At 41.6% G+C, this 115343-nt stretch carries 113 protein-coding genes, 1 pseudogene and 1 riboswitch (1 of these 115 running past the window's edge); of the genes and pseudogenes, 82 read left to right on the top strand and 32 right to left on the bottom strand.

Going from position 1 to position 115343, the window contains the following annotated elements:
- Positions 1-100 precede the first annotated feature (100 nt).
- The gene (locus AC0L13_RS17005; protein WP_473641696.1) at positions 101-658 is read right to left on the bottom strand and encodes a hypothetical protein; all 558 of its coding nucleotides are present in this window, start codon (positions 656-658) and stop codon (positions 101-103) included.
- 462 nt (positions 659-1120) lie between these two features.
- On the opposite strand from AC0L13_RS17005, the gene AC0L13_RS17000 reads away from it, so the two are divergent.
- The 17 genes from AC0L13_RS17000 to AC0L13_RS16920 all read left to right on the top strand — a co-directional run bounded on the left by AC0L13_RS17000 (position 1121) and on the right by AC0L13_RS16920 (position 16496).
- A complete protein-coding gene (locus AC0L13_RS17000) occupies positions 1121-1717 on the top strand; it encodes a TetR/AcrR family transcriptional regulator (protein ID WP_473641694.1) in 597 nt (198 codons plus the stop codon).
- A gap of 15 nt (positions 1718-1732) precedes the next feature.
- On the top strand, positions 1733-3235 hold the full coding sequence (locus AC0L13_RS16995) for an AMP-binding protein (protein ID WP_473641692.1): 1503 nt from the start codon (positions 1733-1735) through the stop codon (positions 3233-3235).
- Positions 3232-3660, top strand: a complete 429-nt coding sequence (locus tag AC0L13_RS16990; RefSeq protein WP_473641690.1) for a MaoC family dehydratase — start codon at positions 3232-3234, stop codon at positions 3658-3660. The genes AC0L13_RS16995 and AC0L13_RS16990 overlap by 4 nt, the downstream gene beginning before the upstream one ends.
- Complete coding sequence (locus AC0L13_RS16985) at positions 3641-4645, top strand: 3-oxoacyl-ACP synthase (RefSeq protein WP_473641688.1); 1005 nt, start codon at positions 3641-3643, stop codon at positions 4643-4645. Before AC0L13_RS16990 ends, AC0L13_RS16985 begins: the two co-directional genes overlap by 20 nt.
- Positions 4646-4660: 15 nt before the next feature.
- Positions 4661-5857 (top strand): substrate-binding domain-containing protein, encoded by a 1197-nt coding sequence (locus tag AC0L13_RS16980; protein ID WP_473641686.1) that lies wholly within the window; start codon positions 4661-4663, stop codon positions 5855-5857.
- Positions 5858-6095: 238 nt separating this feature from the next.
- Complete coding sequence (locus AC0L13_RS16975) at positions 6096-6629, top strand: GNAT family N-acetyltransferase (protein ID WP_473641684.1); 534 nt, start codon at positions 6096-6098, stop codon at positions 6627-6629.
- A gap of 13 nt (positions 6630-6642) precedes the next feature.
- On the top strand, positions 6643-7131 hold the full coding sequence (locus tag AC0L13_RS16970) for a DinB family protein (RefSeq protein WP_473641682.1): 489 nt from the start codon (positions 6643-6645) through the stop codon (positions 7129-7131).
- Positions 7132-7150: 19 nt separating this feature from the next.
- Positions 7151-7906: a phosphotransferase family protein gene (locus AC0L13_RS16965; RefSeq protein WP_473641680.1), complete on the top strand. Its 756-nt coding sequence runs from the start codon at positions 7151-7153 to the stop codon at positions 7904-7906.
- A gap of 25 nt (positions 7907-7931) precedes the next feature.
- Entirely contained in the window at positions 7932-8732 is an 801-nt protein-coding gene (locus AC0L13_RS16960) for an alpha/beta fold hydrolase (protein WP_473641678.1), read from the top strand.
- Positions 8733-8776: 44 nt separating this feature from the next.
- Positions 8777-9622, top strand: coding sequence for a hypothetical protein (locus tag AC0L13_RS16955; RefSeq protein WP_473641676.1), 846 nt, complete (start codon positions 8777-8779; stop codon positions 9620-9622).
- Positions 9623-9673: 51 nt separating this feature from the next.
- Positions 9674-10558, top strand: a complete 885-nt coding sequence (locus AC0L13_RS16950) for a hypothetical protein (RefSeq protein WP_473641674.1) — start codon at positions 9674-9676, stop codon at positions 10556-10558.
- Between the two features lie 496 nt (positions 10559-11054).
- Complete coding sequence (locus AC0L13_RS16945) at positions 11055-11591, top strand: TetR/AcrR family transcriptional regulator (RefSeq protein ID WP_473641672.1); 537 nt, start codon at positions 11055-11057, stop codon at positions 11589-11591.
- 87 nt (positions 11592-11678) lie between these two features.
- Complete coding sequence (locus AC0L13_RS16940; RefSeq protein WP_473647091.1) at positions 11679-13046, top strand: DHA2 family efflux MFS transporter permease subunit; 1368 nt, start codon at positions 11679-11681, stop codon at positions 13044-13046.
- A 159-nt stretch (positions 13047-13205) separates the two neighbouring features.
- A complete protein-coding gene (locus tag AC0L13_RS16935) occupies positions 13206-14123 on the top strand; it encodes an ATP-binding cassette domain-containing protein (protein WP_473641670.1) in 918 nt (305 codons plus the stop codon).
- A complete protein-coding gene (locus AC0L13_RS16930; RefSeq protein ID WP_473641668.1) occupies positions 14116-14889 on the top strand; it encodes an ABC transporter permease in 774 nt (257 codons plus the stop codon). The genes AC0L13_RS16935 and AC0L13_RS16930 overlap by 8 nt, the downstream gene beginning before the upstream one ends.
- A 10-nt stretch (positions 14890-14899) precedes the next feature.
- On the top strand, positions 14900-15571 hold the full coding sequence (locus tag AC0L13_RS16925) for a response regulator transcription factor (RefSeq protein WP_473641666.1): 672 nt from the start codon (positions 14900-14902) through the stop codon (positions 15569-15571).
- 19 nt (positions 15572-15590) lie between these two features.
- A complete protein-coding gene (locus AC0L13_RS16920) occupies positions 15591-16496 on the top strand; it encodes a sensor histidine kinase (protein ID WP_473641664.1) in 906 nt (301 codons plus the stop codon).
- 63 nt (positions 16497-16559) lie between these two features.
- Here the strand turns inward: AC0L13_RS16920 and AC0L13_RS16915 are convergent, their stop codons facing one another.
- From AC0L13_RS16915 to AC0L13_RS16900, 4 genes are all read right to left on the bottom strand, one after another.
- Positions 16560-17168 (bottom strand): FMN-binding negative transcriptional regulator, encoded by a 609-nt coding sequence (locus tag AC0L13_RS16915; protein WP_473641662.1) that lies wholly within the window; start codon positions 17166-17168, stop codon positions 16560-16562.
- Positions 17169-17191: 23 nt separating this feature from the next.
- On the bottom strand, positions 17192-17707 hold the full coding sequence (gene paiA / locus AC0L13_RS16910; RefSeq protein WP_473641660.1) for a spermidine/spermine N(1)-acetyltransferase: 516 nt from the start codon (positions 17705-17707) through the stop codon (positions 17192-17194).
- 24 nt (positions 17708-17731) lie between these two features.
- Complete coding sequence (locus AC0L13_RS16905) at positions 17732-18184, bottom strand: MarR family winged helix-turn-helix transcriptional regulator (RefSeq protein ID WP_473641658.1); 453 nt, start codon at positions 18182-18184, stop codon at positions 17732-17734.
- A 247-nt stretch (positions 18185-18431) separates the two neighbouring features.
- Positions 18432-19289 carry a hypothetical protein gene (locus tag AC0L13_RS16900; protein ID WP_473641656.1) on the bottom strand — a complete coding sequence of 286 codons (858 nt, stop codon included), beginning with the start codon at positions 19287-19289 and terminating at the stop codon, positions 18432-18434.
- A 117-nt stretch (positions 19290-19406) separates the two neighbouring features.
- On the opposite strand from AC0L13_RS16900, the gene AC0L13_RS16895 reads away from it, so the two are divergent.
- From AC0L13_RS16895 to AC0L13_RS16875, 5 genes are all read left to right on the top strand, one after another.
- Complete coding sequence (locus tag AC0L13_RS16895; protein ID WP_473647088.1) at positions 19407-19934, top strand: nucleoside deaminase; 528 nt, start codon at positions 19407-19409, stop codon at positions 19932-19934.
- A 402-nt stretch (positions 19935-20336) separates the two neighbouring features.
- A complete protein-coding gene (locus tag AC0L13_RS16890; RefSeq protein ID WP_473641654.1) occupies positions 20337-20975 on the top strand; it encodes a FusB/FusC family EF-G-binding protein in 639 nt (212 codons plus the stop codon).
- 122 nt (positions 20976-21097) lie between these two features.
- A complete protein-coding gene (locus AC0L13_RS16885) occupies positions 21098-21343 on the top strand; it encodes a hypothetical protein (protein WP_473641652.1) in 246 nt (81 codons plus the stop codon).
- 190 nt (positions 21344-21533) lie between these two features.
- The gene (locus tag AC0L13_RS16880; protein ID WP_473641650.1) at positions 21534-22025 is read left to right on the top strand and encodes an RNA polymerase sigma factor; all 492 of its coding nucleotides are present in this window, start codon (positions 21534-21536) and stop codon (positions 22023-22025) included.
- Entirely contained in the window at positions 22025-22765 is a 741-nt protein-coding gene (locus tag AC0L13_RS16875) for a hypothetical protein (RefSeq protein ID WP_473641648.1), read from the top strand. Before AC0L13_RS16880 ends, AC0L13_RS16875 begins: the two co-directional genes overlap by 1 nt.
- A gap of 289 nt (positions 22766-23054) precedes the next feature.
- On the opposite strand, the gene AC0L13_RS16870 is transcribed toward AC0L13_RS16875, so the two are convergent.
- The gene (locus tag AC0L13_RS16870; protein WP_473641646.1) at positions 23055-23315 is read right to left on the bottom strand and encodes a translation initiation factor 2; all 261 of its coding nucleotides are present in this window, start codon (positions 23313-23315) and stop codon (positions 23055-23057) included.
- 195 nt (positions 23316-23510) lie between these two features.
- Here AC0L13_RS16870 and AC0L13_RS16865 point away from each other — a divergent pair, with 195 nt between their 5' ends.
- The gene (locus tag AC0L13_RS16865) at positions 23511-23918 is read left to right on the top strand and encodes a DUF1259 domain-containing protein (protein ID WP_473641644.1); all 408 of its coding nucleotides are present in this window, start codon (positions 23511-23513) and stop codon (positions 23916-23918) included.
- Between the two features lie 295 nt (positions 23919-24213).
- Complete coding sequence (locus tag AC0L13_RS16860) at positions 24214-25455, top strand: IS4 family transposase (RefSeq protein ID WP_473641642.1); 1242 nt, start codon at positions 24214-24216, stop codon at positions 25453-25455.
- A 306-nt stretch (positions 25456-25761) separates the two neighbouring features.
- On the opposite strand, the gene AC0L13_RS16855 is transcribed toward AC0L13_RS16860, so the two are convergent.
- Together AC0L13_RS16855 and AC0L13_RS16850 are read right to left on the bottom strand one after the other, a co-directional pair.
- A complete protein-coding gene (locus tag AC0L13_RS16855; RefSeq protein ID WP_473641640.1) occupies positions 25762-25905 on the bottom strand; it encodes a hypothetical protein in 144 nt (47 codons plus the stop codon).
- A 49-nt stretch (positions 25906-25954) separates the two neighbouring features.
- The gene (locus AC0L13_RS16850) at positions 25955-27112 is read right to left on the bottom strand and encodes a beta-propeller fold lactonase family protein (protein WP_473641638.1); all 1158 of its coding nucleotides are present in this window, start codon (positions 27110-27112) and stop codon (positions 25955-25957) included.
- A gap of 178 nt (positions 27113-27290) precedes the next feature.
- On the opposite strand from AC0L13_RS16850, the gene AC0L13_RS16845 reads away from it, so the two are divergent.
- Positions 27291-28184 carry an AraC family transcriptional regulator gene (locus tag AC0L13_RS16845; RefSeq protein ID WP_473641636.1) on the top strand — a complete coding sequence of 298 codons (894 nt, stop codon included), beginning with the start codon at positions 27291-27293 and terminating at the stop codon, positions 28182-28184.
- Between the two features lie 5 nt (positions 28185-28189).
- Here the strand turns inward: AC0L13_RS16845 and AC0L13_RS16840 are convergent, their stop codons facing one another.
- Positions 28190-29422, bottom strand: coding sequence for an MFS transporter (locus AC0L13_RS16840; protein WP_473641634.1), 1233 nt, complete (start codon positions 29420-29422; stop codon positions 28190-28192).
- Between the two features lie 84 nt (positions 29423-29506).
- Here AC0L13_RS16840 and AC0L13_RS16835 point away from each other — a divergent pair.
- From AC0L13_RS16835 to AC0L13_RS16820, 4 genes and pseudogenes are all read left to right on the top strand, one after another.
- Positions 29507-29644 (top strand): annotated as a pseudogene (locus tag AC0L13_RS16835) (winged helix-turn-helix domain-containing protein); the annotation flags it as partial.
- Between the two features lie 176 nt (positions 29645-29820).
- Positions 29821-30540 carry an ABC transporter ATP-binding protein gene (locus AC0L13_RS16830; RefSeq protein WP_473641632.1) on the top strand — a complete coding sequence of 240 codons (720 nt, stop codon included), beginning with the start codon at positions 29821-29823 and terminating at the stop codon, positions 30538-30540.
- Positions 30509-32974, top strand: a complete 2466-nt coding sequence (locus tag AC0L13_RS16825; RefSeq protein WP_473641630.1) for an FtsX-like permease family protein — start codon at positions 30509-30511, stop codon at positions 32972-32974. The genes AC0L13_RS16830 and AC0L13_RS16825 overlap by 32 nt, the downstream gene beginning before the upstream one ends.
- Before the next feature lie 4 nt (positions 32975-32978).
- A complete protein-coding gene (locus tag AC0L13_RS16820) occupies positions 32979-33482 on the top strand; it encodes a PadR family transcriptional regulator (RefSeq protein ID WP_473641628.1) in 504 nt (167 codons plus the stop codon).
- 76 nt (positions 33483-33558) lie between these two features.
- Here AC0L13_RS16820 and AC0L13_RS16815 read toward each other — a convergent pair whose 3' ends face one another.
- A complete protein-coding gene (locus tag AC0L13_RS16815; protein ID WP_473647085.1) occupies positions 33559-34434 on the bottom strand; it encodes a LysR family transcriptional regulator in 876 nt (291 codons plus the stop codon).
- A gap of 228 nt (positions 34435-34662) precedes the next feature.
- Here AC0L13_RS16815 and AC0L13_RS16810 point away from each other — a divergent pair, with 228 nt between their 5' ends.
- The 5 genes from AC0L13_RS16810 to AC0L13_RS16790 all read left to right on the top strand — a co-directional run bounded on the left by AC0L13_RS16810 (position 34663) and on the right by AC0L13_RS16790 (position 39843).
- Complete coding sequence (locus AC0L13_RS16810) at positions 34663-35253, top strand: ankyrin repeat domain-containing protein (protein ID WP_473641627.1); 591 nt, start codon at positions 34663-34665, stop codon at positions 35251-35253.
- Positions 35254-35347: 94 nt separating this feature from the next.
- The gene (locus tag AC0L13_RS16805; RefSeq protein WP_473641625.1) at positions 35348-36595 is read left to right on the top strand and encodes an amidohydrolase; all 1248 of its coding nucleotides are present in this window, start codon (positions 35348-35350) and stop codon (positions 36593-36595) included.
- Entirely contained in the window at positions 36592-37803 is a 1212-nt protein-coding gene (locus tag AC0L13_RS16800; protein ID WP_473641623.1) for an amidohydrolase, read from the top strand. Before AC0L13_RS16805 ends, AC0L13_RS16800 begins: the two co-directional genes overlap by 4 nt.
- A 203-nt stretch (positions 37804-38006) precedes the next feature.
- Entirely contained in the window at positions 38007-39416 is a 1410-nt protein-coding gene (locus AC0L13_RS16795) for a SulP family inorganic anion transporter (RefSeq protein WP_473641621.1), read from the top strand.
- Between the two features lie 13 nt (positions 39417-39429).
- Positions 39430-39843: a universal stress protein gene (locus tag AC0L13_RS16790; RefSeq protein WP_473641619.1), complete on the top strand. Its 414-nt coding sequence runs from the start codon at positions 39430-39432 to the stop codon at positions 39841-39843.
- A gap of 156 nt (positions 39844-39999) precedes the next feature.
- Here the strand turns inward: AC0L13_RS16790 and AC0L13_RS16785 are convergent.
- A protein-coding gene (locus AC0L13_RS16785; RefSeq protein WP_473641616.1) for an IS3 family transposase occupies positions 40000-41141 on the bottom strand; the annotation gives its coding sequence in 2 pieces (ribosomal slippage) (positions 40000-40868 and positions 40868-41141; 1143 coding nt in all).
- A gap of 519 nt (positions 41142-41660) precedes the next feature.
- Between AC0L13_RS16785 and AC0L13_RS16780 the strand changes: the two genes are divergently transcribed.
- The 6 genes from AC0L13_RS16780 to AC0L13_RS16755 all read left to right on the top strand — a co-directional run bounded on the left by AC0L13_RS16780 (position 41661) and on the right by AC0L13_RS16755 (position 47259).
- Positions 41661-42455: an SDR family NAD(P)-dependent oxidoreductase gene (locus AC0L13_RS16780; RefSeq protein WP_473641614.1), complete on the top strand. Its 795-nt coding sequence runs from the start codon at positions 41661-41663 to the stop codon at positions 42453-42455.
- Positions 42456-42491: 36 nt separating this feature from the next.
- Complete coding sequence (locus AC0L13_RS16775; protein ID WP_473641612.1) at positions 42492-43754, top strand: MFS transporter; 1263 nt, start codon at positions 42492-42494, stop codon at positions 43752-43754.
- 51 nt (positions 43755-43805) lie between these two features.
- Complete coding sequence (locus AC0L13_RS16770; protein WP_473641610.1) at positions 43806-44555, top strand: SDR family NAD(P)-dependent oxidoreductase; 750 nt, start codon at positions 43806-43808, stop codon at positions 44553-44555.
- Between the two features lie 13 nt (positions 44556-44568).
- Positions 44569-45303, top strand: coding sequence for an SDR family NAD(P)-dependent oxidoreductase (locus AC0L13_RS16765; protein WP_473641607.1), 735 nt, complete (start codon positions 44569-44571; stop codon positions 45301-45303).
- A gap of 116 nt (positions 45304-45419) precedes the next feature.
- Positions 45420-45833 carry a MarR family winged helix-turn-helix transcriptional regulator gene (locus tag AC0L13_RS16760; RefSeq protein WP_473641606.1) on the top strand — a complete coding sequence of 138 codons (414 nt, stop codon included), beginning with the start codon at positions 45420-45422 and terminating at the stop codon, positions 45831-45833.
- A 184-nt stretch (positions 45834-46017) separates the two neighbouring features.
- Positions 46018-47259 (top strand): IS4 family transposase, encoded by a 1242-nt coding sequence (locus AC0L13_RS16755; RefSeq protein ID WP_473641604.1) that lies wholly within the window; start codon positions 46018-46020, stop codon positions 47257-47259.
- A 338-nt stretch (positions 47260-47597) separates the two neighbouring features.
- Here the strand turns inward: AC0L13_RS16755 and AC0L13_RS16750 are convergent, their stop codons facing one another.
- Together AC0L13_RS16750 and AC0L13_RS16745 are read right to left on the bottom strand one after the other, a co-directional pair.
- Entirely contained in the window at positions 47598-48110 is a 513-nt protein-coding gene (locus AC0L13_RS16750; protein ID WP_473641601.1) for a GNAT family N-acetyltransferase, read from the bottom strand.
- A 30-nt stretch (positions 48111-48140) separates the two neighbouring features.
- The gene (locus AC0L13_RS16745) at positions 48141-48899 is read right to left on the bottom strand and encodes a class I SAM-dependent methyltransferase (protein WP_473641599.1); all 759 of its coding nucleotides are present in this window, start codon (positions 48897-48899) and stop codon (positions 48141-48143) included.
- 306 nt (positions 48900-49205) lie between these two features.
- Between AC0L13_RS16745 and AC0L13_RS16740 the strand changes: the two genes are divergently transcribed.
- Together AC0L13_RS16740 and AC0L13_RS16735 are read left to right on the top strand one after the other, a co-directional pair.
- Positions 49206-49484 (top strand): CD3324 family protein, encoded by a 279-nt coding sequence (locus AC0L13_RS16740; protein ID WP_473641597.1) that lies wholly within the window; start codon positions 49206-49208, stop codon positions 49482-49484.
- 193 nt (positions 49485-49677) lie between these two features.
- On the top strand, positions 49678-50505 hold the full coding sequence (locus AC0L13_RS16735) for a GNAT family N-acetyltransferase (RefSeq protein ID WP_473641595.1): 828 nt from the start codon (positions 49678-49680) through the stop codon (positions 50503-50505).
- A gap of 385 nt (positions 50506-50890) precedes the next feature.
- On the opposite strand, the gene AC0L13_RS16730 is transcribed toward AC0L13_RS16735, so the two are convergent.
- Together AC0L13_RS16730 and AC0L13_RS16725 are read right to left on the bottom strand one after the other, a co-directional pair.
- Positions 50891-51346: a CoxG family protein gene (locus AC0L13_RS16730; RefSeq protein ID WP_473641593.1), complete on the bottom strand. Its 456-nt coding sequence runs from the start codon at positions 51344-51346 to the stop codon at positions 50891-50893.
- A 17-nt stretch (positions 51347-51363) separates the two neighbouring features.
- Positions 51364-53040, bottom strand: coding sequence for an FAD-binding protein (locus tag AC0L13_RS16725; RefSeq protein ID WP_473641591.1), 1677 nt, complete (start codon positions 53038-53040; stop codon positions 51364-51366).
- A gap of 221 nt (positions 53041-53261) precedes the next feature.
- On the opposite strand from AC0L13_RS16725, the gene AC0L13_RS16720 reads away from it, so the two are divergent.
- From AC0L13_RS16720 to AC0L13_RS16705, 4 genes are all read left to right on the top strand, one after another.
- Positions 53262-53855, top strand: a complete 594-nt coding sequence (locus AC0L13_RS16720; RefSeq protein ID WP_473641589.1) for a TetR/AcrR family transcriptional regulator — start codon at positions 53262-53264, stop codon at positions 53853-53855.
- A gap of 78 nt (positions 53856-53933) precedes the next feature.
- Positions 53934-55175, top strand: a complete 1242-nt coding sequence (locus AC0L13_RS16715; protein ID WP_473641587.1) for a hypothetical protein — start codon at positions 53934-53936, stop codon at positions 55173-55175.
- Positions 55176-55210: 35 nt separating this feature from the next.
- The gene (locus AC0L13_RS16710) at positions 55211-56446 is read left to right on the top strand and encodes an allantoate amidohydrolase (RefSeq protein ID WP_473641585.1); all 1236 of its coding nucleotides are present in this window, start codon (positions 55211-55213) and stop codon (positions 56444-56446) included.
- Between the two features lie 82 nt (positions 56447-56528).
- A complete protein-coding gene (locus AC0L13_RS16705) occupies positions 56529-57344 on the top strand; it encodes an undecaprenyl-diphosphate phosphatase (protein WP_473641583.1) in 816 nt (271 codons plus the stop codon).
- A gap of 65 nt (positions 57345-57409) precedes the next feature.
- Here the strand turns inward: AC0L13_RS16705 and AC0L13_RS16700 are convergent, their stop codons facing one another.
- Positions 57410-58114 carry an AAA family ATPase gene (locus tag AC0L13_RS16700; protein ID WP_473647083.1) on the bottom strand — a complete coding sequence of 235 codons (705 nt, stop codon included), beginning with the start codon at positions 58112-58114 and terminating at the stop codon, positions 57410-57412.
- A gap of 254 nt (positions 58115-58368) precedes the next feature.
- On the opposite strand from AC0L13_RS16700, the gene AC0L13_RS16695 reads away from it, so the two are divergent.
- The 4 genes from AC0L13_RS16695 (at position 58369) to AC0L13_RS16680 (ending at position 63763) form a co-directional block, all read left to right on the top strand.
- Positions 58369-58917, top strand: a complete 549-nt coding sequence (locus AC0L13_RS16695) for a sigma-70 family RNA polymerase sigma factor (RefSeq protein ID WP_473641581.1) — start codon at positions 58369-58371, stop codon at positions 58915-58917.
- Entirely contained in the window at positions 58910-59827 is a 918-nt protein-coding gene (locus AC0L13_RS16690; protein ID WP_473641580.1) for a hypothetical protein, read from the top strand. Before AC0L13_RS16695 ends, AC0L13_RS16690 begins: the two co-directional genes overlap by 8 nt.
- Before the next feature lie 111 nt (positions 59828-59938).
- Positions 59939-61387 carry an S-layer homology domain-containing protein gene (locus AC0L13_RS16685; protein ID WP_473641578.1) on the top strand — a complete coding sequence of 483 codons (1449 nt, stop codon included), beginning with the start codon at positions 59939-59941 and terminating at the stop codon, positions 61385-61387.
- A gap of 267 nt (positions 61388-61654) precedes the next feature.
- The gene (locus AC0L13_RS16680) at positions 61655-63763 is read left to right on the top strand and encodes an ATP-dependent Clp protease ATP-binding subunit (protein WP_473641576.1); all 2109 of its coding nucleotides are present in this window, start codon (positions 61655-61657) and stop codon (positions 63761-63763) included.
- 99 nt (positions 63764-63862) lie between these two features.
- Here AC0L13_RS16680 and AC0L13_RS16675 read toward each other — a convergent pair whose 3' ends face one another.
- A complete protein-coding gene (locus tag AC0L13_RS16675) occupies positions 63863-64588 on the bottom strand; it encodes a VCBS repeat-containing protein (RefSeq protein ID WP_473641574.1) in 726 nt (241 codons plus the stop codon).
- Positions 64589-64924: 336 nt separating this feature from the next.
- Between AC0L13_RS16675 and AC0L13_RS16670 the strand changes: the two genes are divergently transcribed.
- From AC0L13_RS16670 to AC0L13_RS16660, 3 genes are all read left to right on the top strand, one after another.
- Positions 64925-66337 (top strand): vWA domain-containing protein, encoded by a 1413-nt coding sequence (locus tag AC0L13_RS16670; protein ID WP_473647080.1) that lies wholly within the window; start codon positions 64925-64927, stop codon positions 66335-66337.
- A gap of 275 nt (positions 66338-66612) precedes the next feature.
- A complete protein-coding gene (locus AC0L13_RS16665; protein ID WP_473641572.1) occupies positions 66613-67089 on the top strand; it encodes a GNAT family N-acetyltransferase in 477 nt (158 codons plus the stop codon).
- An 88-nt stretch (positions 67090-67177) separates the two neighbouring features.
- On the top strand, positions 67178-67771 hold the full coding sequence (locus AC0L13_RS16660) for a GNAT family N-acetyltransferase (protein ID WP_473647078.1): 594 nt from the start codon (positions 67178-67180) through the stop codon (positions 67769-67771).
- On the opposite strand, the gene AC0L13_RS16655 is transcribed toward AC0L13_RS16660, so the two are convergent.
- Positions 67749-68183 carry a YfmQ family protein gene (locus AC0L13_RS16655; protein WP_473641570.1) on the bottom strand — a complete coding sequence of 145 codons (435 nt, stop codon included), beginning with the start codon at positions 68181-68183 and terminating at the stop codon, positions 67749-67751. The two genes, AC0L13_RS16660 and AC0L13_RS16655, sit on opposite strands and share 23 nt — an antisense overlap.
- Positions 68184-68319: 136 nt before the next feature.
- On the opposite strand from AC0L13_RS16655, the gene AC0L13_RS16650 reads away from it, so the two are divergent.
- From AC0L13_RS16650 to AC0L13_RS16625, 6 genes are all read left to right on the top strand, one after another.
- Positions 68320-68853, top strand: coding sequence for a DUF3267 domain-containing protein (locus tag AC0L13_RS16650; protein ID WP_473641568.1), 534 nt, complete (start codon positions 68320-68322; stop codon positions 68851-68853).
- 65 nt (positions 68854-68918) lie between these two features.
- Positions 68919-69185 (top strand): hypothetical protein, encoded by a 267-nt coding sequence (locus tag AC0L13_RS16645; protein WP_473641566.1) that lies wholly within the window; start codon positions 68919-68921, stop codon positions 69183-69185.
- Positions 69182-69448: a hypothetical protein gene (locus tag AC0L13_RS16640; protein WP_473641564.1), complete on the top strand. Its 267-nt coding sequence runs from the start codon at positions 69182-69184 to the stop codon at positions 69446-69448. Before AC0L13_RS16645 ends, AC0L13_RS16640 begins: the two co-directional genes overlap by 4 nt.
- Positions 69449-69529: 81 nt before the next feature.
- Positions 69530-69970 carry a cell wall hydrolase gene (locus AC0L13_RS16635; protein WP_473641562.1) on the top strand — a complete coding sequence of 147 codons (441 nt, stop codon included), beginning with the start codon at positions 69530-69532 and terminating at the stop codon, positions 69968-69970.
- Between the two features lie 657 nt (positions 69971-70627).
- Positions 70628-71092, top strand: coding sequence for a GNAT family N-acetyltransferase (locus AC0L13_RS16630; RefSeq protein ID WP_473641560.1), 465 nt, complete (start codon positions 70628-70630; stop codon positions 71090-71092).
- 204 nt (positions 71093-71296) lie between these two features.
- Positions 71297-71407: a putative holin-like toxin gene (locus AC0L13_RS16625; protein ID WP_473641558.1), complete on the top strand. Its 111-nt coding sequence runs from the start codon at positions 71297-71299 to the stop codon at positions 71405-71407.
- 259 nt (positions 71408-71666) lie between these two features.
- Here the strand turns inward: AC0L13_RS16625 and AC0L13_RS16620 are convergent, their stop codons facing one another.
- The 3 genes from AC0L13_RS16620 to AC0L13_RS16610 all read right to left on the bottom strand — a co-directional run bounded on the left by AC0L13_RS16620 (position 71667) and on the right by AC0L13_RS16610 (position 73380).
- Positions 71667-72023 (bottom strand): ion channel, encoded by a 357-nt coding sequence (locus AC0L13_RS16620; RefSeq protein ID WP_473641556.1) that lies wholly within the window; start codon positions 72021-72023, stop codon positions 71667-71669.
- 113 nt (positions 72024-72136) lie between these two features.
- Positions 72137-72709 carry an HAD-IIIA family hydrolase gene (locus AC0L13_RS16615; protein WP_473641554.1) on the bottom strand — a complete coding sequence of 191 codons (573 nt, stop codon included), beginning with the start codon at positions 72707-72709 and terminating at the stop codon, positions 72137-72139.
- Positions 72710-72750: 41 nt separating this feature from the next.
- Complete coding sequence (locus AC0L13_RS16610) at positions 72751-73380, bottom strand: Pr6Pr family membrane protein (protein WP_473641552.1); 630 nt, start codon at positions 73378-73380, stop codon at positions 72751-72753.
- Between the two features lie 169 nt (positions 73381-73549).
- On the opposite strand from AC0L13_RS16610, the gene AC0L13_RS16605 reads away from it, so the two are divergent.
- Positions 73550-73987, top strand: a complete 438-nt coding sequence (locus AC0L13_RS16605; RefSeq protein ID WP_473641550.1) for a general stress protein — start codon at positions 73550-73552, stop codon at positions 73985-73987.
- Between the two features lie 55 nt (positions 73988-74042).
- On the opposite strand, the gene AC0L13_RS16600 is transcribed toward AC0L13_RS16605, so the two are convergent.
- Positions 74043-74768: a CPBP family intramembrane glutamic endopeptidase gene (locus tag AC0L13_RS16600; RefSeq protein ID WP_473641548.1), complete on the bottom strand. Its 726-nt coding sequence runs from the start codon at positions 74766-74768 to the stop codon at positions 74043-74045.
- 300 nt (positions 74769-75068) lie between these two features.
- Between AC0L13_RS16600 and AC0L13_RS16595 the strand changes: the two genes are divergently transcribed.
- From AC0L13_RS16595 to AC0L13_RS16550, 10 genes are all read left to right on the top strand, one after another.
- Positions 75069-76205 (top strand): plasmid pRiA4b ORF-3 family protein, encoded by a 1137-nt coding sequence (locus AC0L13_RS16595; RefSeq protein WP_473641545.1) that lies wholly within the window; start codon positions 75069-75071, stop codon positions 76203-76205.
- Positions 76206-76446: 241 nt separating this feature from the next.
- On the top strand, positions 76447-76557 hold the full coding sequence (locus AC0L13_RS16590) for a putative holin-like toxin (RefSeq protein WP_473641542.1): 111 nt from the start codon (positions 76447-76449) through the stop codon (positions 76555-76557).
- A gap of 242 nt (positions 76558-76799) precedes the next feature.
- Positions 76800-77054: a hypothetical protein gene (locus AC0L13_RS16585; protein WP_473641540.1), complete on the top strand. Its 255-nt coding sequence runs from the start codon at positions 76800-76802 to the stop codon at positions 77052-77054.
- A 164-nt stretch (positions 77055-77218) separates the two neighbouring features.
- Positions 77219-78343, top strand: a complete 1125-nt coding sequence (locus AC0L13_RS16580; protein WP_473641538.1) for a hypothetical protein — start codon at positions 77219-77221, stop codon at positions 78341-78343.
- A gap of 149 nt (positions 78344-78492) precedes the next feature.
- The gene (locus AC0L13_RS16575; protein WP_473641536.1) at positions 78493-80013 is read left to right on the top strand and encodes a class I SAM-dependent DNA methyltransferase; all 1521 of its coding nucleotides are present in this window, start codon (positions 78493-78495) and stop codon (positions 80011-80013) included.
- Positions 80003-81211 (top strand): restriction endonuclease subunit S, encoded by a 1209-nt coding sequence (locus tag AC0L13_RS16570; protein WP_473641534.1) that lies wholly within the window; start codon positions 80003-80005, stop codon positions 81209-81211. Before AC0L13_RS16575 ends, AC0L13_RS16570 begins: the two co-directional genes overlap by 11 nt.
- Positions 81195-84290, top strand: coding sequence for a type I restriction endonuclease subunit R (locus tag AC0L13_RS16565; RefSeq protein WP_473641532.1), 3096 nt, complete (start codon positions 81195-81197; stop codon positions 84288-84290). The genes AC0L13_RS16570 and AC0L13_RS16565 overlap by 17 nt, the downstream gene beginning before the upstream one ends.
- Positions 84291-84368: 78 nt before the next feature.
- Complete coding sequence (locus AC0L13_RS16560; RefSeq protein WP_473641530.1) at positions 84369-86213, top strand: ATP-dependent nuclease; 1845 nt, start codon at positions 84369-84371, stop codon at positions 86211-86213.
- Between the two features lie 473 nt (positions 86214-86686).
- Entirely contained in the window at positions 86687-86950 is a 264-nt protein-coding gene (locus AC0L13_RS16555) for a hypothetical protein (protein ID WP_473641528.1), read from the top strand.
- A gap of 648 nt (positions 86951-87598) precedes the next feature.
- Positions 87599-87699, top strand: a riboswitch (purine riboswitch).
- A gap of 152 nt (positions 87700-87851) precedes the next feature.
- Entirely contained in the window at positions 87852-89147 is a 1296-nt protein-coding gene (locus AC0L13_RS16550) for an NCS2 family permease (RefSeq protein WP_473641526.1), read from the top strand.
- Between the two features lie 104 nt (positions 89148-89251).
- On the opposite strand, the gene AC0L13_RS16545 is transcribed toward AC0L13_RS16550, so the two are convergent.
- The 3 genes from AC0L13_RS16545 to AC0L13_RS16535 all read right to left on the bottom strand — a co-directional run bounded on the left by AC0L13_RS16545 (position 89252) and on the right by AC0L13_RS16535 (position 89916).
- Positions 89252-89380 (bottom strand): YvrJ family protein, encoded by a 129-nt coding sequence (locus AC0L13_RS16545; RefSeq protein WP_473641524.1) that lies wholly within the window; start codon positions 89378-89380, stop codon positions 89252-89254.
- Between the two features lie 66 nt (positions 89381-89446).
- Positions 89447-89665, bottom strand: coding sequence for a DUF2922 domain-containing protein (locus AC0L13_RS16540; protein ID WP_473641522.1), 219 nt, complete (start codon positions 89663-89665; stop codon positions 89447-89449).
- Positions 89666-89697: 32 nt separating this feature from the next.
- Positions 89698-89916: a DUF1659 domain-containing protein gene (locus AC0L13_RS16535; RefSeq protein WP_473641520.1), complete on the bottom strand. Its 219-nt coding sequence runs from the start codon at positions 89914-89916 to the stop codon at positions 89698-89700.
- Between the two features lie 244 nt (positions 89917-90160).
- Between AC0L13_RS16535 and AC0L13_RS16530 the strand changes: the two genes are divergently transcribed.
- On the top strand, positions 90161-93829 hold the full coding sequence (locus AC0L13_RS16530) for an ATP-binding domain-containing protein (RefSeq protein WP_473641517.1): 3669 nt from the start codon (positions 90161-90163) through the stop codon (positions 93827-93829).
- 75 nt (positions 93830-93904) lie between these two features.
- On the opposite strand, the gene AC0L13_RS16525 is transcribed toward AC0L13_RS16530, so the two are convergent.
- Positions 93905-94639, bottom strand: a complete 735-nt coding sequence (locus tag AC0L13_RS16525; protein ID WP_473641515.1) for an alpha/beta fold hydrolase — start codon at positions 94637-94639, stop codon at positions 93905-93907.
- Positions 94640-94883: 244 nt separating this feature from the next.
- On the opposite strand from AC0L13_RS16525, the gene AC0L13_RS16520 reads away from it, so the two are divergent.
- From AC0L13_RS16520 to AC0L13_RS16490, 7 genes are all read left to right on the top strand, one after another.
- The gene (locus AC0L13_RS16520; RefSeq protein ID WP_473641513.1) at positions 94884-95690 is read left to right on the top strand and encodes an aldo/keto reductase family protein; all 807 of its coding nucleotides are present in this window, start codon (positions 94884-94886) and stop codon (positions 95688-95690) included.
- Positions 95691-96031: 341 nt separating this feature from the next.
- On the top strand, positions 96032-96577 hold the full coding sequence (locus AC0L13_RS16515) for a hypothetical protein (RefSeq protein WP_473641511.1): 546 nt from the start codon (positions 96032-96034) through the stop codon (positions 96575-96577).
- 110 nt (positions 96578-96687) lie between these two features.
- Positions 96688-97590 carry an NERD domain-containing protein gene (locus AC0L13_RS16510; RefSeq protein ID WP_473641509.1) on the top strand — a complete coding sequence of 301 codons (903 nt, stop codon included), beginning with the start codon at positions 96688-96690 and terminating at the stop codon, positions 97588-97590.
- Positions 97591-97682: 92 nt separating this feature from the next.
- Positions 97683-98516, top strand: coding sequence for an abortive infection family protein (locus AC0L13_RS16505; RefSeq protein WP_473641508.1), 834 nt, complete (start codon positions 97683-97685; stop codon positions 98514-98516).
- Between the two features lie 56 nt (positions 98517-98572).
- Complete coding sequence (locus tag AC0L13_RS16500; protein ID WP_473641506.1) at positions 98573-99328, top strand: PD-(D/E)XK nuclease domain-containing protein; 756 nt, start codon at positions 98573-98575, stop codon at positions 99326-99328.
- Between the two features lie 347 nt (positions 99329-99675).
- On the top strand, positions 99676-101478 hold the full coding sequence (locus AC0L13_RS16495; protein ID WP_473641504.1) for a PDDEXK-like family protein: 1803 nt from the start codon (positions 99676-99678) through the stop codon (positions 101476-101478).
- 74 nt (positions 101479-101552) lie between these two features.
- Positions 101553-101996 (top strand): SgcJ/EcaC family oxidoreductase, encoded by a 444-nt coding sequence (locus AC0L13_RS16490; RefSeq protein ID WP_473641502.1) that lies wholly within the window; start codon positions 101553-101555, stop codon positions 101994-101996.
- Positions 101997-102340: 344 nt separating this feature from the next.
- On the opposite strand, the gene AC0L13_RS16485 is transcribed toward AC0L13_RS16490, so the two are convergent.
- From AC0L13_RS16485 to AC0L13_RS16475, 3 genes are all read right to left on the bottom strand, one after another.
- Positions 102341-103555, bottom strand: a complete 1215-nt coding sequence (locus AC0L13_RS16485; protein WP_473641500.1) for an MFS transporter — start codon at positions 103553-103555, stop codon at positions 102341-102343.
- 408 nt (positions 103556-103963) lie between these two features.
- On the bottom strand, positions 103964-105652 hold the full coding sequence (locus AC0L13_RS16480) for a methyl-accepting chemotaxis protein (RefSeq protein WP_473641498.1): 1689 nt from the start codon (positions 105650-105652) through the stop codon (positions 103964-103966).
- A gap of 415 nt (positions 105653-106067) precedes the next feature.
- Positions 106068-106292 carry a cysteine-rich CWC family protein gene (locus AC0L13_RS16475; protein ID WP_473647075.1) on the bottom strand — a complete coding sequence of 75 codons (225 nt, stop codon included), beginning with the start codon at positions 106290-106292 and terminating at the stop codon, positions 106068-106070.
- Positions 106293-106518: 226 nt separating this feature from the next.
- Here AC0L13_RS16475 and AC0L13_RS16470 point away from each other — a divergent pair, with 226 nt between their 5' ends.
- From AC0L13_RS16470 to AC0L13_RS16460, 3 genes are all read left to right on the top strand, one after another.
- The gene (locus AC0L13_RS16470) at positions 106519-106644 is read left to right on the top strand and encodes a hypothetical protein (protein ID WP_473641496.1); all 126 of its coding nucleotides are present in this window, start codon (positions 106519-106521) and stop codon (positions 106642-106644) included.
- Between the two features lie 256 nt (positions 106645-106900).
- Positions 106901-107854 carry a calcium/sodium antiporter gene (locus AC0L13_RS16465; RefSeq protein ID WP_473641494.1) on the top strand — a complete coding sequence of 318 codons (954 nt, stop codon included), beginning with the start codon at positions 106901-106903 and terminating at the stop codon, positions 107852-107854.
- Between the two features lie 524 nt (positions 107855-108378).
- Positions 108379-108768 (top strand): hypothetical protein, encoded by a 390-nt coding sequence (locus AC0L13_RS16460; RefSeq protein WP_473641492.1) that lies wholly within the window; start codon positions 108379-108381, stop codon positions 108766-108768.
- A 258-nt stretch (positions 108769-109026) separates the two neighbouring features.
- Here AC0L13_RS16460 and AC0L13_RS16455 read toward each other — a convergent pair whose 3' ends face one another.
- Together AC0L13_RS16455 and AC0L13_RS16450 are read right to left on the bottom strand one after the other, a co-directional pair.
- Positions 109027-111630 carry a cation-translocating P-type ATPase gene (locus AC0L13_RS16455; protein WP_473641490.1) on the bottom strand — a complete coding sequence of 868 codons (2604 nt, stop codon included), beginning with the start codon at positions 111628-111630 and terminating at the stop codon, positions 109027-109029.
- A gap of 332 nt (positions 111631-111962) precedes the next feature.
- Positions 111963-112727: an SH3 domain-containing protein gene (locus AC0L13_RS16450; protein ID WP_473641488.1), complete on the bottom strand. Its 765-nt coding sequence runs from the start codon at positions 112725-112727 to the stop codon at positions 111963-111965.
- A gap of 252 nt (positions 112728-112979) precedes the next feature.
- Here AC0L13_RS16450 and AC0L13_RS16445 point away from each other — a divergent pair, with 252 nt between their 5' ends.
- A complete protein-coding gene (locus tag AC0L13_RS16445) occupies positions 112980-114017 on the top strand; it encodes a hypothetical protein (protein ID WP_473641486.1) in 1038 nt (345 codons plus the stop codon).
- Positions 114018-114420: 403 nt separating this feature from the next.
- On the opposite strand, the gene AC0L13_RS16440 is transcribed toward AC0L13_RS16445, so the two are convergent.
- Positions 114421-115343, bottom strand: the 3' portion of a protein-coding gene (locus tag AC0L13_RS16440; RefSeq protein WP_473647073.1) for an ATP-binding response regulator. 2179 nt of this gene lie beyond the right edge of the window; the window shows 923 of its 3102 coding nt (coding positions 2180-3102); its start codon lies beyond the right edge, outside the window; it ends in the stop codon at positions 114421-114423.

The raw sequence follows: 115343 nt of genomic DNA, 5'->3' as shown, positions 1-115343 counted from the left end.
AAGCCAACCAAATAAATCTTTGGTTGGCTTCTTTCTGTATTTATATAGAGCTTGTTGAATTGTTATAAATGTGTGGTGCACAGGCACCGCTTGGAAATTCTTATAGTAGAGTTTTTATTTTGCGGAGGATGAATAGGCTGAGTTCCGTCCAAACCCAGCTATAGAAAAGTGAGAAGAAGAAAATGAGAAGCGAAGTAATTAGGTTGAATGAAGAAGAAAAGGTTGGACCAAAAACGGGGAAGCCGAGCACGAATAGGGGAAGGCAAATGCCGATACATAATAGCACCCCATTCGTTAGGACGACTTCTGTGCGCTGATTGAGTTTATGTAGCGCCCATCCTAGACCTAATCCGAGCAATCCGGTTGTAAAGGGAAAGATAATTAATTCGCTTGGCTCGATAAGGAACAATAATAGGATTGTTAGGATGTAAGTGAAAATGCCGGATCGCAAGGACATTAAGGCGCCAACCATGATGGGGGCTGTGGCAAAGGGGCTGATAATAAAGCCGATGCCGGGCAGCAAGCCTCCTGCAGCTTGTAAAATGGTCGCCAGCGCAGCCATGAATGCCATGAATAACAGTTTTTTTGTCGGAGGCCATCGATTGAGAACACGGTGAATGTACTTTGGATCGGGTGGAAGTGATGTGGTGAAAAGCATAGTCTCTCTCCTTTAGTAAACAAGCTTTTCTTTATTTTATTTGGAAAAGCTGTATTCCGTGCGGGTTCCGGGTGCCGGAAAGTTGGACGTTTGAATAGGTCTCGAACGGCCCATCGATGCTGTGTTCTCTACAAGTGGTGCCCTCAATGTTGTAGACTTTGGCCAATTTTCCGGAGCAAACGCTGTCCCCGGCATGGGCGTCATTTGGAAAATCGAGTAGAATAATATGAAATGTTTGGGTGCCTGTGCAACACAATTTTCAGATCATACACAACAATTGCATGAAATAGATGAGGAAGTCGACCAAATCAAACTTTGGTTGGCTTCTTTTTGCATGTATATAACTGTTATTGAATTGTCATAAATGTGTGCTGCACAGGCACCTCGCAAAGAGATTAATTTGAAAAAGGTGTTGCTTTATCTGAAAAGATTATTTATTATAAAAACTGAGAGGTGATTCATATGTCAAAAATAGTTGCTTCGCATTCATTGACGAAGAAGGGGGAGAAGACTCGCCAGCATCTCCTGTCTGTGGCGGAGGAGGTGTTCGGGGAGAAAGGTTACTTCACTGCGTCCATCGTGGATATTACGCAGCAGGCGAAGGTGGCTCAAGGGACTTTCTATAATTATTTCCCTTCGAAGCACGCAATCTTTGAAGAGCTTGTAAGAAATATGAGTCATAGCTTCCGGAGTGAGATCCGGGAGGCGGTCAAGTCGGCACGTAGTTTCGAGGAGTCGCAACGCATCGGATTTAGAACTTTCTTCTCCTATGTCAAAAGCCACCGGAATTTATATAGCATCGTGCAGCAGGCTGTTTTGGTAGATGAGGAGCTGTACAGGTGGTATTACGATCGTCTTGCATCGGGATATATAAAAGGGCTTGAGGAAGCAATTGGCAATGAAGAGATTAAGAAAAACGATACGGAAACGATTGCCTACTGCCTTATGGGAATCAGCCAGTTTTTAGGGATGCGCTGGGTGTATTGGGAGGACCAACCTGTTCCGGAACATGTATTGGAGGATGCGATCGCCTTTATTTTTAATGGAATACAGAAATAAAGATGAGGTGTTGAAATGAAAGGCATTTCCTATTGGATAGAAAAACGCGCCATGATTACACCTGAGAGAATTGCATCTGCATTGATTGACGAACATGAGAAGCTTACGTATTTGGAGATGAGTCGACGGATAGACAATTCAGCAAGTTTTTTGCAATCTGTCTGTTCGATTCGAAAAGGGGATCGTATCGGAATTCTAGCTTCGAACAGCATCGATTATATTATTACCTTATTTGCCGTAGCGAAGCTGAACGCAATCGTCGTGCCGCTCAATATCCGGTTGTCGGTCGATGAGCTTACGTATCAGATTGCTGATAGCGGGCTCCGGACGCTCATTGTGGACGACGGTCATTATGACAAGGCGGTTGAGTTGAATAAACAGATCTCCATGAAGTTATTGACGATTGACTCATTGCAGCAAACAGCACCGACAATCATTGATCAAATCGAACCTGATCCAGCTGCGCCTTATATTATTTGCTACACGTCGGGGACGACAGGCCGTCCAAAAGGGGCGGTATTGACACAGGAAAATATGTATTGGAATGCCGTCAACAATTCCCTTAGTCTTGATATCACATCAAAAGATAAGATCATCACGTTGTTGCCATTATTCCATATCGGTGGAATCGGGCTGTTCACGTTCCCGGTCCTGCTCGCGGGCGGAACAGTCGTTGTTCCGAATCGTTTTGATCCGCAGCTAGCACTCAAGATGATAGAAGCGCATGGGATTACGATTGTGATGGGCGTTCCAGCCATCCATGACGCGATTCGAAAGTCATCGGATTTTTCCAGCACCGACTTTTCCACCGTCCGTTTCTTCTATAACGGAGGGGCGGCATGTCCGGAGGAGCTGATCCGATTTTATTTTCAAAAAGGAATTCGTTTCGGCCAAGGTTATGGGCTGACTGAAACGTCGCCGACCGTATTTTTGCTTTCGGAAGAAGATTTTGAACGGAAAATCGGATCAATCGGAAAGCCTGTCTTATTCACGGATATTCGGATCGTTGATGAAGAAGGTAGAGACGTGCGGGCGGGTGAAGTTGGTGAACTGCTCGTGAAAGGACCGAATGTGATTCGGGAATATTGGAACTTGCCGGAAGCCACCGCGCAATCGTTTCGGGACGGATGGTTTAAAACGGGGGATATGGTGAGGCAGGATGACGAAGGGTTTGTTTTTATTGCCGGAAGGAAAAAAGAAATGATCATTTCGGGCGGGGAGAATATTTATCCGTTGGAAATCGAAAGGGTTCTTTATGAAGTAAAGGAAGTGGATGAGGTGGCGGTGATCGGAGTGCCGCATGAGAAGTGGGGCGAAACGCCGATTGCTATTGTTGTAATGAAGGCCGGAGCGTCAGTAACGGAAGAGCAGCTTCGTTCTTATTGTGCAGACAAGTTGGCACGTTATAAAGTGCCGAGTGCATTCGATTTTGTAAGCGCTTTACCGAAAAATGCGACAGGCAAAATCGATAAGGCAACGCTGAAAAAATCATATGCAGGAGAAGTGATGAACTCATGAGCGAATTTTACGTCGGACAGACGGCTAGCTTCAGCCGGACTGTGACGGAAACGGACGTCGTCATGTTTGCAGGGCTGAGCGGCGATTATAATCCTGTTCATATGGACCGAGAGTATGCGGCAGGAACGAGGTTTGGGCATCGGATCGCTCACGGATTGCTGACGGCTTCCTTTTTGTCGAGGTTGCTCGGCATGGAGCTGCCAGGCAAGGAGTCCGTTTATTTGGAGCAGACGATCAAGTTCACAAAGCCGGTATTCATCGGGGATACGATTACGGCGACAGCCGAGATTTTGGACATTGATCATAAAAGGAACATTTTCACCTTGTCGACGATCTGCAGGAATCAGGACGGAACGACGGTGCTTACGGGCGAAGGGAAGATGATGATGCCGAGAAAGGAGATGCATGATGATTCAAGTAATTAAAACGGGTGTATATTTTCCACCCGCAGTTGAGACAGCGTCAGATCTTGAAGCGAAGACGGGCATTCCTCAACAAGTGATCAAAGAGAAATTCGGGCTTTACGAAAAACATGTGGCGGATTCATCAGAACATGCGGCGGACATGGCGATCAGAGCGGCAAAGCAGTTGCTGGACGTTGTGGATCCGTTGGATATCGATGTCATCATCTATTACGGAAGTCCGTATAAGGAATATCAGGTTTGGTCGTGTGCGACGAAAATCCAGCATGAATTAGGTGCCAAAAATGCGTATGCGTTTGAAATGATGAATGTGAGTTCGTGCTTTCCGATAGCATTGAAAGTTGCGAAAGATATGTTGGTCGCGGATGAATCGATTCGGAATATAATACTCGCGGGCGGCTGCAAGGAATCACAGATTATTGATTACGAAAATCCGCGTTCGCGTTTCATGTTCAATTTTGCGGATGGGGGTGCGGCGGCACTTATTTCGAGGTCGGAAGGCGAATTCGAGATTTTGAATTCGTGCATTAAGACGGATGGGTCGTTTTACGACGATATTAAAGTGCCCGCGGGAGGATCCGTCTTTCCGGCTTCGTTCGAAACGGTCGAGAATCGGCTGCATTCAATTGATGTGAAGGATCCTGCAGACATGAAAGAACGGCTTGACCCGGTATCGGTGCCGAATTTCATTCACGTAGTAAAGGAAGCCGTGAAAAAGAGCGGCTACACGATAGAGAATATTAAACTTTTATTGCCGCTTCATACGAAGAAATCGATGTTCCGGGAACTGCTTGCTGGATTGAAGTTGACGGAGGACGAGGCGATTTATCTTGATCATCATGGGCATATGTCAGCACTCGATCCGTGCATTGGATTGAATTTCTCATCTCGGAAGGACTTGAAAAAAGGGGACATTGTCGTGGCAGTCAGTGCGGGAACGGGCTACACATGGGCTGCGACGACATTGCGAAAGTTAAAGGATGATTAATGGGGAGGAGAAAAAATGCAAGTGTTCAAACGATGGGGTGTATCGTTAGCTGCGTGTGCGCTCGTTCTTAGCGGGTGCAGTTCGGGAGATACGGCGGAGGGGAATGAAAATGAGCCGATTAAGATCGGTGTTCTTGCATCGTTGACAGGTGCATTGGAATCGTACGGAAAGCAAACGACACGTGGATTCGAGCTTGGGTTGGAATATGCGACGGATGGAACGATGGAAGTGGCTGGTCGGGAAATCCAGTTCTTTTTTGAGGACACGGAAACGAAGGCGGAAGTGGCTGTCCAAAAAGCGACGAAGCTTCTTGAGGATGATGGGGTGGACTTTCTCGTAGGGTCTTCGAGTTCAGGTGACACACTCGCTGTTCTTCCGCTTGCGGAGGAATATAAGAAAATCATTGTCGTTGAACCGGCGGCGGCGGACTCTATCACCGGCTCGGAGTTCAATCCGTATGTGTTCCGGACAGGACGGAATTCCTCGCAGGATGCAGTAGCCGCGGCGGCTGCCATTGCGAAAGAAGGAGTGAAAATCGCGACGCTTGCTCCAGATTATTCATTTGGCCATGACGGCGTCTCTGCGTTTAAAGAAGCTGCGGAGAAATTAGGGGCTGAAGTTATCCATGAGGAATATGCGGATCAGGCAGCAACGGATTTCACGTCCAATATCCAGAAAATCATCGACCAAAAGCCGGATTACTTATATGTTATCTGGGCGGGTGCGAACACACCTTGGAATCAAATCGGGGATATGAAAGTAGAGGAAAAAGGCATTAAAATATCGACCGGTGTCGCCGATTTTGCTACATTCCCGACGCTTGCCCCACTTGTCGGCATGGAAGGATTCACGGTTTATTATCACGGACTGCCGGATAATAAAGTGAACGATTGGCTCGTCGAAGAACATGAAGAACGTTTTGGCGAAGCGCCGGATTTATTCACACCAGGTGGAATGAGCGCAGCGATTGCCATTGTGGAAGCATTGAAGGAAACGAAAGGTGACACAGATACGGATCTCCTCATTGAAACGATGGAAGGTATGAGCTTCGAAAGTCCAAAAGGGACGATGACATTCCGTCCCGAAGACCACCAAGCACTCCAATCGTTATACGCAGTGACATTGGAGGAACAGGAAGGGTTCGACTACCCGATCCCTGTATTGATCCGCGAATTAAAACCGGAAGAGACAGAACCACCGATTCGAAACTAAAATTGTTTGGGTGCATTGCAGTAAACAATTCAGATCATGCACTACAATTGTATAAAGTAAATTAAGAAGCCGCCATCATTTGGTTGGCTTCTGTTTGTATTTATATGGTTATTTGTGTGCTGCACAAGTACTGGTTTTTGTTTATTGGAATTTGGTGATGATTAGCAAAAATATGTTATTCTATAGAAAAGCAACCTAGTAAATTTTTACAAGAGTTGTTATTAAAGGAGCTGTCATGATGATATTTCACGAATTAGAAACAGATCGACTTCGTCTTATCGAAGTCAATAAGGAGCACGCCCAAGGGATATTCGATAACTTTTCAAATCCGGCGGTCGTTCAGTATTACGGAATGGATCCAATGACTGAATTGGCGCAGGCGGAAAAATTGGTTGAGCGTTTCAAGAGTAGTTTTTTAACAGGTCATAGCGTGCGGTGGGCCATAGTCCGGAAGGAAGATAACCGTTTTGTAGGGACAATCGGCTTGAATAACCTTTCCAAAGGAATGAAACGTGCGGAAATCGGATTTGAGATGCACCCGGATTTTTGGCGAACAGGCATAACGTCTGAAGCGTTGAAGGCGGTCTTGCATTATTCATTCACAGAAATGGGCTTGCATCGAATGGGAGCTGTCACGTTTTTGGACAATGTGGCTTCCATCAATTTATTAGAAAAGCATGGGTTTAAACAAGAGGGAATCTTACGAAGCTATTTGTTCCAAAACGGACAATCACATGACGCGCGTGTGTTTTCGGTTTTGAAAAATCAATGAGGGAGGGTGTCATTTGAAAACACTTTTTGCGTACAATTGGCAAGTGAGAGAGGATTGGTATCGCTGGTGTGAAGAAGTGGAGGAGGCAGAGCTGCTACGCACCCGTACTGGTGGGGTAGGCAGTTTTTTAGAGACGTTGTTCCACATTATCGATGTGGAGTGGAGCTGGATCCGTTTGTTGCAGGGAAAGCCGGATATTCAAGAGAGCTTTGCAGACTTTAAAAGTCTGCAAAAAGTCCGGGAGCTAGATGCCCGGTTCAAGCCGGAAGTCGAGGAGTTTGTCCGGAATTGGGAGGAGAGCATGGAGCATAACTTGTTGCAGGATACGATGCCCGATGGCCGGGTTGTGACAGATGCATGGGGAGAGGTCATGCGACATATTATTGCACATGAAATCCATCATATCGGGCAGTTGTCGGTATGGTCGAGGGAAATTGGGAAGAAGCCGGTTTCCGCCAACGCGATCGGCCGAGGGCTTATTCCGCATAGGATTGATAATTAAGTTGCTTGGGGGATAACAAATGATTATAGGGAATCCGATTGCTTCCGGAAACACCGCTGAAATCTATCTTTATGAAAACAAGATCGTAAAAGTTTTTAAAGATCATTTACCACATACCGAGTCGTTTTACGAGGCGAATAAACAACGATATGCTCACTCATGTGGACTATCCGTTCCGAACGTTTTAGACGTCACGAAAATAGATGGAAAGCAAGCGATCATCATGGAATATATCGAAGGGAAAACAATTGGGGAGCTGTTTTTTGCAAACATGGATCAGGCGGAATATTACATAGATCTTTCCATTGACATACAGCGAGAAATCCATCAGGTTCGCGCCGATTCGCTTGAACCTATGTCCGATAAATTACGTCGGCAACTTGAGGCAGCCCCTCATCTGGATAAAAAGCAAAAAGGGACGTTACTTAAGAAATTGGATTCGATGACTTATGAAAACAGACTTTGCCATGGGGATTTTCATTTATTAAATTTGATAATGTCGAATGATAAAGTGACGATTATCGACTGGGTGGATGCGAGCGCGGGAGATATCCGTGCTGACGTTTGTCGGACGTATCTCTTGTATTCAGAACTATCGGCGGAAGTGGCGGAGCTCTATTTACGGTTGTATTGTGAAAAAAGCGGATTGCCAAAAGATGAAATTTTGCAATGGTCACCGATCCTCGCAGGAGCTAGATTAGCTGAAAATGTATCAAACGAAAGTGCCGAACGTCTATTGGATATTGTGAATCTGTACTGTCCTTATGTTGAGTAAATAAGGTGGAAGTGGGTGGACTGCAATGGCAGTAGTGGAAAAAATTTTAGAAAAGAATCATTGCCCTATACATTATTGGATTACACCCGAACATAAAGGACCATGGCTTATATTTCTACATGGCGCAGGCGCTGATCATAGAATGTTTAGTGGGCAAATCATTGAACTCGATCCAATGTACGGAATACTGATGTGGGATGCGAGAGGACATGGTCGATCCAGGCCGATGGGCGATGACTTCAGTATAAAACTGCTCGTTGAAGATTTGCTGGCCATTATGAAGATTGAGGGGATTGAAAAAGCGACTTTTATCGGTCAATCTATGGGCGGGAATACGGCGCAAGAGATGGTCTTTTATTATCCAGACAAGGTAGAGAATCTAGTTCTGATCGATTGTGCATGCAATACGTGGAAGCTTTCCGTTGGGGAGAGGTTGTCAATCCAGATGGCGCCTTTTATCGTTAAACTTTATCCGTGGAACGCCATGATTGCACAAAGTGCTCGTGCAAGTGCCGTGAAATTGGAAGTGCAGGAGTATCTTAAAGATGCTTTTTCAACGGTTGGTAAAAAGGATTTTTCGAAAATATTTCTTGAAACAGCAGCCTGTTTACACTTTGAGAAAGACTATCGAATTAATAAGCCAATGCTACTTGTGTGCGGGGAACACGATGACACGGGAAATATCAAAAAAACGGCGCCACAATGGGCGAAGCAAGAGCCATATTGTGAGTTTCATTGGATTAAAGATGCACGACACTGCTCCAACCAAGACAATCCAGTTGCTTTTAATGCACTGCTTGGTCAGTTTTTACGGGAGTTTACGTAGTTGCCTATTCAGGAAAAGCATTTTGAATGTCATGGGGGATTTTGATGGAGAAGATGATGAAGAACGAATATGGCTCTCTTACGATTCCTAAGGAAGTTTTCATGTTGATTCGACTGGAGGAAGAGTTGGCAAGGGAGGGGGAGACGCTCGATACAATTGGCTTCATACCGATTGTTCAAGAATTTGCTTATCCGATTACACCGATTGATGTAATTCCGTTTGCCAGTACAGGAGGGAATGGAATTCACTTTGGTTTTCTCACTGATTTTGGGCGAATTACAGATTTGAATGAAGCCCCGATTGTATGCGTCTCACCTACGAACGATCCGCCTATTCGACTGGTGGCGCCAACGATTCGTGAGTTTTTAAATATGGCTTCTTCGGTGCCGCATGTCGAACTGATTGAAACATGCTGGCCATGGAGCGATAAGGAAAAGACAGAAAGTATACTTGAAGAATACCGTTCGGACGATTATCAAAAGAAGAGGGATAAGCTATTGATTCGCTTGCGAGAAACGTTTTATAGCTGTGAAGTAGATGTAGCGGAAAATGTTCAACGTGTTCTGCGTGAACGGAACAACAAGATTATACTGCCGACGTATGATGGGCTTGGCGTTGTACCGTTCGGGGATATTCGCACTACTAGACGCTACGCTTTTAATCCGGAACGGAGTCAGGATGATGAGGAACTTACGAAGATGCGAGGCTTTTTGAGCCATGCGAATACGGAAGAGAAGCTGGGGTTCATCCGCGATGCCTCTTACTGGTACATTCTATCATCGGATTATGACGATCAAATAATGAAGCTGGTGGGTGAGATTTTGGAGGAGCTCTTATTGGGAAATGAAATAAAAAGATACGTAAACAGGACTGAACATGACTTGAAATAATTGTTATTACGATGTAGGTCATACATCGACAGGTGAAAGTAGGTTGTTTCAATGGATTTACAATTTTTATTTTCCGAGCGAATAAAAGAAGTTCAGGAGTTGCATCCGGGCTATGAGGATCACGCGAGTGACGTATGGTTAGTGAAAACGGATGAGCGGGAAGTAGTTGTTCGTTCCTCCCGAATGTGCGATGAACCGAGCAATGATTTCTGGTGGGGATGCAAGCGATTGTTTGGCATCGACCCGAGAAATGCATTCGGCTTGGAACAGGTAAATGATACGCTTCAAGACATCACTTCCATTCCAATCCCACAAGTAATTAAAAAGGCAAAGATAGACTCAAGAGAATTTGTAGTGGTGGAAAAATTAAGCGGGACAATGGTTCCTTCATTTATAAATCAACCTTCTACCGTATTACAGGATCTTGGGGAAGGGTTGGCAAGAATTCATCAATATCAAGTCAACTACGTAGGCAGTCCATCAGGACAGTATAAAATTCCACTCGGCAGATTCAAGCAGCATTTATTGGAATCCATGACGGATTTAGTTGTGAAATTTTATAAAAATGACTTTGCTATTAGTAGGAAACTTCCTGAAATGATTAAAAGGATTGAGGGAATCACTGGCCCGACATCCGCTACTTTAGTATTGGTCGATATGGACCCAACCCAATTTTTATCGAACGGCGAAAGGTTGACCGGGCTTGTTGATACGGAAGCATATGTAATGGCTCCGAGAGAACTGGACTTTATTGGCCTTGAATATGTTTTAGACAAAAGGTCTGCCAAAGATTTTATGACAGGTTATAAACGGATTATGGAAATCCCTGATTTGGAGACATGTAGATTGCCTTATCGTTATTTGTACCGATTATTATCCGTGCAAGGTAGTTTAGACATCGATGAATGGTTAGACCGAGAGAATTTATTCTATTAGGAGAACCGGGGATAGTATGACGAAAGCAAATCCGAAAGAACTAAAAGTTGGATTCCATGTATATTCGAAAATAATTCAGGATTACCAATTATAAGGGGATCTGCAGTCGGCACTAGTGGCGGATCAAATGAATAATAAATGAAAAGGGAAGCCTGTCGCCGACACGAGACCGAATTGTTCCAGTGGCGGGCTTGTGGGAGCAATTTTTACATTAATTATATTGGTGCTTGTTCGAGTGCCTGTGTAATAAATCATTCTGACAATGCACTACAAATGTATAAAATATTTCAAGAAGCCCTTTTAATCGGCTTCTTTTTGTATATACATAACTATAAGTGAATTGTCATAAATGTGTGTTACACAGGCACCACCTTGAGAACTTTGTCCAAATTGTGAACTCGTTGCAAGAGGAATGAAAAATAACACTTACATCGGAGGAAATTTTTTTGTTATAGTGAAAAACAGACCGGTTGGTATGTGGAGGTGTACTACGGAAATGGATACAAAATCGTTGATAATCGACATCGCGACAACACTTTTCCAACAAAAGGGATATAAAGGCGTAGGGCTGAATGAAATAATAAAAGCCAGTAAGATTTCAAAAGGTGCCCTTTATCATCACTTCCCAAATGGAAAAGAGGAATTACTGATCGCTTGCCTTCATTCTTTAGACGAGGCGATTACGAAGGATATTGAAGCAATTTTTGAACGATATCCGACTACCCAAGAAGCAACAAATGCGATGATTTCAAAACTGATCGTCAGTTTTGAAAAGGAAGGAACACTGACTGGATACACATTTAGCAGCATAGTCAGCGAAATGGCTTCGCTAAGTGAACCGGTTAGAAGTGCATGGGCACAGTTATATGAAAAAATGCAAGATATCTATGTAAATAAGTTAGTGGCAGATGGAATCTCGAATGATACAGCATATTCAATTGCACTTATGATGACTGCTTCTATTGAAGGTGGAATGATGCTTTGTTTATCCCAGAAATCAAGTGAACCCCTAACAATCATTTCGCATGCATGACCAAAATTACTGAAGGAGTTTTAATAAGTGACTACACAATCTAAATCGGTAACAACACCGACGCAACAATTCAAAAATGGCCCGATCATGGCGGCTCTTTTAGTAGCTGGCTTTGTGGGGCTTTTTAGCGAGACGGCATTAAATATTGCTTTCGTAGAATTAAGTCAAATTTTCAAGATCGACCCTACGACGGTTCAATGGTTAGCAACAGGCTATTTTTTAACATTAGGCATTTTAGTGCCCGTATCAGGTATTTTGATGCAAAAGTTTTCGACGCGCCAAATGTTTCTAACTTCGATCATACTCCTCCTCTTTGGAACAATATTAGCGGCTGTAGCTCCTGTATTTGGCGTACTTCTTGCAGGACGTGTTATTCAAGCAGCTGGACTAGCGATTAATTTACCGTTAACACAAAATGTTATCTTTACAATTTTCCCGCCGAATAAACGAGGAGCTGCGATGGGTGTTATGGGATTGGTTATGTTGGCAGGTCCGTCGCTCGGCCCGACCGTAGCAGGACTTATTTTAGATACACTTTCATGGCATTATATTTTCTGGGTGACAGTGCCTTTCTTGCTGTTTTCATTAATCTTTGGATTCATTTATTTACCGAATGTCAATGAAATTCGCAAAGTCTCGATTGATGCGCTATCCGTTATTCTTTCAACGATTGGGTTCGGTGGCATCGTTTACGGGTTCAGCGTTTCTGGCGTTGAAGGGTGGACGAGTGGACCGGTTCTTGGAATGATCATTGTCGGACTCCTAGCAATTATCCTTTTTGCCATTCGACAAACAAAAATGGAAAATCCGATGATGAATTTACAAGCATTCCGTTATCCGCTTTTCGTGCTTGGTGTCATCATGAGCTTCATCACATTCTTTAATATGTTGTCCATGCTTGTCATTTTGCCGATGTATATGCAAATGGCTTTAGTCATTGCTGCATTTACAACTGGGCTCATCCTGCTGCCGGGCAGCTTGCTGAACTGCATACTCGCACCAATCATTGGTCGTTTATTTGACACATACGGTCCGAGAGCGGTCATTACACCAGGAACCGTGTTAGTAGCGCTAGGTTATGCAAGCTATACGCAATTTGGTACGGATACGGCTTTATGGGTGATTGTCGTATCGTTTATCGTCATGATGCTAGGAGTGGGTGCGGTACTCGCTTCCGTTCAGACAAACACGCTAAATTCATTGCCAAGAAGATTTTATCCAGACGGCATCGCGATTACGCAAACGATCCAGCAAGTAGCCGGAGCGATTGGGATTGCAGTAATGGTCTCGCTGTTATCTGCGAAACGAAATAGTTATATGGAAACGATTACGAATGCACCGACTGAAGCCGCAGCATCAGGTACATCCATGGTTTTTACAATCAGTCTAGCATTAGCTGTAATTAATATTGTCCTTTCCCTTTTCTTGAAAAAGCCAGCATCAAGTATTCAGTAATACAATTGCATAATGAAAATGCAAGAAGCCAACCATATCAACACTTTGGTTGGCTTTTTGTGCATTTTTAATCTTTACACTTTCTTTATACTTTTGCGGTTAATTTATTTATACTTGGCCATTATTCTAAGCGTATGACGAGTGAAAGGATGATCGGGTATGTCAGAAACGATTTTAAAAGCGACGAATGTCTCGAAAATATATGGGAAACACAAAGTGCTCGATAACGTATCTATTGAAATAAAACGAGGGATGATTTACGGGTTGATCGGCGAGAATGGCGCCGGAAAATCAACATTCATGCGCACGATTATGGGATTGATCACGATCGATGGAGGGGCCATCGAGCTGTTTGGCGAGACCGGGATGAAGGGGCTGCAGCATGCAAGAAGAAAAATGGGCCAGTCCATTGAGACACCGGCGCTTTATCCAGAATTGACCGCCCGCCAGAACTTACGTGTCCAAGCGGCAAATGGCGGTGTCGGTGATCGGGAAATCGATGAGTTGCTTCGTTTAATGAACTTGAGTCATACAGGCAAGAAGAAAGCGAAGAACTTCTCTTTAGGGATGCGTCAACGGTTAGCGATTGCCTCGACTCTTATTACAAACCCGGAGTTCTTAATTTTAGACGAGCCGACGAATGGACTGGATCCTTCCGGTATTGTTGAAATGCGGTCAATTATTCAACGACTTGTGACGGAGCGTGGAATTACCGTCTTGCTATCAAGTCACTTGTTGGATGAGCTTTCACAAATTGCGACCCACTACGGCATTTTGCACGATGGAAAAATCATAAACGAGCTTTCAAAGGAAGAGCTGGCGCGTGAAAACCGCCAATTCATTGAACTGGAAACGACTGAAGTTGAGCAAGTGGTCGTCATCCTCGATCAGCTTGGAATCAAAGACTATGAAGTGATCACCAGCACTGAAATAAATATCTATGAACGGCTAGACGATGTTGCGGCAATCAACCGTGCATTAGTGCTAGCAGATGTAAACGTATCACGGATTGGTACATCAAGACAAAAACTCGAAGATTATTTCTTGCAATTAACGGGAGGGAATCCTCATGCTTAATTTGTTAGCAGCTGAAAAAATAAAATTACTACGCAGTAAAAAAATATGGATCACCTTAACTATTTTATTCTTCCTTCCTATCCTCCAAGCTGTGAATAGTGTTATAAGCGTAAAATACGGGGATGATCTCGTTCAAGCAATTGATACAGTCATTAATGGCGCGACGGGGATTTTAATGATCGATAAAAACGGGTTGACGATTTTACTCGTCATCGTTGCCTTTATCAGCTTCTTCATCGGCGAAGAATTTCAGCATGGAACGATTCGCAATACGTTATCCCTAGGTCGGAGCCGCACGCATTATTATTTATCAAAGCTTGTGGTCGCTTCCTTACTTTCGCTCGTTGGAGTGATTGGGATGACAGTCGTTGGGATGATCAGCTTTACAATCGCTTTTGGTTTTGGCGATGTTGCAGAAGTTACGAATTATATTAGCTACGCAATAAAATCCTTCAGTACGCTCTATTTATTAATTTTAGCAAACGTATCAATCTACGTGATGATTAGCTTTTTAACGAAAAGTAGCAGCATCTCGCTCGTATGGGGATTCCTATATACAATTGCAACAGGCTTTATTCCGGGAATGTTCCAGCAAACCGAGCATTTTAAACAAATCACATTTTGGTTTACGGAGTCTTTTCTATTCTATTCAGACTTTGTAAATGAAGTTGCCCGATTCCCCGAGATGGTTTTAGTCAGTGTAATTACGATTGTGTTATCATCAACTGTAGGAATCCTTTTGTTTAAACGATCAGACATAAAGTAGGTCGATAGCGATGACAACGATATTAATTATCGAAGACGATATGGCAATTCATTCACTTATCAAAGAAGCATTGACTTTAAACGGCCTCGGCACATTGAGTGCGTACTCGGGGACGGAAGGGAAATTGCTTTTTGAACAAAATCAGGTCGACGTAGTTCTCTTGGATCTCATGCTGCCTGGAATGAATGGAGAGGAGTTTCTGCGGGAAATTCGGGTGAACTCGATGGTTCCGGTAATAGTTATTTCAGCAAAAACGGATCAGGACTCGAAATTGGAGCTGCTCACGATTGGAGCGGACGATTACATTACAAAGCCATTCGACGTTAATGAGCTGCTCGTACGGATCAACATCCAATTACGTCATGCAGCAAAGGCTTCAACGAGCGAAACGAAAGAAATCCATTACAAAAATATCAATGTGAATGTAGATACACGGGAAGTGAAAGTGAATGACCAAAATCTCCACTTAACCGGACGTGAGTACGCAATCCTTCTTTTATTTCTGGAGAATCCGAAAAAAGTATTCAGCCGTGCTAATATATATGAAAGTGTTTGGAATGAACCGTTTTATGATGGCGATAAAACGATCAATATGCATATTAGCAACTTGCGAAATAAACTAAATGCAGTCGATACGAACTACATTCAAACTGTATGGGGCATAGGCTTCAAATTTGATTGACGAAAGGAGTGTGATTGTTATGTGGGCATTATTATTTGCTTTGCTAACAATGGCACTTCTTTTTTATATTTATTTCCTGAAGCGGGAATTGCGGAAGTTGCAACGTGAAGTGAAGGAGCTTCCGACACGTGCTAGCTTTGGCAGTCGGCTATCCGTAGATTTTCGGGAAAAGCAATTGATGGAGTTGGTCGATGAAATCAATGAAATGATTGATGCGTTTGAAAAGAAAAACCATCAAGCAAAAAAGATGGAAGAGAACGTTAGGTTAACAATCGCCGGACTTTCCCATGATTTACGGACACCGCTGACGTCCATTCACGGCTATGTACAATTATTGAATGAAATGCAAGATGATACAAAAAGAGCACATTATGTAAAGATTATCGAACAGTCCGTGAACCGTTTAATGGAAATGACCGATCACTTCTATGACTTGGCACGCATTGAAACGAATCAAAAGGAAATGGCGCTATCTTCAATTTCACTCTCCAACGTAGTCGAGGAAATATTACTGTCCTTCTATGAGCAATTTGAAGAAATGAAAATCGAAATCGAATTTTCCGAACAAGTACAAGGCCGGCAAGTTATCGCCGACGATTTCATGCTCATCCGTGTCCTCCAAAACATCGCTCAAAATATACTTCGCTATGCTAAAAGTAAAGCGGTGATCAGCTATCGGGAGGAAGGCGATAATTTACTGTTTACGATAAAAAATGACATTAAATCAGATAGTAAAGTGGCCGTCGAGAAAGTATTTACACGTTTCTATACAGAAGTCGCAAGCAGAACTAACACAGAAGCAAGCGGGCTGGGACTCTATCTTTCAAAGAAATTAATAGAGAAAATGAACGGCAAAATGGACGCCGAACTAAACGGAAATTGGTTCATCCTAAAAATCCAGTTGCCGCTCATCCGAGGCCACTAAAAAGTCCACTTGAAAGGGCTTAAGCTAGAACTTTTAACATCGGCAGGCGTGAGCTGTGGGATGCTATGACTTCCTGTTCTTCATCACATCCGCCATTTGACGAGAATTAAGATCATCTTCCTCATTCAACTTATTGATAATGTTGTTGTAGTCTTCATCATTTCTATTTTGGCTTAATTTATAGGCAGCTTGAACTTCTTGTATATTAATTTTAAATCCAACAATACCTTTTATTTGTTTTTTCGTTTGGGAAGAAAGAGTTTCCCACAAAACTGCATTCTCTCGATGATGCTCGTATTTTTGTAATAACAATATAAGATCTTTTTCCAATTCTTCCTCACTCATCACAGAAGCTGTTCCGTATACATGGACTGCTTGGTAATTCCAAGTTGGTACATTTTCATGGTTATACCAAGAGGACGAAATATAAGCGTGTGCTCCTTGAAATATGACAAGGACATTATCACCTTCAAACTTTTTCCATTGTGGGTTCACATAAGCCATATGCCCCGTTATATAGAAAGCATCTCCGTCTTTTTTTAACTGCAATGGCAAATGAGTTGCAATAGGTTTCCCATTTTCCGTCGTGACAATGATGCCGAACGAGTTTTCTTGAATAAAGTCCCAAACTTCTTCGACAGAAGAGACCTTATAATATTTAGGAATATACAAAGCAATCCACCTTCCGCAATTTTTTAAAGCGTTTTGGTCATTATATAATCTATTTGTTCTTCATCCCCCATACAAAAAGAGTGGGACCCAGTTTGAATAAATCCCAATTTCTTATAAAAAGAAACTGCTTTTTCATTCGCTTCCCATACCCCTAGCCAGATTTTCTCTTTATTATGTTGCAGTGCAACTTCGGTAGCTATATTCATTAAATATTTGCCAAGCCCTTGCTCTTGGAATTCGTTCTTAATATAAATTCTTTCGATTTCAAGTGATTCATCCCCCATATCTTCAGATTGGGCATCATTTATATTTATCTTTAAGTATCCAGCGACTTCATTATTAAAATAAACAAAATAGAATTGTGAAGAAGTATTGGATATTTCTTCTTTTAATTGGCTTAAGTTAAATGCTTTGTTCAAATAGGCTTCCATATTTTCGGGCGAATTTTGTCCCTTAAAGGTTTCCTTAAATGTTTCAGAACTAATCTCTTGAAGTGTATGTAAATCCTCAAGATTACACTGTTTGATGGTTACAGCCATGTAGCTTATCACTCCTTTATCCGATCAATATTCTCTCTTGTTTCCTTTTTTGACAAACTCCCAGTCTTTCTCAACATTTATTCTCATTCTTTGAAGGAGATTATATATATCTTCTACCTCTTTTTGCGAAAATCCCTTTAAAGCAATTTCGTTAGAATGATCGTTTTCTCTTTTGATAAATGGATAAACGTCCTTTCCTTTCTCTGTTGGAAAGAGATTTTTAATTTTCTTGTTATGTTCATCATCTTTCTTTTCGATAAAGCCATTACTTTCAAGTTTTTTTATAGCGCGAGATGCTGTTGTTCGGTCTACTTTTATCATCTCAGCTAACTTTTCTTGAATGATTCCTGGATTTTCACATATTCTAACCAGATACAAATACTGTCCTTTCGTAAGTTCATATTCTTTAAATTCAAGATTACTAATAGAATCTAATGCCCTTGCTATCATTCCAATTTCACGAAGAATTTCCTTCATAACTTACTCCTTATATTTATTTTGTTTTCCACTCAAATCAATTTTATTGCATTTGCAACAATAATTCAAGTGTAAAGAAACTCTTTTTATGGTACCTGTACAGCCACACTATTCCCTGGCAATGCACTACAATTGCATTAATAATTGAAAGAAGCCAACTAAACGTTGATTTAGTTGGCTTCTTCCTGTATTTATATGATTTCAATTGAAATGTCATAAGTGTGTGCTGCAAAGACACCGGATTAAGTCACTCAACCTCGAAGAATAAATAATACGGTTTTTTATCGAGTTCATTCAATTGCAATTGGAAATCGAATTCTTCCCGTTGTTTTTCGGTCATTGGGATGACACCGAAGGGGATATTGTTAGCGCGCGCTAATTCTTTAATTCGGTTTCCTTTCGCCAGACTGTCGTCATCGAGCCAGAGCCGGTATGTAATTTGCTCTTCGTATTCGGTAATAAGGATCAATCTCCATGCAAAGTACGTTTCATCCGTCGGGTCGCTAATCGAGGCATATTTCACGTACGGCTGGACGACAATCTCGACGATATCTTCGTACGGTACAATCTGTTCCTTGCCGTTCCAGTGGTGAGTCACAAGTCCGTCGACTTCATGCACACCACGATAGTCAGCCCACATCATATACTGATAACTCGCATACACACCCACGACAACAACTGCAGCAATCGCGATTACACTTTTAATCTTCCGTGTTGTTTCATAAAAAGGGAAGGCGAACAACAATAATAAAACGAGGATGAAACCGATAGAATGGCCACCTAAATTATTATTCGCAGTCGTTTCGAATAACAAAAAATGACTGTTGGAAAATGTCTGTTCCTTCAAATCTTCGTATCCTTCATAGGAAAGCAAGAGGGCAGGAATGATGACAACACAATAGATATACGCCCACATCCATCGAAGTCCGTTTTTCTTCGCCTTCGTCAAATTAGTCCTCACAATTTGTCCGATCGCATAAATCGGCAAGCTAATAACAAAAATGCCGAACAGCGATGCTGCGAAGTCCTCTTCTAACGTGACGATACCACCTAGAGCAATGAACAGGCTGAATATGATTAGTATAATGCCGAATATCCTTCTCATCTACTCACCTCTCATTCTTTTACGTGACGACATACTAGGAAGATTCAATTGGATTTAAAATTAGGCAGGAATTGCTAGCCCAAGCGTAGAAGTTATGTCAAAAGGAGTCGATCGATGATGATTACAGACGTAGATAAAGCATTTCTGCAAATGACGTTGGAAGAGGCAGAGCAGGCGCTGCACGAAAATACATATCCTGTAGGAGCCATTCTCGTGGATGATCAATTCAACGTCATTGCCAAGGGTCGAAATCGAGTACATACATATAAAGACGCTACGGCGCATGCGGAAATTGAAGTGATTCGCAATGCGGGAGAGGCGATCTTTGATGCGAAAATACATCATAAATCGTTTACATTATACAGTTCATTGGAACCGTGTCCGATGTGCACAGGCGGAATTCTGTTTGCGAAAATCCAAAGAGTAGTCTGGTTGCTGAATGATGACTTAGGATTTGGCGGTTTTCAAAAGATGAAGGATGCTGCTATTTTTGAAGCCAAGTTTAATAAAATCGAAATGATTGCGGAGCCGGATATAGAACTCAAAAATAGGCAAATCGAGCTTATGCGCCAATGGGAGAATAGCTCCAACCACGTAGCCAATTTGCGTAGCGCAAGTAGTGCAGCAACCTCTTTGAGTAAGTAACGATGTGACCTCCCCTCGATTTCACCTTCATCTTCTAGAGTGTTATTTCGAGGATAAAGGAGTATAAAAAAAAGAACTTTCTCGGAATATTGGAGAGGAAATCAGATCCATTATAACTATCCTCAGAAGTGTGAGTACGGCAAAAATTCTTGTCAAGAAAAACAGAAAGCAGTATGATAATTGACGTAGCACCGATAGGGCTATATATCGGGAGGTGATGTGAAGATGGCAAATCAAATGGCATTGCCAGCTTCTAACAAAACTCATGCAAAGCCGAATGAGGAAAAGGCGATTCTTTGCATGGGGCGAATGGACGTTTAGTCGCCTATAGGAAGATTTCCATTTCTGAATTGAAGGTTTTGCGCTTTGTTTACGCAATAAAAAACAAAGGAGCTAACAGAAATGAAGAATGAACAATTTCTAAGAAACGATCAATATAATTTCATTAAAAGACAAGTACAACAACTCGTGAATGGCCACGCAACAGTGAATGATAAACATGTCATTGGCGCAATTGAATCACTTTCAATTGAAAAAGTGACGGATTTGTTTACGGACGTAACTGACGAGCAAAAAGAAATCCTCAATAAAATTGTAGAGATTACGGATAAAGAAGAGGCCGAACAATTCTTATTGGACTTGGAATCTTACGTCATTCCGTTCACTAAACCTTCGGAGCAAAGGCTGAAAAAGCTATTCCCAAAAGTAAAAAAAATGAAGCTGCCGACAGAAGGCTTGGACTACAAGAAAATGTCCTTTTTAAGTTTTGATGATATTGGAACGAAAAAGAGATATATTATCACGCCGAGTCGAAAAGGCATGATCGGTCTTTCGGGTACTTACGATGAAATGAACGTCAAGCAAATATGCGCAATTTGCAACCGTTTGACGCACGTCTGTATGTTCATGACAAAAACAAAAGGTGGAATTCCAGGCACGTACACGAAAAAAGGGAATTACATTTGCCAAGATGTCGATGACTGCAACCATCATGTATGGTCGTTGGATAAACTATATGAGTTTGTTGATAACATTAAATAAGGTAATGAATAAGCCAACCGGTCCTCGGTTGGTTTTTTTTGCATATATAGATAAAGCAAACGTATTAAGAGGAACTTATGAAGGAAATGGAGAAATTACTTGTATAAGGGGGAGGAAAGATAATGAGTAAATATTTACAGTCATTTTCTATTGTGTTCTTGGGGATATGTATTGTTATAGGTGCTTGGCTGATTTCTCGATCATTGCTAACCGACGATGTAGAGAGTGAAAACGAACAAATTAGATATGATTTCATCACAATAGCATCCGATTACTTTATCATCTTCGATAAACAAAAAGGGGAGTATTGGATGAAAATTGGTGATGCTGATTGGGAAAAACAGCAGTCTTTTTCTGGTGTAGAGTGATAAGTCCAAACCGGAAAACTGGAAAAGCCAATAAATAATTAGCAATAGTAGCTGGTCTTTCTGCCATAGCAATCGTGGATTGCTATGGCAGCGCTTTTTCTTGCACTGAAATGAAAGTGATACATATTGTTTTTTTAAAGTCACCAATTAGCATCTTCAAGTGTGTTAGTAGTGAAAGGGGGGTTAGGGGATGTTGCAACAAGCAGTTTGGTCGGCCGAACTAGATGTAGAGCGAATCGTTGATACATACGGAAATATGCTGTTTAGGATCTGTCTCGTTATGTTATCCAATGAGAAAGATGCGGAAGATGTCGTGCAAGATACTTTTATTACGTATCTAACGAAATCTCCGACTTTCAAAGATTCAGAGCATGAGAAAGCATGGTTGATTACGATTGCCACGAATCGCTGCAAGAATATGAGAAGGTACAATTTTATTCGCAAACATATAGATATCAGTGATTTGCAACTATATTCCAAGGATGATGAGAACTATGGTTTGCTCGATCATCTTATGAAATTGCCAACTAAACATAAAATTGTATTGCTGCTTTATTATGTGGAGGGCTATAAAGTAGACGAAATAGCGAAAATCCTTACCATTACAGTATCCGCTGTGAAGAAGCGATTACAACGGGGAAGAGAGCTTCTTCGTGAGAGATATCGAAAGGAGAATGACTGATGGACTTTGAAAAGATCAAAGATGCTGTTACTTCTATTGAAATGTCAAAAACTATGGAAGATCGTGTAAAAGAGAATATTGGAAAGAGAAAATCGGGACAAGCACATTATAAAAGATGGATTCCGGTAGTAAGTGCATTGGCAATCCTATTGACAATAATAATCGGCATTCCATATTTTAATAAAAATGGAGAGCTCCAAGTTGCAAATTTTGCAATCACTGCTTATGCATTGAGTGATGATGCGCATCAGCTGAATACAACGATTACAACAGAACAAGCTACTATTGAATTAGCAACTGAAGATAGAATGGGTATTACGAGTATAGGCGGTGATGGAGGTGGATTATTCTTTACAGATGTTATGCTTAAAATAACTGGAGAACAGATAGAGTCAATTACGTATACAATGAGCCAAGGCAAGTTTGTAGAAGATGTTACATTTACATCGAAAAAGCATCCAGGCAGTGAATGGTTAAGAGAAGAAAAGATAAGTTTTGTTATAAGTGAGCCGGGCTCAGGTGTATATGAGGGGATGAGGAATATCGGAAGAACGTACACAGTTGCCTATCATGAACAGGATAAATATAAATATACCCTTGCCATTCCTCACGATGATAATAATGTAATAGTTGACGACGTGATCATCAACGTACTTGTGAAATATACAGATGGAAGCACAGAACAACAAGACATTGTTATAACGCAAGAAGCAAATGCTATTTCGTTGAGGCTTAAATAAAGAACAAATAGTGTCGGTGCAGTGCACCATTCAGATTATAATTACAATTGCATAAAATGAATAAAGAAGTCAACCACATCAACATCTGGTTGGCTTCTCTTTGTATTAATATAGTTCTTGAATAGTCATAATTGGTTGTTGCACAGGTGACTAATCAATCCTGACAATACACTGCAATTGCATAAGTAATTTATAAAAGGCCTTCCTATCAATCCTACGTTAGCTTATTTATGTATTTATATAACCTTTAATGAATTGTCATGAATGTGTGCTGCACAGGCACCGGGATTTACTTATTTCTACGCTCCAGTCTTTCTATTTTTCTAGTTAAGTGATCAATTTGCTTTTGCATTAGCTCCAATTGACTTGTTTGGTCTGATTGGCTTTTATTATTTTGATTTTCTAATTCCTGTAGCGTAATACCTGCTGCTATTGTTTGTAAACCATCACCTAATGTGGAAAGTGCAGCTCCGATGAATGAAAGTTTAGCTGCATAAGTTTCTGCAGAATCATTGTTTTGACTAAATTGATTACTATTTGCATTCTTCATTACTTCACATCCTCGATTAGAGTAGTTTTCTTATATATATGAAGCACTTAACAACACTATGTGGGTAATCAAGGTCAGTTACATTAAATCTAATTGCCCTATTTCCACTTAACACTCGTCTCTGCACATATTTGAAACGTATTTCGTAGGCTAAAGAAATACCGGAAAATATATAAATATAAGGAGGAATTGGCAATGGCTCAAGTTGACAATCTTTGTAAGCAATTTGGCGATATTTTGAATGGCAAAAGCAAAGTGGACAAAGGGGTTTGTACAGTATCGCTTCATCGGGCTTTCCACGCGACAGTTCAAGGGAAGGGGAGCGCCACAGTAAAGCCTGCTAATGTGTCGTTTGAGTCACTTGATCAAAATGGTCGGGCGTTGAACTTGATGGAAATTGCAGTTCTCCAAGAAGAAATTCCGGCATTTATGCAATCTCTGACGCAACAAGGACTGATCATTAGTGCATTGCATAATCATTGGCTCTACACGAATCCATTGATCATGTATATGCATATCCAATCCGTCGAGCCGCCTCTCGACTTTGCGAGAAAGTTGGCTTATTCTTTCCGATATTTGAGCAGCTACCCTGTTTCAAAGTAAGCGTACCACACTTGAATTTGGTTCAAAGACACGTAACGCGTATAATTAGGAATAATAGACCAAACATTCATAAAGGCGGCGTTTTCGATTCAACAGATACAATTATTGCAAAAGGTCATCGACATGATCGAAAACCTTGCCTATGTCGGTGTCCATTAGCGTTGTATAGCAAGAAATAAAAGTAAAAAAGTGCAGTTTATTGAAAAGTGCTCTTGAATAAAAACAAAAAAGCTCCTAATGTAGGTAAGGAACGACGACTAAATCAGTTCCCTACACTATCAAAAGGAGCAAGCTCATGAAAAGTGTAAACCATAATTTAGTCTTTCGTCAATACTTCTCAAACTTGCCAAGTAACTTTTTGGATTGTCCACTAAGAAACTATGACGCAAAAAAAATCACGGATCTCTCAGTAGTGAAAGTTTTTATCATGGCCCTTCTCTGCAAGTGGGAAACGCTTAGAGATATCGAGATTGGCATTCGCTCAAAAGAGGACTTCCAAAAGGAGATTGGTGTAGAATCCATTAGCCATTCTCAACTGAGTCGTCGATTAAAAGAATTGAATACCGCAGATCTAGTCGATCTTTTAGGCAGAGTGGCCGTTCACTATCGTGCTTTGCAAGGCAATGCCAAGGGCATTATTGAGAAAGTAGGTTCCATCAAGATTATCGACGGCACCTACGTCAAGTTACCGAACCACGCTCTCAATTGGACCGCTGTTTCGAAAGATTCCTGCGGAATCAAACTACACGTACGGGTCGTGGTTGCCTCAGCCACAAGTATATTTCCCGAAAAGATGATTCCATCGACAGGGAATATAGCAGATTCAGACGCCGTCAATCATATTATCGATGCTGACGGAGCCCTGTATGTAATGGATCGCGGTTATGCACAAAACACAAAGATGGGCGGATGGATGGCTCGGAATATCCACTTTCTTGTGCGTGTAAGGAAGACGTTCACCATGGAGACATTGAAAAGCATCACACCAACACATCCAAAGGTAATTAAGAATGAACTGGTCTCCATCAAGACCCGCAAAGAACCTGTACGGTATATTGAGTTCATAGACGATGAGGGAACACCATTTCATTTAATTACAAACCGTCTTGACTTGTCTGAGGAAGAAATCCTCGAAACATATAAAAACCGTTGGTACGTAGAACTTTTCTTTAAATGGCTTAAACAACATATCAAGGTGAAACATCTGTACAGCTTATCTCCAACAGGTATCTGGAACCAGATGTTCATTTCGTTAATCACTTATGCGTTAACTGAAATCATGCGACTGACCCATCAACCTCACAAAACAATCTGGACATTCATGCGAACGTTGCAGCAATACCTTTTTGACCCTATAAAAAGACTTTTAAGAGACTTCAACCGAAGGTTGAAAAAGAGCAAAGGACGTCAGAAAGTACCTAACCCCAAACCAAAAGAATTGAGGTATGGAGAAGATTTCGCGATTGTCAGTCCAATAAGCAAAGAGCATTTTATCAATAAAAGTAAAGCTAGAAGAACAAAAAACGAAATTAAATAGATATGTAAAAAAAAGGGAACTGAATCGTCATTACAACCCTGTTCCCTTTTTAAACTTTTCACCAGCAAGTGAACTGTAAAATTATTCAATTATAAACTATTAATGGAATATATGCAACGCTAGTGGTCGGTGTCTGTGCAGCACACTATTCAGGTTATTAACTACAATTGCATAAAATAAATGAAGAAGTCAATAGCATCAAGATTCGGTTGACTTCTTTCTGTATTTAAATAAATACTAGTGAATTGTCATAAATGTGTGCTGCACAGGCACCTGGATTTTAGGCGCTTGGATTCTATATCTTTCCTAATTGATTTTTTCTATATTTCTTCTAAACAATTCAATAAGTATGAATGGTAATCCATGTTTTTTAGCAATCTCAATACTCTTCACTTCAGGATTTTCTTCCAACTCTTTTTGAATCAAATCGATGAAGTCTTCTTTTTTCACTTGAATCACCCCTCTTTGATTGATCATTCTTTATTGGAATCGATTTCATTTAAATCGTAATGGGTGTAATTACAATATCTTTTTGATCCAGCGCTACACCCTGAATAGGGGATCCGAAGACCGTATTCGTAGCAGTGTTGATGACGGAAACCGTATCATTGCCGTTTGCTGTATAGGCACGGGTACCATCCGGCGTGATAGCAATATTAATAGGAGTTAGATCGGAACCGAGAGGAAAGGTGGTTAGAATCGTATTCGTTGTCGTATTAATGACAGAAACCGTGCCGTTTCCGCTATTTGCCGTATAGGCGCGGGTACCGTCAGGCGTGATAGCAATACCAAAAGGGAATGCATCAGGAGCGAGAGGAATGGTAGTTAGAATCGTATTCGTTGCAGTATCAATGACAGAAACTGAGTTGGTAAATAAATTTGATGTATAGGCGCGTGCACTGTCCGGAGTGATAACAATCTTAATAGGAGCTACTTCTACTTCATTATCTGGATCGAGCGAAATGGTAGTCAAAACAGTATTCGTTGCAGTATCAATGACGGAAACCGTGTCGTTTCCTTGATTTGTTGTATAGGCGCGGGTACCGTCCGGTGTGATGGCAATGCCAAAAGGAATGGTTCCATCAGGAGCAAGTGAAATGGTAGTTAGAACGGTATTCGTTGCTGTATTAATGACAGAAACAGTGTCGTTGTTACCATTTGCTACATAAGCTCGGGTACCGTCCGGCGTAAAAGCGATGCCACCAGGTCCTGATCCATCGGGAGCAAGTGAAATGGTAGTCTGCACCTTATTCGTAGCAGTATTGATAACAGAAACCGTGCTATCGAACGTATTTGATGTATAGGCAAGGGAACCGTCTGGTGTAATTGCGGTAACAAAGGGAAGCTCCCCAACAGGGATCAAATCGAAGACCGTGTTGGTGGCGGTATTAATGACGGAGACCGTATTCTGAAATAAATTTGTAACATACGCAAACGGACCAAAATCGATGGAACTAATCGAACAGATTGGAATGATGCGTGTACCAAATACACCAACGAGAATCAGTCTTCCTTCGTCTACTCTGAATATACGGCCTTGTAAAACTTCACAACTTCCCGAGAGCCTAACCGAAATATACTGGCCTTCTAATTCCTGAAGTGTCATCAGCAAGTCTACAAAACAAATACTTTCCGGATTTATTGGTCTTATTCCCAATATTATCACCTCTTATTAATTGTTTGTCCTATTGTATGTATTGAAATCAATACAGTGTTAGGTGTTCATAAAAGAAAAAAGCAATGAAAATATCTTCACAAGAGTAATGAGAGTTGTTGCGATATAATTTAAACAAACATTCATAAAGGCGGCGTTTTCGATTCAACAGATACAATTATTGCAAAAGGTCATCGATACGATCGAAGAACATATAAAGGAAGAGATCAAACCAGAAGAATTGGCGAAAATGACCGGGTACTCTCCTTTCCATTTTTATCGGATCTTTCATCAGCATATCGGCTATACCGTTATGGATTATGTCGTGAAAAGGAAGTTGCAGCACGCTTTATTCGAGCTGGTGAACGGTAAAAAAGTGATTGATATTGCGCTTGATTATGGGTTTGAAACCCATTCCGGTTTTACGAAAGCGTTTAAACGAGTGTTTGGAAGTCCTCCGAGCTTATACCGGCTCCATTGTCCAAAATCATTGCCACCAAAACTGGATTTAATGAACTTGCGCGAAAAAGAAGTCGGCGGCATCGTCATGCAGCCGAAAATCATGCAGAAGGAAGGCTTTACGATTGCCGGGAAAACCTATGAAAGTGCTATGGATAACGTGTTTTACACGAGAGATGCCCCAGCTTTCTGGGATCAACGTATCGCGCCGGAAGAGGCAATCGAAACGATGTTGTATGAAAAACTATCCCCGGAAAAGCACGGAGAATATTGTGTGAATCTGAATGATAGGGAAATGAATGATACATTTACGTATTTATTTGCAGTTGATTGTGATCAAGAAGATGCCCAACTACCAGAAGGTCTGACGAAGCTGCAAATAAAACCAGCAACGTATGCCGTATTCAAAATTCCCCCAGTAGATGTGGAGAAGTTCGTCCCAGCAATCAAAGGCACGTGGAAATTCATATTGGAGGATTGGCTGCCTCAATCTTCCTACGAAGTCGATGAGCAAGGGCATGATTTCGAGTATTACGATGAACTTTGCCATGACTGGATTTACGATAAAATCACGATGGAAATTTATGTGCCAATCAAAGAAAAAGACAAAGCGTAATTCGATCACGCTTTGTCTTTTTTTAAGACGACTGTATACAGATACAAAACTGGCATGACGAAGCAAGCACTTGCTATGATTGCAGTTTTCACTGCGAATCGTGACGCAATCACTCCAATGATTGGACCGCCGCCAATTTGGCCGATGGCGTCGACTTGGCCTTTTACCGAAAAGAAGGTCGCCCGTGTCGAGGAATCAGGGATGATTTTATTTAGCCAAACGTCTTCTAACGGGTACATTACTTGCCTTGTCACTTCGATCATGACGTAAAACAGTAGCAAACTGACGACAAAAGCAGAGAATGCGAAGCCGATGAGTGAAGCAACTATAAGAGCACTGCCTATGAAAAGGGCAACGTAAATATGTCTTAAATTCAAATGGATCGTACTTCGGTTAATAAAGTGAAGAACCGTGAAGGAAAGTAAGACGACAATGAATTGAAGTCCGCCCATGAAGAGGACTAACTGTTCATTCGTTAATGAAGCTAAAGCAGATACGTCAATGAAATGCGTCATCCATAAACGGTCAAAGCCTTCGCTATACAATCCGATGAACAACGCAATTAGAAGCAGCATTCTCATGACAAAACTCGCTTTGGAAAAAACAACGATTTCCTTCATGTTTCCTTTCATACTTTTCCATGCCGAAACTCTTTCGCCTGTACGCAAAGGTTTGAAATTGTCCTCTTTCATGAAAAACCATAAGTAAATGGCAAGTCCAAGCATACAAATGCCGCCTATGATGATCGGTAAGTTAATCATAAAATAGCCCGTCAATATACTAAGAGGAATGGCGATGATTTGGCCAAGCTTCCCAAACTTTGCTCCCCTAATAAATGCGAGGGATGCCCGTTCTTCCCCGATTTCATCTGCAATCCAAGCCTGTTGGGCCCCACTTGTAAACGTATAACCGATGCCCCATGCAATTTGAGAGAAGATGACAGCCGCAAATAGAGGGAATATCCCTTCAATCATAAATCCGAAGCCGATTAAGAAATAGCCGATGACGAGTGAAAGCTTTCGGCTTTTGACGTCCGCCACTACGCCGGTCGGAATTTCAAATAAAAAAACTGTCAGCTCCAAAACGGTCCCGACCAAAACGAGCTGAAGCGGATCGAGCTTCACAACTTGTACATGGTACAGCAAATTCACCGTAAAGATAAAAGTGAAAAACAGTTGCGATAAAAAGCAAGTGAACAAGTAAACTACATATGGATCTTTCTTGTTGAATGTCCTCATAATCTTCCCCCTCCACTTGATTATAGGGAAAGGACATCCCGGCATCTGTTCCAAATTTGCGGTTTTGAGTATTTGAAGGAGAATGGCTTGGATTTATTTGGTGATACATCAACTGTTGTTGTTCACATTAAACGACTGCGAGAAAAGATAGAATTCGATCCGAAAAACCCAGTATTTCTAGAAACGATCTGGGGTTCTGGATATCGATTTAATAATAATTGAAATTTGTCAAAAGCATATTTAGATCCGATGAAACTATGTACTTAGTATATGATTTTATCGGGTTTTTTTATTGTTGTTCCAACTTATTAATTAATGAATTTTAGCGATATACAACTATTTCTCTTTGACAAACTATATACTTAGTATATAATAAATCGAGAATGGGAGGAATTCATATGATTAAAGTTAGCAATCTACAAAAAGAATTTTTGAATGGGCAAGAGTCAACACAAGTGTTAAAGGGTGTAAATTTACATATTGAAGAGGGAGAATTCGTAGCGATCATGGGACCAAGTGGCTCCGGAAAAAGCACGTTGCTCCAATTGCTTGGAGGTCTCGATGTACCGACTGATGGAGAAATTGAAATCGATCATGCACCAATACATGACATGAAGGAAAGGGAACGAACAGTTTTCCGAAGAAAGAAACTGGGCTTCGTATTTCAAAATTATCAATTGCTTCCCAACTTGACGGTCGAAGAAAATATAGCGTTTCCCCTTCATGCAGACGGAAAACTAACGCCAGAAAACATTGAATGGATCCATGAGTTAACCCGATCTGTTGGATTAGAAGGATTGAATGGCAAGCGTGCGAATCTTTTAAGTGGAGGCCAACAGCAACGTGTCGCGATTGCACGAGCGTTAGCGAACCACCCAACCGTTTTATTGGCTGATGAACCGACAGGGAATTTGGATCGAGCCAGGGCAGAGGAAATCCTCGTTTTGCTGTCCACTTTTCATCGTAAAAACAAACAAACGATTGTAATGGTTACTCATGATATTTTTGCGGCTGGATTTGCGGATCGCATCATTCTCTTTAAAGATGGAATCATCGATCAAGTTATCTCTAGGGAGGATAGTGACTATGCTAAGTATTTGGCGAATTTCATGGCGTAACATGACGCAAAACAAAAAAAGGTTATTCTTCACTTTACTTGCGATGGTTTTAGGAACGGCTTTTGTAACGTCCATGTTAATTGCCGATAAAACGACGGATGATGTGTTTGATTACTATGAGCAAATGTATGTGGCGAATGCGGATTATTGGGTTTTAAGTGATGACTATACATTCCCTGAAGATCTGATTTCACCTATCCTCCGTGAACCCATTGTGTCAAACTCATTGCTTGCGCTTGATAAGCAAGCTTTCTTCGAGCTTGCGGATGATCGGTCCCTCAGTCAAAGGGCAGTGCGAATTACAGGGGTGAGCGATCAAAGCAGTCCTCTACTAACACTTCCGGTCATTGAAGGTAAGTTGGATAATGAAGGACTCGTCGTCCCAGAACCGGTCGCAGACCTTTTAGGTAAGGGTGTCGGAGATACAATTCAGTTTACCGGAATGGGGGAAGCAAAAATTTCCGCCATCGTCGAGTACACCCAACTACTAGCAAGTCCCTCCAATTGGGAACGGGCTGAATCGACTAGTTTTCGTGTAATGGCTCCTCTTTCATTACTCAGAGAATGGACAGGAAAACAGGAAGAAATCTCTTATATGCGATTTCAAGTGGAAGGGGATGGAGAGGAACTTTTTAACACTTTCCAGCAAAACTTCCAAGGAACGAGCGCATATATTGAACCGGTCGTTGCGGATGACTTACAGAGCAATGATATCGGTGGGCTTTACACGTTTTTCTATTTAATCGCCGGTTTATCCATTTTCATAAGTGGGTTTATCGTTTTTAACATGATCTACACAAGTGTGATTGAAAGAAAAAAAGAATTCGCTATCATGAAAAGTCTCGGTTATACGCAATCTTCCGTTTCCAAGCTTGTATTGATTGAAATGACGCTATTGGCATTTATCGGTACTGCGATTGGCGTACCACTTGGAATTTGGCTTGGAGATCTGTTCATGAAAGCTCTTCTCGGAGTATTTGAATTCGATATGGTTTATACATTGAATTGGGAAATGCCTTCCTTGATAGGTGTTCTCATCGGTTTGTTATTTCCGATTGTATTTTCTCTCTTCCCAATCTATTATGCGGGAAAGACTTCAATCTTATTGACAATGAAGATGGCAGAACGTACGACTTCCACATCGAAACGGCATTATGTAAAAGCGTTCTTCGGCGTCGCGCTCCTTTTACTGGGAACAATAATCGATCACCCTGTTTCCTATGCAGCGATTATCGCAGGAGCCATCCTTTTATTCCCGTACCTGTTAAAGGGTCTCAGTACACTCATGAAACCGGTGTTTGTTACCTTTTATAAGTATCCCGGTACATTGGCGTCCCGTAATGTTACGCAACAATTAAACCGAAATGGAAATACAGCGGCGATCCTAGCCATTGGTATAGCAGTTATTTTGTTGTTAAGCGCTGTAGTAGAATCAGCACCAAGAGGAATCGATAATGATATTAGAAGCACTTATGGCGGAAATATGAGAGTCAAATCAGAGGCGCCTTGGTCAGCTGAAGATATGGAAAAAATACTTTCGTATGGTGGCGTGACAAATGTTGAAACATTAGCTGAGGCAACTCCTATTACATGGGGAACGATTGAAGGGCAAATGAGGCAATTCTCCGTTCTGGCGGTACGGGAAAACGGCCCTGCGATATATACTCACGAACAGGAAAAGGACATTACTAATCGTTTACGGCAAAATCCTTCCGTCCTGCTTGGCGAACGAGCTTTTGCTGAGTGGGGAGGTACAATTGGCGAAAGTATTGTCTTGAATACCCCGAACGGAAAACAGTCTTTTGAAGTGATCGGTGTTGGGAAAACATCGCATTATGCCGGTTATGTTGCTTTTATGGATGCTCTCGTCATGAATGATGTATTCGGATGGACAAACAGTTTTGATTTGCTGCTGTCCGTAGATAAGGAGTCGTATGATACAATACGGGATCAATTATGGACTGATTTTAGTAGCCACCTTTCCAAGGTAGAAACAGTTGAGGAGGAAATACAGTCGACAAGCTCCGCAATTTCGGGAATGAACGAGCTTCTCGTTGTCATGTTGGTCCTCGTCGTCGGGTTAGCTAGTATCGGTACAGCAAATACATTGTTGATGAATACGTTGGAACGCGTATCGGAGCTTGGAACGATGCGGGCTCTCGGGTTTACGAAACAGCAGATACGGAATATGATATTGGCAGAAGGCATGCTCATTGGACTGGCAGGAGTGGTGGGAGGACTGGCAACAGGTATCCTATTAATCTTTTTGACAAGCAAATCACAGCTGATGGACGGGTTTCTATCTTTCCAGCTGCCATATAGTGACATGTTGCTAGCAATAGTCGCAGGGGTTTTGCTAAGCTTGGCCGCAGCCTGGATTTCCAGTAAGAGTGCAAGTAAAATGGATATCCAAACATTACTCAAAGAAGGTTGATAAATTGTCAGTCAAGTACGGTATTTTAACGTTATTATACAAGCAAAAAAATCATGGGTATGAATTGAAGTTAGAATTGGATTCCCTGCTTGGCACGAAAGGAAAAATCAATCCGGGTCAAATCTATACGACTTTGGATCGTCTTATTCGCGATCAGCTTGTCTCTTCGGCGGGAATAGATCATCAGGAGAGAAAGTTATACGAATTGGAGCTAAAAGGCAAGGGAGAATTGGAAAAGTGGCTGTTGGAGCCGGTGCCTTACAACACAACAAAAGAGGATTTCTTCTTTAAATGGAGTTGTGCTCGAAAAATTCAGTTTCATGAAGAACAGCGGATGCTGGAGCAACAGAAAACGTTAATCATTCAAGAAGTGATGGAATTGACCCAATTAAAAACGGAATTTCTATTGGAGGGGGACGAAACGAAATATTTATTGACCACCGGCATGTTATTCCATTTAGACGCAGATTTAAACTGGATCAACCAAGTCGTAAACCGGAACCGTTGAAACTTAACCCAATTTCTCGATTTATTAAGGAGAAATTGGGTTTTTTAATGCAGTTCATTTAATAAAGAGGCGACCATTATACAGTTTGAATCATCTCTATAAAGTTTTGAGCAGCCTTGGACAAGCTATGATCTTTGAGCCATATTAATCCGACTGATCCAGTCAACTCGGTTGTGCTTGATATTCGATAAGCATTTATCGGATATCCTCGAAATCGATAAAGTAAGGTTTCTGGAACGATAGATGCTGCATAATCAGCTGAAACGAGATCCATCAAAAGGCTAATATCAGAACACTCCCCAACAATATTAGGCTGTAGCTTGAATCGGGAAAACGCCTCTAGAATCAAATAATGCACACCTAATCCCTCTGTACTTGGAAATAGGAGAGGATACTGTTGAATATCAGTAAGTGATATTTCTTCATTAAACGATGGATGTTCCTTAGATGTAATGAAATAAAATGGCTCATTACATAGATGAAGCACAGAAAAGTCGTCCAATGGTAGTGGCAAGCGGATAATTGCTAATTCCACAATTCGGTCCCTGACTAATTGACAAAGATGTGAGGATTCATTTTGTTGAATTTTATACGTAATCTTCGGGAATTGTTTTTGAAATTGCTCAAGAACCTCAGGCAGTCCGCGAACAGAAAAGGTGTTGACTCCCATCGTGAGCCTTCCATTTACGCCTTTACCGACTTCCATTACTTCTGTTTTCGTTTCCTCCAACAATTGAGTTATTTCTAAAGCATTTTTGTATAGAGCATTCCCTGCCTCTGTCACTTCCAAATACTTTCCACTTCGCTCGACTAATTTTGAACCGAGCTCCTTCTCCATCGCTTTCAATTGCTGGCTTAATGGGGGTTGGGACATATGAAGTCTTTTAGCAGCAGCAGAAATCTTCCTTTCTTCTACAATCGCAATGAAATAGCGCAGTTGCCGAATATCCATCATTAACAACCCTTCCATAAGGTATATGCAAAACGTTAGTAGAACCAATTTTATTAATATTTTTCATATAAATAACCTAATGATAACATGGATATAAAGGAGGTGCAGACTATTTTGAAGCTGAAAGTGATATGTATGAGTTTCCTTGTAGTTATGCTTACTGCATGTAGCACGACTCCAAACTCCGAGGAAAGTTCACCTATACAAGAAAATAGGGAGGGAACGAATATGGAACAACAGTTAATTTCTGCAGCAGCAGAAGGAGACACAAAAACCGTTTTAAAATTAGTAGAAGGCGGAGCGAATATTAATGCGCAGAATAATCAAGGAGTTACAGCTGTAATGGCTGCAACGCAAAAAAACAATATAGATACAGTTAAGGCTCTTATCGAACAAGGCGCAGACATAAATATTCAAAATAACAATAAGGATAATGTGCTTTTATATGCTGGAGCAGAAGGTTTGCTGGAAATTGTGAAACTTGCTGTTCAAGCCGGGGCTGATACAACAATTACAAATCGTTTTGGTGGTACTGCGCTCATTCCGGCTTCAGATCGAGGACATGTGGATATTGTAGACGAGCTTTTGACTAACTCTGACACTGACGTGAATCACCTTAATAACTTACATTGGACTGCATTATTGGAGGCTGTCATTTTAGGAAATGGCAGGGAAAACTATCAACAAATCGTACAATTACTAGTTGACCATGGCGCTGATGTCAATATTACTGATAGAGATGGAGTTACCCCACTAGAACATGCAGAAAGACGTGGATTTAAAGAAATTGAACGTATTTTGAAAGAAGCTGGTGCGTAATAATTTATCGTAATAAACTATGTTTATCATTTTAGAATAAGTTTGCGCTCTATTTTGATTTCTGGGATGGATTTATAAAAGGGGAGAGATTGTTTTGACATTATTATTAAAAAATGTACGTTTGGAAACAGGGTATTTGTATGATCAAACGTTTGTCACAGCTACAGAAACGAAAATAGTTGATGTATTGATCGAAAATGGAAAGTTTGTTGAAATAGCTCCAACGATCGAAGCAAGCGATGCAGTAGTAATAGATGCCAAAAAACAACTACTCGTTCCATCGTTCAAGGAAATGCATACACATATCGATAAAACATACTTCGGTGGGGAGTGGAAAGCGCCAACACCGGCTACAGAAGGGATTTTTACTCGTTTAAAAGAAGAAGCGACATTATTACCTAAACAATTGGATGTTGCTGAAGAGAGAGCACACGCGATGGTTCAACATTATATAAAAAACGGACATACACATATTCGTACACATGTGAACGTTGACCCACAAATTGAGACGAAACATATGGAAATAGTGAAGCGTGTTTTAGAAAGTTATGAAGATCGTATCACATATGAAATCGTTGCATTCCCACAACACGGTATTTTACGTAATGGACCAGAATTTTTAACAATCCTTGAAAAAGCATTACAAATGGGAGCGACCCATATTGGCGGGGTGGACCCTGCTTCAATGGATCGCAATAGTGGGGAAGTTTTAAAAACTACTTTTCAATTAGCTGAAAAATACGATGTAGCAATCGACATTCATTTACATGACCGAAATACATTAGGGGAATTCGAAATCCACCAAATCCTGAATGAAATTGAACAAAGGTCTTTTGATAAAGAAGTAACTCTCAGTCACGCATTCGCGTTTGCGGATTTGCCACAACAATCATTAGACAATCTAATCGATCGAGTGGCTGCAAACAATGTTGGAGTGACAACAACGGTACCAATGGGCGCAGGTCCGATTACAATTCCTGTGAAGTATATGTATGATCGGGGCGTAAAAGTTTCTTTTGGGCATGATAGTCTTATTGATCATTGGTCTCCTTTTGGAAGCGGCGATACGATTCAAAAATTAAATCAGTTTGTACAACGTTTTGGATATATTGACGAATGGCATATTGGACAATCATTGAAATACGCTACAGGCGGATTAACACCATTAAATGAAGAAGGCGAGCAACAGTGGCCAAAAGTTGGGGATACGGCCAATGTGCTACTTGTGGATGCAGTGAGCTCTGCGCATTTGATTGCCAGACAATGCCCTATTTCGACAGTGATTTCAAAAGGGAACATCATTCATGAAGAAGAGATAGAGCTTAAGGGGGAATTCCGATGAGTACATGGCTACGAAACGTTCGACTGGAAATTGGTGAAACAACGTATGAAGATGGCAGCATTCAAACCGTAACCGATTTGTTTCATATTCAAGTTTCGGAAGAAGGAATTCAGACGATTATTCCCGCAACTGAAAATGTACCGGATGCAGATGCGATTGATATGGAAGGGAAATTAGCGCTTCCTGCATTCAAAGATATGCATAATCATTTGGATAAAACGTATCTCTCATTAGGATGGAGGGCTTGTCGTCCTGTAAAGAGTTTATCCGAGCGATTGGCTTTTGAAGCTGCTGAGTTAGAGGAACTTGCTGAAACAGCGGAACAAAGAGCATCTGCCATGATTGAATTACATTTGAGTAACGGTGTGAATCATATTCGAACACATGTGAATATAGATCCTTTCATTAAATTGAAAAATTTAGAAGGTGTTAAAAAAGCACTGAAAACTTATGAGCATTATTTAACGTATGAAATTATCGCGTTTCCGCAACATGGCTTGTTAGCTCATGAAGAAATTCCTGACTTATTAAGACAAGCATTAGATTCGGGCGCAACAATCTTAGGGGGACTTGACCCGGCAGGCATTGATATAGATATCGAAAAGTCATTGCAAGTCACAATGGATATTGCCAAAGAGTATGATGTCGATGTCGACATGCATCTGCATGATAGAGGACAAGTAGGTTTCTATACAATGGATAAATGGTTGGATATGGTGAAAGAACAAGACTATAAGGGATCCACTGCTTTTAGTCATGCATTTGGTTTAAGCAAATTGACGCCTCATATGCAAAAGCAATTTGCAAAAAAATTAAGCGAGCATAACGTGGAAATTATGTCTACCATCCCTATTTCTATAAACTCTCAGCTCATTCCAATTGATATTATGAGATCGGAAGGCGTTAAAGTTGCTTTAGGTTGTGACGGCTTTTTTGATTCCTGGAGCCCTTATGTCCCTGGAGATGTTTTGGAAAAAGTGCATAACTTCTGCGACTATACAGGGAAATCAAGCGAACGGTCGTTACGCGAAAGTTTAAGCTTAATTACACAAGGTGTAACGCCATTGGATAGTGAAGGTAAACAAGTATGGCCTAACATTGGAGATGAGGCAAGTTTTGTATTTGTAGATGCCAGCTGCAGCGCAGAAGCCGTTGCAAGACTACCGAAAAATAGACAGTTAATGCATAAAGGGAAGTTGTACAATTAAGATATAGGAAACTTATTTATAGAACCCAAACCACTAATGGTCTGGGTTCTTCTTAATTTATTCCACCGTACTTTTGGGAACGTAATTGCACGTTATCCTCAGCTACAAAGCGCCTATTCTGTTATAATGAGGAACGATTTAATGAGAATCTAACTACATCTATTGCAGGTATGCATGGACAACTACAGAGAGGAGAAAAACAAATGCATACTTTGAAACAACAATGGTTCGGAAATATCCGAGCAGATATTTTAGCAGGAATCGTTGTAGGGCTTGCCCTCATTCCAGAAGCATTGGCCTTTGCGTTCATCGTAGGCGTGGATCCGCGTGTCGCGCTCTACGCTTCATTCACCATCGCCGTCATTACTTCGTTTGTCGGCGGGCGTCCTGGGCTTATTTCAGCCGCGACCGGCGCGATGGCGTTAGTCCTCGTCAACTTGATGGCGGATCACGGATTGCAATATGTATTGGCGGCCACGGTGTTGACCGGTATTATTCAATTAATTATCGGAGGACTCGGGGTTGCCAATTTAATGCGATTCATCCCGAACTCCGTCATGCTTGGGTTTGTAAATGCGCTTGGCATCATGATTTTCATCACCCAGCTGCCATATTTGCGTGGACATGACACAATGACATTTATTTTTGCAATCGCGACATTGATTCTCGTGTACGCGGTCCCGCGCTTCTTCACGGCTATTCCCGCGCCACTCATTGCGATTGTCGTCATGACAGGCATTGCACTTATAAGCGGCGTATCGCTGCAAACAATCGGCGACTTAGGAAAGATGCCAAGTTCACTGCCGACATTTTTCTTTCCGGATATTCCGCTTAACTTGGAAACGTTGAAAATCATCTTTCCGTATTCTTTGGCATTGTCGATTGTCGGTCTACTCGAATCATTGCTCACTTCGCAAGTGCTTGATGATATGACGGATACGCCGAGCGATAAAAATAAAGAGGCACGCGGACAAGGAATCGCGAACTTCTTCACAGGATTTTTCGGCGGGATGGCAGGATGCGCATTGATCGGCCAATCAATGATCAATATCAAATCGGGCGGTCGAGGGCGACTTTCCACTTTTACGGCTGGTGTATTTCTCATGTTTTTGATTATCGTGTTAGGAGATGTCGTCGTTAAAATCCCGATGCCGGTGCTAGCAGGCGTCATGATCATGGTTGCTGCAACAACATTCAATTGGGGGTCGTTCAAGTTCCTGAAACAAGCGCCGAAAACGGAATCGATCGTCATGCTCATTACCGTTGCAATCATTTTATATACACATAATTTGGCGATTGGCGTTGTTGTCGGTGTCATCTTGAGCTCACTGTTTTTCGTCTCCAAAATTTCTCGTGTGACTGTGACGAGAGATGCGGGCATATATAAAGTAAAGGGACCGCTGTTTTTCGCTTCCACGACAAAGTTCATCCAGTCATTTAAAGACGTACAGGAAAAGGAAATCATTATCGACTTTGAAGATAGCCAGTTATGGGACGAATCTTCTGTCGGGGCTGTCGCTAAAGTGAAGCAGAAACTTGAGGATGAAGGGGTGGCGGTGACAATCCGAGGCCTTAATTCTTCGAGTGAACAGCTATACGAGAAGTTACTATAAGGGAGGAATGACTATGAAAATTGCTGTAGCAATCGACGGGTCAGAAAATGCGCTGCGCGCTGCAAAACATGCAATTACGCTCGCTCAACATTTTCCGGAAGCGCAATTGGAGTTCATCTATGTGGCGGATTACAATAAAGCGAAAGACGAACGGCTTTTATCGCAAAGCGAAGAAAGCCTCCTGCTAAAGAGAAAGCAAAAAGTCGATCCCATTTTAGAACTGGCAAAAAAAGCAGGCGTGAAATCGAAAATGACGATGCTAAAAGGGGAACCAAGCCAGGAAATAATAAAATATGTGAACGCCGAAGCAATGGACCAACTGGTCATCGGCAGCCGAGGCCTAAATGCATTCCAAGAAATGGTGCTCGGCAGCGTCAGCCATAAAGTGATGAAGCATGTGGATTGCCCGGTAACGGTTGTGAAATAATGGAATGCGCCTGCGCCTCGCAAACAGCCTTGAAATAAGGTGCCTGTGCAGCATACTATTCAGTAAATACACTACAATTGCATAAAATAAATGAAGAAGCCAACAGTATCAACGTGGCACTGACTATCTTTTTTGAGACAATTAAAAAACACCTTATTATGCAGCCAGTTGTCGGTATTGTACCGGCGATTGGCTGTTTAATTTCGTTTGGATGCGGATATTGTTATAATAAGTAATGTATTCTTCGACAATTTGAATCACATGCGCATTCGTTGTGCGATGGATTCCGTCGAGGTAAAACGTTTCCGACTTTAGCGAGGAGTGGAACGTTTCGATTGGAGAATTATCAGCGGGCGTGCCTTTTCGGGACATGCTCATGGTAATTCTCTTTTCTTTTACTGCCTTTTGATAGGCATATGATGTATAAACCGAACCTTGATCGCTATGCAAAATACAGCCTTCCGGCAAGTCAGGTAATTGATGCAACGTATCCAGCACAAAGGCAGTATCCTGGATGGAACCGATGGTCTGGGCTACAATTTCTCCATTGTAGACATCTAGGATACTTGAAAGATACATCATAGATTGCCCGAAGGGCAAGTACGTAATATCCGTCACTAGCTTTTCCAAGGGTTTAGACGCAGTAAAATCCCTCGCCAACAGATTCGGTGCGACATATGCAGGCTGCCCAGTACGTTTCCGTTTCTTCACTTTTACACGGCACTGCCAACCATGTTTCTGCATGACGCGCTGTACTGTCTTCTCGCAGGCCCCAGGAAACAGTTCCGCAATCTTCCGGTAGCCATATATGAATTTATGCTTCTTACACAATTCCCCAATCTGTCGATTCCGCGTCTCCTTTGGCGTTTCGTTCCCTTCTTGAGCTTTCCAGCGATAATACGATGATCGACCGACGCCCAAGTGTCTGCAGATTTCTCCTATAGTCATCTTTCCACTTAATTCTTCCACTAACTGAATCACAACTCTTGGCGCCACTTCCTTTCCAATTCCGCGTACTTTTTTAACACTTCCACCTGTTGTTTCAGATATCGATTTTCAGCCTGCAACCTCGCTGTCTCACTTTCATACCCCGGTCCTTTGCCGAAGGCATATTGCTTGCCGACCGGTTGTGCAAGACGATGCAATTCACCATTCCGATACCATTTCATCCAAGTTTTCAGCTGTGTACGGTTTCGGATATTCAGTTCCTCCATAACTTCTTTTACAGGAACACCCGCTAACCTCATTTGAATCGCCTTTAATTTAACTTCTTCTGGATAACTAACTTTAGTTCCCATAGAAAAAACACCTCCACGTTGATGTATTAAGGTTCAATACCCGTTTTTCAACGTAAGGTGTTTTTATTTGTCTCATTTTCTTAGGTCAGTGCGACGTCTCTGTGGCTTCTTTTTGTATTTATATGCTTTTAAATGAATTGTCATAAATGTGTGACGCACAGGCACCTGCCTTAAGCTTGTTATAATACACTTTTGCCATGTGTAAGGGTGTTCTATGTAAGGGAGTCCGATTTGTCAATGGATAAAGTAAGTATTTTTGATTTGGAAAAAACTTCTGTCACAAAATAGTCTTTTTTTATTGCTTTTTCCCTGATAGTTGATTAATCTTTAGTTGAACAATAATTAGTCATCTAATTATTAGAAGTCATAAATGAATCTTGAGTGAGTCGTACATCTCGATGTGTAGATCTTACGATTTCAATCACACATAAATATGGTGCGTTCATTTTCTTCTGTTCAATTGCTTTAAGGGCTATATATTTTTAGCTTCATATTACAAGCGGGAAAGGAATGACAAAGATGGGCAGAGTAGAAAATAAGGTGGCGTTAGTGACAGGTGCTGCGTCAGGAATCGGTTTATCTTCAGCGCAACTATTGGCAAAAGAGGGCGCAAAAGTCGTTTTGGCGGATTTCAATGAGGAGGGTGCTAAAAATGCAGCCGAAGAGATTCGCACACAAGGCGGTGAGGCAATCGGTATCTTTCTAGATGCAGGAAATGGGGATTCGATTAAGCATGCGGTTGAGGATACGGTCAAACACTATGGAAAAATCGACATCCTCTTCAATAATGTTGGCTTGACGAATATTCGTAAAGACTTGGACATTGTCAATATTGATTTGGATGAATGGGACCGACTTATCAATGTCAACTTGAAAAGTGTCCTTTTAGGATGCAAGTATGCGATTCCACACATGATTGAAAACGGTGGCGGCTCAATTATCAATACCGCTTCGATGGCAGGCTTTTTCAGTGATGCAATTCGAGTTGCGTACGGCGCCTCGAAAGCTGGCGTCATCAATTTGACAAAATATACAGCGACACAATATGGAAAACATCATATCCGTTGTAATGCAGTAGCTCCTGGATTGATTTTGACACCGGCAGCGAAAAACAATATGTCTCAGGAATTATTGGACGTTTTCGCGAAGTATAACGCATTGCCCTATCACGGAGAAGCAGATGATATCGGAAATACTGTCCTCTTCTTAGCATCTGATGAATCAAAGTTCATCACCGGACAAACGATCCAAGTTGAAGGTGGCCATTATCTCGGGAATCCGACGGCTCCGGACTTCAAGGAAATGTTTAACTAACTATTCTACTTGCAGGTTGAGAAAGGAATAACAAAAATGAAACAGAAATCTAAATTTCATTATGCATGGTGGATTTTAATTGCACTCAGCATTATCGTGGGGGTTGGAAAAGGAGCCATTAATAATACTGCAGGTCTTTTTCTAACGAGTGTGACAAGTGATCTCGGATTCGGGATGGGAAAATTATCGCTTTATTTTAGTGTTTCTGCAGTCGTGACGATGCTATTTTTACCAATTGGCGGAAAGCTGATGGCGAAATATGATACCCGTTTGATTTTATCGATCGGCATCGTGTTGCAAGCAGGAGCGTTTGCATTATTTGGTTTGATGAGCTCTGTGTGGGGCTGGTATGTACTGGCGATTCCATTGGCGGTAGGCGGAGTATTCATTACTGTCATTGCAGGACCAGTCATCATTAACCAATGGTTCAAAAAAAGCAATGGGCTGGCATTAGGTGTGCTTAGCGCAGTCGGCGGTGGAGTCGGTGCGATTGCACAACCGGTAGCAGCGGGCTTGATTGATGGGCTTGGCTGGCGCACTGCTTATATGATTGTCGGTGGCGCAGCGATTATTATTGTCGTGCCGATCGCAATGTTGCTCATTAAACATTCTCCTCAAGCGCACGGAGTATTGCCGTACGGCGCAAGGGAAGTGACAGGGCAAGAAAGTCAGCAGCAAATAGGCGGCGAGGCCGGCATTGATATGGCAACAGCTAAGAAATCAACAGCTCTATACGCGCTGATGCTGTTCTTCTTTTTCATCACATCGATTGCGAGCTTCTCCATGCATATTCCTACGTATCTAACCAATCAAGGATTTGATATTACGTTTGCAGGAAATGTCATGGGAACGTATATGATCGGAATTTTGATAGGGTCGCTCATTCTTGGATTCCTTGTCGATAAACTTGGATCGAAATATACGGCGATTCTGGCGATGGCTTCCGGCATCATTGCGATCAGCTTACTTCTTTTTGCGAATAATAGTACAGCGATCATTACATTTGCTGTTGGTCTTTTCGGGTTGATCAGTTCTTCGATCGGTATTATTGCGCCTGCATTGGCTTCAACGATCTTCGGTAAGAAAGCGTATAGTGAAATTTACTCTACAGCTTCTCTAGGTCTGGCAATCGCTTCAATTATTGCATTGCCGGCTTACGGATTCGTATACGATGCGACAGGCAGCTATACGTCTGTCCTCTATGCGCTCATTATTATGCTTGTCATCAATATTGGTTGTGTATTCGTCGCATTTAACAATAAAAAGAAATTGGTTGAACAAGGTTTCTGGACAGATTGATGATGTACGGTAAGTAAGGTTTTTATTATAAACGATAAGGAGAGGGCTATAATGAGGTTGCAAGGGAAAGTAGCAATTATTACAGGAAGCGCATCAGGAATCGGAAGAGGAATAGCGCTTGCAATGGCAAAAGAAGGCGCACATATTGCGGTCGTTGATATCAATGAAGAAAAAGGGCAAGAGACGTTAAAAGAATTGAACGAGCTTACTGAAAGCATGCTGTTCATCAAAGACATTTCGAAACCTGAAAACGTCACTGAGATTGTACAAGCAGTCGTAGCGAAGTTCGGCAAGTTGGATATACTTGTAAATAATGCGCACGCGTCCCGACAAGCCGTGTTCGCTGAAACGACGATGGAAATGATTGACTTGTCTTTTGGGACAGGCTTTTATCCGACATTCCATTTCATGCAAACTGCGTATCCTGAGCTGAAGAAGACAAAAGGTAAAGTGATTAACTTCGCATCAGGCGCTGGTTTGGATGGCCAGCCGACACAAGCATCTTACGCAGCTGCGAAAGAAGCGATCCGCGCGATATCACGTGTGGCGGCGAATGAGTGGGGTCCTGAAGGCATCAATGTAAACCTTATTTCACCGATCGCATTGACACCTGGCGTGGAAGCATGGAAACAAAGTGCGCCAGACATGTATGAAGCAATGATCAACCGTATTCCGTTGCGCCGTTTAGGTGATCCGGAAGGCGATATAGGCCGCACAGCTGTCTTTTTGGCGAGCGACGATGCGAACTACATTACAGGACAAACAATCATGGTTGACGGCGGTTCAATTAAATTACGTTAAGGAGATGTTCGATATGGGTAAATTGGACGGGAAAATAGCAATTGTAACAGGTGGAGCTTCTGGTATCGGTGAAGGAATGGTTGATCTATTCCAAGCGGAAGGTGCGATTGTGATCGCAGCGGATATTAATGAAGAAGCTTTACAACGTGCAAGTGAAAAGGAAAATGTGCATGGCATGAAGTTGAATGTGGCGTCCGACGAAGAATGGGCTGCATTTGCCAAAGAAGTGAAAGAAAAATTTGGCCGCATCGATATTCTTGTGAACAACGCGGGCATTTCCTCTGAAAAATCGTATGCGGAAATCGGTATGGATGATTGGCAAAAAATGATGGCGATCAATGGCTTCGGTCCATTTGCAGGTATGAAGCATGTAGCGCCAATCATGGCTGAACAAAAGAACGGTTCGATCGTTAATATTTCTTCATATACAGCACAAATCGGACAAGGGTTTAACCATTACTCTGCATCCAAAGGGGCAGTACGCGCGATTTCCAAGGCAGCAGCGACAACATTTGGCCGTCAAGGCGTGCGTGTAAATGCGCTATTCCCTGGAATTATTGAAACGCCAATGACGCAAAGCTTGAGCACTTCCAAAGAACTGCTTGACCAACTCGTTCGCGCAACACCTTTGCAACGTCTTGGAAAGCCGGCTGATATTGCGAATGCAGCTCTATTCCTGGCAAGTGATGATTCTTCTTATATTACAGGTGCGGAAATTGTTATCGACGGCGGCTTCTCTGCACAATAATTGAATATGTATTTTATTATAAATGAACCCAAAGTATATTGAATTTGGGTTCATTTTCATATATACGGACTGTATATGATAAAATGGAATTGTTTATTTAGAAAGTAGGGGGAAAAATGAAGGAAGAAACGATTTTTGACATCATACACAATATGGACAAGTTCACGAATAACTTGATCATTCAATGGAATAAAATCTTTAATGAAGAATTGGGCGTTTCCCATATACTCCTTCTTGGCCATTTAGCTTCGAAAGGGAAAAGCCGGCCATCTGACATTGCGAAATTTCTTGGACTAACCCCTCCCACTGTTACTCATTTATCAGAGAAACTTGTAAAAAAGAAACTTGCCGTTCGCTCGACTGATGAAGAAGACAGACGCATCGTCTATTTGAGTATTACAGAAGAGGGCAAAGAAATTTTACAACGCGCAAACCTGGAAGGCCAAATATTGAGAAGAAATCTATTTGAAAAGCTAACATTCGAGGAGCAACAACAAATGCTCCGTATTTATCAGAAGTTGAATGAGTAAGAACTATTTCTTGCCTCTTATTATTGCCCTCTTTTCGGTGCCCATTAGCGTTGTATAGCAAGAAATAAAAGTAAAAAAGTGCAGTTTATTGAAAAGTGCTCTTGAATAAAAACAAAAAAGCTCCTAATGTAGGTAAGGAACGACGACTAAATCAGTTCCCTACACTATCAAAAGGAGCAAGCTCATGAAAAGTGTAAACCATAATTTAGTCTTTCGTCAATACTTCTCAAACTTGCCAAGTAACTTTTTGGATTGTCCACTAAGAAACTATGACGCAAAAAAAATCACGGATCTCTCAGTAGTGAAAGTTTTTATCATGGCCCTTCTCTGCAAGTGGGAAACGCTTAGAGATATCGAGATTGACATTCGCTCAAAAGAGGACTTCCAAAAGGAGATTGGTGTAGAATCCATTAGCCATTCTCAACTGAGTCGTCGATTAAAAGAATTGAATACCGCAGATCTAGTCGATCTTTTAGGCAGAGTGGCCGTTCACTATCGTGCTTTGCAAGGCAATGCCAAGGGCATTATTGAGAAAGTAGGTTCCATCAAGATTATCGACGGCACCTACGTCAAGTTACCGAACCACGCTCTCAATTGGACCGCTGTTTCGAAAGATTCCTGCGGAATCAAACTACACGTACGGGTCGTGGTTGCCTCAGCCACAAGTATATTTCCCGAAAAGATGATTCTATCGACAGGGAATATAGCAGATTCAGACGCCGTCAATCATATTATCGATGCTGACGGAGCCCTGTATGTAATGGATCGCGGTTATGCACAAAAAACAAAGATGGGCGGATGGATGGCTCGGAATATCCACTTTCTTGTGCGTGTAAGGAAGACGTTCACCATGGAGACATTGAAAAGCATCACACCAACACATCCAAAGGTAATTAAGAATGAACTGGTCTCCATCAAGACCCGCAAAGAACCTGTACGGTATATTGAGTTCATAGACGATGAGGGAACACCATTTCATTTAATTACAAACCGTCTTGACTTGTCTGAGGAAGAAATCCTCGAAACATATAAAAACCGTTGGTACGTAGAACTTTTCTTTAAATGGCTTAAACAACATATCAAGGTGAAACATCTGTACAGCTTATCTCCAACAGGTATCTGGAACCAGATGTTCATTTCGTTAATCACTTATGCGTTAACTGAAATCATGCGACTGACCCATCAACCTCACAAAACAATCTGGACGTTCATGCGAACGTTGCAGCAATACCTTTTTGACCCTATAAAAAGACTTTTAAGAGACTTCAACCGAAGGTTGAAAAAGAGCAAAGGACGTCAGAAAGTACCTAACCCCAAACCAAAAGAATTGAGGTATGGAGAAGATTTCGCGATTGTCAGTCCAATAAGCAAAGAGCATTTTATCAATAAAAGTAAAGCTAGAAGAACAAAAAACGAAATTAAATAGATATGTAAAAAAAGGGAGCTGAATCGTCATTACAACCCTGTTCCCTTTTTAAACTTTTCACCAGCAAGTGCACTGTAAAATTATTCAACTATAAACTATTAATGGAATATATGCAACGCTAGTGTACGGTGCCTGTGCAGCGTTTCAGATTATATACTACAATTGTATAAGTTAATTTATGAAGTCAACCATATCAACATTTGGTTGGCTTTATTTGTATTTATATAATTCTTATTGAATTGTCATAAATGTGTGAGGCACAGGCACCGCAAAGAAGAATTGATTCTTTACACTTTCTTTATACTTTTACGGTCAATTTATTTATACTTCTTTCGGGCTCATTTGAACTCTTCTTTTAAAATAGCGTAATAATATTCGTCCCACCATTCATTTCCATGCGGAATACATTTTTTGAAAAAGCCTTCCCTTCTCATGCCGATCTTCTCCATAACGCGGTAGGAAGGGGGATTCTCCGGCTGGCATGTCGCGATAATCCGGTGTAAGTTCATTTCGGTAAAGCCGTATTCCAAGATGGCTTGGGCTGCTTCGGAAGCATACCCCTTGTTATGATAGTTTGGATTGAACACCCATCCGATCTCATAGGTATGCTCCCCAAAATACTTATGAAAAGCGATATGCCCGATCAAAATGTCTTCATCTCGTAAGACGACAGCAAACATTTCAGCAGCCTTGCCACTGTTTTTACAGACAAACTCTTTCGAGTCTTTTTCGGTGAAAACGCCTTCGGGAATATACCTCATGACATTCGGGTCTGACGTGTACGCGTGTACAGCCTGCCAATCCTCCGAATGAAATTCCCGTATTACTAATCTTTTTGTAGATATGTGCATGATGATAAAAGCCCCTTCGTGTTTGACAGTTTAGACATTGCCTATATAGCTTCGTGTTCTGTTGGGAAGAACAATTTCCCCATTCTTGCTGTGCTTTTCGAATAGCTCTGACAGGAGGTGTACAAAACGGTCATATGTTTCGTCGCCTTTTTTCGGAGCGTAGGACGCTGATAAATTCCTTCCTAAGAACCCTTCATAATCAAAAAGCAGATCGTTTTGAAACTCCTTAAACAAAAACGATCCATCCTTGAAAAAGCTGTTGAATACTTCTGGCGTTTCGTCGATGCCGCCGCTAAACCCTTTGAAAGCTGGACAGGTCTGTTGGCAAATCTCGGCGTTCTCTTGGATAATCGGGCTCGCTGGATCTCTGCTATTCCAAACAAGAGCAACAGGTGCCTCTGGTTTTAAAATCCTTTGGCATTCGACTTTGAATGCCTGGTGATCAAACCAATGAAATGCCTGGGCAACCGTCACTAGATCCACACTATTTTCTTGTAACGTGGTATTTTCGGCTGTTGCTTTTACGGATTTGAAACGGGAATAGTTTCGTAATGATTCCTCCGCCATCTTTCTCATATCGTCATTTGGCTCAACACCAATTACATGCAACCCTCTTTCCAGCAGCTGGCGGCTCAAGATCCCCGTGCCTGAACCTATATCGGCCACAACACTCCGATCCTCAAACAGCTCGTTCTCGGAAACCAAGTAATCGATGTATTCCTTCGGGTAACTCGGGCGATATTTCGCATAGATATCGGCCTTGTCCGTAAATTTTCCTGTTGTTTTCACCGCAAGATCTTCTCCCTTCATTATCGTAAATAAGCAGAACGGACTAATTCTTTACTTTACAATTTATAAGTCTGAGATTGAAGAGTCCAGCCAAAGGGATCTTACTTGTTTCCATTATAACATTTATTTCCTCAACGCCTTCACATGATATAATATTGGAAATAATACCTGAAGTGGTTATTAACAGGGGAAAAGGTGGTGAACATTTGTGAAAATTATCGTGATGCAAATATGAAAACTTCTTAAGACTGTTCCGAAATAAGGCACGCTGCCATCTCTGAAAATAAAAATTAGGAGTGAGCAGAAGTGACCTATGTGAATGCGGAACAAGTTTTACCGGCTGAATTGATTCGAGATATCCAAAAGTATGTAGATGGGCAACCGTTATATATCCCGAGGAAAAGTGGGAGGAAAAAATCCTGGGGTGAAAAGAACGGAACACGAGAAGCACTTAAGAAAAGGAACAGAGACATATACGCAAAATTTCTTGACGGCAGTACGATCGACGAATTGACGAAGACGTATTACCTCTCCGAAAAATGTATTCGGAGGATCATTCGACAAGAGAAACTACGTGATAACTGATTTGTGGGGATGCTTATTATTTCTAAAATAAGCATCCTTTTTCTGTTGGCAGGCTCTACTTCAAGTAGGACTTGTTCTTGAGCTTTTTTCAAGTAAGAGCGGTGGTAAAGTATAGATAAGCTACTTGCGGAAGTAAGCGCAGATTGCTTTATTAAAGCGGATAAAAAAAATAAATACGAAATGAGTGGGAGAAATGATAGTTGAATTAGAGAAACGTGATTTTCATAAATGCTTCGGGATGCTCAATGAAGAAGGACAAGTAGAGGCGAAAGCCGTCGTTGCCGGTGTGAATCCAGGACGTATATTTGTCGACCATTTAGAGTCGCCGACGTCTGGTCTGATTTGGTTAGGGAACAATGATGGTTTTATTTTCATTGGAGATGAAAGGAACGAGCGATTCAACGACGGAATAAATTCTTTTATCGATTCGGTTATTGCGCCGGACGCAAGGAGAGTCGGCATCAACTGGTTTGAAGGGATCGGCAATCATCCGAAATGGGAGAGCGTGATTGAACGATTGTTTGCACACCGCAACTTAGGAAGTTGGCTGCAGCACGTTTATGTAATGCCAGAGGAGAAGTATAAACCGGAAATGGAGCCTATACTGGAACAAGGATATGCCGTTCATAAGATCACCGAGGCGCTCTATGAAAACAAAGATAACTCAATCAAGAACATTGATTTTTTACACGCCACGATCGATTGGTCCTGGTCATCATCCGATCATTTTTTCAGTAATGGGATTGGGTATTGCATTGTTTATGAGAACGAAATTGTTTGCATCTGTTCTTCTAGTTTTGTTTTTGAACATATCCAATGCATAGGGATTGAAACGGTGAAGGCCCATCAAGGAAAAAAACTAGCCCAGACGGTTGCCCACCGTTTTGTGAAAGAGTGTTTTGAAAAGGATTGGATGCCATACTGGGACTGCATGGATGTGAATAAACCGTCTAGTGCCGTCGCTGAACGTTTAGGGTTTACTCGTGTATTTACTTATACGGGATTTGAGTTTTCGTTTTAATACTGCTTTATTTCATTGTCGAAAAGAAGGGGAATCCCGCAGCAACAGCGGAAATTCACCTTTTTTTTTGCGTCATTTTTCGTCAGCTACTAAAAGTGGCGATGTAACTTCAAGCCACGGGATCAGCCATAATCCTACCGAATATACGTAAATGGAACAGCTCATGGAAGGGGTGGAAGTATTGCGAGAGTTCCTACTAAAACAAGCGAATCCACTCTAAAATTTAAGGTGACTGTGCACGAAACTATTCAGACAATACACTGCAATTGAATAAAAAGAAGCGTGGAACCAATCACGTTAAGCTTTGATTGATTTCACGCCTTATTTTTATCCAGCATAATGAATTGTCATAAATGTACCATGCACAGGCACTGTATTTTTGTCTTTAAACCCTTTTCAATTCAATATTCGTAATCTCCTCGGCAATCGCTTTCGTCAAATCTTCAGCTGTTTTGGGGACGAATGATTTCAAGATTGCATTGACCATTGGCCCCATCACCCCTTTTGCAGTGATATCCAAGTTCCCGTGCATCACTGTTTTGGACTCCGAGATTGATTCTGCCTTAAAATAACCGTCACCCGCGAAGTTTTCATTCAATCCCTTTAAATCGAAAGTGACTAGTGTTGGTTCACGCCATTCTGTAATGTCGATTTGTAACTTCACCGTCTTTTGCATAATGCCGATATCACCTTTGAATGTCCACGTCGACTGCTTATCATTTAAAATTTCGTGCTCGATATATCCCGGGACGAGCGGTGCCCATCTGTTCATATCCTTGACGAAATCCCACACCTTTTCAATCGGTATATCCAATTCTGTCGTATGTGTTCCACTAGGCATGTAAAGTTCCTCCTTTTTTATGCTATAACGCTCTCCGCGTCGCTTATCTTACGCGGTTCCAAGTTGCCAATATGCATACCAGCCAAATAGCCGAATGTCATAGCAGGCCCGATCGTTCCGCCCGCACCTGGATATGCGCCGCCCAATATGCCCATCGCCGCGTTGCCGGCAGCATAGAGCCCTTGGATAACTTCCCCGCGTAAACTGATGACTTGTCCATGTTCATTAATACGTGGCCCACCATTTGTTCCTAATGCGCCCGCATATACCGGCAATGCGTAAAATGGTCCTTTTTCAATTGGCCCGATCATCGCTTCACGACCTCGGAATCCATTTGCAAAATTCTCGAAGTGCAGTGTTCCGCGATTGAAGTCAGGATCTTCATGATTGACAGCATGCCTATTAAATCGCTCAACCGTCGCTTCTAGCTGATCCGCATCTACTCCGATTTTCTCCGCAAGCTCCCGAATGCTATCCGCTTGGGGAACCCAGTCTGGTGCATTTTCGCCAGGAGCCATCGTCACAATTAAGGCACGGTCTTTTAATTGCTGATCAAAAACGAGCCATACATTCGATTCATTCGGCAATGATTGCGAGTTCTGATCGTATGTGTAAAACGATTTAGGCAGATCCATGTAAGTGGCGCCTTCGTTGACGAAGCGTTTCCCGTTTTTATTGACGATAATCGAATTCGCCGCAGTTCGTGCTTGTGTGTCGATTTGATTATAAACTTTACCTTCATATTCAATCGTAGGATCCACAAAAGCCGGTGACCACCAAGCTTCGCTCATATTGGCAAGAGCTGCCCCTGCTTCCATTGCCATGATCAACCCGTCGCCTTCATTGTAAGAAGGGGACTGCGGGTGCGTAATTGCCCCTTTTAGGAAAGAACGGACAAGCTCTTTATTCCACTCGAATCCACCTGACGCAATCATGACGCCTTTTCTTGCGCCAATGAAATAGTCTGTCCCATCCTCTTTTTCTGCGCGAACGCCAATGACGGCACCTTCATCATTCATGACAAGTTCCTTTCCAGGAGTGCAAGTCAATGTTTCGATGTCTCGGTCCAGTACAGCTTTAAAAAGGCTGCCCGCTAATGCTCTTCCCATAGTCGTGATATTGTTCTCCATACGTTCAGCAACTATAGTGAAGTCAATATCGCCAGGATCGGCAGCTCCGCCTCCCTCCAACGTCAAAGGAGGGAAGATCGGATTTCTTCTTATTTTCTCTGACCATTCCCCTAAATCGTTCAAAGGAAACGGAAGGGGGTCAAGCGAACGACCTTCCTTTTTACCACCCGGCAAATCGGCATAATAGTCGCCATACCCTTTAGGTACAGCGAATCTTACAGGCGTATGTTCATACAAGTAATCGATCATCTTAGGGCCATGCTCAATATAGACGTCAATCAATTCGGGATCCGGCTCTTTGCCGTGAGTAAGTTTTGTAATATACATCTTCGCTTCCTCATGCGAATCTTCCAAACCGAGTTCTTTCATATAGCGGTTATTCGGTATCCACGGAATTCCACCGGAAAAAGCTGTCGTACCGCCAATCTGGTCCGATTTTTCAAGGATGATAACTTCCGCTCCTTGATCATGGGCGAGGATGGCCGTCGTTAAAGCGGCACCCCCGCTGCCTAAAACAACTACATCTGTTTCTGCATCCCACTTCACATCGTTTTTCAATATCATTTCCATAACCCCCCTTATCATTTTGGAAAACGTTTACACTTACATCCGCGCAACAAAGTGCTAAATTTCTCCATTCCCTTTATTGACGAGGTGTTGTCCTATATAATTATAGATAAATAGATAGTTTAAACAATAAACATTCTTCAGATAAATGATGCATTCTAGTCATTACGATCAAAAATGTCAACAACATGGGAAGTTAATCGACAGGGGGAACTGAATTGTCTATCAAAATGGATCCGAGAGTTCAAAGGACAAAGGTGATGTTTGAGGAAGCACTATTGGAGTTGATGGGGGAAAAGGATTATAAAAAGATTACAGTGAGAGAGATATCCGAAAGATCGACCCTCAACCGCGCGACATTCTACTTGCATTACTACGATAAAGACGAATTGCTAGGACAAATGCTGGACGAGGCATTAGAAGATTTAAGAGTTTGTGTGCAAGTGAAGGAGATTGAATTTAAATACGACAGCGAAAATCCACATCCGATCTTCATCCGATTATTTAATAAAATGATTGAACAGAACCGCTTTTACAAAGTCATGCTCGTTCAAGAAAAAGTGCCATACTTCACTGAGTCTGTCCGAGAGATCATTGAGACATTTGTGGAGAAAGGGACGCATTATATGATTGAGAATAAAATTGAATTTAAAGTCCCCGTTGAAATGTCAGTAGCCTATATCACATCCGCCTATTTAGGCGTCATCATCTGGTGGTTGAAAAATGATATGCCTTACACGCCCGCACATATGGCTAAGCAGTTGACGAGACTGTCGACGGTCGGTCCGTGGGTGGAAAATCCGTATCGGTGAAGTCATAAATAAACCTTTAGAGCTGTGAAGAGGCTTTGAAGGGGGTAACCGACACGCCAGTGAAAGGAGCGAGAATGAATGGGGCAGGAAAGGTTTGAATATGAGCGGAACCGATTTAACCTCTCTGAACGTCTAGTTGCCGAGATGTTTCTTCTATCTTATATTTTTATTTTTTTCTTAGGAGAAACAGGTTCGGCAATACCTTATATTTGGCTATTGATTTCAATCGTAGCTGGGATTGCGTCTTATTTCATATTTTATTCCCGTGATTACTCACTTGGTCCCGGTATTGGATTGGCAGTAGGGGTAACGATGCCTTTGTTTTTATTCGGTGCTCCGTTGATGAATAACCTATTTTTTTTCGTATATGTATTGTGGAGAATACAAGCTAATTTTAACGGTTCCCGACTCCAAGGCTGGCCGTTTATAACTGTTGGTAACACAGTCGTTTTCGTCTTATCGAGCTTCATGGCAAGACTGATTTTTGTCAATGATCGTCCGGACGAATTAATGCAGCAACAACTGATTCTCTTCTTGTTAACTTCATTCCTGTTTTACTTCATACGCATGGTCACGATTACAATCAATAGTCGGCAGTTAGGCAATTTTAAAGTAAGGGAAGCTGGAAAGGTTTTCAGTATGATCATGGGACTTGGCACTTTTGTCTTTTTCATTGTCCTCATTGCGCTTGAGACGGCAAGGTTATTATTTATCAAGACGACGGGCTTTCTCTTTGGTGGGCTATTCATGGTTTTCATACAAGCACTGGATCCTATTTTTGAATTTATTAGGAAAGGCACCGAAAAAATTGACGGAGACAGCGCAGAAGCAGGTGAAGGCCGCTTATTCGATTTTGAAGAGCGCGAGGCTACATCCTCTCTATTTGAACATACCACAATCGTATTTGTTGTAGCTGTTCTCATAATTATTACGGTCGTTCTCATCGTGATGAAGAAAAAGAAACGGTATAATGAGAGACAGGAAGCTTATTATTTTTCATTTGAAGGTAAAAAGGAACGTGGAACAGAGCAACGAATAATGCTATATGATTACTCAACTGCCAGGGATAAAGTTCGAAAATCATTCGAACGATTCGAGAAGGAAGCGCAAAAGTATAAATTAAGTCGATCCCATGAGGAGACGGTGAAAGAATGGTTTTCACGCATGGGTTGGGAGAACAGCGATAATAATATTTTGTCGCTTTACAACGCAGTTCGATATGGCTCATATACGCCTTCGGAAAGTGAACAAAATCATTTTATGAGCGACCTTGAAAACATAAAAAATCGTTTTTTCGTAAAAGAAGCTAGGAAGTTTTAGGCGAAGGAAGAGAAATAGAGGATAGGGGGATTTCCATGAAGCTGGAACGTTTGCGTCAGTCATTTGAAGAACTTGCAAGGTTTACAGACAAAGGGGAAGGCATCAATCGGCTAGCCTACACCGAAACCGAGCGGAATGCACGCGCTTTTTTAATCGAGCAATTTGAACGTGCTGGATTGACAGTGCGTACCGATTACGCTGGGAACGTCATTGCGCGCAGGGAAGGGAGAGTCCCCGATCTACCGGTTGTTGCGACTGGCTCGCATATCGACTCCGTCTATGCAGCGGGTGAATTTGACGGGACCGCGGGCGTCCTCGTTGCACTTGAAGTGATGCGTTCGCTTGCGGAGGAAGGTGTTGAAACGGAGCACCCACTTGAAGTTATCATTTTTGCTTGCGAAGAATCCGCCCGCTTCGGCGCATCGACACTCGGAAGCAAAGCGATGACAGGCCGTCTGGATCCTGCGTATACGCGGTCACTCACTGACAAAAACGGAGTAACACTCATGCGGGCATTCGAAGAAAACGGTCTTGATTTGGAAGAGGTACATTTGGCTATGCGTTTCCGGGATGAATTCAAAGCGTTTGTCGAGCTGCATGTCGAACAGGGGCCAGTACTCGAAAAGCAAAGAAAGGCGATTGGTGTCGTCTCTGCCATTGCTGCACCAGTCCGTTTCCATGTACATGTTGACGGCACAGCGGATCATTCCGGCACGACGCCGATGGATTACCGTCATGATGCTTTATTAGGAGCCGCGGAAATTGCATTGTCCGTAGAAAAGGCCGCACTTGCAGAGAGCGAGTATGGCACAGTCGGTACGGTCGGTGTGTTTTCCATTCAGCCTGGGGCGATGAATGTAGTACCAGGCTCCGCGGATCTGTACGTCGACATTCGGGGAACGAGCCTAGAATCACGCCAGCGAGTCGTCGTTGCGCTCGAAAACGCGGTTAAAGACGTGGCGAAAGCACGAGGCTTGGACATTTGGATGGATGAAATATCGAGTGAAGATCCCGTTCAGATGGACGGCAAGCTCGTAGCCGAGTTAAAAGTGATCTGTGAAGAAAGAGGAGTGGCATGGATAGAAATGCCAAGCGGCGCAGGGCATGATGCGATGAATATGGCGTCGCTCTGTCCGACAGGCATGATTTTCGTCCCGTCAAAAGACGGAATTAGTCATAATCCGACCGAGTACACGTCTATGGAGCAGCTAATGGAAGGGGCAGAAATATTACGGGCCTTCTTGCTGAAACAGGCGAAGGCGGCTCTATGACTTTAACTCCAACATGGAAACAATACCTATTTTCAATTCGTCTATATATTATGGAATGAATATGGATTAATTGGGGGGCAAAATGGGAGAATTAGATATTATCTTAATCATCAAAATGATCATTATTGGATTAGTTCAAGGCTTTACAGAACCAATCCCTGTGTCATCTAGTGGCCACGTAATGATTGCTAGTGAAATTTTAGGGCTAGGTGAACAAGGATTTACTTTTGCGATCTTAACGAATACAGCTTCACTATTTGCGATACTATATTTTTATAGAAAAGATATCGCAAGACTAGCATCCAATTCAATTCTCTATTTGAAAACGAGAAATGTTCGTTATCAAAGTGACTTTCGTTTTGTATTCTTTATTGTCATTGGTACGATTCCGGCAGGTGTTCTTGGAATTTTATTAAGTGACTATATTGCAGAAAATGTTAGCATGACAACGATTGCGGTCATGCTCTTCATAACAGGGATTGCCCTGTGGTTAATTCGCAATCTGAAAGGTCATAAAGGCGAAAGCGACATTACAATCAAGGATGCTTTCATTGTGGGGTTAGGGCAGGCGGTCGCATTAACGCCCGGGATTAGCCGTTCAGGTGCAACCATTATTTCAGCGGTTGCCGTAGGAATGAAACCTGAAACGGCACTACGATTTTCATTCATGCTATATATTCCCGTGAGCCTCGGAGGAGTTATCCTAGGTGCCACTGATTTTCTAAATGAACCGAACAAAGCAGACTTAGCAATTCCGTATTTAGCTGCATTCATTGCAACACTTGTCATGACCTATTTTGCTTTGAAATGGTTTATGGGCATTATGAAGAGTGGGAAGCTGATTTATTTTACTTATTATTGTTTCCTCGTAGGAACATTACTTCTTATCTTCTTTTAAAAAGATGAGGGTTTCTTATTGCAAGTTAAATGGGCGTCTTCCTGTAGCGGGAGATACGCCCTTTTTTATTCCTCATCTTGAAACAGATGATACAGCAACCGGTCTCGGTCATCGAAAAACTGTTTCATAATCGAGTAATGCTCCGTTTCCTCCAACGTTGTTTCGTGGATTCCGTCTTCTGTAATCTGGACGATTTTGGAGAGCGGGTGAGCCATAACGATCGGCGAATGAGTAGAAATGATGAACTGGGACCCTTTCGTAACAAGCTCGTTGATTCGCGCAAGCAATGAAATTTGACGAAGCGGGGACAAGGCCGCTTCAGGCTCGTCCAAAATATATAGACCGTTCCCCCTAAACCGCTCCCGGAACACGGCGAAAAAGGATTCCCCGTGCGATTGCTCGTGAAGGGATACGCCTCCGAACGAATCAATGATTTTGGGACCGGAAAGAGGATCTTGGTCAAGCTCCTCGATATTCGTCGCCACATTGTAAAACGTCTCGGCCCGGAAGAAAAAATGATCCCTCGCCCGTTCCGCCCCCTTCACAAGTCGAATATATTCATCAAGTTTCGAGTGGGAATCAAAACTGGAAAAGTTAAAATTCAAAGTCCCGCCTTCCGGATTAAAACCATACGCAATCGCGATTCCCTCTAGCAATGTCGACTTTCCCATCCCGTTTTCACCGATCACATATGTAATATTCGGATGGAGCTCCAATTCGTGCAAGTTCCTGACGAAAGGAAGGGTGAACGGGAATGTACCATGCGGCATCTGTTCCTGCTTCAAACGCACGGTTTTTATGTATTGGGAAAATGAATTCAAAAGTGCCAACGGAAAATCCCCCTTATTGTAGAATACGTTTATCTTGCCTTTGAATCTTCTACGTGACTAGAGGGCAGGAAGATTCAAAAACTAGGCAGGCGAATTGCCATAACTATATGATTACATAAAGCATGGGTTCATTGGAAAAATTGTAACCGTCTATAAACGGGCGTCGTCTAAGGTGTAGGGAAAGGGGGGAGGACATGGGGCGGTTGGATTGGGAGGCAATGAGCAGGGATGATCAAATTGAAATGCTGATGGACCAATATGGGGAAGAAATTAAAAGGCTTGTTTATACATATGTGAAAAATCATTCGACGGCAGAAGATGTGACACAGGAAATCTTCCTAACCGTCTACTTGAAACTGGATTCGTACGCGGGGAAATCTTCAATTAAAACTTGGTTATATTCGATCGCGATTAATAAATGTAAAGATCACTTAAAAAGCTGGCATGTCCGGAAGATGATCCTGCAGGAAAATATAAAGGATTTATTACGGCCAAATCGTCGGGGACCAGACTATGAAATGATCGACAAGCTCGTTCGCGGGCAGATTGTCGATGAGGTACTCAAGTTGTCGATTCCTTATCGGGAAGTGATTTTGCTTTATTACTATAGGCATCTATCAATCAAAGAAGTGAGTGACATTCTTGGAATTAGCGAGAGTGCTGTAAAGGTGAGGCTCCACCGGGGCAGGGAAAAGTTGAAAAAGCCATTGGAACTTTTGAAGAGAGGTGAGGCAGATGGATGACAAATTGAAGGGGTTACAGGAGGAAGTTGATAAGTCCATTTCACAGGACGAATATTTCACGGAACAGGATAAGCGCAAGATTCGGAATGGGATTATGGAAATGAAGCGCAGCGTTCCAACACCGAAACGCCGAAATCTACTGCCACAGCTGCTTACTGCCATTTCCCTTTGCGCATTCTTCGTTTTCCTTAGTGGAATCATCGGAAAGGAACTCGGCTTTTTTGAAAGTGACACGCCGCAAGACGCAAATTCCCCGGTGATTGTGCCTGGCGACGAAGAGGATCCTCCATCCATCGAGGATCGCTACGGAAAGCGGGAGCCTCGGATTGAAAGTGAAATTGAAAAAGTTTTAGCACGTGAGGATTTATTCCAATCAAAACTAAAAGGCACCTTAAAAGGGGCGTATATGGATGAATCGGGAACTGTTGCGGTGGATTTTGAACACTTCGGGGAAATCATCGGCGCGCAACCACTTATGGAAAAGGGTTATCTGATGGCTGTTTTGGATATAGCAGTTAAAAAGAGACCTGATGTGAATCAAGTCCATTACCTATTCGACGGCGACCAAGCTGCGTTCACGGCGTGGAAGGAATCCGCTGACGATGGGGGAGAAAGGGAATTCCAAGAGTATATATCAAAGATGCAGTGGATTCTTTCATTTACATTGTTGACACAAGCAGCGCTTATCTTCATCGTCAAAAATCAGAAAGACCTCCTTTGGGTCATTTTTAGTTTCATATTATTAGTGTTTATCCATCATTTACTATTCACGCAGAACGATTATATATCCGAGCATTTGCCACGGCAAGCTAAGTGGTTCATCGTGCTACTGGTGGTCGTGTATGTTGCCTTTTTTAGAAATTTATATTCATGGGTCAAAGTGATGAAGAAAAATAGAGAGTCGGTCTAATCCACCCAAAAATAAAATGGGATATATTTAAAAACTTTGAAACTATTTTCGGAAAACTACGTCTGTACTGTACTTGCTATTACAATTGACTCGCCGGAGTGGAGGAAAATAATGAAAAGACTATTGAGCATATTTGGCGCACTGTTTCTTGCCAGCAGTATCCCAGCAACTAGCTTTGCTCAGAACACGTTGCAGTTTTCGGACGTACCAACAACAAAGCATTTCGCGGAAGCGGTGTATGATCTTGCGGAACGCAATATTATTGGAGGTTATCCGGATGGCACATTCAAGCCGGGCAATTCCATTACAAGGGGACAGGCGGCCGCGATCATCGCGAAGATGACCAATTTGGATACAACGAATGTGAAAAATCCGGGATACAAAGACGTCTCGACGGCGAATGGTTACTATAAAGCGATTGCGGCAATGACAGAGAAAGGCATGATTAGCGGATACGGCGATGGCCGATTCGGTCCGAACGATCCGATTAAACGGGGACAGATGGCTTCGATTATCGTTAAAGCATTCGATCTGCCACGAGAACCGATCTACAATCATCCATTCAAGGATCTTTCGAATTATCAATCGCATACTGAAAACATTCTCGCCATTTACGCACTCGGCATCACATCGGGAACGACTCCGACTACGTTCAGCCCGAACGCTCCCATCACAAGAGGGCAAGCGGCGAAGATGTTGAAAGCGACCGAAGAATCGAAGCCGCCAATGGTGACAATCAAGGCGAGTGACTTGAAATGGGATTATGTGCAAATTTGGCAATCGGATGCAGAGGAAGGATACTTTAAAGCATTTAAAGTGTTCGGGACAGAAGGTTACACTGAAGACAAAATCCAGGTCGTTCCCGTAAAAGAAGGGAAAGGCATCTTGAATTTACAAGGCAGGCCGAGCAAGGGCTCAAATGTAAAAGACTACGTGAAATATTATGTTCACATTACAAAAGTGAACGGCGAACTGACATTGACATTGGAAGAGACAGAGGACATGGTGCCGACAGCCGTCCAGCTATTTGACATTAAGGAAAACATTGAAACGATCTCCCTTGCGACGATGGAAGGGGAGAAAATCTCTGACAATATGCCGTTCAATGTGGATCAATACACGATCGTCTCATTTGATATCGATAAACCTGGCCAGTATATCGCTACTGTGAAGCTCAAGAGCGGGAAGGAAATACGATACGGAATTGAGGCAAAGCAGAACGACGCTCAATCTTATTATGATGTCGAAGCAATTAAAGAAAACCTGTCGGAAACCTTTAAGGAAGACGACAAGTATGACATCGGTGACTTTAAAATCCTCGAAAAAAATGCCGGGGAGATTGTGAAAATCACCCGCGAACCAGGCACAAACAAGTTCCATTTTCAAGCAACCGGCGAAAAGGAAGGTACTATCCATATCGACTACGGGAAATCACTTATTCAGCGGGATTGCGAGGAATGGGAGTACTGCGATAGATTTTTGTGGTCAGGCCTAGTAGTAAAAGTCCGGATCATCGGCTCAATTGTGAATGTATATGTGTATCGTGATTATGCAGAATAAACCGGTGCCTGTGCAGCATACAATTCATACAATGCACTACAATTGCATAAAGGAAATCAAGAAGCTGACCGTACCTAAACGGTTGGCTTCTTTCTATATTTATATGACTATTAATGAATTGTCATAAATGCGTGTTGCACAGGCACCTACTACACCCAAACAAAAAACTTGAAAGTCAAAAAAGGTCAGAGTATAATAAGGTTATAAGTCAAAGATAGTCAATGTCAGATGATATATATGAATGAAACTGTAAGGAGGAAATGGAATATGAAATGTCAACATTGTGGTAAAAACGAAGCGACAATGAGCTTGCGACTTCAAGTGAATCATCAACGTATGCAGATGAATTTATGTCATACATGTTTTCAAGAGATTCAAGGTCAAATGAGTGCTTCATTTGGCAACGGTGCAAATCAATTTTTCCAAGCGAACGGCAACTCTCAGGCACATACGCAAGTTAGAGAAGTCGATGAAAATCAAGGAAACGGCTTGTTAGACCAACTCGGTAAAAATATTTCGAATGACGCCAAGGAAGGACGAATCGACCCGGTTATCGGTCGCGATCAAGAAGTGAAGCGCGTTATTGAAACTTTAAATAGAAGAAACAAAAATAATCCTGTTCTCATCGGGGAACCGGGTGTCGGTAAAACAGCGATTGCGGAAGGGCTCGCAGTGAAAATCCATGAAGGCGATGTTCCCGCAAAACTGTTGAATAAACAAGTGTACGTGTTGGATGTAGCATCACTTGTGACGAACACAGGAATCCGCGGTCAATTTGAAGAGCGGATGAAGCAATTGATCGAAGAGATCGAGAACCGGAAAGATGTCATCGTGTTCGTCGATGAAATCCATCTTCTCGTCGGTGCAGGTTCGGCGGAAGGCTCCAAAATGGATGCGGGGAATATCCTGAAACCAGCATTGGCACGCGGAAGCATGCAGCTTATTGGAGCAACGACGTTGAAAGAATACCGTCAAATTGAAAAAGACGCTGCACTCGAACGCCGCTTCCAGCCGATCATTGTCAAAGAGCCTTCTGCGGAAGATGCGATTACAATCCTGAACGGAATTAAAGACCGCTATGAAGCGTTCCATGAAGTGCATTACTCTGACGAAGCGATTCGAGCATTCGTCGCATTATCACAACGGTATATTCAAGACCGATTTTTGCCGGACAAGGCAATTGATTTGATGGATGAAGTGGGTGCACGCTTGAATCTGAAGCATTCTTCTGCAGATGCTGAGCAAATCGGAAAACGGCTAGAAGAAGTCATCCAACTAAAAGAACAAGCTGCGGAAATGGAAGACTATGAAAAGGCGGCAGCGTTGCGCCAAGAAGAAATGCAATTACGTCAACAACTAGAAGAAGCCGAACAAGGCGAAGCGTCTCTCTATGAAGTGACTGTTAAAGATATCGAGGAAATCGTAGAAGAAAAAACAGGCATTCCGGTAACGAAGCTACAAGCATCGGAACAAGCAAAAATGAAAGACCTTGCAGAAAATCTACGTAAAAAAGTAATTGGACAAGTAGAAGCAGCCGATAAGGTTGCAAAAGCAATCCGCCGCAGCCGCGCAGGATTAAAATCGAAAACTCGTCCAATCGGATCGTTCCTATTCGTCGGTCCAACAGGTGTCGGTAAAACGGAAATTACAAAAGTTTTGGCAGAAGAACTATTCGGTTCCCGCGATACGTTAATTCGTCTTGATATGAGTGAATACATGGAGAAACATGCCGTCTCTAAAATTATCGGCTCTCCTCCAGGCTACGTAGGGCACGAAGAAGCTGGCCAATTAACGGAACAAGTTCGCCGCAACCCGTATTCGATTTTGCTATTTGATGAAATTGAAAAAGCGCACCCGGACGTTCAACATATGTTCCTTCAAATTATGGAAGACGGGCGACTAACGGATTCGCACGGTCGAACAGTAAGCTTCAAAGACACTGTCATCATTATGACAAGCAACGCCGGAACCGGTGAGAAGAAAGTAAGTGTCGGGTTCAATCAAACCGCACATGAATCCGTCTTTATGCTAGAATCGCTAGGAAACTACTTCAAACCTGAATTCCTGAACCGTTTCGATGCAATCGTCTCATTCAATGAATTAACAGAAGACAATCTACTCGAAATCGTCGACTTGATGCTCGTTGACTTGGAAGAAGCGATCGAAGAAAACGATATCGCGATTTCCATCTCGCCTGAAGCGAAACGGGAATTAGTGAAACTCGGCTATGACAAACGCTTCGGAGCACGACCACTCCGCAGAGTCATCCAAGACAAGATTGAAGATCCATTAACAGATCTCATTTTGGAAGATGACGATATCGAAAAAGTTCATGTCGATGTTGTCGATGAAGAGATTGTTGTACGTCAGATGTAATGAATTAACGAAAATAGGTTGTACATTTAATAGCAGTAAAGCCACAAAGAACCCCTTCATGCCGTAAAAAGGCGTTGAAGGGGTTTTGTTGTACGTTGACTACACCTGTGTCCCAAATATACCTAAATACTGCTCCTGTAATACAAATTCATTATTTTTCCACCCTAGTGTATTCAACATATAACCTAATCCATCCGCATGATATCTTCCGGATATTTTTTGATATGCTAATAGCTCATAGACCCCATTGGAATCAAAATCCACTGGATATAGGCCACTTAAAGGATCTACAAAACCGGTTATCGGGGTTTTCAACTTGCCATTCCGATCATAGATCTCATTTAAATAACTTGAATCTCTCGTAGAAATATCAATAATATACCTTTCATTATTTGGTCTGCTAATAACTTCAACTTTATAATTATCTTGATAATTGACCTCGTATTGGAAATGATCATTGTAAACATCAGAATCAAAAAGGATGGTTGCGTTATTTCCGATAAAGGAAACGATGTAATAGTTAATGATTCCGCCACTGCCACCTGTAGACATACCGATTAATATTTCATCTACCCCATTGCCTGTGAAATCGCCTAAGAACAGGGTCGGATTATAGCCTTCATTGTTATGAAGCGGAATATTTGTCACTACTCCTGTTCTACCGTCCCTAACGTGAAGAATTATATTTCGAGTGTATGGGCTATCCGGCGTTTTTGTTCCAGTCAGATAGATTTGATCAATCACTCGATCACCCGTTACATCTCCATTCGCGATAGCAACTACACTAGGATTACCCGTGGCAGCCGAAAAATTAAAGTTATTCATGGAATACCCCTTTTCATAAAGACAATCGTTATTATCTATCCTATGGGGGTCTAGGCTGATTGCTACTAGTTGTGAAGGAAAACATTGATTGGATAGGTATTTTCAGCAATAAAACTTTCATAAAGAAAATCGAACCTTCTTCTAAGCTGATTTGGTTTTGGAAGAGGTTTTTTTCAATGGAAAGTAAGATTTCTCGCATAGTAAGTAGGGAAGTTCCCTGAAAACCGCTATACGACTAAGGTTGGAGGTAATATGGGCAATTCCACATAGGAACTATTGTCGTTGGTGTCCGTATAAAAGATAGTTCTATGAAAGGGAGTGTATTCGGTGAAGCGAATGAATTTAAAATATGCTGTTATGAGTATCGGATGCTGCATGATGCTTGCGGCATGTTCGGATAAACCGGAGCCCGAATCTGATGTAGAGTCGGAAATTTCGATTTCGGAAGAAGAAACAAAACCGGTTGCCGAACAGCAGATTCCTAAAGCGGCACGTACGTTGGAGGATATGATTTCCCAGCCTGCGGGCAAGTTGGTGGAAGCACATATGGACCCTGAAGTGGAGGCGGCAAAGACTGTCAATTGGGTTCAATATCATCGCTTCTATGAAGATACGTTCCAAGGGATCATGGAAGAAGAGCTGCCTACATATTTTGAGGAACACCCGGATTTAAGCGTGGACGAGATTTATGACTATCTTGTTTATCAATTAGGTTCGGGGCAATATTCAACATTCTATGACCAGTTAACGTCTTATGAGCATGGGTATGTGATGCCTGAGTTACCGGAAGGCAAGGACGAAATTGAGATTGCTAAGAAGCAAAAGACAAATGTCGTTATTTTGATGGATGCAAGCGGGAGTATGAAGGCGGAAATTGGAGGCGAGTCGCGTATGTCTCTTGCGAAGCAGGCGATTGAAGATTTCACTGGCCAGCTATCTGATGATGTCAATGTCTCCTTATTTGCGTACGGCCATAAAGGTGCCGGGACGGAAGCCGATAAACAGCTTTCTTGCAGTTCGATCGAAGAGCTTTATCCGCTTGGCACGTATGACGAGGGTTCATTCCAAAAAGCGATGGATTCTTTTGGTGCTAGCGGCTGGACGCCACTAGCCGGTGCGATGGAAAAGGCGCAAGAGTATCTTGCTTCTTATGATAAAGAGAACTTTAGGAATATCGTTTACATCGTAAGTGATGGTGTAGAGACTTGCGACGGAGATCCGGTTGCCGCGGCGAAAAAGCTGCATGACAGCGATATCGAGGCGAAGGTGAATATTATCGGCTTCGACGTCGATGATGAAGGACAAAACGAGTTGAAAACAGTGGCGGAAGCAGGCGGCGGTGAATATGCGACAGTGCGGAACCCGTCCGAATTTGAAGGAGTTCTCATTAAGAAATGGAAGCCAAGCATGATGCAAGTGATGAGCCAGCAAGGCGTCATGCTCCATGATTTAGTTCATCAAATGGAGGCGCTCATTGCAATCCATGACCCACTCAAAAATATTTCTGACCGGGAGGCAACACGGATCAGCAATGCTGCTTACTATTTGAAAAATAAAAAGATCCTTGACGATGAAAAGGCGTCCGAAGTAATTGAGCTAGCAAAGGAAATGGGAGAGCTGAGATCAGCCCATTTTACGGAATTAAAAGAGCAGAAGAGTGAAGAAGCGAAACAGGCGAGGGATGAAATCGACGCGAAAGTGGAAGCGTGGAAAGAGAAATGGTACGCAGAATTGGAGAAGGACGAATAACGATTTCTTGAAAAAGAATTCCGCCAATCACAGACTGTAGATAAAGGCTTTCCGCTTTGTCTACAGTCATTTTTCAAATTGACTGCTCAGCTTGGCTTGAAAACGCTAGTTCTGTTTGCCTCCGAAAAGGATATGATATATAGGTTTGAACTTGTTATCTAAATAGGAAATAGAGGGAGGGGAGGTACGACTGTTTTAATTGAAAAGGAGAATAAAGGATTTCAGGACAGGATAACGAAATAGATAATGGTGTAAGGAAGCGAGAGGTTGTTGAAATGAAAAAACTAAAGTTGGAGAAGTTCACTGATGAAGATTTTGAGGAGTATTACAAGTTAGTATCCGATGCATCCGTCATGGCGCAAATTACAGAGCGGGCGATTCCGTTAGACGTAGCAAAAGCGAACTATCAAAAGTTGCTAGAACGTAACAGCAAACACAAGTTGTTCGGCTCTTACAAAGTGTTTGATGAAGATTACATAGGCCTTGGTCATGTGACCGTGAAGGAAGAAAATCCTGCTGAAGCAGAAATCGGATACATGCTGTTGCCAGCCTACTGGGGCAAGAGATACGGCACCATCATAGCTGGGGAATTGATTGAATTGGCAAAACAGACGAACGTGAGCCGTCTCACTGCTGTCATCGATCCGGCAAATATCCCATCGAGAAAAATATTGCTCAAGCATGGATTTACGTCAGAAAAGATATGTGAAATCGGGGGACTGCCTGGGGAAATCCTTGATAAGATTTTATAGTTGAAGATGGAGAAAACAGGAGGCTATACAATTGGGGAATGAAGTGGGGATTCAATCAACAGCAAAAGAGAAAAGAAAGGGGATGGAGATGAATCAATTATTTACGATAGACTGCGGGGAAATCATATTGAGAGAGTTTACAATTGACGATGTAGATCGTATTTATGAAATTACTTCACAACCCGAAGTTTATGAATTCCTGCCGGATTGGCAGTCAACGAGAGAACAACGATTGAACTGGGTTACAAATTATGAAATCCCAGCCAATAAAGAGTTTTTGGCAGCCGTCCCTTTGATCGGCGGCCAGAATTATTTGAAGCTAGGAATTATAGTAAAAGAAACTGGCGAATTTATAGGTTTCTGCAATACAGGCATTAAAGAAGAGCTGAGTGAACCGAACCGGGAAATTGCTTATGCCATTTCAAAACATTACAGAAATCGTGGATACACAACAGCAGCAGTAAAAGGACTAGTAAACTTTTTGTTTGAGCATACAGATGTAGAACAACTTAATACAGTTGTCCTACCCCGCAATGCTAGTTCAATTAAAGTTATTCAAAAATGCGGCTTTCATTTGAATGGAGAGACTGAAATTGAAGGGCAAATGCATTTTCGTTACACCCTTACGAAAGAAGAGTGGAATATAAGTAACGAGACCATCAAGCCTTTCCAGAGATATTGAAATTTTGAAGATGCTCGGATCTAAGGCTAAAAGAAGCAACTTTTTTCTTCCATTGCTTGACGACATCTACGTGGTCATCGTAATGGTAAAGAAAGAAATTCATTTCCTTCTTTCTACTCTTAACGTTGATGACAAACGGAATCACAGTAGTCTCAGGATATAAAAACGATTTTTCAGTACCCGGGAAGATGTGGTTTCTCTTTACATATTGAGCTTCATTAAAATATTCACTAAACCGATTTTTTTCTTCCTCTTCTAAGTGCGTTCCGTTAAATGTGACAGTTATATCGTTCGGGTCAAGCTTTGGATGAATCGTAAATTTATTCAAAATCCATCCGACTAGTGCGCTAGTAGGACTCGAAATAAATATTAGAATTACCCCGATTACTGAAGCAATAATCGTCCATATCATTTCATATCAACTCCGTTATGTGTAGGTGCTTGTTGTATTCATTAAGAGTATCATAACAAACTGATTTGATATTATGTTTGACAACTTATTAACTTTTTTACTAACCATTTAGTTTATAGGAAAGGCAGGAACGGTTATGATATTGTGGTTTCGGCATTTGCCACAGCCAACTTTGGATTTGTCTAAATGGAAACCTTTCATTGAAAATGCATCGTTTCGAAAGCATTATATGAAATTTGTATATCTTTTAATGGCCGTCTTTTTTCTGGTGCCCTATTGGCTTTTCAAGGGAAGTTTCATTCATCTAACAAACTTTCCTCTACTATTAATCGTTATTTTGGTTTTCGTCATTCATGAGGCACTTCATATGCTTGTCATCAACAAGAAAGGTGATATGAGCCTAACGTTCAAAGGAATCTATTTTTGGCTCAATACAAATGCAGTTCTTTCTAAAAAGAGATTTTGGATTTTCATGAGCTTACCTTTTATCGGATTAACGATAATCCCGGCAATTACATCGTTCTTTGTAGCAGTTGAAATCAAAGCACTCCTTTTATTTAGCAGTTGGTTTAATTTAATAATTTCAGCCTCCGATATTGTGAATTCAGTTTTAATCCTACTTAAGCCGAATCGATCTGAGTTTTGCAGAGGGTACTACCGAGTGAAGTGACCTGCTGGTTATGGAAAATGAAGCGTTGCTGATAAACGTATGATTATCATCATGGAGGTGGCAAGATGGTCAGAAGAAGAGGGATTTACGAAGTGAAAGTACTGGGCAAGCAACTTACTTGTCTGTTCTGTCAAGGCAATCAATTCCGGCATCGTGAAGTATACATGGATTTACAGGCGCGAGGCCAAAATGTGACGGATCAGCTTACCTTTCAATCACTAACTTGTACGTCGTGCGGCGATAACCGCATGTTTCAAGAAAAGGAAGTGTACGATCAATCACTAGAAAGACATATACCAAGCATGGAATACACGGAAGTGGTACAAGAATGAGCATCAGTTATTTACGGCCAATTACATGCAGAATCACGATTTTCGATAAGCCGATGATTTGTCGATTCTGTTCGCACGATGTGTTTATTCCATATGAGATGTACATAAATGTTGAACAGCCGGGAATCGGTTGTTTATATAATCATGATCTGGCGATTTGCCAACATTGCGGGGAAGTGAATCATTTCAGCGACCCGAGCGGTTTTGATAATGAAAAAGGTGATTTTGTATGGGCTTTGAAGCAGTACACGGTGCATGATTAAGAGGCAGATGGGTTGGGAATTTGTGACGTTACAAATGACCATTATAGACTTCCTGTCATACCCTATAGGTGGGGTGGAAAAATGCCGAGAGTCAAATACCGGGAAGCTGACGTTGATTTAATGGCAAGGATGATGAGGGCGGAAGCCGAGGGTGAAGGAAACCAAGGGATGTTGTACGTTGGCAATGTAATAGTGAACCGTGCTGTCGCGGATTGCTTGGACTTTAGAGATGTCAGGTCAATAGAAGATGTCATTTTTCAGGTGCAAGGAAATAATTATTCTTTTGAAGCCGTTCAAAAGGGGAATTTATTTTATCAACGAGCAAGAACCTCTGAAAAAAATTTAGCAAGACAGAATTTGGAGAACTGGAGACAGCATCCAGCGAGATATGCCCTTTGGTATTTCAATCCATACGCGCCTTGTCCTCCAACATGGTACGGTCAACCGTTTACCGGTCAATTCAAAAATCACTGCTTCTACGAACCAGCTGCTGGAACATGTGAAAGTGTTTATATGGGATAATATGAAATTCCGGTGCCTGTGCAGCACTCAATTCAGTAACTACACTACAATTGCATAAAATGAAAGAATAAGCCAACCGTATCAATCACCGGTTGGCTTATTCGCGTATTTATATACTCTTATAAATGTTTCCTAAAAAGGCTCCTGACTAATTGATAGACCCTAACGTATATGTCTCTTCGCCAGGTGTACATGATTGCAATTGTACTTTATCCGAGGACCAGCTTTGAGGCACATAATAAATACGGAACTCCCCGCAAGTCGTTTCGACTTCGTTTTCCTCATTTCGAATCTTTCTATTAATGGTAAAGTGTATTCCACACGCGTCTACCAAACGCTATCCGGTGATAATGAATTGCTCTTTCTTGATGAGGAGGCAATTCATAATGGTCATCTTCGGGAAAAGAATCATGAGCTTCCGAGTGAACTTCAGTGGATAGTGTTGTCTAAGAATATTACCTCAACTGAAAGAGATGCCGCTATTTCAAATTGTTTGTGTGAGATTCTTGATTTCTTAGGAAGCATCGAAAAACGAGAATAAAGGATTTCAGGACTAGGCAACGAAACAAGTAATGTAAGCATGGATTTACATCCGAAAAGGCTGGGGAAATACTCAGCGAGATTCTGTAAGTTAAGATGAAATAGGAGGCTATGCAATTGGCGAATGAAGTGATATTTCGATCAGCGGCAGAAGAAGATTTGGAAAGAATCGTGGAAATGCTAGCAGATGATAAGCTTGGAGCTACACGGGAACAGTTCGTATTGCCATTACCAGAAGTGTACCGCGAAGCGTTTCGGGCGATTGATGCAGACCCCAACAATGAACTAGTCGTTGCATGTCTCGGAGATGAAGTCGTTGGTGTCCAACAAATCACATTCACTCCCCATTTGACCCGTCAAGGTGGATGGCGTGCAACGATCGAAGGGGTAAGGACCTGTTCAACCGTACGAGGAAAAGGAATCGGAACGGAGCTGATCAACTGGGCAATCCAACGAGCGGAACAGCGTGGCTGCCATCTCGTTCAGCTAACGACCGATAAAACGCGGGAGGATGCCATCCGCTTTTACGAACGGTTAGGATTTCAGGCGACTCATGAAGGAATGAAGATGAAATTAAAATGAAAAATGCCTATGACCAAACAGAGGACAATGGTTTGGTCATAGGCATTTTATTTATCATTCAACCATCTTCTGTAGCAAAACTTTGATTATGTCGAAAAAGTTCTAATGTTAAGTCGATTATCAATCGACTATGTGATAGACTAAAAGTTGCAACGGCATATAGCGGATGGACGGTTGGCACTCCCTGGGAAAGGGGGTGTATAAATGGTGACATATGAAGCAATGAATATGCTATTCCAATTTGGAATGCTTATCGCAACTACTGTAGCAACAATTGTAGCGATGATTGCTCTATACGCCCATAAAAAAAAGTAACCTTCCTCCGCTAACAGGCACGTAAGCAGGGCAGTTACTTCTTTGCAAAAATCATCATTACTGGCCAACCGCACTTCTAGCGGTATGTCTGTTGTACTGACCAGATGTTCCCAGCATCTGGTCTTTTCTTATCATATGTTCAGTTTACCACAACCAAACGGAGTTTGCATATTATTACAATAACAATCTAACCAATTCAAAAGAATGATGACATTGTTCCAACGAAGTGTAAACGCAACAAGGAAAATTATTCTTGCCTTTACCCTTCGTTGTTCATATCATCCGCTTTGTTTGAATCAAAATCAATGACTGCCTTTGCAATGATGCCAATTAGACCAATCATAACCCCAGTCCCGACAATTAAGTACATGATAGTGAATACTTTTCCTAAAGTTGTGATCGGGCTTACCCCTGTCTCCACTCCGGTAGGAATCAGACTGACTACACCGAAGAAAATAGCATCTACCGTGTCCCAGCCCTCCACTTTCGTATAAAATAACGTACCTGACAAAACGATCAACAATAATGTTACGAGTAAAGACGTAAAGACTGGATGGGTAAATGACTTCACAATCGCGATGAGCAATCGGATTGCGGTTAAAATGAACGAGATCATTTCGGTACCTCTCTCATGGAAAAGCGATAACTGATTCAATTACAATGATAATCGGCAAAAGCGAGCGAGGTTATACAAATGAGATGGGAAAGGCTTAATATAACATGTTCTTTTCACATAGAGAACAGTGAATTGTGCACGGAGAACACGTTAGTAAGAATCAACCACCTCACAGCCTCATTCAATTCCTCCGCAATAAAATCAGGCTTCACTTCCTTCCAGCGACCAAAAAATTCATCATTTATGTATTTGGTATACGTATCCTTCCCGCTCCCTGTTTTCACCAATATCTTCCTGCACCCAACCTCATTCGCAGCCATTAAATCGGTCCATCGATCCCCGATCACTACGCAATGTTGTAAATCCAAGTTATTCTCTTTAGCTGCCGTACGTAGCATTTCAGGTGAAGGTTTCCTACATGCACACCCATCTACATGCCCGTGTGGACAGAGATAAATCTTATCAAAGCCAAAATCGTTGAGCTCCTTTTCAAAACTTTCATAGGATGCTTCCCCCTGTGCAATGCCAGGTTGATTTGTAAATGAACAAACTAATATTCCGGCGCCTTTCATTTGCTGTATTGACTCAGCAACACCCGGAAAAAGTGTAAACTCTCCAGGATAAATAACACTATCACTTCCTCCGATCGTTCCATCCCTATCTAAAAAGACTGCTTGAACATGCAAAGCAAGACCCCCTATATTTGGATAACTCCAATATTCTATTACTATTTTAGAAAAATCCTATTTAAGACGATCAAGAAAAAGCCCAAAACGACATAGACAAATAAATAAGCAATAATGAACAAGGCAACATTCGAATAGCTACCGACTCCTATTGGTATATCTCCATTAGGATTCAAAAAGAAATAAGGATAAAAACCATCAATTAATCCTCGTAACAAAGAAACAACAGAATAAAGCAAAGGGAAGACCATCCAATAAAAGATATGCCGGTATCTATATTTTTTCTTCGGTTCAAAAACAATCCAATTCATAAATACAAAAATCGGCTGTAAGTAATGAAGTGTAAAGTTCGTGATGATCCGAATTCCCGCATATTCTCCGCCACTTGCAAGAAGGAAATGATAAGTAGTAATGACGATAAACATATAAATAACCGAGCAATTCTTCAAGAATTCCAATACGGGACTCGGGGGCTTTCTCGATATCATTGTGAGAACGCTCAGTAGAAATGTTACGGACACAATTAGGTTCGATTGGATTGTAAATTTTGTCATAGAAATCCAAGGAGCAGGAGAATAAAAGATATGCAAGACAACGCTGAGGAAAGCTATGACAGAGATGATCATATGAAAAATTAACTTTGTTTTGACCATCTTTTCTTGTTCATTCAAATCGATCACCGCCACAAAAAAAGAGAATATTTTACATTACACCTGAACTATACTACTATTCTGTAAATAACTCAACGAATGGTAAATAGAAAATATATACAGGTCGAAACATGTCTATAAAAATTAAAAGGCGGGTAGAGAATATATATAGTTTGGGAGGTAATGTATATTGAAGAATCATATTATTGGCGTATACGACAATGAACAACAAGTGGTTGAAGTTGTTGAGGATTTAAAAAAGAAAGGCTATACAACCGAAGAAATTTCAGTCATTGCTAAAAACACAAAAAAGCTGCCTGAAATTGCAGAGGAAGTAAAACCCTCCACTAAGGACGGAGCCATAGCTGGAGCTGCAACCGGAGGAGCAATTGGTTTAGCCGGAGTGATAGCAGGGTTATCGACTGTATTGATTCCTGGATTTGGCGCTGCGTTGGCAGCAGGTCCTATCATTACAACAATTGGAGGAGCAGTCATAGGGGCCAACTCGGGTGCTGGCGGATTAAAGCATGCACTTATGGAACTGGGAGTCACAGATGATGAAGCTGAACGCTATTCTAAAGATGCTGAGGACGGTAAGATTCTTGTATTCCTTCATCCGAAAGAGTGAAGACGGATTGGAATTAAATAAATGAAACTGCCAGCCATATTCAACTTGGCTGGCTTTACTCTGACTCTCCTAATTTAGCCATATAATCGATCAAGAAATGCAAGACGATGAGCGGCACAATCGAACCTATTCCGATATATATGATTGAAAATAATACACCGACAATAGTTGTTCTGACGACGCCGTTTATGAACCCTTGATACGTGTGAGCGAGACCGAACAATAGTGAAGAAATAATAATGATGATCCAAACTGACAAAGTAGGGAATAAATAAGTCAAAGCAAAAAGTAAAAAACTCCGATAGATAATCTCTTCTGTAACTCCTGCAGAAAGCGAAACGTAATTCCATGCCTTTTTCTCTCTAGCTGTAACGGGCATGATGTCTACAAAGCTGCTTTCTCCCCATTCTTTCTCTTTCGCCTTTGCCAATTTAGCTCGAATCTTATCGCTAACATGATAACCAATGGAATAATACAAGATCCCGCATATATAAAGAAGCCCAATCGCAAATACCGAATACGTAACCAATGGCCCTAAAAGATCCGTGTTTATGCTTGGAATAGACAAACCGATATCGGTTAACGTAAGCTCCGTAAAAACAACGAGCAGTAAAATGAATACAGTAGGGACCCATAATCCAATGATGATGTTCTTGAAATACTTCAACCTGGCATGTTCATTTCTTCTTACTTCCACTTTAAACTTTTGAAAACCGAGGTAGCCAATAATAGGCTCGTATACTAACGTGAAGATGATCACTAACCAAAAACCCCACACCATATCATTTTTCCCCTTTCCTCCTTATTTGATTAAATCATTCGTATGTCATTCATCGGTTAGTTGAGTATACGCGGCAGGGGGGATAGGGTTTCATGTTTTCAGGATTTGTAAGCGAAGTGGAATAACTATATGATAGGCAGTTGCATTTTTAATAGTTTATGGCTAAATCGATGGTTTCATGGTCCATGCTATGTTCGCGGATTTTTACGAATGCTTCTTAATAAAAAGGAGAAAGCTTCTCGGTATTCCTATAAAATAGAAAATAGATGACGCGATAAGCAAGGAAGGGGCTAATTTCACTTGAAAATACATGGAACGAAAAAGCTATTGGATGCAATTCCATTTGAAGTGACGGTTGATAGCGCGGAAGAGGAAAATGAGCTTTACGCATGGCATGCCAATTTGCTTGTGATTGATCGGCGGAAAACGCTCGTGCTTATGAATAACAGCAGCAGGTATGTCATCGTGCTGCATGGTTTGAAGGCGAAGGAATTCAAGAATTTGGATCAAGTCATTCGGGAAGCGATCCGCAAAACGTTCAGGGCGGAGCGGATCCGCGAAGACGTAATAGAGCGCTATCTTGAGGAGGCAGGCCCTCTATCATTCCATAAGACGAAGAATCGGTCATTTGTCGCCCAATTGAACAAGGCGTGTGACAACGTATGGTTTGACTCTCGTGACTTGGATCCTGATGTGCTGATCAATACAGAAGTGGCGAAACGGGCGAGCCGATGGTTGGTGGGCGTTGGGAAGAAGGGAATGGTTTATCCATACGAGGAACTGCGCAAAGATTTGTCCACAATGGCGGAGGGTCCAATTTTCTCTACGGACGCTGCCGTCATGAAGATTTCCATGCCGTTTGAAGGGCTTTCCATCTGGCGGCGTGTGCGAGTTCCACTCAATATGCCTTTTACCGAGTTCCATAACATGCTTCAAATTCTGTTCGGTTGGACAAACAGCCATCTCCACGAATTTTACGTGTTCGATCAATCCGAAACGACGGAGCCATATCCCTACTTCTCGCCCTATCATGTCACAGGCGATTATAAACCGGTCTTGAATATCGTCATGAACGAGGAGCTGATGGGCTATCCGAAAGAAGTGGAGAGTGTGCTTGAAAAAAACATATTATTATCCGACGTCATTCCAAAGTATACAGTGCTGAAATATGTATACGACTTCGGCGATAATTGGCAACACGAAATCATCGTGGAGGAGACCGTGAACGACGAGCCCGTGGAATTACCGGTCTGTCTGGACGGCAAAGGAGATGGACCGCCCGAAGACTGCGGTGGAGAACCGGGATTCCATGAATTCTTGGAAGTCATGGGCGACACGTCTCATCCTGAGCATACTTCAATGAAGGAGTGGGCGGCAGGGCAGTTGTATAGCAGGTTTGATAAGGGATTGGTGAATCATCGGTTGAGGGGGATGTAAGGTGTTGATTAGAGTTGGCGGCTTAATACTTCTGACTCTTATTCTTGTCTAGCCAGGTACTTCGACTCAAAAATACTTACTATTCAATCGATAAGTAATCATCGGTATGATAGACTAATAGTAGCAACGACATATAGCGGATGGACGGTTGGCACTCCCTTTTTTAGAGGTAAGGCAGACTAAGGATGCCGCGTCCTGCGGTAACGTCTGCATGACTCGCATCGTGCGAGCCCGTGCTTATATGGTGACATATGAAGCAATGGACATGATGTTCCAATTTGGAATATTCATCGCAACAGCTGGACTAGCGATTGCAGCAATCACTGCACTAGACACCAAAAGAAAAAAGTAACCACCCACCGTTGACTGGCAAGAAAGCAGGGTAGTTACTCTTTTTAACACGTACTATTCGCACTTGGCCAACCGCACTTCATGCGGATGTCTGTTGTGTTATGGCCGGATATTCCAGTATCCGGTCATTTCTTATATGCTCAGTTTACCATTACTAAACGGAGTTTGCATATTACTACTTATAACCATTCAATTAATTAACAAACATTTTAAAGAATCCGAAATGAAACAAGGGAGGTTACAATGAAATGGGAAGAAGTTTGTAAATTACACCCGAATCAATATGTAAAACTGAATATCCTTGACTTCTACGTAGAAGACGACAAAAAGTTCGTGACGGATGTAGCACTTATTCATGTCATAGACAATCCTAAGACGGCTATGATAGAGTTGTTTCTCTCAAAGGGCGACACCATTGTTTATCATACAAGCACCAAAGAAATCGTAATTGAATTGAGAAACCGAAGGACTTCCTGGAATTTAAAGACTAGCCAATAAAGGTCTTGGTTAGTTCCTATTGCAATCATTGCCCATTACATCAATAGGAAAAAGCAATTAACCTACCGCATTTACTGTAATTAGAAAGAGCCACACGAATTTAGTTCATATAAATGATTGGGAATGCAGACTTGTGGCTGGAATAAATAATGGAGGGGAATTTAGTGACGGAAAATATTTGTATTTATAGTAAGGAAGTGCATGATGATTCCGACATTAAATCGGGAGATCACATTTTTTTAGCCGCTATTGGTGGTATTGAAAAACTGCCTACGGCTTTTGTTTCACATGCAGCTAACAATCATTTTTCTAAATTGGAAATGCATTTTACTAGAGAGTCATTAATTTCTCTTAATCGTCATTTTGAAGGACCCGGGAAACGGGGAAAGCTAAATCCAAAGTATGCAACAAAATCTAAGGTTAGTATTGTAAAATCGCATAAAGAGAAAGAGGAGAAAGAAAAGTATGCATTGGGGTATCTGCAATTAGGAAAGCCATACACTATTAACCAATTTATTTTTAAATTGGATAGCAAGGACAATAAAGAGATATCAACATCAATCAATCCCGTCCATTTGGATAAAAAATATGATCCTCAAGAAGTTCTGCATCTATTTGTTGAACAAGTTAAATTGTCTGGAGATTATCTCATTATAGAAGATGAAGAGCTTCCAAATGAGATTGCGTTGTTTGGTGAACTGGATGGGAAATGGTTCTTAGGGCTGAATAATCGAAATCAAGAAGCTTTAGCGCTAGAGTATATAAATATAATAAAAGGTTCAAAATCAGTAGAAGTCAACGAAGCCAAACATACATCGTCACAAGTAACTGTCCATTTTAAAAGCGAAATTGATATTGAGGTAACATATCGAGTTGCCGCTAAGATGGTTTTCAATTATTTAGCCTTTGAGAAAGGACGTGCCTTCATCTTACATTCACAATTTGATAAATTACGAAAATGGATTTATCAAGGGGAAGGAGAGAATGAATTTGTTACTCTTATTGAGAGTGACAATATCATGAAAGAACGCTTTGGCACCCTGTATCCTGAAAGTGCACATTATGTATTTGTTACGCAAATAGATAAGCAGTTGGTTGGTATTATTGGGTTTTATGGAGCAACGTTTTCTTTTGCGGTTAAATTGGCCGATTTATCGCACGACGAAACATCCTTTTACAATCTCAGCGGATTCATTTGTGATTGGAAAAATAGAAAAGAATATAAGTTGATTGATTACATTGAGAAAATGACAATCGAAAATATGAATATTGATAATTTTATTGAGTAACCTTAAAGTGTGAATACTTTAAGGTGCTTTTTATGTACCAAATAAATTCCACAATCTCATGGATAGTATTGAGGCAGTTTGTATTCATTGATATCATAAGAAAAGGTAATTCAATGTATTTGATTTAAATTATGAAAGTAGGATTCTATATGTCAACAGCAAACATCGGATTTGAAGAAAATCTATGGTTAATGGCGGACAAGCTTCGTGGAAGCATGGACGCGTCTGAATATAAAAATGTTGTACTTGGTTTACTGTTTTTGAAATATGTGTCGGATTCTTTCGAGGAGAAATTTGCAGAACTGCAAGAGGATGAGTGGGCAGATCCGGAAGATAAAGATGAGTATCTTGCTGAAAATATCTTCTGGGTACCAAAAGAAGCACGTTGGACATTCATCAATGAAAATGCGAAAAAACCGGAAATTGGGCAAATCATCGATAATGCAATGATCGCGATTGAAAAAGAGAACGAATCGCTACGCGGCGTGTTGCCGAAAGATTATGCACGTCCTGCACTCGATAAAACAAGGCTCGGGGAAACGATCGATTTGTTTTCATTCAAAATAGGAGACAGGGAAAGCCGAGCGAAAGACGTGTTGGGGCGTGTTTACGAATACTTCCTTTCCAAATTTGCAAGTGCAGAAGGAAAAGGCGGCGGGGAATTCTATACCCCGATGTCCGTCGTAAAGTTGCTCGTTGAAATGCTTGAACCATATAAGGGACGCGTCTATGATCCTTGCTGTGGTTCTGGAGGTATGTTTGTACAAAGTGAGAAGTTTGTTGAAGAACACCAAGGAAGACTTGGGGATATCGCGATTTATGGTCAAGAATCGAATCCGACAACATGGCGTTTGGCGAAAATGAACTTGGCGATCCGCGGGATAGATGGAAACATCGGCGAGCAAAACGCGGATACCTTCCACAATGATCTTCACAAAGGCTTAAAAGCTGATTATATACTAGCAAATCCACCTTTCAACATTAGCGACTGGGGCGGGGAGAAACTAAAAGAGGATGTCCGCTGGCAATTCGGCACCCCTCCGGTCGGAAATGCCAACTATGCTTGGATTCAGCACATCATTTCGAAGTTAGCTCCTTCTGGCACAGCAGGCTTTGTCTTGGCGAATGGGTCAATGTCAACGAGTACGACATCTGAACTTGAAATCAGGAAGAATCTAATCGAGCAGGATATGGTGGAGTGCATTGTCACTTTACCAGGTCAATTATTCTACTCCACACAAATCCCTGTCTGCCTTTGGTTTGTGACGAATAACAAAGGACGTAATGGCAAACGCGAACGAAAAGGGGAAATCCTCTTCATAGACGCTCGGAAAATCGGCCATATGGCAACCCGTACGTTGAAAGAGTTCTCATCAGAAGATATTAAGAAAATTGCGGATGTCTTTCACGCTTGGCGAGGGACGAATGAACAAGCTTATGATAATGTTGCAGGATTCTGCAAAGCTGTAACATTGGATGAAGTGCGGGAGTATGAATATATCCTGACTCCTGGACGTTATGTTGGTTTGGAAGCAGCTGAAGAAGACGACGAGCCGTTTGAAGAGAAAATGGAACGACTGACAGGGGAACTGGCAGAGCAATTTGCAAAATCCAAGGAGTTAGAAGACCAAATCCGTAAAGCGTTGGAGGGGATTGGGTATGGAGTTTGAGGTAACTTTGGCGGAGGATTATTGTTTAAAAGTTGCGGATGGAACACACGATTCCCCCAAGAACACAGAATCAGGATATAAATTAATTACTTCCCGACACTTACAAGAATTTAATCTAGACTTCGCAAATGCGAATTTCGTTTCTGAGGCAGATTACGAAGCTATTAATAAAAGAAGTAAAGTAGATCAGTTTGACATTCTAATCAGTATGATAGGCACTGTCGGAAGGGTATATCTTGAGAAAAACTCTAATATAAATTATGCGATAAAAAATGTAGGCCTTTTTAAAAACAAAAGTGAATTGGAAGCAAAGTGGCTATTCTATTATTTACATAGTCCATTGGCACATGAATATATTTATCAAAATCTTAGGGGCTCTACCCAGCAATATATACCCCTAGGATCTTTGAGGAAATTTCCTGTCAAACATCCAAAAGTTAAAGAAGATATGGAAAAGGTTGTAAACATATTGGACGACATTGACAAAAAAAGAGAGAGCAACCATTTAATTATTTCCAACCTAGAACAACTTGCCCAAACCCTTTTCAAACGCTGGTTTGTCGATTTTGAGTTTCCAAATGAAAATGGTGAGTCTTACAAATCGAGTGGTGGGGAAATGGTGGAAAGTGAGTTGGGGATGATACCAGATTTCTTTGCTGTTAAAGAGTTGAGTGAATGTTGTGAGATCAAATATGGAAAAGCACTAACTAAAAATAATAGAATTGCTGGTCCATATCCCGTTTATGGGTCAGGTGGTATTACGGGTACTCATAATGAATTCCTAGTTGAAGGACCTGGTTTAATTATGGGAAGAAAGGGTTCAATAGGTACTCTTTATTTAGAACCAAAAAGCTTTTATCCAATTGATACCGTTTTTTATATTGAGAGTGAAATATATCCTGTTCTCTATTTATATACTTTATTTAGTCAATTAGATTTTACAAATTCCAACAGCGATTCCGCCGTTCCTGGTTTAAATAGAAATATGGTATATCAAACAAAAAGGGTTATCCCTACGTACAATCTAGTTTATCGATTTAATGAAATACTTGAGCCTATTTTTGAAAAGATTTTTTTGCTTGCAGAAGAAAATAATCAGTTGGAAGAATTACGAGACACCCTCCTCCCAAAACTCCTCTCCGGAGAAATCGAACTACCTGACGAAACCGAGGTGACAGAGAATGTACCAGTTTCATGAAGATCATTTAGAGCAAGCCGCCCTTGAGTGGCTTGCGGATTTTGGATATGAGGTTAAAGATGGGCCAACGATTGCAGCGGATGGTGAATACCCCGAACGTGATTCTTACATTGATGTTGTGTTAAATGGCCGGTTGGAAGCAGCATTGCAGAAGATCAATCCGAAAGCTTCCATGGAAACGATTGAACGTGCTGTGAAGCTAATTACGATGGTGCAATCGCCAAACCTTGTCGTCAATAACCGTGCATTCCAAAAGTTCGTAACGGACGGGGTTGATGTGGAAGTTCGCACAGCTGATGGAAGAAATACAGTGGAAAAGCTATGGCTGTTTGATTTCCAAAATCCGTCGAACAACGATTTTATGGCCGTCAATCAATTTACTGTCGTCGAGGGGAATTATAACAAACGCCCGGATATCATCATCTTCGTAAACGGTTTGCCCCTTGTCGTCATAGAATTGAAAAGTTCCACGGATGAAACAGTAGGCATCACTGAAGCTTACCATCAGCTTCAGACATATAAGCAGGCGATTCCATCTTTATTCCAATTCAATGCTTTCCTTGTCACGAGCGACGGTGTGAATGCACGGGCTGGTTCGCTTACTGCAAATGAAGAGCGATTCATGATGTGGCGGACTGTGGATGGACAGACGATTGCATCATCGGCAATACCTCAGCTTCAAGTACTCATTCAAGGTATGTTGGAACCTGTTGTGTTCCTTGATTTGCTTCGTCATTTTATCGTCTTCCAGACAGATGGGGAGAAGACATTCAAGATCCTGGCTGCTTACCATCAATACTATGCTGTAAATAAAGCGGTGGAGGAAGCGAAGCGGGCGGCATCCGAATCGGGAGACCGGAAAATCGGGGTTATTTGGCATACTCAAGGATCCGGGAAAAGCCTGTCGATGGTGTTCTATACTGGGAAACTTGTGTTGGAAATGAACAACCCAACGATTGTTGTTTTAACGGACCGGAATGATTTGGATGATCAACTTTATAATACATTTTCAATATCCAGTGATTTATTGCGCCAGACGCCGAAACAGGCGGAAAGCCGTGGTGATTTGAAGAAGTTGTTGTCTGTTGAATCGGGCGGCATCATCTTTACGACAATGCAGAAGTTTGCACCTGAAGAAGGCTCGACTGAAATGGATGCGTTGACGACTCGCCGGAATGTTATTGTCATGGCGGATGAAGCGCATCGGACACAATATGGATTTGGAGCACAAGTGACGAAATCTGCAAATGATTTATTCACGAAATACGGCTATGCAAAATATATGCGTGATGCATTGCCGAACGCTTCGTTTGTCGGATTCACTGGTACACCAGTCGAGTCGGCGGACAAAAATACACCGGCCGTATTTGGGGATTATATTGATATTTATGATATGACGCAAGCTGTTGAGGACGGGGCGACGGTGAAAATCTATTATGAAAGCCGGATTATCAAGTTGGACCTGCCGGAAGGTTTGGATCTTGACGTGGAGTATGACGAAATTACGGAGTACCAAGAGCAAACTGACCGTGAACGGTTGAAATCGAAATGGTCACGCTTGGAAGCGCTTGCCGGAGCAGAGCAACGTGTGAACCGGTTGGCGGAAGATATCGTGAACCATTTAGAAGCAAGGCAAGAAGCGATGTTTGGAAAAGCGATGATTGTTGTCATGAGCAGAAGGATTGCGATTGAGTTATATCAAGCAATCGTCAAATTGCGTCCTGAATGGCATTCGGATGATGACAATAAAGGAGTTATTAAGATTGTCATGACAGGCTCATCCAGCGATCCGGAGCATTGGCAACCTTTCATCGGCAATAAAAAACGACGCGATCATTTGGCGCGTCGGATGAAAAATATAGACGATGAACTGAAAATCGTTATCGTCCGCGATATGTGGCTCACTGGTTTCGACGTACCTTCCATGAGCACGATGTATATTGATAAACCAATGCGCGGCCATAACTTAATGCAGGCAATCGCAAGGGTGAACCGTGTTTTCCGCGATAAGCCGGGCGGTCTGATCGTCGATTATATCGGCATTGCCGACAGCCTGAAGGAAGCTTTGAAGCAATATACAGACAGTGACCGTGAAAATACCGGTATTGATACTGCACTAGCAGTGGATCTGATGCTTGAGAAATTCGAAGTCATTCAAGAAATGTTGTACAAGCATGATTATGATGCGTTTCATTCGGACAAGCCTTCCGAGCGTATGAAAGCTATTACGGAGACAATGGATTTTGTAATCGGGTTGGGGGAAGACGAGAAGAAGCGGTTCATGCAGGTTGTAACTGAACTCGCGAAAGCATTTGCATTATGTGCAACTGAACCAGAAGCGCAGGAATTGAACGCAGAAATCGGATTCTTTAAAGCGGTTAAAGCAGGCTTAGTGAAATTGATTCCTGTCGAAGGTCAGAAGAAAACGGCTGCGCAGATTGATGCGCAACTGAACCAGTTAATTTCAAAATCGGTCATCTCTGATGAAGTAATCGATATTTACGACTCATTGGGCATTGAAAATCCAGATATTTCGATCTTATCGGATCAGTTTTTGGAAGAAGTGCGCGTATTGCCACAAAAGAACTTGGCCGTTGAGTTATTAAATCGGCTCTTGCAAGGCAAAGTGAAAAACGTCCAACGCACGAATTTGATCAAAGCCAGGAAATTCACGGACATGCTAAATGCTGCGATTAATAAATACAACAAACGTGCTATTGAAACTTCAAAAGTTATTGAAGAGCTGATCGAGCTGGCGAAGGAAATGAATGAGTCGTATAAAGCCGGTGAGAACACAGGTATGATCCAAGAAGAAGTCGCTTTCTATGATGCGCTTTCCTCACATGAAACAGCTGAAGAAGTACTCGGGGATGAAATTTTGAAGGCGATTGCCCATGAATTGACAAAGGCAATCAAGGAGAATATGAGCATCGATTGGAACTTGAGGGAATCAGCAAGGGCGAAGATGCGGATTACTGTCCGGAGACTGTTGAAGAAGTATGGATATCCACCTGATTTGCAGAAGATGGCGGTGGAGACAGTGGTGAAGCAGGCGGAGTTGATGGCGGGGAATATGTGAAATTTGAAGTGCCAGGCAGTATTTTTTGAACGTCTGGCACTATCCCAACGACAAATTTGATTTTTAGGAGGTTTTTTTATGAAAATAATTTGGCTTGAAATCAGGGACTTTAGGTCAATTAAGGATTCAGGTAGAATCTATGTAGATTCTAACATAACAGTATTAGCGGGAAAAAATGAGTCCGGGAAAACGAATGTCCTAAAAGCGCTTGATTGCTTTTCAAGAGATAAGTTTTCTGAGGATGATAAACCGCAGGATTTTCATGTGGTAGAAGATGAAGTCTTAAATCCAACAATTACAATATCGTTCGATATACCTGCCGAAGCTCTTAATGACATCTCGGAAATTGGTGAAAAATACTCGAAGTTAGAGAGTCTTGAGTTTATTGTAGAAAGATCCATGAGAGTTCAGGATATTCTCTCGGGAAATGCACTCGAGGCAATTCAGGAATCGATTGTAAAACAATTTGAAGAAAAAAATAAAGAATTAATTGATAAGTTCCAACTTATCGAAAATAATATAAAAGATTTAACTCTTCCCACTGTTTCTACGCATACTCCGGACGACATCCAGAGCTATGCTTCGGAAATAAAGGGTATTTTCGATGAGGAAAGTCTTGAAATTGATGAGGATTCCGATGAATTTAATTCAGTCGTGGAAATTAGGAACATTGTAAAAAGGATTACAGAAATCGCAGGTGGTTTCGCAGAAACGGAAAGTGAATTGCTGAATATATTGCCGAAGTTTGTTATGTTCGATTCCTTTACAGATATTTTACCAAACAAAATACATAAAGAGGATGCTCCCAAAAAAATCGTAAAAGACTTTTTTAAACTCACTACCATAGAAAGTGCAGAACTCCTCTTTGAGAAGACGGGACAGGAACGTAAGAGAATGGCTGACAAGGTATCGACAACAATTACTGTTCAATTTGAAAGCTTTTACAGTCAGAATGAAATTAAATTAAAAATTTCAGTTGATGGTGACGAATTGTATTTTTATATTTACGATAAGGAAGAACAATCTCCTTTTAGACCAGATCAAAGGAGTAAGGGATTCCAATGGTTCCTGTCATTTTTTATTACATTATATGCTCAAGGCGACGAATCATTAATTATTCTTATTGATGAACCTGGACTCTATTTACATGCCAAAGCCCAAGAAGATGTTTTGAAAATTTTAGAGGGCTTGTCCGAAAAAAATCAAATTATCTTGACGACCCATAGTCCATATTTATTGGACCCGACTAGATTAGAAAGAATTAAACTGGTATATAGGGATGAAGATGAATTTTCTAGAACTAAGATAGAAAATAAAATTCATAGAAAGGCGGATCAAGAGACTCTAACTCCTATTATTACCGCAATCGGTCATGATCTTTCTAGGAGTTTAACTTTCTCAAATGAATTGAACATCTTGGTGGAAGGAATATCGGATTATTACTATTTACATGGGATGTTTAACTATCTTAATGACACTTCAATGATTTTAGCCAATATAATCCCTTGTGTGGGGGCCACAAAAATTCCAAATTTAACATCATTATTGATTGGTTGGGGCCTTGAATTTAAGGTGGTTATTGATCATGATTCGGAAGGTATTAGGGTAAAGAAGGATTTAGAAAAACTCGCGATTGATGATAGTAAAATCATTTTTGTTACTGAGGAAAAAGGTAAAGAGATTGAGGACTTATTTACCAAAAGTGACTTCAGGTCAATTGTTTTAATGGAAGACGGAGACAAATATAGTAAAGATAATTCAGTTGTGGTGAAAGGTTACGATAAAGTGTTGTTAGCAAAAAAGTTTAAAGAAAACATTGATAAAAACAAAGGAAAGATTAAATTAGATAATGAAACTGTGAAAAATTTTAGTGAGCTCTTCGAACGTATATTCAGAGAAAGTTCACAGGGTGTTTTCACTTAATCAAAAAAGGTGGGTGCCTGGCAACTTACATAAAAAGGAACATTCCCTTTTGTCATACCGAGAGGCGATTGGGGAACCTCTCACTCAGCTATGTTCAAGTTTCATATTGAGTAAGGTGAAGGGAACACCTAAGCGTCAAAAGGATAAAAAATAGCAGTATAACGAACCGTACAAAAACTCTATCCATAAGTATCTAGCTCGAATAGAATGTGTTAGCTCATCTCGAGCTAATCGTTTTAAAGGGAACCTGCTAATCCAGACCGTCTGATGTTAGCTCCATTGGGCGGTCTTTTTCATATCACTAGTTTTCCTCGTAAGCCCTCCTATCGGAATAATTGAAGAGTTCTGACACACTGGGTAAATAAGGATATATATGAGAACAAATAGGGGTATTCAAAAAGGTATTTTAAGCCTTTAAAAGGGGAATTGGTGCTTTGTTAATTAAATACGCTATGATACTGGGGAGGAAAAATTTGTATAAGTCGATTAAAGTACGCTTGAAAACAGATTTAACAAAATACTTATCCGGATTAATCGCAGGTACTGAAGGGGTAACTGTAGGAGCAAAGGGAATGTGGAGTAGAGGTTCCGATAGGTTTATAAGCGTTCATTTTCAAGGAAAGGGAACACTTGATGTTCTTTGGAATTCACTAGAAATTATTGATGAAGAATACTTAAATGAAAGAAAAGAGACTGAACAAAACTTATGGAAGAGCTTAGAAGTGCATATGACATAATTAAATGCGTTGGTCCAAGGGGTGGTTTCAAATGCTTGTCGTATAGATATACGGATTCAGATGGAATTAGACATAGTGTAAGTACCAATTTTCGCGATAAGGCAGATAAATTAATAAATACGTTTGAAGAATATGGAATAAACGTGGTAACTAAAGTTTTGAAATGATTTCATGCAAGATGTTGGATACTTCAAATCAAAGTTAGCTTACTCTGGGTATGTCGAATTGAAACTCGAAAAAACCGTGTTCTGTGAATGCTTCACTGCTGATTTTGGCAGGTAGTTCACTGTTATCTGTGAAGACGTTATATTTCTTGCGCGCATACCGGTAATTTCCGATTAGATCAATAATAACGCAATGTGATTTGCCAGCCGCAAGTCGTAGTCCGCGTCCGATCTGCTGTGTGAAGACGGTAAGTGATTCCGTTGGACGAGCGAACAGCAACGTGTCTACAGAAGTCGCCAGTCAGTATCTTAATCTCAGCTCCGCGCATCGCAGCTTCCCGCAACGCCGAGGGTTGCAGCCGCAAAGATAGAATTTATACTCCAAGGAAATAATGGCGCACTTTGCGTTGCGGTATCTTCAACAAATATAGAAATAGTTTATTGACGTTCTAATGTAAATTTGTTACAATTCATCTATTGTTTTTTTAAAAGAATAGAATTACCTTGTATAATTTCAAGAATACGGCTTGAAAGTTTCTACCAGCTACCATAAATGGCTCGTCTACAAGGAATGTGAAATAGATGCAATTTTATATTCCTTTTTGTAGAAAAAACTTTGTCCTAACTAAGGCCAAAGTTTTTTTATATTATAGGGCATAATAGTATGAACTAGCTGAAAAGTTATCCTTGAAACCATGACCATTCATTCTTTACTTTAGCAAATAGGAGATTACAACATGAGAAACTTTTTTAAATTTACTGAACGGAACACTTCCTATAAGCAGGAAACACTCGCAGGCGTAACAACCTTCCTATCCATCGCGTATATACTAGTCGTCAATCCACTGATTCTCAGCCAAGCCGGGATGGATAGTGGGGCTGTATTTACTGCAACCGCGCTTACTGCGATTATCGGTACACTCCTTATTGGGCTGCTTGCGAACATGCCAATCGGAATTGCACCAAGTATGGGTTTGAATTCATTTTTCACTTTTTCTGTCTGTATTGGGATGGGCATACAATGGGAAGTCGCGTTGACCGGTGTTTTTATTGCAGGAATTATTTTTATGCTTTTAAGTGTAATGAAAATCCGGGAGAAGATTATTAATATCATCCCGTTGAATTTAAAATATGCAATCGCTGCTGGAATTGGATTCTTTATTTCATTTATTGGGTTGAAAAATGGAGGGCTTATTATTTCCAATCCTGATACATTTGTTTCGATTGGAAACTTAACATCACCTACGACCCTACTAGCCATTTTTGGCTTGGTACTTACGATTGTTATGTTAGTACGTGGAATAAATGGAGGAATTTTTTATGGAATGATCATTACCACGATTATTGGAATGATGGTCGGATTAATAAATGGTCCTTCAAAAATTATTGGAAGTATACCGAGCTTGGAACCAACATTTGGTGTCGTGTTTTCCCATTTAGATCAGATTTTCACCCCTGAATTACTAGCAGTGATCTTCACTTTTTTAATTGTTGCCTTTTTTGATACGGCAGGTGCTTTAATTGCCCTGGCCAGTCAAGCGGGAATGATGAAAGGAAATACTGTGCCGAATATAGGAAGAGCATTGCTTGCTGATTCTACCGCTAGTGCAATTGGAGCTATATTGGGAACATCCACACCTGCGACGAGTGTTGAATCTTCTGCCGGCATTGCAGTCGGTGGTAGAACAGGCTTTACGTCTGTCGTTATTGCTGCTTGTTTTACAATTGCGTTGTTCTTTTCACCGATTTTATCTGTTATTACATTGGAAGTAACAGCCCCTGCGTTAATTATTGTAGGCGCATTAATGGCAATGGAAATAAGAAAAATAGACTGGAGCAAGCTGGAAATTGTGATTCCATCCTTTTTAACCATCGTCATGATGCCCCTCACTTCTAGTGTGGCAATCGGTCTTGCATTTGGTTTTATTCTTTATCCAATTTGTTTAGTAGCACAAAAGCGGTATAAAGAAGTTCATCCAATTATGTATGTGATTTGTTTGTTATTTATCCTATACTTTGCTTTTATCGTGTAGCTTTAGGTAAGAAAATTGAAAATAGAAACCAGGCATCCGAACAATTCCGAATTGCACGGGTGCCTGGTACCTTTATTTATTCATTCATGACTAATAAATGAAGTTCAATTCACTTTTAAAGAAACAAGCGCATTGTGTATGGCCTCGAGTTTCGTTTCAAGCCGGTGCAAGAGATAAAAAGATACAAAAATCGGGAATCCGATTTGCTGTATTAATGTTAGCCATTGTTCCATTTTGAATGAAACCTCCTTCATGATAATTTTAAAAGGCTCCCCAGCCGGGCTGGAGAGCCATTTTTGTTATGCTTTTACAAGATCTTCTACGGTACGTTCGATAATGCGAGCTCCTTTAACGGTTGCAAGAAAAGAGCCATCCACTTCAAAAACCTGTGAATCAATAATTTCCTGCATGGCTGCCTCCACTTCGGCTGGTGTCAATCCAGCTTTCGGCTCGTCCACTGTTAGGGATGTCTGTTTTCCCGCAGCCGTCGTGAAGTTCAATTGTAACGTTTTCGCCATTCCTCATCTCCCCTTTCTACTAAGTTTTCTACTTAGTTCATAATGTCTGCTGTTTCTACCCTTTCTGCTCCGATGAATGGATATTCGGAGAGCTGTGCCAATTGTGTAAGGGCGTTGTGTAGGTTGTCAGCCGTCGCCCCTTGTGCGATGTTACGGTAGGATTTCGATTTTCGGATCATTTTCCCATCCTCCGTCATCCCGCCGTCGAAGTACACTTTTCCAACTGCATTTCTGAATTCGAATGTCGCCATTTGTTTTCCCTCCCTTCACTTACTATATAGACTTGAAATGATGAAACGGATACTTACTTCGTGCTTTGAAAAAAGATTTAAGGTGAAAGCTTTTATGTCTTCTGAGATGCTCGACTGTAATAGGGTCTATAGGTGGCTTGTGTTTTTGCAGAAAATTAAGGAACAGTTTCATTGAATCAGGTATAATGTAGGATAGTTCAATAGATTAAAAAGCGTGGCTAATAGATTATGAGCAGGTGGGGAAATGAATTTTTTTAAGTTCTTAACGACTAAGCGAGACGATACATCAACAGAACACGAGATAACAGAAAAGGAACACGTGAAGATAGATTCATTACCACCTGTCCGACCTATGGTGGATGCAGATACGCAAGCTTACCTATGGCAACGTGATCTGGAACTGAAAGAACAAGCGAATCAGCAATTGATAGTCAATCAAATAAAATCCGATGAGCTCGTCAAGGAGCAATTAAGAGAAATTGAAAATTTAAAAGAGATCATAGGCCAATTCGAAGCGGAAAATGCAAAACTCGCAATGCGTCCAACACAGGAGGAGTTAGCCCGAAAAGAGGACCATGTTCAGCAATTGGCAATGCGGTTGAAAACGGTCATTCAGAGTCACGTCCCCATGGAGTCGTACGAACAGGCGAGACAGGAGACAGTGGCTGCAGAGCAAAAACTACGTACAATGACGGCTGCGGCAGAGCAACTCAAGCTAAAGGCTGATCATTTGGAGTCGGAGGTCCAGTCAAGTACACCAACGGCTAAACATATGGAATTGGAGAAAAAATACGCGGTACTGCAATTAAGCCATTCTTTACGAATGGTGGAAAACGATCGGTTGGCTAAGCGGCTGGATGAAACAGAAAGGAAATGTAACCAGTTACAACAGTTCATTGAAGCAATGGAGATGCCAGCATCTGCCGCTGAGGAACAAGCTGCGTCGGTCGTAGATGAAATAGTAATCGAAGAGAATTCCGTCCAGGATCATAACGATAAAGAAGGTATCTTGGCTGTCTTAGAAGAAGCGATTGCTGTACAGCTTGAGTTGGAAGAAGAGGAACTTGAATTTTTTGCAACTCCATCCGTGTTACCGCAAGAACAGGTTGTTGACCAACCAATGCATGTCGAGAAGGAAATCGATGAAGATCAGATGTTGCAATCAATGTCTGAAGTGATGCTGACAACGATGTCTTCTTTAGAAGAAACAAAAGTGCCTGAAGAGTCCAAAGCTCCTTCATTCCCGGCCTATAGTGAGTCCTCATTTCTAGCGCGGGATGACAAATCGGAGTATGGATTTTTGCGTAAAGTAGTTAGCATCATTAAGTCTTTGATGAGACCGATTCGGAAAATCGAGTTTGACAGTACATATGAGGTGGATTACGCATCCGCATATGCGGAAGGGATCATGCGTAAACAATCATACGAACATAACCGTCGCATGCAGGGGATTGAAGATAAGCCTTATGTGGCGCGTGTCGATTTCGTCACGAAGAGCGGGGCGGAAACGATGTATATCGGGGAACAAAGCATCGATGGATATGTGACCTCTTGGAAGGCGGAAGCGGCCTCCCTCTATTACTTGCGGACAGTTGGCCAACCGATTTCCCATAGGACACTCGGTGATGTCATCGTCGATTATATCCGACAAATTGATATACGAAGTGGAAGTATCCAAAAACTCCACCCGCCACTCACAGCATCGAGCCAATACTTCCAAGATGAAGGACTGGTGTCAGCGCTGTCGGATAAACGTGGAGTGGACATGCAGGAAATTGTAGCAACATTGCAGCGCGAGCAATATGAAATCATTCGTCTTCCGATGACGAAGCCGATTATCATCCAAGGTTCTGCAGGAAGCGGGAAGTCCGCCATCGCGCTTCACCGATTAAGTTATCTGTTGTTCAAGTACGAAGATCTATCGCCGGAGCGCGTTGCTATTTTAGGGCCGAATGAAGCGTTCTTGGCTCATATTAAAAACGTACTGCCTTCCCTTGGCGATTACGGCATTAAACAGACGACACTCCTTAATTTGGCTTGTGACATCCTTGGACTTTCGCCGTCAGGTATTAAGCGTCATAGCATAACGGAGCTCGAGCTTGTCAAAACGAAAGGCTCCTTGGAATTCCGGGCAATTGTACAAAGAAAGACGATGGGGACATTCAACGATCTTAGGATTTGGGCAAAACCCGTAATAGCCGATTCAATTGCCGTTCCGATTCTGCCGATTTTGCGGGAAATGGAAAGGTACCCTGACTTGTCTTTGAAAGAGAGGGAAAACCTCTACTACAACTTCTTCCTGAAAAGTGTGCAGAAAGAGATGAAGGAACGGAATGAAGTAGCTCGAGAATGGAAGCAATGGGTGCGCGACGAAGCGAAAAAGATAGAGAAGCAGGAAACTACTAGTTTGTCGCTCATCCAAAAGAATTTCATTTCCGAGAGGATTACCGAACTTGGGGAGTTATGGAAATGGATGAAACTTGTAGACGATCACGCTGAAGATCCTTCACCAGAGACAAAAAAGAAGATAGCTGCGTGCCGTCTACAGTTCATCGCAGCCATCCAACATGCCATCCAATTGAAACTAGACGAACATGGGGAAAATCTGAAAGGGTGGCTTGCCCAAGTGGTGGACGAGTCGCTCATCTCAGAAGACTGGCATAAGCATATGAAGCGGAAAATGCGAGAAGAGAGGGAAGTTGTACTTCTTCAGCAGATTGTTGCGCAACGTGAGGAAGTATTCAGTACAGCCGGTTTGACGGAGGATTCTGTGGTCAAAGCAGAGCTCGATAACGTGCAAGAACAGCTGCTTCAAGAATTTGCTGCAGGGAAACAGGACTTCTTCGAAAACGGGAAAGATCAAATTCAGCAGGCCTTGTATACGGAAAGTCTAGCTGGAATTGAACGTTCCTATTACCGACAGATTTCGGCAGCCTTACAGAGGGAGTATAACCTCCAGTACAGTTTCAACCACCAGCTTTCGGGGTTTGTGTTTGAAGAGGAACTCGTTTTATCCGCTACCGAAGAGAAGAAGTTGCGTAATTACGTGAAGAAGAATTTGAAAGCGGATCTCTTTAGCTTTTATGAAACGGCGGTACAAGCTGCAAAAGAGGAAGGAATGCTGCCAGCTGAGCACGATACAAGTGCCATGTATTATGAAGACTTACCGGCACTTTTGCATATTGATAGGCTTCTGAATGGGGCTCCGAAAGATCATCTGCTGTCCTACTTGATTGTCGATGAAGCACAGGATTATATGCCGTACGAAATCACTGAACTGCATGCACTTACCCGAAAGAATGGCATCATGCTCATAGGAGATCTCGGGCAGAATCTAAACCGAGCCAATACGCTGCAAGACTGGAATGTACTTGGCGAATTAATTGGCGACCTTTCGCTGCATGAGTTGAAAGCAACTTACCGCTCAACTGCCCAGATTGTAGAAGTAAGCAATGAAATCATCGGGCCGTTCGCTTCGGGGAAATATTCGCTTTCAGCAGAGACGTTCCGGGAAGGCGAGCCGGTTGAGTTCCTACAGTTCATTGAAAGCATGGAAGAGGAGGTATTGATCCACATCCTCGAGCACGCGGTCTATGAGAGCAAGTATGCGCCAGTAGCCGTCATTGTGAAAGACGAATCGATGATCGAGCGGTACCATTATATGATCGATCCCTATTTCTCTGTCGCGATTCAGACGGCGGGAACACTGCCAACAGGTACAAAGGTAGTGATCACGACTCCTTCAGCTGTAAAGGGTCTCGAATTCGAAGCTGTCGTCATTACTCGTTTCAACGAGTATGCACCAACTGACGAAGATCGTAAATTAGCCTACGTTGCGACAAGTAGGGCATTGCACCAGTTATATATGATGGTGGAAAGAGGGAAGTCTTGTTTGGTGGGTACCGTAAGCTAAGCATACGTATCGCCTTTAGAAAACTAGAGAACCACACAAGCGAAAGCCGGATTTTGATAAATATCAAAGTCCGGTTTAATTTTTACAAACCCATTCTGTTAATACGCGATTAAACTCTTGGGGCATTTGAACGGGCCAACTATGTTGAGCATTCGGAATCTTAGCTGTTTCAGCCCCTTGTATAATTTTAGGTGCAACCTTTAGAGACTGTAAAATGCCGCTCGATTCTTGATCGCCTGCTACGAAGAAAATCGGATTCTTAATGACAGCATAAGATTTATCCAACCTAAAATTCATAATTTCATACCCAATCGCTTCATAATTTTCTCTTGTCAATAATCGGTAGTTTCGAATGAATTCTTCAGTTTGATATTCAGGCAATTGATAGTTTTCTTTAGCTAAGCGATAAAGATAGTCTGTGTTACTGAGCGACCGTTGAATGAAGCGTGATTGGATGGGCAAAAAAAACTTAAAAGGCATAGGCTTTACGGTAATGCCACTGATAAAAGCACTTTTGACCTTATGCGGATAATGTTTGGCGATTTCCAGAGCGACATGCCCCCCTAAGGAAATCCCCACTATATGTGCTCTTTGATTGCCTATGACGTCCTCTGCAATCATTTGTGTCGTGGTAGCTAAGTCAACCCAAGGAATATCTGCATTTTTCCCGTGTCCCGGTAAATCCACTAGGCAGATTTGGTAATCAGTAAAGACATCGACTTGCTGCCACCACATCCAAGAACTTGCGCCGATTCCATGGATGAAGATAATCATTTCTAGGTCACTGTCCCCATGAATCTCAAATTTCATCTCATATTCTCCCATCATTTCATTGTTAATCGTCCCGTTGTATGTCCAATCCACGATGATTAAGCGATTGGTATCGAATGTATATAGTATAGCTCAATCATACGATGTCTTATCGTGTGAGATACTAAGTTCTAATCTAATGTAGAGCTCTTGCGCGTGAATTATTCAGAAAAGCAAAAAAGTATAGATTGATTCCTTTCTTTAGTAGAGGTAATGTAAGACATATAGTATAGGGGGGATTGAATTGAAGTATCGTAAGTTAAATAATGGCATTGAAATTCCAATCGTAGGAAGTGGTACAAATACGTATGGTAAAGAGGGAAACCAATACTCAGGTGCCTTAAGAGGAGACACGCAAGAAATCGACTGGGCCATTGAAAACGGCTACCGTCATTTTGACTCTGCTCAATTATATGTAAATGAAGAAGTTCTTGGAAATGGGTTAAAGAAGTCATCTCTGCCACGTGAAGATTTCTTTATCACTACGAAGCTCAATACATTTGAAGGTTTCGGTGGTGCAGACTGGGCCCATGCTGAAATTGAAAAAAGCTTAGAGAAATTACAAACTGACTATATTGATTTGTTCCTTATCCATAAACCATGGGATGATCATGCTGAGATGTTGGAGGCATGGACTCTTTTGGAAGACTACTATAACCGTGGTGTGTTCAAGTCGATTGGTGTTTCGAACTTTGAAAAAGAACATCTTGATTTACTACTTGAAAATAGCAGTATTACACCAGCTGTTAATCAAATTAAATCTCAAGTCGGAAATTGGAATGAAGAATTAATTGCTTATAATGAAAGTAAGGATATTGCAACTGTCGCATGGTCTCCATTACGCGGTATCGATGAAAATGCTAAGCGGGTTTTAGACGAAATCGGCAGCCAATACGGAAAAACATACGCACAAGTTGTTTTGCGCTATCAAATTGAACGTGATGTCATCATCATTCCTAAGTCTCATAATAAAGACCGCCAAGCACAATGCTTGGATATCTTTGATTTTGAACTGACTGCAAGCGATCGAGACCGTATTGCTGCCTTATAATGAAGTTTCGGGTACTCGGTTCTCATTGAACCCGGTACCCTTCATTAATTTTCATTTACATTACTAAAATCAATCTGGAATGGATTAGGAGGTAGTATTGGATATATACTACTAAACAGTTTAAGGCGCAAAGTTCTTCTTTAATATGTGAGCTGGCAATTTTTCCGACAAGATGTGAATCCATTAGATTACTAATTCAAAATGCCTGAGAGGATAGGGAAATCTATGCTCTTGGGTGTTTTTTATGGGCCTTTGAAGTACTGCTATATGTACGGGTGGGGAATTATAAGGGGATGCGAATATTCAAATAATCTTTATTATTGACATGGAGCATATTGTAATTGTTATGGTACTATTTAATTAGTGAGAGTTTTGTGGAAAAAGGACGGACGATGGAAGAAAAGGTGGCGAGAATATTGACAAACTTTCAAAGGATAGGCTCGATTAGCAACGCTCACGTTGGAAGGGAGTTTGAAGACATTGCGTTAACCTATTTACATGAACAGGGTTTCCAATTGATCAAAAATGCAAGTGTCCAGGTAGGTTTGCATCGTAAGAAGCGGAGGAATTTTGATCTCGGCAGTGTGCCAGGTTCAAAGGAAAAGGTTGTAGTGGAATGCAAGTGCCATAGGTGGACTGCTGGTGGCAATGTGCCAAGCGCGAAGCTGACGGTTTGGAACGAAGCAATGTTCTATTTCTATCTACTGCCAGAAGGATACAAGAAGATTTTCTATATCTTGCGGGATTACAGCGAACGGCGCAATGAAACCCTTGGAGCCTATTATGTGCGGACACAGTCGCATTTGATTCCTTGGGACGTTGAGTTCTATGAATATGATGAGGAGACTGGATCAGTGGAGATCATAAAATCGAGAGAGTTGTTCTAGAGGGGGGAGGTCAAAGAGAAACTTTGGATAGTCATAATCCAATAGCATATCTATAATCTAGTTAAAAAATAGACACACGAAGATCATTGCCAACTGAAATGGGGGATTTCATGAGTGCGGATAACAATATGATGGCGGGGTTTTATAAGGGGATATTGTCTACAATCGAAATGTTTATTGCATCAAGTGCGTTTCCGTTTGTCGTTATGTTCGTGATCTTGTCGATCATACTGCAATGGAAAATGCCGGTTATCAAAGGGAAGTATGGAGAGTGGGTTGTAAAGGCCAAGCTGCGGAAATTAGGGGATGCATACACGGTCTATCATGATGTGTATATTCCGAATGGAGAGCGGGGACTGACGCAAGTGGATCATATTGTGACGTCAGTGTACGGCGTATTTGTCATCGAAACAAAACATTATAGCGGTTGGATTTTCGGGGATGAATATAAACCGTACTGGACACAAGTCATTTATAAAAAGAAAACAAAAATGCACAATCCGATCCGGCAAAATTACGGCCATGTGCAAGCTTTGCTTACGTACATAGGACAAGCGGAAATGCAGGAAGTCCATTCTATCATCGCCTTTTCACCGAATTCCACTTTTAAATTCAAAAAGGAATTTACCTCCGCGCATGTTATACAGTTTCCTGAATTGCTGGCAACAATTAAGCAGTACAAAGAGCAGCGCATTAGTGAGGCTACTGTGAAGGGAATCAATGAACAGCTTGCGAAGTTATTGGTTAAAGATATAGGCGAAAGGAAACGCCTTAAGACAGAGCATTTACAATCGATTAGGGAAGCCAAGGGTACCAAACAGCCGGCACGATCAAAGACTACGCACTCGAAGAATATGTCAAAGCAGAGTGACTCGGTTCTACATGCAGCTTGTCCAAAGTGCAGTGGGACATTGGCTTTGAAGTCGGGTAGGTATGGGAAGTTTTATGGGTGTAGTAATTATCCTACTTGTCGGCATACGGAGAATGTGAATGTTAAGCGGCAGAGTGTTTAGGATGAAGATACAGGTAATTGTTTGGGAGCTAGAAATAGTTCTAGTAGGAGTATTTAGTTCTAGAGGTAGAATAAAGGAGATTAGGAGATTATATGGTAAAAATTACTTTAACTGAAGATATAATTGTGGCTGTTTCTAAACTAAATGATGACTCAACAACAAACAGGAGAGATCCAAGTCATTCTGATTTAGAATTTCAGATTAATAAATATGGATTAGATCAAGGAGATCCGAAAAAACAAGGACAAACAGTTGGGAAAGCCAAAAGGATTCGATATGTACTTAATTGGGCATTGGAATTTAATTTAGACTCAGGGGAAAAGTTATTGGTTGCTTTAATAACTTTAGTGCGTGGAGTAGGAGGTTTTAGAAAGGGATCTCCGAATTATGTTGGTGAAGAAGAAATAATAAACTTACAGCAAGTTTTGAAAAACAGTGGTTATAACATGGATGATTCGGGAATCATTGGACATTTGATATTAGATAACCTAACAGAGGTTGAAATGGAGGAAGCTCTATGGAATTATGTCCGTAGAGCAAAAAAAGGACAAGAAGACGCAGCCTTACTTACAGGAACAAGTAAAGATTTGTTAGAGGCTGTTGCCGCACATGTTTTACTCAAGCTATGGGGGACATATCCCCAAACAGCAAACTTCCCAACATTATTGGGACAGGCTTTTGTAGCTCTGGGTTTAAAAACATCATTAGAAGAAATAGCACAAGCAACTTCAGTTGATAAAGCTAAAATGAAAATGGAAGTTTCTTTATATCAACTGGGTTGTTCAATAAATATGTTACGAAACAAAGCAGGCACTGGACATGGAAGACCTTTTGTTCCTGAAATTTCTAATGATGATGCGCGTTTAGCAATTGAAGGAATGGCAATTATCTCAGAACATCTATTAAATAAATTAAGAATTACTTGAAGACTTTTAACCAACAAGCACTTATTATTAATATGGATTTTAGAAAGGAGTTTCAAATGGCGAATTATGCTTTAGATCAAACTAGGGAATTTAAAGTTTTATTAAACCAAATTAGAGCCTTTCAAAATGTTGTTCAGAGTATTATTGAAAATAATGAAGCTGCCGAACATTCAAGGTACGAATCTTTTCGTGATATGGCTGATATGTATAATGATCTAACTGAACAAGTAAAGGCTAAAACAAAGGTTCCAAGCATGTTTTATTCATTTAAAGTTGAAAATATGGGTACCTATCACAATACATTATGGGGGGAGCAAAAAAGAATTTTAGAGCAAGTATTAGCCGCTACCAAAATGCTTTACGCTACATTAGAGGGAAATGTAGACTTTGTAGACGATGAATTCGACAATCTTGAAAACTTTATAAAATCGAGACTGCGAACTGTAATATTCGATAAACCACTGAAGGAAGTAGAAGTTCAAAATGCAATTGAAACCTTACTGTTAGGTCGCGGACTAAGTAAAGGGATTGATTATTATAGAGAAAGCGGGAAATTTGAGTTCTCAGGGAAAGAATTCATCCCTGATTTTATTATCCCGAAATTAAAACTAAGTATTGAAGCCAAGTTATTACGTGAGGGAAAAAAATCAAGTATTATAGAAGAAATAAGTGCAGATATTACGGCTTATGCAAAGCAATATGAACGACAGCTATATATAGTATATGATTTAGGTGTTATTCAAAATGAGGAAGAATTCAAGAGAGATATTGAAAGTGTTGATGGAGTTAAGCTATTGATAATTAAGCATTAATAATGTGAAATAGGTGACTAAAGGGTGGTCTTCCACCTCCCGTAAGAAGGGATGTGGTCGGTCAATATCTGAAGCGCTTATGCCTACGTTTACATTTGGAGTATTAATCGTAGCAATACTGTCGTTCCACAACAAAAAATAATCCATCCTTGAGTGTCCGCTCATAATGGATAGATTATTTTGTCCAACTAGCTGATCCCCCTTGAAGGGAACCTATTGCTATTACTTATTACAGACCGCCTAATGTTGGTAGCATTAGGTGGTCCTTTTTAGTATGTGCATGTTATTTTAATAATAATGCAGTTTTTTCGTCATTACAACAAACAATTGACTCAGGAGGAATCCACATGCCCAACCACCAACAACAAATCCTATCCCTCATCGAGGATTCTCAGGACTTCACCTATTTACATAACCACTTCAACCGTTTCAATCCGTTCAAAGTACTGCAAGTCGATAATTATGAGATTCGCCATTCCAATGTGTTGGGGTGGCTGATGGATCCGCAGCAAAATCATGATTTGGGTTCTTACTTCATCAAAAAGTTGCTATCGAAGGTCTTTGTCAATCCTGCGAATTATGAGGATGAGGCCAAGATTGCGAATTATGATGTCCTTCAGTTGAGCCGTCAGTCGTATCATGATCTCATCGTGTATAAAGAGTTGACGACGCCAAACCGGAAGCGAATCGATTTGTTGGCAATCTCTGACTTGCATCAAGTGGCGGTCCTGATAGAAAACAAGTTTTGGTCGAATGAATCGGAGGGGCAGCTTGAGGAATATATCGAGTTTGTCCGGACGGCTTATGAGGGCTATAAAATCATTCCGGTATTTTTGACGTTGCAGGATGAGGAGCCTACGCATGAGGACTATCTGATGCTTGGCTATTCGGATGTGTTGGACATCCTTAACAATATGACGGATGCGAATAAAGAGTATATGCATCCAGACGTGCACTCCTTCATTTCCTATTACATCGACATTTTAGAGGATCAATTGGTTCAAAATAACGAGTTGAATGAGAAGGGGATGGCTCTATATAAAAACCATAAGGAAGCTGTTGACCTCCTTGCTGGTGCTGGAAAGGGAAGGATGGTAGAAAGCAGTTTTGCGAATGAATTGAGCCAGATTTACAGTCAGTATAAGGAGACAATCGACTTTGTTGTGAAGGTCGGCAGCAGCTTCTTACGGGAGGCGTTTATCCGGTTCACCCGGAATTTGGGATGGCCGGAGCATTTGTATACGCCCCATTTCCGTGTGCCGCACTTCATTGAGCAGAGGTGGGACGAGCAGTTTGACGAGGACGACTTGCGTAAGAAATGGTGGATGAATAAGGGACTGATTGCTTGGTTTGAACAGGTGGAAGACCGTTTGAAACTGATCGTGCAGGTTGGTCCGTTACATCATGAAAATCGAGTGCGGCTTTTACAGGCGTTAAAGGTGAGAGGCGTCAACGTAAAAGAGTACGCTTTTGAAGAAGGAAGACAGTATACGAATATTTATATGGATGCGGATCGTCCGACTTCGTGGGAAGATATCGATTCGTTAGTTGAATCCATGCAACGACTGTACGAGAAGGAATCCTTTCAGTCTCTCTTACGGATAAGCAATGAGGCGGTTATAGTGGCAACTGACGATAGCCTTCCGATAATTGACGTTACTGAACTAGCGATATCTTCTCATTTAGAAAAAGCATTTACTCAGTTTGTGAATGAACAGCGTATTGCATCTGATTATTATAATGTCAATCATACCGTGCCTAGTTTTATGGAGCCGGAGTGGACGCAGCTGCCTTCGGAGTACCAAGTGACAGAAAAGTACTGGCTCGGCTATCCATTTATTGCTTGGTTTGAAAGACAGAATTTGAAGGTCCGGTTGATCGTTGAGGTGGGTCCGCTCCCACAGAGGGAAAGAACTCATTTATTGAAGAACTTGGAGGAGCAGGGCATTCCTGTTCGAGCGCTTGCTTATGAGGAAGGGAGACGTTTTACTCGGATTTATTCAAAGGCAGTGCCTGTTGAGAATATGGAGGATGCGGAAGAGCTGAAAGCAGCGATGGATGCGTTAGTTTCTGCTAGTGAATATGTAAATGCCCTGGATGGAATTGCAAAGGCAATTGAAAGTTTGCAGCTGGCCAGCGTTAATCTATAATGGGGTTTAAACTGTGTGAAGGCTATTTGATTCACAAACAATAATAATGTCTAATCATACGAGGAGAGAGACATATGAGATCACTAAACGATGAGATCCAAGCTCTATATCAAAAATTAATTGATGCGTGGAATAACCGTGATGCCCAAGGGATGGCTGATCAGTTTTCAGAACAGGGAGTGCAAATTGGTTTTGATGGAAGCAAGGTAGTTGGAAAAGCGGAGATTTTATCACATGTAGCACCTATATTTGAAAACCATCCTACAGCTCCTTTTATAACAAAAGTTAAATCGATACGCCCTTTAGGGACTGATGCAGCAATCTTACACGCCATTGCAGGGATGATTCCGCCAGGGAATGAAGATATTGAACCGAATGTAAATGCCCATCAAACTCTCGTTGCATTGAAACAGGATGATGGTTGGCAAATAGAACTATTCCAAAATAGGCCCGCTCAGTATCATGGTAGACCTGAATTAGTTGAGCAAATGACTGAAGAGTTAAGACAGTTACTATAATAATCAATCTCATTCCAACACCAACCCAAAAGTCGATAAAGGGTCGGTGTTTTTTCTTGGTTAAAAATAATTTGGCGGAAACAGCAGGGGGAGCGAAGGCGCAGCACCGTAAGTTTTATGGTGCGATTGCTCAGAGGGTGATCGATGTGAGTGGCTGGATGGATGCGTCGGTTTATTGTGAGGAGATGGGAGTGTGACAGTCGTTTCGTGAATTGAAGCGGCAGGGGGGAGTTTCCGTGTTTTGTGGGGGAAATGTAATGGACAAGATCCTAAAGATAGGTACCAGGACCCGAATAATTTCAAAATGTACGGGTCCTGGTACCACATGTTTAGGCTTTCGTTTTTTAAGCAACCGCTTCTACTTCAGCCGCCTGTTTAGCGCCTGCTCGCTTCACTGTCAACATCACAATGAACGAAAGGCAATACAAGCCCGCCAAGTAAAGCATCGCAACTTTCATATCATAGCTCTGCAATATATAGCCGACGACAATCGGCGAGAACCCGCCAACCGCACGTCCGATATTGAAAATCGTATTTGTCGCTGTGCTGCGGATATCTACTGAATACAAACTGCCGATCAAAGCGCCATAGCCAGCAAACATCCCATTTGAGAAGAAACCGACAATCGCACCGCCTAAGAGCACACCGACAGCTCCTGTTGCACTCGCATACAGGAACACAGCACATGCGGAAGCGAGCAAAAACGCTCCATATGCACGCTTCGCACCAAAACGGTCCATGATCCTGCCGAATGTCAGCATACCGATAATCATGCCGACAGCCGTGCTGATCGTCCAAAGGGCGGAACCGGAAACTGACAATCCTTGCGACTTCTGCAACATCGACGGCAGCCAGATCATTAAACCGTTATATCCTGCAATCTGAACAGTCGCCATGATGATCAATGCGAGCGTCGTGCATGTCGTCCGGGGTGTCTCAAATAATTGAAGCAGCTTCCCTTTGCCCGCTTTACCACTTGTCTTCTGTTTCTGGGCAGCGACCCACGCCGGTGACTCGTCCAAATTTTTACGGACGATAAAGGCAAAAACAACAGGCAATGCACCGACGAAGAACAGCGCCCGCCATCCGAAAGCTGGCAAAATCATCGCACTAAGCAGTGCCGCCAAAATAACGCCGTACTGCGCTCCGACACTCACATACGAAGAGGCACGCCCTTGTTTATTTTTCGGCCATGCCTCCGCCACTAGCGCCATCCCGATCCCGTACTCGCCGCCTGCGCCGATCCCTGCGATGAACCGGAACACATACACTTGTTCAATAGTCGTTGCAAGCCCGGTCAGCGCCGTCCCGATTGCAAACAGAATTATCGTATACGTAAACACTTTCACCCGACCGTATTTATCCGCCAACACGCCGAACACAATGCCGCCAAGAAGCATGCCGATGTTCGTAATCGAAGAAATCAACCCACCCGTCGCAAGGTCGATATGAAACTCAGCAATGATCAATGACATCGCAAACGAGATGAACATAATATCCATGCCTTCAAGCGTCAATCCTGTAACTGACGCAACGACTGTCTTCTTCCGATAATCCATTCTTCATTCCTCCAGTAAGTTCAAGATGCACTACGCCTCTTTTTCAAAGAATGGATTGTACCAATTCCCCTTACCGGCCTCACTGGACCGGTTTAAAAAGAGTTGCCTAACTTTCTAGGCAAAATAAATACCCTTCCGTCCGCAAGACGAAAGGGCATGAAAAAGTAGGGGCTAACAGTTCATGCCCGGAAAATGGCCGTCAATCCGCCATATCTAAACATAAATCAGCCAACGCGATTCATAAGCTCTTTTCGGTCTCACAGGACCGGTTTAAAGGATTATTTTTTTATATTGTAGCAGATGAAAATGGTATTTTTCTACTGGAAATGTTAGAGAATAAAAATGTTTTATTTATCACGAAATACAGTCGATTAAGGACATTGATACTGCCTGGTACCTAATTGATTATTATACTGTGAATCTAGCCATATCGTTTTGTAGGCTCTCGGCTAATTGAGAAAGCGTATGTGCACTTGAAGATATCTCTTCATTGGCTGCTAGTTGTTCCTCTGTTGCAGCACTTGTAGACTGCGCCTCAGCTGATGACTGGTGAGCCAATTCTTGAATTTTTGCTGCGCCATTGGATACCTCATCTGTCATTGCCCGGATCTGTTCAACTGCGGCTGATACCGTCGTGACTTTAGTACTCACTTCCATAGCAGCTTGTTCAATTTTTTCAAATACATCTCTCGTTTGTTCTGTAACGACAAGGCCTGCTTCGACGCGTCGATTACCGTCATCTGTACTTGTTACTACTTTACCTACATTTTGAATTATCATATCAATCATTTGACCAATCTCAACTGCTGATTGTTTCGATTGCTCCGCAAGATTTCGAACTTCTACTGCAACAACCGCAAATCCCTTACCATGATCGCCTGCTCGAGCTGCTTCAATAGCTGCGTTTAATGCAAGTAAATTCGTTTGTTCGGCAATAGCGGTAATGACAGAGGTTACGTGACGTATTTGCTCAGAATGAGTAGCTAAATCACTAATGATTTCTGAAGAATGTTCCATCGATTTGTTAATCATTTGCATTTGGGTTGAAAAATCTTTCATTAATGTCGATCCATCATGAACGAGGGTAGTGACCTTTTCTGAAGAAAGCAACATCTCCTCATTATCTTCGTTAATGCGATCAATTCCTAAAATCATTTCCCCCATAGCATTCGCAGAATCATTGACAATGCTAACTTGTAGTTCGCTTGCGGCTAAATTTTTCTCAGCTATTTCAGCGACCATTTCAGAAGCGGCTAAGCTTTCTTCTGAACTAGCAGAAAGCTCTTCAGCCTGACAAGCAAGCTGGACGGCTGAATTCCGCGTATTTCCGATAATTTGGCGCAAATCCTTGGACATTTCATTAAACGCCAAAGCCATGTCGCCGATCTCATCTTTATTTTTAATGGTAATTGGATCGATTGCAAAATTTCCTGCAGCAATTTGTTGTAATGAAGTTGTCATAGTGCTAACTGGACGAGCGATGCTTCGACTTATTACCTGAGCAATAACAATACTGAGGATAACAGCGAGTACCATTAAACCGATGGTAACTGTACGAACTGTTATTAATAAAGTCTGTAAATCCTTTTCTGTAATAGCTTGTTGATTAACTTGATGCTCAATTAGCTTTTTCACATTTTGAGCAATACGACTTTGATAGATGGAAGAGTCCTTTGCGAGTTGCATCGATTGTTCTAAGTTACCTTTTTTAAACTCTTGGATTATCCTGTCTGTATTTTCTTTATAACTTTGTCGATCGTCGACGACTTCTTGCAGTGTTACACGAGCAGACGCCGTTCGAACAAGTTTGTCTAGTTCGGCTAGTATTTCTTCTGAGTCTTTTAGACTTTCATCGAGCCCACTCAAAAATTGATCATCTTCATACAGTAAGTACCCTCTTAAAGAACTGGCTAGTCGATTTTGATTAGATAATAGCTGTTCAAATAATTGCACTTTTTTTATCTTATCATCGATTAAATAACTGTATTCTTTATCAACTGAAGAAAGTGCCCATAGGCCAGATACTCCAATTATCAACATAATGAGTAAAATGGATGTGAAACCGGTCCATAATTTTTTCCCTACCGATAGTTTCATAAATTATAAATCCTCCTATGACTTCTATTAATCTGTATATTATAATTTATAGATTTATAGGATAATAGTGGTATTATTTGACATTAAAAAACAATGAAATTGTATTTATGAAACTATCTATTTTTGTGATTGCCTAAGAGGAAGGTAGGCGTTTTACACGAATTTATTCATGGGCTGTGCCTGTTGAGATTATGGAGGATGCGGAAGAGTTAAAAGTGGCGATGGTTCGATTGGTTTCGGAAAGTGAGTTTAAGGTGACACGGAAACAGATTGGAAAGGCGGTTGAGTGTTTGCGTGTGGCGGAGTAGTTTGCGCGGCAAGCGCGTATTTCTTTCGGATACATATGCTAGAAAACAAGAAAACCACCCTACGCGGCCGCAAGCATAAGGGGCATCATAGTCATAGACTGGCCTAATTACTCAGTGATTCGTGGGAAATCAGAACCTCCATTTTTAAACCGATCCAAGCACTCCTTGCAAATACATTTCACACGGATATCTTTTTCCGGAACCAGTTCGAAAATTTCATGTGGAAACGTCTCTTGGTTGCACCAACAAATGCCCAGTGATTTATCTTTACCGTAACAACAGTTATTCGTTTTGCCACATAGCGGACAATGCTCGTTTAGTTGGGGAGTCATCGTTTTAACACCTTCTTTATAATCTAGAAGTATACGGATTTGCAGAGGCCACATTTTGATGGTCAAGCACAGAACTATTCTAATTATACATTATTGTTGAATGAATTACCTTGAGCACTTAGTCCGCATCGAATGGTAAAATTCAGGTGTTATTCGCCAGCAATACTGTCGCTCCGCAATAAAAAATAATCCATCCTTGAGTGGTTATTCGGAAGAAATTCGACCGATGAGTAGAGAGGAAACGGAGTTGATGGAACTTTATAATCGAGACAATGCGTCCCCGACGATTAAAAATGCGTTTGATTTGGAGCGGGAGAAGGGAATAGAGCTAGGAATCGAGCAAGTTGTGTAAAAAGTGGTCCTGGAGATATTGAAGAAAGGACTTGCAACAGATTTCATTATGGACGTTACAAAGTTGGAAGAAAGTAGATTTGAGAAACTACGTGAATTGCTGTAGTGAAGGATAAGTACCGGCCCCTCGGGCGATTATAAATTGAATGGATGCCTGTTACGGCTGGAAGTGAGTGTCCAGCTTTTTAATTCCGTAACAACGTGGTATGTTTTTATTGAAATTACGATAGAAATGAATGAAGTGGGGAGAACAAACAATGGCTTATATTTTATTAATTGTTGGATTTGCATTGTTGATAAAAGGAGCAGACCTCTTTGTTGACGGGTCTTCTAATATTGCTAAACTGCTTCGGGTTCCATCTATTTTAATCGGGTTAACTATTGTGGCTTTTGGAACAAGTTCACCGGAAGCGACTGTCAGTATTATTGCAGCACTGGAAGGAAGTGCAGATGTCTCACTGGGTAACGTAGTTGGAAGCAATATTTTTAACATTACCCTTGTTGTAGGTGTAGCAGCTTTTTTATATCCGTTGAGAGTTGAAAATGAAACCATTCGAAAAGAAATCCCATTTACCTTACTCGCAAGTGCGGCATTGCTAATTCTAATGAGTGATATTTTCTTGCAAGGGTCCGATAGCAACTTGCTTACACGGAGTGATGGATTTATCTTTTTATTGTTCTTGTCCATCTTTATGTACTATATAATTGAACTTGGCCTAAAAAGCCGAAAAAATACTGCTGGCGAACCAGTGCCTGAGAACATCAAATGGGGTAAAAATATAGTAATTACCATATTAGGATTGGCTGCAATTATATTCGGAGGGGATCTGGTAGTAGATAACGGTACAGAAATTGCTTACTCTCTTGGGATGAGTGAAACATTGGTGGGGTTAACGATTATCGCAATTGGCACATCCCTACCCGAACTTGTCACTTCCATCTCTGCGGCACTGAAAAAAGAAAGTGAAATCGCGTTAGGAAATATTGTCGGGAGTAACATTTTTAACATCTTATTTGTACTAGGTGCATCGGCTACGATTTCTCCATTAGCGGTCAATGATAAAATGTTTATCGATGTTATTCTTATGATTGTATTAACTTTTGTATTATTGGTTTTCTCAAGAACGAGCTTCAAGATCGGAAAGCGGGAAGGATCAGTGCTTGTCATCGCCTACATTATTTACATGGCGTATATTATAATACGGAATTAAAGAGATCGGCTCGATTCTTGGGGCATTGGTTGTAGCAATATTGTCGTTCCACAATAAAAAATAATCCATCCTTGAGTTAGGGCTCATTTTGGATGGATTATATTGTCCGATTTGCCGACCCCCTGAGGGAACCTATGCTAATACATTGACCGTTCAATGTGCAACCATTGGGCGGTCCTTTTTAGTTTATTCGTATTCAACAATTATATTCCTATTACTTTTATTGTAAGACAGATTTTTGTTCATTAAAATAAAGTACTTCTCAATTTAAGTTAAAGGTAGCCGTGTTAAAAAAATATAGGTTAATTCACTGCGACAAGAATCATAAGGAAGCTGTCGACCTTCTGGCTGGAGCCGGAAAGGGAAGGATGGTGGAACATATCTTGCGATCGATTCAAATATGAGTCGATCGTTTTTGTTTTTACAAATATCAGAAAAAAATAAATGGTTATAATATAACAGTGTGAAATGTATATTTTCTTCTGAAAGGGTGGTTATCATTGAAACGGTAATGAAAACTCTAATTGGTAAAAAAAAGAACTATGGATAGTAATAATTACACTGTTAGCCTTACTATCAATTTTTCACTCACTCAATTTTTATCTATATACCTAGGCGGATACTCTATTGAAAAACAGAGTGGCGAGGTGTTAATTGGAAAAGGCACAGACATTATACGTGTGGTATTAAATAACAGTGAGCTGCTCAATGAGCTGAAAATAGCTTCTTTAGAAATGCAAATAACACACATTAAAAATCTTTGGTATGTAGGTTTATTATTTACAGCAACATTTTTAATGGGAACATACAATTTTAAAAGATTAAAGTTAAACAGAGCAATTATTATAACAGCCCCCATATATGTTGTTTTAGCTATATTGGTGATCTTATGCAAGCACAATATCATCAATTGAGGATTCAATTAATAATCTAATCAAATAAAAAGAGTTCTGTCTAAGCGAGGGCACTGAAAAACTTCCGTTTTTTTGATAATGATGTTTTTCAGAATGCTATTTGATTCACGCCCGCTCAGTTTCACAGATGACCTGAAGTAATTAAGCAAATGACTGCAGAATTAAGGCGGTTATTTCAATAATTCATCTCATTTCAACACCACCCTTTCGATATGAGAAGAGGTACCTGTAAAAACAAAAAGGTACCTCAATTCTCCGCTATCTCCTCACAAACAACAGTTTAAACCACTGAATCACGATGAACGGCATAATTGCCAGACTGTAAATGAGCAGAAATTGTGTGCTGCTTAAATTGGCAACTTTGAAAACAGCCGAAAGTGACGGGATGAGCAGGACGGCGTGCAAACTTATGAGTCCGATGAAAAACGCGAACCATGTGTACTTGTTTGAAAACACGCCGATGGTAAATATGGATTCTTTCGATCTGGAATTGAACCCATGCACCAATCTGGATAGACATAGCGTCGCAAACGCCATTGTGCTTGCTGTAACCACATCTCCCGTTTCAAGACCTGCCCGGAAAGCGATGATGGTGGCGATTGCGATTAGGATCCCTTCCACGACGACCCGTGCCGTAAACATCTTGGTTAATAAAGGTGTATGGATGTCCCTTGGCTTGCCCTTCATCGCTCTCTTATTATGCGGCTCAAATCCAATTGCAATCGCGGGCAGGCTGTCGGTCAGCAAGTTGATGAATAAGAGATGGACGGGCGCGAAGGGGACGGGCAGACCTAATACGGTTGCGTAGAGTACGACAAAAATAGCCCCAGCATTCCCTGACAATAAAAAGAGAATGGAGTTTTTAATATTCGTGTAGATGCCTCGTCCATTCGAAATCGCTTTGACAATCGTTGAAAAGTTATCATCCGTCAAAACAAACGAGGATGCGTCCTTTGCCACTTCTGTTCCCGCGATTCCCATTGCCACCCCGATATCGGCTTTCTTCAAGGCAGGCCCATCATTCACGCCATCTCCTGTCATTGCGACGACATGTCCTTTTTCCTGATAGGCGTTTACAATCCGCATTTTATGTTCTGGCGTAACACGGGCAAAAACGGAAAGGTCTTCAATCCGTTCCTGCAACTGTTCGTCCGTCAATTTTTCAATTTCATGGCCTTCAATTGCTTCGGACGTATCCTTTAAGATCCCGATTTGCCTCGCGATGGCCATTGCTGTTATTTTATGGTCACCCGTAATCATGACGGGTTTAATGCCAGCTTGAATACAGCTTTCAACAGCGGTCCGCGACTCTTTTCTTGGGGGATCCATCATAGCGATCATCCCTACGAATGTGAGCTCATTTTCATCCTTGGCATCGATGGTGTGGTTATCTTTTCGTCCCTTGTAGGCAATCGCCAACACCCGTAAACCGTTCTCGGAGAAGGTTTGATTCACCTCTTCGATTTTTCTTCGGTGTTCATCCGTCATCTTCAAGATCCCTCTCGCAGTCTCGATTTTTACGGTTTTCGGCAGGAGGACATCGACTGCACCTTTTGTAATCATGACGGTTTGATTGCCAATTTCATTCACTGTGCTCATAAGCTTTCTATCGGAATCAAAAGGAAGTTCCGCAACCCTCGGATAATGCTTCCTGACAAGCAGTTCATCAAATTGGAACTGTCTCCCTAATTTTACGAGCGCCATTTCGGTAGGATCACCGATCTCTTTTTCATTCTGAATTAATGCGTCGTTACAGAGCAGTGCCTGTAAAAGGAGTTTCTTCTCAACCGGATGTTCGGGATGCAGTCGATCATGGGAAACGATTTTATCGTCTACATACAGTTGTTGAACCTGCATTTTATTTTCGGTCAAGGTCCCGGTCTTATCCGAACAAATGACAGAGACGCTGCCAAGACTTTCGACAGCATACAACTTTCGGATAATCGCGTTCTCCTTCGCCATTTTCCGGGTTCCGAATGCCAACACAATCGTCACAATCGAACTCAGAGCTTCCGGGATTGCTGCTACAGCAAGCGAAACGGCGAACATGAACGACTCGACCAGTTCGCGTCCCCGAATGAGGTCGATCGAGAAAATCGCTACGCAGATCATCGTAATCCCGAGTGCCAACTTTTCCCCGAAGCGATCCAAACTTACTTGCAGAGGGGTTTTCTTCTCCTTTGCAGTATCTAACAAATTCGCGATTTTCCCGATTTCGGTCTCCATCCCGATTGCTGTTACGGCGACAATGCCGCGCCCGTTTGTGACAAAGCTGCCGGCGAATACCATATTGTTCTGATAGGCTATCGTGTCATGCGCTTCACCAAGGGGCGCAGAGCTTTTTGCCACGGCCAAAGATTCACCGGTCAGCGAACTTTCATTAATATGCAAATTAAAGCTTTCAATCACCCGTCCATCGGCGCTTATGAAATCGCCGGCCTCGAGCAACAGTAAATCCCCGACAATGATATCTTCCGAATCAATCTCGATGAGTTGGTTGTTCCGCATCACTTTTGCAGTGGGGGAGGACAACGCCTTTAAATTCTCCAATGACTGCTCCGCCTTAGCATGTTGGATAGTACCCAAGATTGCGTTTACAATAACGACAAGCAGTATAACAAACGTGCTTTCGACTTCTCCTAATAAAAAAGAAACAAAAGCGGCGACGAGCAAAATAATGACTAACAAATCCGTGAACTGGCCAAAGAAAACGGCAATGGAACTTGTCCTTTTTCCTTCTGTCAATTCATTGTAGCCATACAAGTCCCGTCTGATTTCCACATCATCATCATTCAAGCCAAGCGAAGTCACCTCCAACGATTTCATGACCTCATCCGCAGATAGTCGGTGATAGGCTGACATTCGATTCCCCCTCGGTAGAAAAAACTATTAAGTAGACCCAAATGGGTTGTCCGATCTTTCGTATCATACTATGCTAACGGTCATCGTTTGTATTCCATTGTATTGTGAAGGTGCCTGTGCTCTAATACTTTTAGGTGTGCTTATTTTAGCTGTTTTTAAAGTACAAGACTTTACTAAGGATACGATCCTACCTAATTACTACAATTGTGTAAACATCCAATCCGAAGATATAAGAACGATTGCAACATTTTTTTAGATATCAAATAACCCATCCTTGAGTGGTAAGCTCAAAGATGGGCGTTTTCATGCAAGCCGATCCCTTGTAGGGAATCTTATTTACCTTCCTCCACAGACACCAACTCCGAAAAAATTTCGCCATTTATACCAGTAATTTTTAGTACTCCAATTCCCTTTGCGAAATAAACTCTCGAGCCACTCGGATAACGAAGAATAACGACGTTCTTAAATGTACCGGCTTTCACGGTTGCTGTTTCCGTCGTGCTTTCAACCACAACCTTTTGCTCCTCGAACATCAGAGACGAATCTATTGTAGTAGAACCTTGTTTCAATGGTAAGGGGACGTTGATGAAGATGAAGTCGGAACTCGACACGCCCATCAGCAGTCTTTTTCCGTCTTCAATATAGGTAAAGTTCGATAAATCCGGGTAAAGGGGACTCTTTTTATTATATAAGAACGTGTATTCATCTTCTTTTTCTACATAAAACGTTTCTTTCTTCTCTTCTAAGAACGATGGTTCATACGTAAGGATCAACCCTTCTTTAGGCGTCAGGCCACCGTTAACCGTCGTTGATGCGGCTTTCGGGTTTTGCTTGGATAAAGCGGACGTATACACATATCCCTTATTTTTGCCGGCTTGTACATAAGACCATCCGTTTGACGAAGACAATACGGTTACTTTCGAGTGGTTTTGAATGGTACCAATCTTTTTAGCGTTTTGTTTCGGCTCTACACGCAGGATAATATCATTTTTCGCATGTACATACATTTCGGTTTTCGCTGCTACGGTTGTTTGCAGAGGAAAGGCGTACGAACAACCTAGTATGAGCACCATTATTGCTGCCATAATTTTTCTCATTTGTACCACTCCTTACGATAGTTACTACTAACGAGGTTATGAAGCGAGTGCTGAAAATAGTACATATTGCGGGTCGCGTGAAGGTGGGTCGTGTTTTTTCTTATTGAAATCACCATATTTATCTATTCCCTTTTTCATATTTTGAAACTTTCGTCAGAATTGTCCGTATACGATAATGAGCGAGCTATATCGGTTATATAAGCTATTTAGTGCAATCTTGTCGTATTTATAAAAATGAATCGGGGGATGGAGATGAGAATGGTAAAGAGGATGATCATAGGGGGATTCGCCGCAATTATGATTTTACTTGTGGGATGTGAGGAGGAAGAGAAGGCGGTTGCTGACTTGGCGGAGACGGAAATAGTTGAAGAGGTCGAAGCCCATCAAGAAGATGAAACAGTCGTCGATGAGTACTGGTCGCAGTCGATTGATTCGGAGATATGTCAGACCGTAGGGGAATGCCGCGATTTAGGGGATACATACGGAAGCGAGCATTTTACTACCTTTTCAGGAGATCTTAAACATACAAACAGTATGTCGTATTTGAATGTGCAAGCGGAGGAAGATGAATCTGCTCTTGCTTTTACTGCTAATGATGAGGAAGATGAAATGATTGCTCACTATGAATTAATAGAAGATGAATTTGTTTTGACGAAAGGCGAAGAAGAGAGCATCTTCAAAGGTATTGCTGAACTTGTGCTTGCATTATACGATCGAGATAAAATGAATTTGCAAGTCCTTGAATTTCAAAAGGATGTTTATCCTTATGTAAATACGTATGAGGGAAAATTGGTAGTGCCTTCTAATTTGATACCCCATTGGCGTCAGTCTTACACGGTGGCAATACTGATTCATGAGTATGGACATATGCTGACATGGAATAAGGCGGATCTGGTAAATTCAGATACATGTCCGGCAGATCAATTTCATTTAAAGTTGTACTGGGAGTGTTATAACGCTGACAGTTATATGAATCTCTATTATCAAGCTTTTTTGAAGGAACATGAGGAGCAGTGGTTAGATGCAGGTAATAAAACTGTGGAGGACAGGATTGCTTTTTACGAAAAGAACAAGGATTCATTTGTGAGCACTTATGCTACGGTGAATCCCTATGAAGATATCGCAGAGTCTTTTGCTCACTTCATGTTAACACCGTACAATGACAGCCCTCAAACGGTAGCAGAAGAAAAGATTAACTTCTTTTATCAGTTTCCGGAACTGGTCGAGTATCGAGCGTTTGTATTAAAGAAGTTGAAAGATCGTAAAGACGAGATGTGGTCTTTTTATTAAAGATAACACCCTCGTATATCCCATGAACTTATATAGAGTTGGGAACGTATGTGTGGTGCGGTGAAAGGGTAATAGAATTGGTGACTCAAGGGTGGTCGGCCATTTCCCGTAAGAGGGGCAATCTAAGTGCGCGACGTCCTGTCGCTACGATTGCATGACCAACTTCCTGTTGGCCCGAGGTGGTCGTATGACAGTATATCAAGCACTAATGCTCGTATTCACATTCGCAGCATTGAATGTAGAAATACTGTCGTTCCACAATAAAAAATAATCCATCCTTGAGTAGAAGCTCATAATAGATGGATTATTTGGCAGCAACAGATGTTTCGGAGTTATGAGAAGTTGAATGGGTAGGATGAAGCCGATCAAATGACTGCTTGATCGGCTTCCCAAATAAATTTATCTAAATCCACACCGTAAACGATACTATAGTGCCACGATCTGGTTTGCTATCTATTTGAAGGCCTGTACCGAATTGGCGCAACAACCGCTGGTTCGTATTGATCAACCCGATGCTCATCCGACTGCCATCCTTTCTTTCAAGTAAATCTTGCAATTGGACTTCATCCATTCCGACTCCGTCATCCTCAACAGAAATCTCAACATGGCCTTCATGGACAGTGACTCGAACCGTAAGTGTACCTCCACTGATACGTTTCATAAGTCCATGTCTTACCGCATTTTCAACTAAAGGCTGGATGGATAGGAACGGAATCTTGACGTCCGCGCATTCATCCACCTCCAAGTCGACTTTTAACCGCTCACCGAAACGCACCTGTTCAATATTCAGATAGGATCGGACAATCGCTAACTCTTCCGCTAACGGAATTAATTCATCGATATGCTGAAACTGGAATTTACTTCTTAAATATTGACTTAGCTCCATTAGCAAATGGTTCATCTCATCCAGATCAATGTCGCTTAAGGCGATGATGGAATTCAATGTGTTGAATAAAAAATGGGGCTGGATTTGGGCTTGCAACCATGCAGCCTCCAGTTGCAATTGTTCCCGCACCGCTTTTTTGATGGTTGTGAGTGCTAGTACTCTGGATTTTAATTCAAGCATTTCAACAGGCTTCGTCACATAGTCGTTTGCGCCTGCTAAAAAGCCGGCTTGGATATCCTTCGGGTCGCTTCTGGCCGTCAAAAGCAAAATCGGCAGTTCTGTAAACGAATACCGTTTGCGAATCGTCTTCGTCAATTCATAGCCGGACATTTGCGGCATCATGATATCCGAGATGACCAAACCCCATTCCTTTGTGGTTAAGTGATCGAGCGCTTCCTTGCCGCTCGTCGCAGTAGTGATTTCATATTGTTCATCTGACA

Source organism: Sporosarcina sp. QA0331 (assembly GCF_055808055.1).
Note: the sequence above shows the minus strand (reverse complement) of the source record. Positions and strands in the feature narration are given on the sequence as shown.

Coding starts and splice junctions, on each gene's coding strand:
- AC0L13_RS16700 (WP_473647083.1), bottom strand. CDS start 58,114: ATGCCGCATGGTACATTCCCGTTCACCCTTCCTTTCGTCAGGAACTTG.
- AC0L13_RS16760 (WP_473641606.1), top strand. CDS start 45,420: ATGAAGGAAGAAACGATTTTTGACATCATACACAATATGGACAAGTTC.
- AC0L13_RS16685 (WP_473641578.1), top strand. CDS start 59,939: ATGAAAAGACTATTGAGCATATTTGGCGCACTGTTTCTTGCCAGCAGT.
- AC0L13_RS16670 (WP_473647080.1), top strand. CDS start 64,925: ATGAATTTAAAATATGCTGTTATGAGTATCGGATGCTGCATGATGCTT.
- AC0L13_RS16945 (WP_473641672.1), top strand. CDS start 11,055: ATGGATACAAAATCGTTGATAATCGACATCGCGACAACACTTTTCCAA.
- AC0L13_RS16780 (WP_473641614.1), top strand. CDS start 41,661: ATGGGCAGAGTAGAAAATAAGGTGGCGTTAGTGACAGGTGCTGCGTCA.
- AC0L13_RS16890 (WP_473641654.1), top strand. CDS start 20,337: ATGAAGAATGAACAATTTCTAAGAAACGATCAATATAATTTCATTAAA.
- AC0L13_RS16640 (WP_473641564.1), top strand. CDS start 69,182: ATGAGCATCAGTTATTTACGGCCAATTACATGCAGAATCACGATTTTC.
- AC0L13_RS16665 (WP_473641572.1), top strand. CDS start 66,613: ATGAAAAAACTAAAGTTGGAGAAGTTCACTGATGAAGATTTTGAGGAG.
- AC0L13_RS16935 (WP_473641670.1), top strand. CDS start 13,206: ATGTCAGAAACGATTTTAAAAGCGACGAATGTCTCGAAAATATATGGG.
- AC0L13_RS16490 (WP_473641502.1), top strand. CDS start 101,553: ATGAGATCACTAAACGATGAGATCCAAGCTCTATATCAAAAATTAATT.
- AC0L13_RS16770 (WP_473641610.1), top strand. CDS start 43,806: ATGAGGTTGCAAGGGAAAGTAGCAATTATTACAGGAAGCGCATCAGGA.
- AC0L13_RS16940 (WP_473647091.1), top strand. CDS start 11,679: ATGGCGGCTCTTTTAGTAGCTGGCTTTGTGGGGCTTTTTAGCGAGACG.
- AC0L13_RS16920 (WP_473641664.1), top strand. CDS start 15,591: ATGTGGGCATTATTATTTGCTTTGCTAACAATGGCACTTCTTTTTTAT.
- AC0L13_RS16715 (WP_473641587.1), top strand. CDS start 53,934: ATGGGGCAGGAAAGGTTTGAATATGAGCGGAACCGATTTAACCTCTCT.
- AC0L13_RS16960 (WP_473641678.1), top strand. CDS start 7,932: ATGGCAGTAGTGGAAAAAATTTTAGAAAAGAATCATTGCCCTATACAT.
- AC0L13_RS16865 (WP_473641644.1), top strand. CDS start 23,511: ATGGCTCAAGTTGACAATCTTTGTAAGCAATTTGGCGATATTTTGAAT.
- AC0L13_RS16795 (WP_473641621.1), top strand. CDS start 38,007: ATGCATACTTTGAAACAACAATGGTTCGGAAATATCCGAGCAGATATT.
- AC0L13_RS16535 (WP_473641520.1), bottom strand. CDS start 89,916: ATGGCGACATTCGAATTCAGAAATGCAGTTGGAAAAGTGTACTTCGAC.
- AC0L13_RS16775 (WP_473641612.1), top strand. CDS start 42,492: ATGAAACAGAAATCTAAATTTCATTATGCATGGTGGATTTTAATTGCA.
- AC0L13_RS16695 (WP_473641581.1), top strand. CDS start 58,369: ATGGGGCGGTTGGATTGGGAGGCAATGAGCAGGGATGATCAAATTGAA.
- AC0L13_RS16755 (WP_473641604.1), top strand. CDS start 46,018: ATGAAAAGTGTAAACCATAATTTAGTCTTTCGTCAATACTTCTCAAAC.
- AC0L13_RS16810 (WP_473641627.1), top strand. CDS start 34,663: ATGGAACAACAGTTAATTTCTGCAGCAGCAGAAGGAGACACAAAAACC.
- AC0L13_RS16495 (WP_473641504.1), top strand. CDS start 99,676: ATGCCCAACCACCAACAACAAATCCTATCCCTCATCGAGGATTCTCAG.
- AC0L13_RS16620 (WP_473641556.1), bottom strand. CDS start 72,023: ATGATCTCGTTCATTTTAACCGCAATCCGATTGCTCATCGCGATTGTG.
- AC0L13_RS16455 (WP_473641490.1), bottom strand. CDS start 111,630: ATGTCAGCCTATCACCGACTATCTGCGGATGAGGTCATGAAATCGTTG.
- AC0L13_RS16560 (WP_473641530.1), top strand. CDS start 84,369: ATGAAAATAATTTGGCTTGAAATCAGGGACTTTAGGTCAATTAAGGAT.
- AC0L13_RS16900 (WP_473641656.1), bottom strand. CDS start 19,289: ATGAGAAGGATATTCGGCATTATACTAATCATATTCAGCCTGTTCATT.
- AC0L13_RS16735 (WP_473641595.1), top strand. CDS start 49,678: ATGATAGTTGAATTAGAGAAACGTGATTTTCATAAATGCTTCGGGATG.
- AC0L13_RS16480 (WP_473641498.1), bottom strand. CDS start 105,652: ATGAAACTATCGGTAGGGAAAAAATTATGGACCGGTTTCACATCCATT.
- AC0L13_RS16650 (WP_473641568.1), top strand. CDS start 68,320: ATGATATTGTGGTTTCGGCATTTGCCACAGCCAACTTTGGATTTGTCT.
- AC0L13_RS16500 (WP_473641506.1), top strand. CDS start 98,573: ATGGCGAATTATGCTTTAGATCAAACTAGGGAATTTAAAGTTTTATTA.
- AC0L13_RS16725 (WP_473641591.1), bottom strand. CDS start 53,040: ATGATATTGAAAAACGATGTGAAGTGGGATGCAGAAACAGATGTAGTT.
- AC0L13_RS16750 (WP_473641601.1), bottom strand. CDS start 48,110: ATGCACATATCTACAAAAAGATTAGTAATACGGGAATTTCATTCGGAG.
- AC0L13_RS16475 (WP_473647075.1), bottom strand. CDS start 106,292: ATGACTCCCCAACTAAACGAGCATTGTCCGCTATGTGGCAAAACGAAT.
- AC0L13_RS16540 (WP_473641522.1), bottom strand. CDS start 89,665: ATGGCGAAAACGTTACAATTGAACTTCACGACGGCTGCGGGAAAACAG.
- AC0L13_RS16965 (WP_473641680.1), top strand. CDS start 7,151: ATGATTATAGGGAATCCGATTGCTTCCGGAAACACCGCTGAAATCTAT.
- AC0L13_RS16790 (WP_473641619.1), top strand. CDS start 39,430: ATGAAAATTGCTGTAGCAATCGACGGGTCAGAAAATGCGCTGCGCGCT.
- AC0L13_RS16445 (WP_473641486.1), top strand. CDS start 112,980: ATGAGAATGGTAAAGAGGATGATCATAGGGGGATTCGCCGCAATTATG.
- AC0L13_RS16505 (WP_473641508.1), top strand. CDS start 97,683: ATGGTAAAAATTACTTTAACTGAAGATATAATTGTGGCTGTTTCTAAA.
- AC0L13_RS16675 (WP_473641574.1), bottom strand. CDS start 64,588: ATGAATAACTTTAATTTTTCGGCTGCCACGGGTAATCCTAGTGTAGTT.
- AC0L13_RS16905 (WP_473641658.1), bottom strand. CDS start 18,184: ATGAAGGAAATTCTTCGTGAAATTGGAATGATAGCAAGGGCATTAGAT.
- AC0L13_RS16830 (WP_473641632.1), top strand. CDS start 29,821: ATGATTAAAGTTAGCAATCTACAAAAAGAATTTTTGAATGGGCAAGAG.
- paiA (WP_473641660.1), bottom strand. CDS start 17,707: ATGGCTGTAACCATCAAACAGTGTAATCTTGAGGATTTACATACACTT.
- AC0L13_RS16825 (WP_473641630.1), top strand. CDS start 30,509: ATGCTAAGTATTTGGCGAATTTCATGGCGTAACATGACGCAAAACAAA.
- AC0L13_RS17005 (WP_473641696.1), bottom strand. CDS start 658: ATGCTTTTCACCACATCACTTCCACCCGATCCAAAGTACATTCACCGT.
- AC0L13_RS16930 (WP_473641668.1), top strand. CDS start 14,116: ATGCTTAATTTGTTAGCAGCTGAAAAAATAAAATTACTACGCAGTAAA.
- AC0L13_RS16550 (WP_473641526.1), top strand. CDS start 87,852: ATGAGAAACTTTTTTAAATTTACTGAACGGAACACTTCCTATAAGCAG.
- AC0L13_RS16590 (WP_473641542.1), top strand. CDS start 76,447: ATGGTGACATATGAAGCAATGGACATGATGTTCCAATTTGGAATATTC.
- AC0L13_RS16690 (WP_473641580.1), top strand. CDS start 58,910: ATGGATGACAAATTGAAGGGGTTACAGGAGGAAGTTGATAAGTCCATT.
- AC0L13_RS16585 (WP_473641540.1), top strand. CDS start 76,800: ATGAAATGGGAAGAAGTTTGTAAATTACACCCGAATCAATATGTAAAA.
- AC0L13_RS16950 (WP_473641674.1), top strand. CDS start 9,674: ATGGATTTACAATTTTTATTTTCCGAGCGAATAAAAGAAGTTCAGGAG.
- AC0L13_RS16840 (WP_473641634.1), bottom strand. CDS start 29,422: ATGAGGACATTCAACAAGAAAGATCCATATGTAGTTTACTTGTTCACT.
- AC0L13_RS16875 (WP_473641648.1), top strand. CDS start 22,025: ATGGACTTTGAAAAGATCAAAGATGCTGTTACTTCTATTGAAATGTCA.
- AC0L13_RS16485 (WP_473641500.1), bottom strand. CDS start 103,555: ATGGATTATCGGAAGAAGACAGTCGTTGCGTCAGTTACAGGATTGACG.
- AC0L13_RS16765 (WP_473641607.1), top strand. CDS start 44,569: ATGGGTAAATTGGACGGGAAAATAGCAATTGTAACAGGTGGAGCTTCT.
- AC0L13_RS16975 (WP_473641684.1), top strand. CDS start 6,096: ATGATATTTCACGAATTAGAAACAGATCGACTTCGTCTTATCGAAGTC.
- AC0L13_RS16995 (WP_473641692.1), top strand. CDS start 1,733: ATGAAAGGCATTTCCTATTGGATAGAAAAACGCGCCATGATTACACCT.
- AC0L13_RS16955 (WP_473641676.1), top strand. CDS start 8,777: ATGGAGAAGATGATGAAGAACGAATATGGCTCTCTTACGATTCCTAAG.
- AC0L13_RS16680 (WP_473641576.1), top strand. CDS start 61,655: ATGAAATGTCAACATTGTGGTAAAAACGAAGCGACAATGAGCTTGCGA.
- AC0L13_RS16465 (WP_473641494.1), top strand. CDS start 106,901: ATGGCTTATATTTTATTAATTGTTGGATTTGCATTGTTGATAAAAGGA.
- AC0L13_RS16860 (WP_473641642.1), top strand. CDS start 24,214: ATGAAAAGTGTAAACCATAATTTAGTCTTTCGTCAATACTTCTCAAAC.
- AC0L13_RS16470 (WP_473641496.1), top strand. CDS start 106,519: ATGAGTAGAGAGGAAACGGAGTTGATGGAACTTTATAATCGAGACAAT.
- AC0L13_RS16870 (WP_473641646.1), bottom strand. CDS start 23,315: ATGAAGAATGCAAATAGTAATCAATTTAGTCAAAACAATGATTCTGCA.
- AC0L13_RS16450 (WP_473641488.1), bottom strand. CDS start 112,727: ATGAGAAAAATTATGGCAGCAATAATGGTGCTCATACTAGGTTGTTCG.
- AC0L13_RS16625 (WP_473641558.1), top strand. CDS start 71,297: ATGGTGACATATGAAGCAATGAATATGCTATTCCAATTTGGAATGCTT.
- AC0L13_RS16985 (WP_473641688.1), top strand. CDS start 3,641: ATGATGATTCAAGTAATTAAAACGGGTGTATATTTTCCACCCGCAGTT.
- AC0L13_RS16525 (WP_473641515.1), bottom strand. CDS start 94,639: ATGAAATTTGAGATTCATGGGGACAGTGACCTAGAAATGATTATCTTC.
- AC0L13_RS16980 (WP_473641686.1), top strand. CDS start 4,661: ATGCAAGTGTTCAAACGATGGGGTGTATCGTTAGCTGCGTGTGCGCTC.
- AC0L13_RS16925 (WP_473641666.1), top strand. CDS start 14,900: ATGACAACGATATTAATTATCGAAGACGATATGGCAATTCATTCACTT.
- AC0L13_RS16885 (WP_473641652.1), top strand. CDS start 21,098: ATGAGTAAATATTTACAGTCATTTTCTATTGTGTTCTTGGGGATATGT.
- AC0L13_RS16895 (WP_473647088.1), top strand. CDS start 19,407: ATGATTACAGACGTAGATAAAGCATTTCTGCAAATGACGTTGGAAGAG.
- AC0L13_RS17000 (WP_473641694.1), top strand. CDS start 1,121: ATGTCAAAAATAGTTGCTTCGCATTCATTGACGAAGAAGGGGGAGAAG.
- AC0L13_RS16655 (WP_473641570.1), bottom strand. CDS start 68,183: ATGATATGGACGATTATTGCTTCAGTAATCGGGGTAATTCTAATATTT.
- AC0L13_RS16710 (WP_473641585.1), top strand. CDS start 55,211: ATGAAGCTGGAACGTTTGCGTCAGTCATTTGAAGAACTTGCAAGGTTT.
- AC0L13_RS16815 (WP_473647085.1), bottom strand. CDS start 34,434: ATGGATATTCGGCAACTGCGCTATTTCATTGCGATTGTAGAAGAAAGG.
- AC0L13_RS16705 (WP_473641583.1), top strand. CDS start 56,529: ATGGGAGAATTAGATATTATCTTAATCATCAAAATGATCATTATTGGA.
- AC0L13_RS16510 (WP_473641509.1), top strand. CDS start 96,688: ATGAGTGCGGATAACAATATGATGGCGGGGTTTTATAAGGGGATATTG.
- AC0L13_RS16575 (WP_473641536.1), top strand. CDS start 78,493: ATGTCAACAGCAAACATCGGATTTGAAGAAAATCTATGGTTAATGGCG.
- AC0L13_RS16880 (WP_473641650.1), top strand. CDS start 21,534: ATGTTGCAACAAGCAGTTTGGTCGGCCGAACTAGATGTAGAGCGAATC.
- AC0L13_RS16990 (WP_473641690.1), top strand. CDS start 3,232: ATGAGCGAATTTTACGTCGGACAGACGGCTAGCTTCAGCCGGACTGTG.
- AC0L13_RS16530 (WP_473641517.1), top strand. CDS start 90,161: ATGAATTTTTTTAAGTTCTTAACGACTAAGCGAGACGATACATCAACA.
- AC0L13_RS16570 (WP_473641534.1), top strand. CDS start 80,003: ATGGAGTTTGAGGTAACTTTGGCGGAGGATTATTGTTTAAAAGTTGCG.
- AC0L13_RS16730 (WP_473641593.1), bottom strand. CDS start 51,346: ATGCCTAGTGGAACACATACGACAGAATTGGATATACCGATTGAAAAG.
- AC0L13_RS16800 (WP_473641623.1), top strand. CDS start 36,592: ATGAGTACATGGCTACGAAACGTTCGACTGGAAATTGGTGAAACAACG.
- AC0L13_RS16660 (WP_473647078.1), top strand. CDS start 67,178: ATGAATCAATTATTTACGATAGACTGCGGGGAAATCATATTGAGAGAG.
- AC0L13_RS16635 (WP_473641562.1), top strand. CDS start 69,530: ATGCCGAGAGTCAAATACCGGGAAGCTGACGTTGATTTAATGGCAAGG.
- AC0L13_RS16565 (WP_473641532.1), top strand. CDS start 81,195: ATGTACCAGTTTCATGAAGATCATTTAGAGCAAGCCGCCCTTGAGTGG.
- AC0L13_RS16545 (WP_473641524.1), bottom strand. CDS start 89,380: ATGGAACAATGGCTAACATTAATACAGCAAATCGGATTCCCGATTTTT.
- AC0L13_RS16645 (WP_473641566.1), top strand. CDS start 68,919: ATGGTCAGAAGAAGAGGGATTTACGAAGTGAAAGTACTGGGCAAGCAA.
- AC0L13_RS16600 (WP_473641548.1), bottom strand. CDS start 74,768: ATGGTGTGGGGTTTTTGGTTAGTGATCATCTTCACGTTAGTATACGAG.